Origin of the sequence: Phocaeicola plebeius (assembly GCF_003437535.1) — a bacterium.
GTDB lineage: Bacteria > Bacteroidota > Bacteroidia > Bacteroidales > Bacteroidaceae > Phocaeicola > Phocaeicola plebeius_A.
Genome location: NZ_QSQT01000007.1, coordinates 1 through 115,343 on the forward strand (window position 1 = coordinate 1; position 115,343 = coordinate 115,343).

General features: G+C 42.9%; 80 protein-coding genes and 6 tRNA genes (1 of these 86 running past the window's edge). 51 read left to right on the forward strand and 35 right to left on the reverse strand.

The annotated features are described in order from the left end of the window. The first annotated feature begins 231 nt into the window (after positions 1 to 231). Both DXD04_RS04685 and DXD04_RS04690 read left to right on the forward strand, forming a co-directional pair. Positions 232 to 4,272 (forward strand): two-component regulator propeller domain-containing protein, encoded by a 4,041-nt coding sequence (locus DXD04_RS04685; RefSeq protein ID WP_117671321.1) that lies wholly within the window; start codon positions 232 to 234, stop codon positions 4,270 to 4,272. 30 nt (positions 4,273 to 4,302) lie between these two features. Beyond that, positions 4,303 to 5,844: a sulfatase family protein gene (locus tag DXD04_RS04690; RefSeq protein ID WP_117671323.1), complete on the forward strand. Its 1,542-nt coding sequence runs from the start codon at positions 4,303 to 4,305 to the stop codon at positions 5,842 to 5,844. A 133-nt stretch (positions 5,845 to 5,977) separates the two neighbouring features. Here the strand turns inward: DXD04_RS04690 and DXD04_RS04695 are convergent, their stop codons facing one another. Then, positions 5,978 to 6,316 carry a translation initiation factor gene (locus DXD04_RS04695; RefSeq protein WP_117671325.1) on the reverse strand — a complete coding sequence of 113 codons (339 nt, stop codon included), beginning with the start codon at positions 6,314 to 6,316 and terminating at the stop codon, positions 5,978 to 5,980. A gap of 110 nt (positions 6,317 to 6,426) precedes the next feature. Between DXD04_RS04695 and DXD04_RS04700 the strand changes: the two genes are divergently transcribed. The 7 genes from DXD04_RS04700 (at position 6,427) to DXD04_RS04730 (ending at position 11,127) form a co-directional block, all read left to right on the forward strand. Then, the gene (locus tag DXD04_RS04700; RefSeq protein ID WP_117671327.1) at positions 6,427 to 7,080 is read left to right on the forward strand and encodes a redox-sensing transcriptional repressor Rex; all 654 of its coding nucleotides are present in this window, start codon (positions 6,427 to 6,429) and stop codon (positions 7,078 to 7,080) included. A 4-nt stretch (positions 7,081 to 7,084) separates the two neighbouring features. Further along, positions 7,085 to 7,702, forward strand: a complete 618-nt coding sequence (locus DXD04_RS04705) for a fumarylacetoacetate hydrolase family protein (RefSeq protein ID WP_117671329.1) — start codon at positions 7,085 to 7,087, stop codon at positions 7,700 to 7,702. Then, a complete protein-coding gene (ispF, locus tag DXD04_RS04710) occupies positions 7,699 to 8,178 on the forward strand; it encodes a 2-C-methyl-D-erythritol 2,4-cyclodiphosphate synthase (protein ID WP_117671331.1) in 480 nt (159 codons plus the stop codon). Before DXD04_RS04705 ends, ispF begins: the two co-directional genes overlap by 4 nt. A gap of 13 nt (positions 8,179 to 8,191) precedes the next feature. Further along, positions 8,192 to 9,187: a glycosyltransferase family 2 protein gene (locus DXD04_RS04715; protein ID WP_117671333.1), complete on the forward strand. Its 996-nt coding sequence runs from the start codon at positions 8,192 to 8,194 to the stop codon at positions 9,185 to 9,187. A gap of 60 nt (positions 9,188 to 9,247) precedes the next feature. Further along, complete coding sequence (gene radC / locus DXD04_RS04720) at positions 9,248 to 9,937, forward strand: RadC family protein (RefSeq protein WP_117671335.1); 690 nt, start codon at positions 9,248 to 9,250, stop codon at positions 9,935 to 9,937. 85 nt (positions 9,938 to 10,022) lie between these two features. Further along, positions 10,023 to 10,343: a metal-sulfur cluster assembly factor gene (locus DXD04_RS04725; RefSeq protein WP_022053104.1), complete on the forward strand. Its 321-nt coding sequence runs from the start codon at positions 10,023 to 10,025 to the stop codon at positions 10,341 to 10,343. A gap of 19 nt (positions 10,344 to 10,362) precedes the next feature. Continuing rightward, a complete protein-coding gene (locus DXD04_RS04730) occupies positions 10,363 to 11,127 on the forward strand; it encodes a UDP-2,3-diacylglucosamine diphosphatase (protein WP_117671484.1) in 765 nt (254 codons plus the stop codon). Between the two features lie 93 nt (positions 11,128 to 11,220). On the opposite strand, the gene DXD04_RS04735 is transcribed toward DXD04_RS04730, so the two are convergent. From DXD04_RS04735 to pta, 3 genes are all read right to left on the reverse strand, one after another. After that, entirely contained in the window at positions 11,221 to 12,261 is a 1,041-nt protein-coding gene (locus tag DXD04_RS04735) for a sugar kinase (protein WP_117671337.1), read from the reverse strand. Positions 12,262 to 12,413: 152 nt separating this feature from the next. Further along, a complete protein-coding gene (locus DXD04_RS04740; RefSeq protein ID WP_117671339.1) occupies positions 12,414 to 13,613 on the reverse strand; it encodes an acetate kinase in 1,200 nt (399 codons plus the stop codon). Between the two features lie 96 nt (positions 13,614 to 13,709). Further along, positions 13,710 to 14,720 (reverse strand): phosphate acetyltransferase, encoded by a 1,011-nt coding sequence (pta, locus tag DXD04_RS04745; protein ID WP_117671341.1) that lies wholly within the window; start codon positions 14,718 to 14,720, stop codon positions 13,710 to 13,712. 236 nt (positions 14,721 to 14,956) lie between these two features. Here pta and DXD04_RS04750 point away from each other — a divergent pair, with 236 nt between their 5' ends. The 4 genes from DXD04_RS04750 (at position 14,957) to DXD04_RS04765 (ending at position 17,994) form a co-directional block, all read left to right on the forward strand. Beyond that, on the forward strand, positions 14,957 to 15,307 hold the full coding sequence (locus DXD04_RS04750; protein WP_022053109.1) for a CidA/LrgA family protein: 351 nt from the start codon (positions 14,957 to 14,959) through the stop codon (positions 15,305 to 15,307). Continuing rightward, complete coding sequence (locus DXD04_RS04755; protein WP_117671343.1) at positions 15,288 to 15,983, forward strand: LrgB family protein; 696 nt, start codon at positions 15,288 to 15,290, stop codon at positions 15,981 to 15,983. Before DXD04_RS04750 ends, DXD04_RS04755 begins: the two co-directional genes overlap by 20 nt. Before the next feature lie 95 nt (positions 15,984 to 16,078). After that, the gene (locus DXD04_RS04760; RefSeq protein WP_117671345.1) at positions 16,079 to 16,972 is read left to right on the forward strand and encodes a DUF2156 domain-containing protein; all 894 of its coding nucleotides are present in this window, start codon (positions 16,079 to 16,081) and stop codon (positions 16,970 to 16,972) included. Next, the gene (locus DXD04_RS04765) at positions 16,969 to 17,994 is read left to right on the forward strand and encodes a GNAT family N-acetyltransferase (protein WP_117671347.1); all 1,026 of its coding nucleotides are present in this window, start codon (positions 16,969 to 16,971) and stop codon (positions 17,992 to 17,994) included. The genes DXD04_RS04760 and DXD04_RS04765 overlap by 4 nt, the downstream gene beginning before the upstream one ends. A 2-nt stretch (positions 17,995 to 17,996) precedes the next feature. Here DXD04_RS04765 and cdaA read toward each other — a convergent pair whose 3' ends face one another. Together cdaA and folP are read right to left on the reverse strand one after the other, a co-directional pair. After that, entirely contained in the window at positions 17,997 to 18,776 is a 780-nt protein-coding gene (gene cdaA, locus DXD04_RS04770) for a diadenylate cyclase CdaA (protein WP_007558067.1), read from the reverse strand. A gap of 32 nt (positions 18,777 to 18,808) precedes the next feature. Continuing rightward, positions 18,809 to 19,657: a dihydropteroate synthase gene (gene folP / locus DXD04_RS04775; RefSeq protein ID WP_117671486.1), complete on the reverse strand. Its 849-nt coding sequence runs from the start codon at positions 19,655 to 19,657 to the stop codon at positions 18,809 to 18,811. A 205-nt stretch (positions 19,658 to 19,862) separates the two neighbouring features. Here folP and DXD04_RS04780 point away from each other — a divergent pair. The 5 genes from DXD04_RS04780 to DXD04_RS04800 all read left to right on the forward strand — a co-directional run bounded on the left by DXD04_RS04780 (position 19,863) and on the right by DXD04_RS04800 (position 20,961). After that, positions 19,863 to 19,937 (forward strand) — tRNA-Val (locus tag DXD04_RS04780). Between the two features lie 39 nt (positions 19,938 to 19,976). Continuing rightward, positions 19,977 to 20,051 (forward strand) — tRNA-Val (locus DXD04_RS04785). A 33-nt stretch (positions 20,052 to 20,084) separates the two neighbouring features. After that, a tRNA-Val gene (locus DXD04_RS04790) sits at positions 20,085 to 20,159 on the forward strand. A 33-nt stretch (positions 20,160 to 20,192) separates the two neighbouring features. Beyond that, positions 20,193 to 20,267, forward strand: a tRNA-Val gene (locus DXD04_RS04795). A gap of 52 nt (positions 20,268 to 20,319) precedes the next feature. Further along, positions 20,320 to 20,961, forward strand: a complete 642-nt coding sequence (locus DXD04_RS04800; protein WP_117671349.1) for a helix-turn-helix transcriptional regulator — start codon at positions 20,320 to 20,322, stop codon at positions 20,959 to 20,961. A gap of 5 nt (positions 20,962 to 20,966) precedes the next feature. Here the strand turns inward: DXD04_RS04800 and cysK are convergent, their stop codons facing one another. The 3 genes from cysK to DXD04_RS04815 form a co-directional block, all read right to left on the reverse strand. Continuing rightward, the gene (gene cysK / locus DXD04_RS04805) at positions 20,967 to 21,914 is read right to left on the reverse strand and encodes a cysteine synthase A (RefSeq protein ID WP_117671351.1); all 948 of its coding nucleotides are present in this window, start codon (positions 21,912 to 21,914) and stop codon (positions 20,967 to 20,969) included. 113 nt (positions 21,915 to 22,027) lie between these two features. Then, a tRNA-Met gene (locus DXD04_RS04810) sits at positions 22,028 to 22,100 on the reverse strand. 15 nt (positions 22,101 to 22,115) lie between these two features. Then, a tRNA-Met gene (locus tag DXD04_RS04815) sits at positions 22,116 to 22,188 on the reverse strand. 239 nt (positions 22,189 to 22,427) lie between these two features. Between DXD04_RS04815 and DXD04_RS04820 the strand changes: the two genes are divergently transcribed. From DXD04_RS04820 to DXD04_RS04830, 3 genes are all read left to right on the forward strand, one after another. After that, entirely contained in the window at positions 22,428 to 23,036 is a 609-nt protein-coding gene (locus DXD04_RS04820; protein ID WP_117671353.1) for a TetR/AcrR family transcriptional regulator, read from the forward strand. Positions 23,037 to 23,052: 16 nt separating this feature from the next. After that, positions 23,053 to 23,799: a 3-oxoacyl-[acyl-carrier-protein] reductase gene (fabG, locus tag DXD04_RS04825; RefSeq protein WP_022053454.1), complete on the forward strand. Its 747-nt coding sequence runs from the start codon at positions 23,053 to 23,055 to the stop codon at positions 23,797 to 23,799. 82 nt (positions 23,800 to 23,881) lie between these two features. After that, the gene (locus tag DXD04_RS04830; RefSeq protein ID WP_117671355.1) at positions 23,882 to 24,553 is read left to right on the forward strand and encodes an RluA family pseudouridine synthase; all 672 of its coding nucleotides are present in this window, start codon (positions 23,882 to 23,884) and stop codon (positions 24,551 to 24,553) included. A gap of 291 nt (positions 24,554 to 24,844) precedes the next feature. Here DXD04_RS04830 and DXD04_RS04835 read toward each other — a convergent pair whose 3' ends face one another. The 7 genes from DXD04_RS04835 to DXD04_RS04865 form a co-directional block, all read right to left on the reverse strand. Further along, positions 24,845 to 26,197 carry a sigma-54-dependent transcriptional regulator gene (locus DXD04_RS04835; RefSeq protein WP_117671357.1) on the reverse strand — a complete coding sequence of 451 codons (1,353 nt, stop codon included), beginning with the start codon at positions 26,195 to 26,197 and terminating at the stop codon, positions 24,845 to 24,847. A gap of 40 nt (positions 26,198 to 26,237) precedes the next feature. Next, on the reverse strand, positions 26,238 to 28,766 hold the full coding sequence (locus tag DXD04_RS04840; RefSeq protein ID WP_117671359.1) for a hybrid sensor histidine kinase/response regulator: 2,529 nt from the start codon (positions 28,764 to 28,766) through the stop codon (positions 26,238 to 26,240). 3 nt (positions 28,767 to 28,769) lie between these two features. Further along, positions 28,770 to 30,095 carry an MATE family efflux transporter gene (locus DXD04_RS04845; RefSeq protein WP_117671361.1) on the reverse strand — a complete coding sequence of 442 codons (1,326 nt, stop codon included), beginning with the start codon at positions 30,093 to 30,095 and terminating at the stop codon, positions 28,770 to 28,772. After that, entirely contained in the window at positions 30,092 to 31,330 is a 1,239-nt protein-coding gene (locus tag DXD04_RS04850; RefSeq protein ID WP_117671363.1) for a M16 family metallopeptidase, read from the reverse strand. The genes DXD04_RS04845 and DXD04_RS04850 overlap by 4 nt, the downstream gene beginning before the upstream one ends. Positions 31,331 to 31,342: 12 nt before the next feature. Further along, complete coding sequence (locus DXD04_RS04855) at positions 31,343 to 32,182, reverse strand: peptidylprolyl isomerase (protein WP_117671365.1); 840 nt, start codon at positions 32,180 to 32,182, stop codon at positions 31,343 to 31,345. Positions 32,183 to 32,247: 65 nt separating this feature from the next. Then, the gene (locus DXD04_RS04860; RefSeq protein ID WP_117671367.1) at positions 32,248 to 32,889 is read right to left on the reverse strand and encodes an HU family DNA-binding protein; all 642 of its coding nucleotides are present in this window, start codon (positions 32,887 to 32,889) and stop codon (positions 32,248 to 32,250) included. A gap of 220 nt (positions 32,890 to 33,109) precedes the next feature. Then, a complete protein-coding gene (locus DXD04_RS04865) occupies positions 33,110 to 34,702 on the reverse strand; it encodes a DUF6377 domain-containing protein (RefSeq protein ID WP_117671369.1) in 1,593 nt (530 codons plus the stop codon). A gap of 178 nt (positions 34,703 to 34,880) precedes the next feature. Between DXD04_RS04865 and DXD04_RS04870 the strand changes: the two genes are divergently transcribed. From DXD04_RS04870 to DXD04_RS04890, 5 genes are all read left to right on the forward strand, one after another. Further along, a complete protein-coding gene (locus DXD04_RS04870) occupies positions 34,881 to 36,734 on the forward strand; it encodes a glycoside hydrolase family 13 protein (protein WP_117671371.1) in 1,854 nt (617 codons plus the stop codon). Positions 36,735 to 36,912: 178 nt separating this feature from the next. Beyond that, a complete protein-coding gene (locus DXD04_RS04875) occupies positions 36,913 to 39,093 on the forward strand; it encodes a glycoside hydrolase family 97 protein (protein WP_117671373.1) in 2,181 nt (726 codons plus the stop codon). Positions 39,094 to 39,179: 86 nt separating this feature from the next. After that, complete coding sequence (locus tag DXD04_RS04880) at positions 39,180 to 42,197, forward strand: SusC/RagA family TonB-linked outer membrane protein (RefSeq protein WP_370859046.1); 3,018 nt, start codon at positions 39,180 to 39,182, stop codon at positions 42,195 to 42,197. Positions 42,198 to 42,219: 22 nt separating this feature from the next. Beyond that, on the forward strand, positions 42,220 to 43,887 hold the full coding sequence (gene susD, locus DXD04_RS04885) for a starch-binding outer membrane lipoprotein SusD (RefSeq protein WP_117671375.1): 1,668 nt from the start codon (positions 42,220 to 42,222) through the stop codon (positions 43,885 to 43,887). A 20-nt stretch (positions 43,888 to 43,907) separates the two neighbouring features. Then, entirely contained in the window at positions 43,908 to 45,071 is a 1,164-nt protein-coding gene (locus DXD04_RS04890) for a SusF/SusE family carbohydrate-binding protein (protein ID WP_117671377.1), read from the forward strand. Between the two features lie 64 nt (positions 45,072 to 45,135). Here DXD04_RS04890 and lptB read toward each other — a convergent pair whose 3' ends face one another. Continuing rightward, entirely contained in the window at positions 45,136 to 45,954 is an 819-nt protein-coding gene (gene lptB, locus DXD04_RS04895; protein WP_117671379.1) for an LPS export ABC transporter ATP-binding protein, read from the reverse strand. Between the two features lie 139 nt (positions 45,955 to 46,093). Between lptB and DXD04_RS04900 the strand changes: the two genes are divergently transcribed. The 12 genes from DXD04_RS04900 (at position 46,094) to mutL (ending at position 62,154) form a co-directional block, all read left to right on the forward strand. After that, entirely contained in the window at positions 46,094 to 46,837 is a 744-nt protein-coding gene (locus tag DXD04_RS04900; RefSeq protein WP_117671381.1) for an MlaE family ABC transporter permease, read from the forward strand. Further along, entirely contained in the window at positions 46,834 to 47,607 is a 774-nt protein-coding gene (locus tag DXD04_RS04905; protein ID WP_117671383.1) for an ABC transporter ATP-binding protein, read from the forward strand. Before DXD04_RS04900 ends, DXD04_RS04905 begins: the two co-directional genes overlap by 4 nt. 206 nt (positions 47,608 to 47,813) lie before the next feature. After that, positions 47,814 to 49,160, forward strand: a complete 1,347-nt coding sequence (gene tig / locus DXD04_RS04910; protein ID WP_007557892.1) for a trigger factor — start codon at positions 47,814 to 47,816, stop codon at positions 49,158 to 49,160. Positions 49,161 to 49,318: 158 nt separating this feature from the next. Next, positions 49,319 to 49,990: an ATP-dependent Clp endopeptidase proteolytic subunit ClpP gene (gene clpP / locus DXD04_RS04915; RefSeq protein WP_022053439.1), complete on the forward strand. Its 672-nt coding sequence runs from the start codon at positions 49,319 to 49,321 to the stop codon at positions 49,988 to 49,990. A gap of 31 nt (positions 49,991 to 50,021) precedes the next feature. After that, the gene (gene clpX / locus DXD04_RS04920; protein WP_117671385.1) at positions 50,022 to 51,272 is read left to right on the forward strand and encodes an ATP-dependent Clp protease ATP-binding subunit ClpX; all 1,251 of its coding nucleotides are present in this window, start codon (positions 50,022 to 50,024) and stop codon (positions 51,270 to 51,272) included. Between the two features lie 142 nt (positions 51,273 to 51,414). Next, positions 51,415 to 53,598: a DNA helicase RecQ gene (gene recQ / locus DXD04_RS04925; RefSeq protein WP_022053437.1), complete on the forward strand. Its 2,184-nt coding sequence runs from the start codon at positions 51,415 to 51,417 to the stop codon at positions 53,596 to 53,598. A gap of 164 nt (positions 53,599 to 53,762) precedes the next feature. Then, a complete protein-coding gene (gene guaB, locus DXD04_RS04930; protein ID WP_117671387.1) occupies positions 53,763 to 55,238 on the forward strand; it encodes an IMP dehydrogenase in 1,476 nt (491 codons plus the stop codon). 122 nt (positions 55,239 to 55,360) lie between these two features. Then, positions 55,361 to 56,668 carry a peptidylprolyl isomerase gene (locus tag DXD04_RS04935; RefSeq protein ID WP_117671389.1) on the forward strand — a complete coding sequence of 436 codons (1,308 nt, stop codon included), beginning with the start codon at positions 55,361 to 55,363 and terminating at the stop codon, positions 56,666 to 56,668. 61 nt (positions 56,669 to 56,729) lie between these two features. After that, on the forward strand, positions 56,730 to 58,100 hold the full coding sequence (locus DXD04_RS04940) for a peptidylprolyl isomerase (protein WP_181977132.1): 1,371 nt from the start codon (positions 56,730 to 56,732) through the stop codon (positions 58,098 to 58,100). Between the two features lie 2 nt (positions 58,101 to 58,102). After that, a complete protein-coding gene (locus DXD04_RS04945) occupies positions 58,103 to 59,800 on the forward strand; it encodes an OstA-like protein (protein WP_181977133.1) in 1,698 nt (565 codons plus the stop codon). A gap of 3 nt (positions 59,801 to 59,803) precedes the next feature. Further along, complete coding sequence (locus tag DXD04_RS04950; RefSeq protein ID WP_007557876.1) at positions 59,804 to 60,100, forward strand: hypothetical protein; 297 nt, start codon at positions 59,804 to 59,806, stop codon at positions 60,098 to 60,100. Continuing rightward, entirely contained in the window at positions 60,097 to 62,154 is a 2,058-nt protein-coding gene (mutL, locus tag DXD04_RS04955) for a DNA mismatch repair endonuclease MutL (protein ID WP_117671391.1), read from the forward strand. Before DXD04_RS04950 ends, mutL begins: the two co-directional genes overlap by 4 nt. Before the next feature lie 357 nt (positions 62,155 to 62,511). Here mutL and DXD04_RS04960 read toward each other — a convergent pair whose 3' ends face one another. The 15 genes from DXD04_RS04960 to DXD04_RS05030 all read right to left on the reverse strand — a co-directional run bounded on the left by DXD04_RS04960 (position 62,512) and on the right by DXD04_RS05030 (position 85,053). Next, the gene (locus tag DXD04_RS04960; RefSeq protein ID WP_117671393.1) at positions 62,512 to 64,299 is read right to left on the reverse strand and encodes a RagB/SusD family nutrient uptake outer membrane protein; all 1,788 of its coding nucleotides are present in this window, start codon (positions 64,297 to 64,299) and stop codon (positions 62,512 to 62,514) included. Positions 64,300 to 64,312: 13 nt separating this feature from the next. After that, the gene (locus DXD04_RS04965) at positions 64,313 to 67,357 is read right to left on the reverse strand and encodes a SusC/RagA family TonB-linked outer membrane protein (RefSeq protein WP_117671395.1); all 3,045 of its coding nucleotides are present in this window, start codon (positions 67,355 to 67,357) and stop codon (positions 64,313 to 64,315) included. A 247-nt stretch (positions 67,358 to 67,604) separates the two neighbouring features. Continuing rightward, complete coding sequence (locus DXD04_RS04970; protein ID WP_117671397.1) at positions 67,605 to 69,023, reverse strand: NADH-quinone oxidoreductase subunit N; 1,419 nt, start codon at positions 69,021 to 69,023, stop codon at positions 67,605 to 67,607. Between the two features lie 24 nt (positions 69,024 to 69,047). After that, entirely contained in the window at positions 69,048 to 70,529 is a 1,482-nt protein-coding gene (locus DXD04_RS04975; protein ID WP_117671399.1) for a complex I subunit 4 family protein, read from the reverse strand. 21 nt (positions 70,530 to 70,550) lie between these two features. Continuing rightward, the gene (gene nuoL / locus DXD04_RS04980; protein ID WP_117671401.1) at positions 70,551 to 72,440 is read right to left on the reverse strand and encodes an NADH-quinone oxidoreductase subunit L; all 1,890 of its coding nucleotides are present in this window, start codon (positions 72,438 to 72,440) and stop codon (positions 70,551 to 70,553) included. Positions 72,441 to 72,466: 26 nt separating this feature from the next. Beyond that, positions 72,467 to 72,784 (reverse strand): NADH-quinone oxidoreductase subunit NuoK, encoded by a 318-nt coding sequence (nuoK, locus tag DXD04_RS04985; protein ID WP_007557857.1) that lies wholly within the window; start codon positions 72,782 to 72,784, stop codon positions 72,467 to 72,469. Positions 72,785 to 72,796: 12 nt separating this feature from the next. Next, positions 72,797 to 73,312: an NADH-quinone oxidoreductase subunit J family protein gene (locus DXD04_RS04990; protein ID WP_007557855.1), complete on the reverse strand. Its 516-nt coding sequence runs from the start codon at positions 73,310 to 73,312 to the stop codon at positions 72,797 to 72,799. A gap of 16 nt (positions 73,313 to 73,328) precedes the next feature. Then, positions 73,329 to 73,778, reverse strand: coding sequence for a 4Fe-4S binding protein (locus DXD04_RS04995; RefSeq protein WP_007557854.1), 450 nt, complete (start codon positions 73,776 to 73,778; stop codon positions 73,329 to 73,331). A gap of 16 nt (positions 73,779 to 73,794) precedes the next feature. Further along, positions 73,795 to 74,886 (reverse strand): NADH-quinone oxidoreductase subunit NuoH, encoded by a 1,092-nt coding sequence (gene nuoH, locus DXD04_RS05000; RefSeq protein ID WP_117671403.1) that lies wholly within the window; start codon positions 74,884 to 74,886, stop codon positions 73,795 to 73,797. A gap of 56 nt (positions 74,887 to 74,942) precedes the next feature. After that, positions 74,943 to 76,562, reverse strand: a complete 1,620-nt coding sequence (locus DXD04_RS05005; protein WP_040312285.1) for an NADH-quinone oxidoreductase subunit D-related protein — start codon at positions 76,560 to 76,562, stop codon at positions 74,943 to 74,945. Between the two features lie 26 nt (positions 76,563 to 76,588). Beyond that, positions 76,589 to 77,170 (reverse strand): NADH-quinone oxidoreductase subunit B, encoded by a 582-nt coding sequence (locus DXD04_RS05010; RefSeq protein WP_007557848.1) that lies wholly within the window; start codon positions 77,168 to 77,170, stop codon positions 76,589 to 76,591. Further along, complete coding sequence (locus DXD04_RS05015) at positions 77,161 to 77,511, reverse strand: NADH-quinone oxidoreductase subunit A (protein WP_117671405.1); 351 nt, start codon at positions 77,509 to 77,511, stop codon at positions 77,161 to 77,163. The genes DXD04_RS05010 and DXD04_RS05015 overlap by 10 nt, the downstream gene beginning before the upstream one ends. A gap of 112 nt (positions 77,512 to 77,623) precedes the next feature. Next, on the reverse strand, positions 77,624 to 77,986 hold the full coding sequence (locus DXD04_RS05020) for a hypothetical protein (protein ID WP_022052799.1): 363 nt from the start codon (positions 77,984 to 77,986) through the stop codon (positions 77,624 to 77,626). Positions 77,987 to 78,128: 142 nt separating this feature from the next. After that, on the reverse strand, positions 78,129 to 80,462 hold the full coding sequence (gene tamL / locus DXD04_RS05025; RefSeq protein WP_117671407.1) for a translocation and assembly module lipoprotein TamL: 2,334 nt from the start codon (positions 80,460 to 80,462) through the stop codon (positions 78,129 to 78,131). After that, positions 80,434 to 85,053, reverse strand: coding sequence for a translocation/assembly module TamB domain-containing protein (locus DXD04_RS05030; protein WP_259299518.1), 4,620 nt, complete (start codon positions 85,051 to 85,053; stop codon positions 80,434 to 80,436). The genes tamL and DXD04_RS05030 overlap by 29 nt, the downstream gene beginning before the upstream one ends. Before the next feature lie 130 nt (positions 85,054 to 85,183). Between DXD04_RS05030 and DXD04_RS05035 the strand changes: the two genes are divergently transcribed. Beyond that, positions 85,184 to 86,089: a glycosyltransferase family protein gene (locus tag DXD04_RS05035; protein WP_117671411.1), complete on the forward strand. Its 906-nt coding sequence runs from the start codon at positions 85,184 to 85,186 to the stop codon at positions 86,087 to 86,089. A 219-nt stretch (positions 86,090 to 86,308) separates the two neighbouring features. Here DXD04_RS05035 and DXD04_RS05040 read toward each other — a convergent pair whose 3' ends face one another. From DXD04_RS05040 to DXD04_RS05050, 3 genes are all read right to left on the reverse strand, one after another. Further along, positions 86,309 to 87,775: a SusD/RagB family nutrient-binding outer membrane lipoprotein gene (locus DXD04_RS05040; RefSeq protein WP_117671413.1), complete on the reverse strand. Its 1,467-nt coding sequence runs from the start codon at positions 87,773 to 87,775 to the stop codon at positions 86,309 to 86,311. Positions 87,776 to 87,793: 18 nt separating this feature from the next. Further along, positions 87,794 to 90,754 carry a SusC/RagA family TonB-linked outer membrane protein gene (locus tag DXD04_RS05045; protein ID WP_259299519.1) on the reverse strand — a complete coding sequence of 987 codons (2,961 nt, stop codon included), beginning with the start codon at positions 90,752 to 90,754 and terminating at the stop codon, positions 87,794 to 87,796. A 326-nt stretch (positions 90,755 to 91,080) separates the two neighbouring features. Then, complete coding sequence (locus tag DXD04_RS05050; RefSeq protein ID WP_117671417.1) at positions 91,081 to 92,244, reverse strand: site-specific integrase; 1,164 nt, start codon at positions 92,242 to 92,244, stop codon at positions 91,081 to 91,083. A 341-nt stretch (positions 92,245 to 92,585) separates the two neighbouring features. Here DXD04_RS05050 and DXD04_RS05055 point away from each other — a divergent pair, with 341 nt between their 5' ends. From DXD04_RS05055 to DXD04_RS05110, 12 genes are all read left to right on the forward strand, one after another. Next, positions 92,586 to 95,663: a SusC/RagA family TonB-linked outer membrane protein gene (locus DXD04_RS05055; protein ID WP_117671419.1), complete on the forward strand. Its 3,078-nt coding sequence runs from the start codon at positions 92,586 to 92,588 to the stop codon at positions 95,661 to 95,663. A 15-nt stretch (positions 95,664 to 95,678) separates the two neighbouring features. Next, complete coding sequence (locus DXD04_RS05060) at positions 95,679 to 97,097, forward strand: RagB/SusD family nutrient uptake outer membrane protein (RefSeq protein WP_117671421.1); 1,419 nt, start codon at positions 95,679 to 95,681, stop codon at positions 97,095 to 97,097. 500 nt (positions 97,098 to 97,597) lie between these two features. Then, positions 97,598 to 100,615, forward strand: a complete 3,018-nt coding sequence (locus tag DXD04_RS05065) for a SusC/RagA family TonB-linked outer membrane protein (RefSeq protein ID WP_304322080.1) — start codon at positions 97,598 to 97,600, stop codon at positions 100,613 to 100,615. 24 nt (positions 100,616 to 100,639) lie between these two features. Further along, on the forward strand, positions 100,640 to 102,262 hold the full coding sequence (locus DXD04_RS05070; RefSeq protein ID WP_117671423.1) for a RagB/SusD family nutrient uptake outer membrane protein: 1,623 nt from the start codon (positions 100,640 to 100,642) through the stop codon (positions 102,260 to 102,262). 33 nt (positions 102,263 to 102,295) lie between these two features. Beyond that, a complete protein-coding gene (locus DXD04_RS05075) occupies positions 102,296 to 103,321 on the forward strand; it encodes a hypothetical protein (protein WP_147330741.1) in 1,026 nt (341 codons plus the stop codon). A gap of 346 nt (positions 103,322 to 103,667) precedes the next feature. Next, positions 103,668 to 106,823, forward strand: a complete 3,156-nt coding sequence (locus tag DXD04_RS05080; RefSeq protein WP_117671427.1) for a SusC/RagA family TonB-linked outer membrane protein — start codon at positions 103,668 to 103,670, stop codon at positions 106,821 to 106,823. Between the two features lie 27 nt (positions 106,824 to 106,850). Then, positions 106,851 to 108,239, forward strand: a complete 1,389-nt coding sequence (locus tag DXD04_RS05085; RefSeq protein ID WP_117671429.1) for a RagB/SusD family nutrient uptake outer membrane protein — start codon at positions 106,851 to 106,853, stop codon at positions 108,237 to 108,239. Positions 108,240 to 108,323: 84 nt separating this feature from the next. Further along, positions 108,324 to 109,580, forward strand: coding sequence for a GTPase HflX (gene hflX, locus DXD04_RS05090; RefSeq protein ID WP_022054264.1), 1,257 nt, complete (start codon positions 108,324 to 108,326; stop codon positions 109,578 to 109,580). Between the two features lie 12 nt (positions 109,581 to 109,592). After that, complete coding sequence (locus DXD04_RS05095) at positions 109,593 to 111,584, forward strand: DUF4954 family protein (protein WP_117671431.1); 1,992 nt, start codon at positions 109,593 to 109,595, stop codon at positions 111,582 to 111,584. Between the two features lie 17 nt (positions 111,585 to 111,601). Beyond that, a complete protein-coding gene (locus DXD04_RS05100) occupies positions 111,602 to 113,149 on the forward strand; it encodes a TlpA family protein disulfide reductase (protein WP_229035457.1) in 1,548 nt (515 codons plus the stop codon). Between the two features lie 99 nt (positions 113,150 to 113,248). Further along, positions 113,249 to 114,892, forward strand: coding sequence for a fumarate hydratase (locus DXD04_RS05105; protein ID WP_007557817.1), 1,644 nt, complete (start codon positions 113,249 to 113,251; stop codon positions 114,890 to 114,892). A gap of 152 nt (positions 114,893 to 115,044) precedes the next feature. Beyond that, positions 115,045 to 115,343: the 5' end (the start) of a transporter gene (locus DXD04_RS05110; protein ID WP_117671435.1), read on the forward strand. Its footprint extends 673 nt past the window's final position; only the first 299 of its 972 coding nucleotides appear in the window; it begins with the start codon at positions 115,045 to 115,047; the stop codon falls past the right edge of the window.

Sequence of the window (115,343 nt, forward strand, 5' to 3'; positions counted from 1 at the left end):
GTTATGCTATTGAGAAAATGTGCAAGGAAAAGAAAAGTTTAAATCACTTCATTTAAAATGGTTTCTGAATTGAAATTTACTAAGAAACAAATAAAAGAATTTTTAGGGGGATTGATGTCCCTAAATTGTACAAATGGTGTATGTATATTGTATATTTTGTTTTTATGGACTTGTATATTTCAGGATTTTTATCGAATATTGCAAGTAATAGCTTCTACGAATCTAAGGGAAATGAAGAAAATACTTTTAAATTGTCTTTTATTGGTGGCGTTAGTCGGACTATTTCCTCGTCTGGCGGCTCAAAATATAACTTTCAAGCATCTTTCTACTGATAACGGCTTGTCGCAAATATCAGTAAATGATATTTATGTAGATGAAAATAACCTGATATGGATTGGTACGCGTGAAGGATTGAATTGTTATGATGGAAATGACATTGCAATCTACCGGCTGGAAAAGGACAATCCGTATAGTTTGTTCTCAAATCATTTGCTACGCATTACGGGCGATGGGGAAGGACATCTTTATTTATTGTGTATGGAAGGGGTGGCCAGTTTTGATATGGATACCCGCAGATTTGCTACACTACTCAGTGGAAAAGTGGATGCCATTACCTATCATGAAGGGCTTTACATAGCGTGTGGAAATGAGGTCTTTCGTTACAACAAAGAGAGTGGTAATTTTGACAGCTTTTTTCGGCTTCCTTCTGATAACGGAAACATTTCTTCCTTATTCTTCGATTCGTCAAAACGTCTGTGGATTGGGACAGAGCACGATGGCCTTTATCGTTGGGCGGAAGGCGTGCAGCCTGTACATCTTGTAAACGGACAGCATGTGTCGTCTATATTTGAAGATTCTTCTCATAATATCTGGATTGGTACCTGGAGCGGAGGTATTTTCCTTTTTGACAATAAAGGGACAGTGCGTAACATACGTGCGTTGCTATCAGGTAAATCGTCCCTTTCTTCTGATTTTGTACGCTGTTTCGAAGAAGATAACAAGGGTTGTCTTTGGATAGGGACTGAAACCGGACTGGATTGCCTGGATACCCGTACAGGCCGTGTGGAACACTACAGCGAAGGGGTTGATTCGTATGGACTGACCCATTCTTCTGTATGGTGTCTCCAGAAGGATGGTCAGGGGACAATTTGGGCTGGAACTTATTTTGGTGGGGTGAACTATTTTAATCCGGAATATGCCATATATCGTTTCTTCCAGAAGGAAGACAATCCTTCTGAAGGACTGAGCAGTCCGATTGTAGGAAATATGCTTGAAGATAAGAGAGGGCATATTTGGATTTGTACAGAGGGAGGAGGATTGAATCGGTTTGATCCGGAAAAAGGTACTTTCCAGTGGTTTGTTCATCGTCCGGCTGCCAATAGCATTTCGCATAATAATGTGAAATCCATCTGGTATGATGAGGCGGAAGACTGTATATGGTTGGGACTGCACTTGGGAGGTATCAATAAATTGGATATAAAGACCGGACGATTTACAGTGTATCGAAAGAGAGAAGGAGATAAGGAAACCATTCCATCGGATATTGTACGCGATATTGTACCTTATAAAGATAGTCTGGTGGTAGCTACACAGGCTGGTGTCTGCTTGTTTTCCCGGACTACCGGAAAATGTCGCCAGCTGTTCCTGAACCATAAGGAGGGAAAACTGATTCGCATGGTAGCTGATCTGGAGTTTGATCGGAATGGAGTTCTGTGGATGGCTGTAACCGGTGAAGGTGTTTTCTCGTATAATTTGAAGACGGATGAATTGCTTCACTATGTATATCGTAACGGAGAGTCAGGTATCAGCAATAACAATGTGAACAGTATTTTCTGTGACAACGAGAATAAAATCTGGTTTGCCACTTCAGGTAGTGGATTGGATTGTCTGGACCAGAAGACGAATACCTTCCGTAACTATGATATGGCAAGTAACGGCCTTCCTGGCGACTGTGTATATAAAGTTTGTGAAGGAGAGCGTGGGGAGCTGCTGATGATAACCAATCAGGGATTCTCTTGCTTTGATTACCATAAAGGAGTTATACGCAACTATTTGTCGGAGAATGGTTTCCCGATGTATTCTTTAAATGAGAATGCCTTATTCATGTCAAAGAAGAAAGAGGTGTTCTTAGGTGGTACTTCCGGAATGGTGATGTTTGCTCTTGATAGTTTAAATTATCGTTCGAAGCCTTATTCTATTATGTGGAGCCGTCTGGTAGTAAATGGCAAGGAAATAAAAGTCAATGATGCTTCTGGTATTTTAAAGCGTGCTTTGAACCATACGTCACAAATTACTTTGCGTGCCGACCAGAATATGTTCAGCATTTATTTTGCTACCAATAACTATATCCCGGAGAATAAGGAACCAATGGAATATCTGTTGGAAGGTTTCTCCAAGGAATGGACCATGGTGAGAGATCGTCCTGTTATTACCTATACGAACTTAAATCCGGGAACGTATACATTGTGGGTACGTTCGTCCAATCCGAAGAGTTTAAGCAGTCCCATCAGCATGGAAATTGTGGTGAAATCTCCATTTTATGCTTCAAACTGGGCTTTTCTGCTTTATGCCCTGATAGTAGGAGGAATCGTGTATTATTTGATGCGGATGTATCAGAGCCGTGTAAAACTGCAGGCGTCACTGACCTATGAACAGCGCCATTTGCAAGATATAGAGCGCCTGAATCAGAATAAGTTGCGTTTCTTTACCAGTATTTCGCATGAGTTTCGTACTCCGCTTACCCTTATCATCGGGCAGTTGGAAAAACTGATGCAGACCTCTCAGCTTTCTCCTTCTGTTTATTCAAATGTATTGTTGGCTTATAAGAGCGGAGTGCAGTTAAAGGAACTGATAGGTGAGTTGCTGGACTTCCGGAAACAGGAACAGGGAAAGATGAAATTGAAGGTGTGTCGAATGAACCTGGTCAATTTCCTGAATGAGACTTATTTGCTTTTCCAGCCTTATGCCGAAAGCAAGCAGATACATTTGGAGTTTCACAAGTCGCAGGATGAAATAGAATTGTGGTTTGACTGGAAACAGATGCGTAAGGTGATAAATAACCTGTTGTCGAATGCCGTGAAGCATGTACCTTCCCAAGGTAAAATTGTCATGGAGGTTGGCAAGACCGATGAAGAAGCATGGTTCTCAGTGGAAGATAATGGCAGTGGCATTCAGCCGGCGGACATTGATAAGATTTTCGACCGTTTTTATCAAAGTTCAGTGGATACAGAGATTAATGCAGGAACGGGGATTGGACTGGCTTTGACAAAAGGTATCGTGGAACTTCACCATGGAAAGATTTCTGTGGAAAGCGCCCAAGGCAAGGGGGCTAAGTTTATTGTTCGTATACCATTGGGCAAGGAGCTTTATACAGCGGATGAAATTATTGAAGAAGGTGAAAATGCTGTGGTTAGCCAGTTGACGCTTGATGCCCAGAAAAAAGAATTAGATACGGAGTTATCTGAGAAAATCCTTGAGACAGAAGAAACTTTTGTAGGAGAAAAAGAAGGCTTCCGTCCTCATATCTTGATTGTAGAAGATAACGATTCTATTCGTCGTATGCTGGCTGAGTTGTTCGAGGGTATGTATGAGGTGACGACTGCAGTCGACGGGCAGGATGCGCTGGAAAAGGTAGAGGAGGCTTCTCCGCATATTATATTGAGTGACGTGCTGATGCCGCGCATGTCGGGTATTGAATTGGTGAAGCAATTGAAAGGGAACCTGGACACTTGTCACATTCCGGTGGTGTTGCTGACGGCCCGTACTGAAATAGAACAGAATCTGGAAGGATTGAAAATCGGAGCAGATGATTACATCACGAAACCTTTTGATTCTCGTTTGCTGGTATTCCGTTGTAACAATCTGGTGAATAACCGCCGTAAGTTGCAGGAGTATTTCACCAAGCAGCCTACTGTGGAGACTCCGGTGTTGGCTACGAATCCGCTGGATAAGGAATTCCTTGATGAGGTGATTGCTGTATTTGAACAACATTTGGATGATTCTGACTTTACCATTGATATGCTGGCCCAGCAAATGCTGGTTTCGCGTACGAGAATGTATGCAAAGATTAAGGCGATTACTGGCCAGACGCCTAATGACTTCTTTATTACCTTACGATTGAAAAAAGCGGCCTTCCTTTTGCGGAACAATCCGGAGCTGAATGTAACCCAGATTTCCGATCAGACAGGATTCAGTTCACCCCGCTATTTCAGTAAGCTTTTCAAGAAGGCATATCAACTGACACCGATGGCTTACCGGCAGGGAGAAGAATGACGTGTATTTTACTAACCTAAATATAGAAAGATGAAACAAGACCTTTTAGTTTGTATTTCTGCCCTTTCCGGATTGGCAGGATTGACCGGATGTGGTCAGGCGCAGAAGCAGGAAGCTCCTAACCTGAAGCGTCCGAATGTGATTTTTATTTATTCGGACGACTTAGGCATCGGTGATTTGAGTTGTTACGGGGCTACGAAGATTTCTACGCCGAACATTGATAAACTGGCGGCTCAGGGAGTACAGTTTACCAATGCCTATGCCACTTCGGCTACGAGTACTCCGTCGCGTTACGGTATGCTGACCGGATGTTATCCGTGGAGAAAGGAAAATACAGGTATCGCTCCGGGTAATTCTGAGCTGATTATTGATACCACATGTGTTACACTGGCTGATGTGTTCCATGAAGCGGGCTATCATACCGGTGCGGTCGGAAAATGGCATTTGGGACTGGGACCTGTTGGAGGAACTAATTTTAACGGGCTCATCAAGCCGAATACCCAGAGTATCGGATTTGATTATGAATTTATCATTCCGGCTACGGTAGACCGTGTGCCTTGTGTGTTTGTGGAAAACGGAAGAGTAGCTGGACTGGATCCTTCCGATCCGATTACTGTCAGCTATGACCATAAGGTAGGCGACTGGCCTACGGGTGAAGAGAATCCGGAACTGGTGAAACTGAAACCGAGTCAGGGACATAACAATACCATTATCAACGGCATTCCTCGTATCGGATGGATGACGGGAGGTAAGTCTGCTTTGTGGAATGACGAGGAAATTGCCGATGTCATCACTGAAAAAGCGAAGAACTTTATCTGTTCGTCTACTGATAAACCGTTCTTCTTGTACATGGGTACACAGGATGTACACGTGCCGCGTATTCCTCATCCGCGTTTTGCCGGAAAGAGTGGTCTCGGTACCCGTGGTGACGTAATCCTTCAGTTGGATTGGACCATTGGTGAGATTATGAATACACTGGATAGTCTGGGCATTGCCGATAACACCTTGTTTATTTTCACCAGCGACAACGGTCCGGTGATTGATGACGGTTATCAGGACCAGGCTCGCGAAATGTTGAACGGACATACGCCGATGGGTATTTACCGTGGAGGAAAATACAGTTTGTATGAGGCAGGAACTCGTGTACCGTTTATTGTACGCTGGCCGGCAGCTATTCAGCAGCCTTGCAAGCAACAGGGATTGTTCTCTCAGATTGACGTATTTGCGTCGCTGGCAGAAATCATGGAAATGCCGTTGGCTAAAGGAGTGGCCCCCGACAGTCATGCACGTTCGCAGGCTTTGATTGGAAAGGATCAGTCTGACCGTGAATATGTGGTAGAACAGAATCTGAACAATACGCTGGCCATTATTCAGGGTGAATGGAAATATCTTCAGCCCAGTGATAAGCCTGCATTGGAATTCTGGACCAAGACTGAACTGGGTAACGCGCCTGAACCTCAGTTGTATAATCTTCGTAAAGATCCTACGGAAAAAGAAAATGTAGCATCGCAGAATCCGGAAAAAGTGAAAGAACTTGCTACTTTGCTGGATAAAGTAATTGCTTCAAAATAAGAAGTTTAAGATGCCCTGAAAAAACGTCCTTGCGTTTGAAGAAAAACGCAAGGACGTTTTCTTTCAAACGCAAGTGCGTTTTGACTAAAACGCTTTGACGTTTTGTCTTAAACGTAAAGGCGTTTTTATGTGCCTATTTTGTCTGGCTGAATCCCTCTGCTTTCAGCAGGTCGATTATGCGTTGTTTGAACTCTCCCTGAATGAGAATTTCACCGTCTTTCACGGCACCTCCCACACCACATTTGGTTTTAAGCAGTCTTCCCAGTTCTTTTAAATCATCTTCCGGACCAATAAATCCGGAAATGACGGTAACGGTTTTTCCGCCTCGTCCTTTTTTCTCGATACTGACCCTCAGTTTTTGTTGCTTCGGGTCGACAGTTGCCGGCTCTTCCTCTTCGTCAAGCTGATAGTTGAAGTCTGGGTTAGTGGAATATACAATGTTCAGACGGTCTTTCCAGTCGTTCTTTTTCATGTGAATTTAATTTAATCTGCTTCAAAGGTATGACATTTTTCAGGAATCGTGTTCAGGGTTTACAAGAAATAGTTTAATTTTGCATTATTGATTAATTGAACACACTCCGAATGGCGGTACGAAGTCGTAAAATGACGGACAAGATTCCTGAGCCTACTTTACGCAGACTCCCGTGGTATCTTTCGAATGCTAAGCTGATGAAAGAGAAAGGGGAGAAGTATGTATCTTCTACACAGATTTCCAGACAGATAAATATTGATGCTTCGCAGATAGCCAAAGACTTGTCGTATGTGGATATTTCCGGACGTACAAGGGTGGGCTATGAAGTGGATTTGCTGATTCAGGTGCTGGAGGATTTTTTAGGTTTCACGAATCTGCATAAGGCGTATCTGTTTGGTGTGGGAAGTCTGGGAGGCGCATTGCTCAGAGACTCCGGTCTGTCACATTTCGGGCTGCAGATTGTAGGAGCATTCGATATTAACCCGAATCTGGTGGGTACAACCGTAGAGGGAATTCCTATTTACCATACCGACGAGTTTGAAGAACGGCGGGCAAAGGACGGAGTGAAAATAGGTGTGCTGACCGTGCCCATTAACATTGCTCAGGATATTACGGACAAGATGGTGGCTGGTGGTATTCAGGCTGTGTGGAACTTTACTCCCTTCCGTATCCGTGTACCGGAAACGATTGTCGTACAAAACACGTCACTGTATGCACATCTGGCAGTGATGTTCAACCGTTTGAATGAAATTATAAAGAAATAACTCCATGAAAATTATTGCTATAGGCATGAACTATAGCCTGCATTGCCATGAGTTGCATGCAGGAGAAGCCTTGCCCCAGGAACCGGTTATTTTTATGAAGCCGGATTCTGCCTTGCTGAAAGACAGCAAGCCTTTTTTTATTCCCGATTTTTGTGAACAGGTGGACTACGAGACGGAAATGGTGGTGCGCATTTGCCGTTTGGGAAAAAATATTTCCGAACGTTTTGCTCATCGCTATTACGATGCCGTGACGGTAGGTATCGACTTTACCGCCCGTGACTTACAGCGTAAGTTCCGTGCTGAAGGAAAGCCTTGGGAACTGTGCAAGGGTTTTGACAGTTCGGCTGCCATTGGCGACTGGGTGCCAGTGGAAAAGCTGAATGACATACAGAAAGTGAATTTCCATCTGAATATTGACGGAAAGACGGTGCAGCAGGGCAATACAGCTGATATGCTGTTTTCTGTAGACCAGATTATTGCTTATGTGAGCCGTTTCTGTACGTTGAAAATCGGTGACCTGTTGTTTACCGGTACACCGGTGGGAGTAGGCCCCGTGCAAATCGGGAACCACCTGGAGGGATTTTTGGAAAATGAAAAACTTCTTGATTTTTACATACGATGAAGATAAGAGTAGGATTTGGATTCGACGTGCACAAGTTAGTGACAGGGCGTGAACTTTGGCTGGGTGGTATTCGCCTGGAACACGAAATGGGTTTGCTGGGACACTCGGATGCTGATGTGTTGATTCATGCCATTTGCGATGCTTTGTTGGGAGCTGCCAACATGCGTGACATTGGTTATCATTTCCCGGATAATTCGGCCGACTTCAAGAACATTGACAGCAAGATTCTGCTGGCAAAGACCGTAAAATTGATTGCCGGAAAAGGGTATCGGGTAGGTAATGTGGATGCCACGGTGTGCGCCGAACGTCCGAAGTTGAAAAAATTTATTCCGGAGATGCAGGAAGTGCTGGCACGGGTGATGGAGGTGGATGTGGACGACGTGTCCATCAAGGCCACCACTACAGAAAAATTAGGATTTACCGGACGTGAGGAAGGTATTTCAGCCTATGCTACGGTATTAATTGAAAAAGATTAAAGGAGGATAAAAGATGAATCCGAAGTATTCTGTGGTGATTCCGGTGTACAACCGTCCGGATGAAGTGGATGAGTTGTTGCAGAGTCTGTGCGGTCAGACATATCAAAACTTTGAAGTGGTGGTCGTAGAAGACGGTTCTGCCATTCCTTGCAAGCAGGTGGTCAAGAAGTATACGGAAATGCTGGATGTGCACTATTTTGAGAAACCGAATTCAGGACCCGGACAGACGCGCAACTATGCGGCAGAGCGCAGTCGCGGAGAGTATCTGCTGATTCTGGATTCAGACTGTATCCTGCCTGAAACGTACCTGGCTGCGGTGGAAGCGGAACTCCAGCGGGAACCGGCAGATGCGTTTGGAGGTCCCGACCGGGCACACGATTCTTTTTCGGATGTACAGAAAGCTATTAATTATGCCATGACTTCTTTCTTTACCACGGGAGGCATCCGGGGCGGCAAGAAAAAAATGGACAAATTCTATCCTCGCAGTTTTAACATGGGAGTCCGTGCCGAGGTGTACAAGGCATTGGGTGGATTCTCTGCGATGCGTTTTGGCGAAGACATAGATTTCAGTATCCGTATTTTTAAAGGAGGTTACCGTTGCCGTCTGTTTCCGGAAGCCTGGGTATGGCATAAGCGTCGTACGGACTTGAAAAAGTTTTTCAAGCAGGTACACAATTCCGGTATCGCTCGCATTGATTTGTATAAGAAATATCCTGAATCATTGAAGCTCGTGCATCTGCTTCCGGCTGTATTTACGGTTGGAGTCGTGATGGTATTGCTGGTTGCGTTTATCTGTCCGTGGAGCTTGCTCTTGTTGGCTTTGTTTGCCGTGGTTATTTTTATCGATGCTTCTATTCGCAATAAAAGTATAAAAATTGGTGCACTATCTGTCATTGCTGCGTTTATACAATTGACGGGCTACGGTTCCGGCTTTTTGCGGGCGTGGTGGAAACGTTGTATATGTGGCGGAAAGTCCTTCTCGGCTTTCGAAAAAACATTCTATAAATAAGACATTGTCCCCAATAAAATGTTCGGTAGCTCGTCGGTGTTTTTATTAAGAAATTGATGCATGAACGAGAAACTGAACATTACCCAGTGGGCGGAAGAAGACCGTCCGCGGGAAAAAATGCTGCTGCATGGTCCGGCTGCTTTAAGCAATGCCGAGCTGCTGGCCATCCTGATAGGTTCCGGCAATACAGAAGAAACAGCGGTAGAACTGATGCGGAAGGTGTTGGATGACTGCCATAACCGTTTGAGTGAGTTGGGAAAATATACGGTGGACGATCTTTGCCGTTATAAAGGAATTGGTCCGGCAAAGGCCGTGAGCATTCTGGCAGCCTCTGAATTGGGGAGGCGCAGAAGAGAGGAAGAACCTTCTGAGCGGAAGAAAATTACCAGCTCACAAGATGTGTATGCCTTTTTTTATCCCCTGATGTGCGACTTGCCGGTGGAAGAATGCTGGGTGATGTTGCTGAATCAGGCAGCCAAGGTGATTGATACGGTTAAAATTAGTCGGGGAGGACTGGCCTCCACGCAGGTCGATGTGCGTTGTATTTTGCGTGAGGCACTCTTGAAACGGGCCACTTCCATGATTCTTTGTCACAACCATCCTTCGGGAAATATTCGTCCGAGTCAGGATGACGACCGCCTGACCCATGCGCTGCTGGAAGCTGCACGTACCATGAACATCCGCTTGCTCGACCATGTGGTGGTTTCGGACGGCGATTATTACAGTTATGGAGATGAAGGCCGCCTTTAGTGTCTTTTTTTGTCGGTCGAAGATGAAAAAATGGAGATTTTTCCCTAAGTTTGCGGAAAGAATAAAGATTGAAAGATTAAAGATTATGGACAACGAAACGAAGTTGAAGATTGAGGAAAAAATCATAGATATGTTGAAGACCGTATACGACCCGGAAATACCGGTAAATGTGTACGATCTGGGCTTGATTTATAAGATAGACCTTCAGGAAAACGGAGAATTGACTATCGACATGACTTTGACCGCCCCGAACTGCCCGGCAGCAGATTTTATTATGGAAGATGTGCGTCAGAAAGTAGAATCGGTGGAAGGAGTGACTGCCGCTACGGTCAATCTGGTCTTTGAACCGGAATGGGACAAGGATATGATGACCGAGGAGGCAAAACTGGAATTAGGATTTTTGTAAGAAAAGGCTTATGGATGCGATGAAGAATGTATATTTTCTTTCGGATGCGCACTTGGGTTCGAGGGCCATTGCACACGGGCGTACGCAGGAGCGCAGGCTGGTGAACTTTTTGGACAGTATCAAGCATCGGGCAGCGGCCGTCTACTTGCTGGGCGACATGTTCGATTTCTGGTATGAGTTCAAGCTGGTGGTTCCCAAAGGCTATACCCGCTTTCTGGGAAAAATCTCGGAGCTGACTGATTTGGGAGTGGAAGTACATTTTTTTATCGGTAACCATGATATCTGGTGTGGAGACTATCTGGAAAAGGAGTGCGGCGTCATCCTGCACCGTGAGCCGCTGACCTGTGAGATTTACGGGAAAGAGTTTTTCTTAGGACACGGTGACGGACTGGGCGACAATGACCGTAAGTTCAAGTTGCTGCGCACGATGTTTCACAGCAAGACCTTGCAGCGATTGTTCTCGATGCTTCATCCGCGATGGAGCGTGGAATTTGGACTGGAATGGGCCAAACACAGTCGCCTGAAGAGGGAAGGTGGGCGTGAGCCTGATTATATGGGAGAGGATAAGGAACCGCTGGTACTATTCTCTAAAGACTATTTAAAGAGTCATCCGGACATTAATTACTTTATTTACGGGCATCGTCACATTATGCTGGATTTGATGCTGAGCCGTACGTCGCGTATGATGATTCTGGGCGACTGGATTACCGAATTTTCGTATGCGGTTTTCGATGGAGAAAATATGTTCCTGGAGCAGTATATTGAAGGGGAGACTTCGGTGTGATACTGTGTGAAAAGGATAAGAAATAATTCAGGCGCTGAGGAAGAACGTACATTCTCTTCAGCGCCTGAATTTTTATAGAGTTTGTATTGTAAGTTATCGAGCAACTTCTCCGCTTTCATGGCGGGCAAGCAGACCTTCTACTTCGGATACTTTCACCATGTTATAGTCGCCGGCAATCGTATTCTTCAGTACGGAAGCAGCCGTAGAGAAGTCCACACGTTTCTGGTTGTCTTCGTATGCATTCTGTGCATAAAGCATGGCACCACAGAATGCATCGCCTACTCCCACACAGTCAATTACGTTGTCAATATCGAACACGCGGGTGTATTTCATTTCTCCCTGTGCGTAAAGTACTCCGGCAAAAGTGTGGTGTTCTGAACTCATCACATTGCGCAGGGCAATATAGATATATTTGCAGTTTGGAATCTGCTGGCTAATTTCCTTGCAGAACTTCTCATACGCTGCGGTATCGTATTTTTCACCGCTTCGGGTGGCCTTGAAGCCGGGAGCCGGAATTCCGGTGACGAGAGCATATTCACCTTCACTTCCGAACATGATGTCACTGCTGGTCATGAGCGGGCGTAATACTTCCTGGGCTGTTTTTCCGTAGTTCCATAAGTTCTTCCGGTAGTTGATGTCGTATGAGATGGTCAGTCCCATTTCCTTGGCTATGTCGATGGCTTCCTTGCACACCTCTGCCAATCCGGGAGTCAGTGCGGCATCAATTCCCGACCAGTGGAAGATGGCTGCGTCTTTGAAAATCTCGCGCCAGTTAATCATTCCAGGCTTCAGTTCAGAGAATGAGGAGTTCTCACGGTCGTAGATAACGTTGGAGTTACGCATGGCAGCGGCTTTCTCCATGTAATAGGTACCTAAGCGATGTCCGCCGAAAAGAATGTGTTTAGTTCCGATATTGTGAGAACGGAGCTCTGCGATACAAGTCTCTCCCAGTGCATTGTCCGGCAATCGGGTAATATATTCTACCTCTCCGCCAAAGTTGGCAATGGAGATGGCTACGTTAGCTTCGCTTCCTCCATAGTTAACCAGAAAGTCACGGCTTTGCTGGATGCGCAAGTTATCGGGAGTGGTAAGACGGAGCATGATTTCTCCAAATGTTACAATCTTTTTGCTCATAATAGAAGGTTTTTCGTTTATTAGTTAGAACGTGGGCAAAAAGAAAGAGGATACTTCCTGAGGGAATCTCTCTTTGCCTTTGTTTCTGGCGCAAAGATAGTGAATTCCTTTGCAGGAGGTATCCTCTTTTAACTCTTTTAGGATTCCTGTGATTATTTGTTGTTCAGGATGTTCATGGTATCTGTAGCAATCATCAGCTCTTCGTCAGTAGGAATAACCACTACTTTTACTTTAGAGCTGTCTGTAGAAATGATAGCTTCTTTGCTACGTACTTTGTTTCTTTCCGGATCAATTTCTACGCCCAGGAAGCCCAATGTCTTGCAGACACCTGCACGGGCTGTAGCCTGATTTTCGCCTACACCACCGGTGAACAAGATTACGTCAACACCTCCCATGGCAGCTGCGTAGGCACCGATGTATTTAGTAATGCGGTAGAAATACATATTTTCTGTCAGGATAGCGCGTTCTTCACCTCTAGCTACTGCATCTTCCAGTTCGCGCATGTCGCTTGATTTTTCGAACATACCTAGTACACCGCTCTTCTTGTTCAGCAAGGTAGACATTTCGTCTGGAGTCAGACCTTCTTTCTTCATGATGTAAGTGATGGCGCCACCGTCGATGTCACCGCAGCGAGTTCCCATCATCAAGCCTTCCAGCGGAGTAAGTCCCATGGTTGTATCGATACATTTTCCGTCTTTTACGGCTGCGATTGAACCACCGTTACCGATATGGCAAGTAATGATACGGCTGCCTTCCTGCGGGATGTTCAAGAATTCACATACACGCTTTGAAACGTAGCGGTGAGAAGTTCCGTGGAAACCATAACGACGGATACCGTATTTTTCGAAATACTTGTAAGGTATCGGGTACAGGTAAGCGTAGTCCGGCATAGTCTGGTGGAATGCAGTATCGAATACAGCTACCTGCGGTACTTCCGGCAGAAGTTTCTGTACGGCGTAGATACCTTTCAGGTTGGCCGGATTGTGGAGCGGGCCCAGGTCGCAGCATTCTTCTACAGCTGCAATTACGGCGTCGTCAATCAGTACAGAACCGCTGAACTTGGTTCCTCCGTGCAGTACACGGTGGCCTACTGCTTTGATTTCGTGCAGGTTGCTTACTGCTCCATATTCTGCATTAGTCAAAGTGTCGAAAATGAACTGTACACCAGTGGTATGTTCTGGCACGTCTTTTTCAATCACTTTCTTTTCACCGTTAGGCAAAGTCAGTTTCAGGAAAGAACCCGGAAGACCGATTTTTTCAATACCTCCTTGAGCGAGGACTTCTTTTGTAGTCATTTCAAACAATTTGTATTTGATTGAAGAACTACCGCAGTTGAGTACTAATACTTTCATATCTTAATTAAATATTTTTGTAATGATGAAAACTATAATGCCACTCTGCAAGAAAAGTGAGTGGCATTATGGAAATAAATTATCGGAATCGGATGATTACTGTGCCTTGGCAGCAATAGCCTGGTTGGCAGTGATGGCAATCATCTTGTATACGTCGTCGATGCTACATCCGCGTGACAAGTCGTTTACCGGACGAGCGATACCCTGCAGGATAGGTCCTACAGCAGTAGCGTGGCCCAGACGTTCAACCAGTTTGTAAGAGATGTTTCCTACTTCCAGACAAGGAACAACCAATACATTAGCTTTTCCGGCAATTTCAGAACCCGGAGCTTTGCTTGCACCTACTCTTGGAACCAAGGCAGCATCAGCCTGCAGTTCACCGTCAATTTTCAATGCCGGGTCTAATTCTTTTGCAATTTTCAATGCTTCTACCACTTTATCTACTACTTCGTGTTTTGCAGAACCTTTGGTAGAGAAGCTCAGCATAGCTACACGCGGGTCGATGCCTGCCACTGCTTTTGCAGTCTGAGCAGTACAGATAGCGATTTGTGCCAGCTGGTTGGCATCAGGTACAGGAGTTACAGCTACGTCGCCCATTACCAATACACCGTTGTCTCCGCATTCAGGAGCGTGTGTCAGCATCAGCATAGCACCTGAAACGCAAGTGATGCCCGGAGCAGTCTTGATAATCTGCAATGCAGGACGAAGTACATCACCAGTTGTATTGCGTGCACCTGCCAATTGTCCGTCTGCGTCGCCAGCCTTGATAATCAGACAGCCCAAGTACAAAGGATTCAGCACAAGTTTGCGAGCTTCTTCGATGGTCATTCCTTTTTTCTTACGAAGTTCGCACAGCAGCTGTGCATATTCTTCTTGTTGAGGATTGTTTTCTGGGTCAATGATGGTAGCTTTGTGGATATTACCCAATCCCCATTCTTTGGCCAGGTTCATGATTTCATCGGGGTTACCCAACAAAATAAGGTCTGCTACACCGTCTGTCAATATCTGATTGGCAGCTTTCAAAGTACGTTCTTCTGTTCCTTCCGGAAGCACGATGCGCTGTTTGTTTGCTTTAGCGCGTTTAACGATTTCACTGATTAAATCCATGATTTATATGTTAAATTGTAAATGCTTGTTGTGTGCGGTAACGAGCTTTTTGTTTTCCACTTGCAAAAATAGGTATTTTTGTAATATCTAGTTTGCAAAAAGCGTTTTTTTTTGCTTTAAAGTATGCAAAAACCTTTCCATCCCTTGTAGATTTGAATAAAAAGCGGCTTAGAAGGAGATTGTTTTTTCTGATTATGTATTTTTGCACCGGTTTTCAAGATAAAATAAAAGGTATTATGATTCGACAGTGTTCTATTCTTTTTGGATGTCTGGCGTTAGGTGAACTGATTGTTTATTTGACGGGTATTAAGCTTCCTTCGAGCATCATTGGTATGCTGTTGCTGACTTTGTTTCTTCAGCTGGGCTGGATAAAACTGGAGTGGGTGCAGGGGCTTACAAATTTTCTGGTAGCAAATTTAGGATTTTTCTTTGTGCCGTCAGGAGTGGCGTTGATGCTCTATTTCGATGTGATTACGGCGCAGTTCTGGCCGATTGTAATTGCGACGCTGGTCAGCACGATTTTGGTTTTAGTAGTAACAGGTTGGGTACATCAATTAGTTCGTAAGTATGGATTTTTTCGAAAATAAATTTTTTCTGCTGGCCATTACGTTTGGCTTTTTCTTTTTGTCAAAATTGTTGCAGAAAAAAACTGGATGGGTGCTGTTGAATCCTATCCTTGTGGCAATAGCCATGTTGATTTGTTTTCTTCAGTTCACGGGAGTTTCTTATGAGACTTACTCTGAGGCTGGTTCGTTGGTAGAATTTTGGTTGAAGCCGGCCGTCGTGGCATTGGGGGTACCTTTGTACCTGCAGTTGCGCATGATAAAGAAACAGCTGATGCCGATTCTGATTTCGCAGTTGGCCGGTTGTGTGGTCGGGCTGGTTTCGGTGACGATTATTGCCAAATTGATGGGGGCCTCTCCGGAAGTGATTATGTCATTGGCTCCAAAGTCTGTGACTACTCCGATTGCCATGGAGGTATCGAATGCGGTAGGAGGGATTCCTTCACTGACGGCTGCTGTGGTTATTGTGGTCGGATTGTTTGGAGCTATCTGCGGATTTAAACTGCTTCAGGTAGGGCGTGTAGCTAGCCCGATTGCACAGGGATTGTCCATGGGGACAGCCGGCCATGCAGTCGGTACTTCACGTGCCATGGAAGTGAGTGGCAAGTATGGTGCGTACGCAAGTCTGGGATTGACCTTGAACGGAATTCTTACCGCTTTGCTTTCGCCTACAATTTTGCATATCTTAGGATTGTATTAAGATTTTGTCCTTGTACGGAATGAACTGAATGACCGGCTGATTTGTTATTTTCTTCAGATGTAAGTATTTGTTCGAAACAAAAAAGAAACACCTATATGATAGCATTTAAACCGATAGACCTGAGTGATAAGGAAACTGTGCAGAAATATACGTTGTGCAGTCCACGGCGTAATTGTGATTTGTCGTTTGTGAACCTGTACAGCTGGCGTTTCCTGTATCAGACGGAGATTGCGGAAATGGATGGCTTTTTACTGTTTCGTTTCTATGCAGACGGACAGCTGGCCTATATGATGCCTGTAGGTGAAGGAAGTGATATTCGTCCGGTGATTGAGGCGTTGATGGAAGATGCAAAAAGTCAAGGGGCTCTTTTCCGTTTGTTGGGTGTGTGTGCCAATATGCGTGCAGAGCTGGAAAATGCTTTCCCGGATCGGTTTAATTTTGTATCCGACCGGGATTATGCTGATTACATTTATCTGCGTTCCGACTTGTCTACATTGAAAGGGAAAAAGTTTCAGCCCAAACGAAATCATCTGAATAAGTTCAGGAGTAATTATCCGAATTATACATATAAACCTTTGACTTCCGATTTGATTCCCGCATGTCTGGAGCTGGAGACTCAGTGGTGCCGGGCGAACAATTGCGCGGAGAATCAGGCCTTGGAGAACGAACGTTGCTCCATGACAGCTGCCTTGCAGCATTTGGAGCAATTGGACGTGATTGGAGGAGTGCTTTATGTGGAGGATGAGATTGTGGCCTTTACTTTTGGGGCACCCATTAACCAAACGACTTTCGATACCTGTGTGGAAAAAGCAAATACGGCTGTGGAAGGAGCGTACGCCATGATTAATTATGAGTTTGCCAATCATATTCCTTCGCAGTACATCTATATCAACCGGGAGGAAGACTTGGGATTGGAAGGGCTCCGGAAAGCCAAGCTTTCTTATCAGCCGGAAGTGATTCTTGAAAAATACATGGCGGAGTTGAAATGAGTGTGAAAGAGCAGGTCAGAATGTTATGGGCAACTTGCTTTCATGACTCGGAAGCGTTCATGGATCTTTATTTCGGTTGCCGCTATGCTGATTCCCTGAATGAGTATATGGAATCGGACGGGCAGGTAATAGCTGCTTTGCAACGTATTCCGTATCGGTTGACGTATGAAGGCATGAATGTGCCGGTTGCCTATATTTCAGGAGCTTGTACACATCCGGCATATCGGGAGCGGGGAGTGATGCGAAAATTGCTGGCCCAGGCTCATCAGAGCATGTTTCGGGAAGGGGTGCTGTTTTCTACTTTGATACCTGCAGAGGATTGGCTGAAAGGTTACTATGCCCGTTCGGGATATACCCTTTGTTTTCAACGTAGAAAAAAGTTATTAACAGCTTCTTGTTTACCTGTTGAAAACTTTTCAAATCGGTGGAAACTGGTTGAAATCCCTCCAGGAAGTGCCTTATGCGGGGATGCTTTCCGTTTTTATGACCTTTTTCAGTCTGATTGTGAAAACTGCATACAGCATAATTGGGAAGATTTCCACATCATATTGGCGGATTTACTTTTGTCGGGAGGTCAGTTGTGGGGTGCTGTAGAGGAAGATGAACTGCAGGGACTTTGCTTCTGTTTGCCGGAAGAGGAAAAACTGATAATCAAGGAAGTGGTATGCAGGGATAAGACCGTTGAACAAGCTATGCTGCGTGGATTGTCTTCTCATTACGGCTTGATGGAATTGGAATGCTATTCTTTTTCTGATGGTCAGCCTTATGAGCTAGGGATGGCAAGAATCATTCATGTAGAGGCTTTGTTCAGATTATTGGCAGGAATATGGACTGGAAACCATTATTTTAAAGTAGAAGGGGATGAGGCTCTTCCGCAAAATAATGGTTGGCATAACTTGGAAGGAGGCATGTATTCCAGAGGTGAATTGAAAGGGCAGACTTATCAAGTGGTTTCTATCAATGAACTTACCCGACAACTGTTTGATGGGAAATTCCCCTACATGAATCTGATGTTGGATTGAAGTTACATCCGGTTGTCGGCTGTCAGCATACGTTCCAGTTCTTCTGCCGTTAGCTTCAAATGGAACTGTCCGTGGTAGGCAATGGAAATGCCGCCAGTTTCTTCGGATACAATAATGGCCATGGCATCGGTTTCTTGTGATACACCCAAGGCTGCACGATGGCGAAGTCCTAATTCTTTAGGGATTTCCAGGTTGTGTGAAACTGGAAGAATGCATCCGGCTGCTTTTATTCGTTTGTGGCTGATGATCATAGCTCCATCGTGCAATGGGCTGTTCTTGAAGAAGATATTCTCAATGAGACGCTGGTTGATATTGGCATCAATCAGGTCGCCTGTACGGACAATGTCATCCAACGGGAAATCCTTTTCTATCACAATCAGTGCTCCTACCTTACCCTTACTCATATTCAGGCAGGCCATCACGATAGGCATGATGTCTTCTTTTTCTGTGTCCGTCTTTTTGTTGCCTTTCAGGAAACGGAACAGGCTGTTGCTGCGGTGTCTGGAACCTAATGACAATAGGAAATGGCGTATCTCGTCCTGGAACAAGACAATAAGTGCGATAACTCCTACACTCACCAGTTTGTCGAAAATAGAACCTAATAGTCTCATTTGGAGTACCTGTGACACGATTACCCAAATGATAATGAATACCAGGATACCGATGAAGATATTAATGGAGCCCGACGACTTCATCAGCTTGTAGGACTTGTATAACAGAAAGGCTACCAGCAGAATGTCGAGTATATCTTTGAAACTGAGTATGTAGATGTCGAAAGGCATAATTAAAAGTATGTTGAAGTTCGTGTCTTAAATCATTGGTTTTGCATGGCATTGAAAATCCGGACGGTTTCTACGGCTGCTTTTACGTCATGTACCCTGAGCAGGTTGGCACCTTTCATCAAGGCAATAGCGTGTACGGCAGTTGTCCCGTTCAGGGCATTTTCAGCTCCTCCTCCCAATAATTTATAAATCATTGATTTGCGGGATACTCCTACAAGTATCGGAAGTTGGAATATGGAGAACTCTTCCAGTTTGTTCAGTATTTCATAATTATGTTCCAGTGTTTTTCCGAAACCAAATCCTGGATCTATAATAAGGTCTTTTACACCTGCAGCCCGGAGCTTCTCGATTTTTTCAGCAAAATAAAGGATGATTTCTTTAACCGGATGCTGGTAGTGCGGATTCTTTTGCATGTTTTGTGGATTTCCCTGCATGTGCATCATGATGTAGGGCACTTTCAATTTTGCCACAGTAGAAAACATGTTTGCATCCAAGTCGCCGGCAGAAATGTCATTGATAATTGCCGTACCGTATTCTTCTACGCACATCCGGGCTACATCGGCACGGAAAGTGTCGACAGAAACAATGGCATCAGGGAATTCTCTTTGGATAACCTGTAAACCGTGTTTCAGCCGTTTCATCTCTTCTTCCGGAGATACATCTTCGGCATCCGGACGTGAAGAATAGGCACCAATGTCAATGATGCGTCCTCCCTCTTCTATAATCTGGTGTACCCTGCTGACAATATCCTCTTCCGCTTGTTTACGGCTGTCGGCATAAAAAGAGTCGGGGGTTACATTCAGAATACCCATCACCTGAGGGCGGGATAAATCCATCAGTTCTCCGTTGACGTTGATGTATTTTGCAAACGTTTCTTCCATTTGTTTTTCCTTCATTTTAGCCTTGCAAAGTTACGTACAATAATTTGATTTGTGTGGGTTCTTTCTTGCGAATTTTCCTTGTTGGATAGATTTTTACCCCCTTCAATGTGCTCTTTTTTCACTTTTTGGCAAAAAAACAACTCAAAAGTTTGCAGATTACAAATTTAGTTGTACCTTTGCAACCGCAATTGAGAACGAGACTATCGGGCGTTTAGCTCAGCTGGTTCAGAGCATCTGCCTTACAAGCAGAGGGTCGGCGGTTCGAATCCGTCAACGCCCACTCAACGAATTTCTCGTAAATCATTGCTTTTTCTTTTTGGGGCGTTTAGCTCAGCTGGTTCAGAGCATCTGCCTTACAAGCAGAGGGTCGGCGGTTCGAATCCGTCAACGCCCACACCGAAATATAATTGTCAACTTTTCCCCTATTGGGCGTTTAGCTCAGCTGGTTCAGAGCATCTGCCTTACAAGCAGAGGGTCGGCGGTTCGAATCCGTCAACGCCCACACCGAAATATAATTGTCAACTTTCCCCCTATTGGGCGTTTAGCTCAGCTGGTTCAGAGCATCTGCCTTACAAGCAGAGGGTCGGCGGTTCGAATCCGTCAACGCCCACTTCAAGCTTCGCAATTTTGCGGAGCTTTCTTTTTTTTAATACTTTTCTTATATGCAAATATTAATTCTGGCAGATAATCAAGATGTGACTCGCTATGGCATGAAGGCTATTGCTGCCGGATTGTATCCGGTATGTGTTTATGTGGAGGCTTTGGATTGGAAGTCCTTGGCGGAATCGTTGGCTGAGTATCCTGAAGCATGTGTGGTGCTGGATTATACTTTGCTTGATTGTTCGGTGGAACAGCTGCTGGTATTGCATGAGCGTTTTCCGAAGGCTGACTTTGTATTGTTTAGTGATCAGCTGGGACGTGATTTTGTGCGTAGAATGCTGCTTGCGGGCTCGTCATTTCATGTGTTGATGAAGGATGCGCCGTTGGCGGAAGTAAATCAATGTCTGCGTGATGTGAATGGAGGGTGTCAGTTTGTTTGTGGTAAGGCGAAGGATTTGCTTCGTGAGGAAGGAAAGAAGCAAAATAGAATGGCTCCACTGACGCAAACGGAGAAAGAAATTCTACGAGCTATGGCGCTGGGGAAGAGTACAAAAGAGATTGCAGCAGAGCGTTTTTTGAGTGTATATACGGTGGCGACCCATCGTAAGAATATTTTCCGGAAACTGGAAGTAAACAATGCGCACGAAGCGATTCGTTATGCGCTCCGTGCGGGAATTGTCAATACGGTAGAATATTGTATTTGATTTTGTTAAAGAGGGTATTCTTCAAAAGCGAATAGTGCTGTAGATAAATACCGTTCACCGGTGTCAGGAAGCAGTACTACGATATTCTTTCCGGCATATTCTGGTTGTGAAGCTACTTGCAGGGCAGCATAGGTGGCTGCTCCTGCGGAAATACCCGTTAACAGCCCTTCTTTGAGAGAAAGTTCTCTTCCTGTGCGGATGGCGTCATCGTCGGTTACGCGGATGATTCTGTCTACTACATTGCGGTTGAATGTTTTGGGGATAAATCCGGCTCCGATACCTTGTATCTTGTGCATACCGGGTTTCTCGCCTGAGAGAACGGCGGATGAATCCGGTTCTACACCGATAATCTCAATTTGTGGATTATGCTGTTTCAAACCTTCGCCTACTCCGCTTAATGTTCCCCCTGTGCCTACTCCGGCGATGAATACATCTACTTTTCCGTCCATGTCTTCCCATATTTCCTGTGCGGTGGTATGTACATGTGCGCGAGGATTTGCGGGATTCTCAAACTGTTGCAGGATGACCGCTCCAGGTGTATTGTCTCTCAGCTCGTTGGCTTTTTCAATGGCTCCGCTCATTCCTTTGCTTCCTGGGGTGAGGACAAGTTGAGCTCCCAACGCCTTCAGTAGGTTTTGACGTTCTATACTCATGGTTTCCGGCATGGTGAGTATGGTTTTGTAGCCTTTTACGCTGGCTACCCATGCCAGGCCTACGCCGGTATTTCCGCTGGTGGGCTCAATGATAGTGGCTCCTTCTTTCAAGACACCTCTTTTTTCCGCATCTTCAATCATGGCCAATGCGATGCGGTCTTTTACGCTGCCGCCGGGATTGAAGTACTCTAACTTGGCGATAATACGTGCTTGGGTATTATGAGCCTTTTCTAAACGTTCAAGTTCCAGTAGGGGAGTATGTCCGATAAGTTCTGTAAGTTGTTTTTTTACCTGTGCCATAATTATTTTCTTTTTCTTTTGGGCAAAGGTAAAGGGAAAAGAGGGGGGAGGCAATACCCTTTTTAGGGTATATTACGGCATAAAAAAAGAGAAACCTGAAGTTTCTCTCGTAGTTGCGGAGGCCTGACTCGAACAGACGACCTTTGGGTTATGAGCCCAACGAGCTACCAACTGCTCCACTCCGCGATGTTTTATTTGTAGTTGCGGAGGCCTGACTCGAACAGACGACCTTTGGGTTATGAGCCCAACGAGCTACCAACTGCTCCACTCCGCGATATTTATTTCTTAAATGCGGTGCAAAGGTACGGAGATAAATCCATATAAACAAATGTTTATGCGAAAAATATAGAAAGGTTTGCTTTTATTTAGAATAATAAAGGCTTTAAGTCATATAATTGAAGAATCTAAAGAGAGGTAAGGGCTTTTCAGATGAATTTGACACCTTATATTTGTGTAGTATGAAGAAAAACAGTACTTTTGCTCAGATTTTTATCAGTTGTGCAATAAGGAAAGATGACAGTATTAAAGACGAGAGCCAAGTTGGTAGACGTTGCCCGACAACTTTTTGCGAAGAAGGGGGTGGAAGATACCACGATGAATGACATTGCCCAAGCTTCAAAGAAAGGAAGACGGACGTTGTACACTTACTTTAAGAGTAAGGAACAGATTTACATGGCTGTGGTAGAGTCGGAACTGGAGATGCTTTCCACTCAGATGGAGAAGGCGGCAAGCAAGCCGGTATCTCCGGATAAAAAGATTCTGGAACTGATTATGACTCATCTGGATGCGATAAAAATGGTGGTATACCGTAATGGAACGTTGAGAGCCGATTTCTTTCGGGATATTTGGAGGGTAGAAGCCATGCGAAAGGAGTTCGACCGGAAGGAGACAGCGTTGTTTCGCCGCGTACTGCATGAAGGAAAGGAACAGAATCTTTTCGATATTGACAATGTAGAGATTACAGCTGATATTTTGCATTATTGCATAAAAGGAATTGAAGTGCCTTATATTCGCGGTCAGATAGGCGAAGAGCTGGACGATGAAACGGGCTGGCGCTATGTAGCCAAGATTGTGTATGGCGCATTAGGGTGCAAGAAAAAAGAAAATAATCATATCGTTTAATTAAAAAATAAAGAAAATGGGATTATTAACTGGAAAGACGGCTATTGTTACCGGTGCTGCACGTGGTATTGGTAAAGCCATTGCATTGAAGTTTGCTGCAGAAGGAGCAAACATTGCCTTTACGGATTTGGTTATTGATGAAAACGGCCAGAATACAGAAAAGGAAATTGCGGCTTATGGCGTAAAAGTAAAAGGATACGCTTCAAATGCAGCAAGCTTTGAAGATACTGCAAAGGTGGTAGAACAGATTCACAAAGACTTTGGTTCTGTTGATATTCTGGTGAACAATGCAGGTATTACAAAAGACGGTCTGATGATGCGTATGAGCGAAGGACAGTGGGATGCTGTGATTGCAGTCAACCTGAAATCTGCCTTCAACTTCATCCATGCATGTACACCGATTATGATGCGTCAGAAACAGGGAAGCATCATCAACATGGCTTCAGTAGTAGGTGTACACGGTAATGCAGGACAGTGCAACTATTCAGCTTCTAAGGCTGGTATGATTGGTCTGGCTAAGTCTATCGCACAGGAATTGGGTTCTCGCGGTATCCGTGCCAATGCCATTGCTCCGGGCTTCATCATTACAGAAATGACAGCTAAGTTGTCTGACGAAGTGAAGGCTGAATGGAACAAACGTATTCCTTTGCGTCGTGGCGGTACACCGGAAGATGTAGCCAACATCGCTCTGTTCCTGGCTTCTGACATGTCTTCATACGTATCAGGACAGGTCATCCAGGTTGACGGTGGTATGAACATGTAATATAATAATGTTAGTATAGAGTGAAGAATGGGGAATAGGGGAGAGTTTTCTTCAGTATTCTCTGTTCTTCATTTTTTTGTGTATGACAGTAGTTTACGAAGATAATCACATCATAGTAGTCAACAAGACTGCTTCAGAAATAGTACAGGGCGATAAGACCGGCGATATTCCCTTGTCGGAGACCGTGAAGCAATATCTGAAAGAGAAATATGCCAAACCGGGAAACGTGTTTTTGGGAGTCACTCACCGACTGGACCGTCCGGTAAGCGGACTGGTGGTATTTGCCAAGACCAGTAAGGCATTGAGCCGTCTGAACGAGATGTTCCGTAATGGTGAAGTAAAGAAAACGTATTGGGCCATTGTGAAACAACAGCCTAAGGAGGCAGAAGGAGAACTGGTGCACTATCTGGTCAGAAACGAAAAGCAGAATAAGTCGTACGCCTACGATAAGGAAGTGAAAAACTCCAAGAAGGCTGTACTGAATTATCGTTTGATAGGTCATTCAGAAAACTATTTTCTGTTGGAAGTAGATTTGAAGACCGGACGCCATCATCAGATACGCTGTCAGCTGGCAAAGATGGGATGCCCTATTAAAGGCGATTTGAAATACGGTTTTCCACGCTCCAATCCGGATGGAAGTATCTGCTTGCATGCCCGCAGGGTACGCTTTATTCATCCGGTATCCAAAGAGCCGATAGATTTGGTAGCCCCTCTTCCTGCAGGCAATCTGTGGAATGGTTTCGGTATGGAATAAAAAAGATAAGAAGGAAACGCTTCACAGCGTCCCCTTCTTTTAACACATAGGCATCTTCATTTTATCTGAGATTGTATATAATTGAGAATTCAATTAAATGAGGTAAACAATCTCTGAACTTTATTCTATGGGGTTGGGTTTAGCCTAGTTTGTTTTGGTTGTTCATTGTCTTTGTTTATCTGTAAATAAACAGACAAAACCCGTGCCAAACTCGTAGAATGCCTTATAGAAGGGATTTTTATACAGAACGCTGTGGAATAATTGTGGAACGTGTGGAAAAATTCCACACGTTTATTGTGGAATGTGGTAGAGTTTTAATTTATTGTATAATGTTTTCCGGTCAATACCCAATAATGTAGCCGCTTTGGTCTTGTTATTTCCGGTTTGCTGCAGGGCTTTTAAAATCCGGTGCTTTTCGGTTTCCTCGTCGTGCAGGGCGAAAGTTTCCTCCATTTCCGGATTTTCGCACACCGTTTTCCGCTCGTTTATTTCTTCTCCTAAATCTTTAGCCGTGATAAATTCACCTTGAGCCAGCAAGGTAGCCCGTTTGACCACATTCTTCAGCTGGCGCAGGTTGCCCGGCCATGGATATTTCTGCATGGCTTCGCTGGCTTCTGCATCGAATCCTATCAATGTACGTTCCAGCTCATGGTTGGCCTGGTCCAGAAAGAAGTTGGCAAACAGCAGAATGTCTTCCGGACGCTCTTTCAAGGAAGGCATCTGTAGCGTAAATTCATTGATACGGTGATATAAATCTTCCCGGAAATTCCCTTTTGCAATGGCCTCTTTCAGATTTTCGTTTGTGGCGCTGATAAGACGAACATCCACCTCAATTTCTTTTGTAGAGCCAATTCGGCGGATACGACGTTCTTGCAAAGCACGCAACAATTGTACCTGCACTTCGTAGCTGAGGTTTCCGATTTCATCCAAAAATAATGTACCTCCATTGGCCTCTTCAAATGCACCGGCCTTGTCATTCAAGGCACCGGTAAATGAGCCTTTCACATGACCAAAGAATTCAGAAGCCGCCAGGTCCTTAGGTATGGAACCGCAGTCAATGGCGATGAAGGGCTTTTCCGAACGTTTGCTCAACTGATGAATGCGATGAGCCACATATTCTTTTCCGGTTCCACTGGCTCCGTTAATCAGTACTGACATTTGTGTAGGAGCTACCAGTCCTACGTAGTTGTATAATTTCCGGGCCTCTTCACTTTCTCCTTCCAGAAAACCATGAGCTGTTTGTGCAGCGTTTTTTTCTTTTCCGCTTTCTGCAGGAGTTTTCTCCTGATGAATAGCCTCTTTGATTTTTTTCAGTAATTCGTCAGGTTGTACCGGTTTCGAAATATAATCAGTGGCTCCTTCCTTCATGGCACGTACGGCACTTTGAATTTCCGCATAGCTGGTCATGATGATGAAAGGCACCTGATTCCCCTGTTCACGAAGCCATGACAACAAGCTTAGTCCGTCCTGGTCGGGAAGACGCAAATCAGACAAGATAAGGTCGAAGTCGCGCGTGCCAATTTGCTTGCGTGCTTTAGCCTGCGTACTTGCAGTCTCCACTTCGAACCCCTTTTTCCCCAGCCATGTCTTTAGCATGGTAGAAAAAGTCAAATCATCCTCAACGATTAAAATAGACGGAACCATGTGATTTTTTGTTTAATTGATTTTACAAAGATACTATTTTTTACGATACCCCTTCTATGTCCTTTAATATTTTGCATGCAAGCACCTGCTTTGTTTCTGCAATCACGGTTTCTGCCGCTTGTTCTGCTTCCGGGGTATAGGTCTGTGTGCCGCGTTGCTGCTCCAGCCATTTCAACAGAGGAATGGCCTTTTGTGCTTCAATCATCAGGAAGGTAGGCAGCATTTTGTGGGCGGTGGCACACAAGGCTTCCATATCTTTGTTACTGATGGCAGTCTGTAACTTCTCCATATTTTTCTGTGTTTCCTGTGCAAAGGTGCGCAGAATCTCTTTGGCAGCTTCCGGGTCATCCTCCGAGAAAGCCGTCAGCGGAGAAAAGTTATAAGGCTGGTCTGTGTGTGGCGAAGTTTCGTGGGTTTCCTTCTGAACTGGCAAGGTGTCAGGAATATTGTCCGATACGGTGAGGTGGGTCAGTGCATTTTTTACCACCTTCTTCAGTTCCGACTGGTTGAAAGGTTTCTGCAACATGCCGGCAAACCCTTTCTGCAGGAAGTCATTCTCATTCATATCCCCTCGGGCTGTGATGGCAATGACCGGAATAGACTGGGCCTGGGCAAAATCCTGGCTGCGAAGGTGATGAAGCAGTTCAAATCCGTTCATGGCAGGCATTTGAATATCCGTGAATACCAGATCGAACGTACGGCTCTTGAGCTGTTCGATAAGCTCTTCCGGCTGTTCACAGCATACCGTTTCTACTTTGAGGTCTTTCACTTCTTCTTCCGCATTATGCAGCATGGCTTCCGTCAAATGCATTTGTATCCGGTCGTCATCGATGATGGCAATTCGCAGATGGATTTTAGGAAGAGTAATGGCCGGTTCCTTTGTGTCGGGAGCTGGTTTGGGTGAAATGGAAGGTAAAGGCATGGATACCTTGAACGTACTACCTTTTCCGGGAGCACTTTCGATGTCTATTCTTCCTAACAGAAGTTCTACCAGTTTGCGAGTGATGGACAATCCCAGTCCGAATCCTTCCTGTCCTTGTGCACTGCTCAGGCGGGTGAACTCTTTGAATATGCGTTCCTGCTCACTGGCTGTCATGCCGCATCCGGTATCGGATATGCTGAACACGAACTGATTGCCGTGGTATTCTGCCTGTAGGGTAATACCTCCTGCAGCTGTAAATTTCAGGGCATTCGATAGCAGGTTCTCCACAATCTGGCGTATGCGGAACGGGTCTCCTTCCAGGGTGAGAGTTTCCGGAAGTTTTTCCTTGAAATCCAGTTGCAGTTGCTTCTTTTCTGCTAAGGGCAGGAAACTGTTATAAATATCTGTCAGCAATTCGTGCGGATTGAAAGCTACCGGATGTAAGTCCATCTTACCTGCTTCCAGGCGGTGGTAATCCAGCAGGGAAGTGACGAGTGCCAGCAGATGTTGTGCCGAACTTTTCATGTTCGATAAATAAAACTGCTGTCGCCGGTCGTTCACCAGGCGGATGAGCAGGTCGATGTAGCCGATGATGGAGCCGGCGGGGGCCTTGATGTCATGGGTGATGGTCAGCATCAACTTTTCACGGGCTATCAGCAAGTTCTCGGCATACGACTTCGCTTTTTCCAGTTCCCGTCGGTAATGGTTGTTGCGAGTGATGTCGCGTGCAATGACAATGGAGAATACCAGTACCAGCACAAAGGCGGCAATGGCAATCTTGGCCATGGTTTCAGCAGCTTCTTTCCGTATCTCTTCCTCCTGCATCAGTTTGGTGCGGGCGGCTTCCTGTTCATCGTGTTCAATGTTTTCCAGCAACTGGTTGACACGCTGGCTCAGTCCGCTTCCAATGACGCGCAGGCTGCTGATGCGAGTGTTCAGCATCTCGGTTTCCTTTTGGCGGGTCTGAAATACCTTGTGCTGAATACCTGTAATCATGCTGCTGATGGTATCTATCGGACTGTACACTTCATCCAGTGTATCCGTGTATTCCTCCTGAATCACGTTGCTCACCTGGGTGGAATCTTCTTTCCCGGGTGCGAATACGTCAGCCAGCCTTTTGAAGAATCCTTTCTTTTTGTGATGGATGGTGTAGGAGTTATGGTGCGTAATGACTTTTCTGCGTATATGCGGCGTACTGAGCAAAGAATCCTGCTGAGCTATCAGGCTGTCAAGCTGCTCCTGATAAATCTGGTCGGTCGGTGTATTCCGCATGGCTTCCAGCACCGCATACATGTTCCATTGCTTGTTCTGCAACAAGGTCCTTACGGTGTCCAGACGGGCTTGCTGCAGGGTGTCCGTCAGAATCGTTTCCAGTGTATCAATCGAAGCGTTCACTTCTTTCATCGCCTTCAGGTAGTGATAATACTCGTTCAGATTTCCGGTGCGGAGTGTCTGCCCGATACTTTCCGCGTCATACAGCTGGCTGATGATACGGTGAGTGATGTGGCGCCGGTGGTCGAGCTGGTCTCTCAGGCTGGTAGGAGTAGTCAGCAGGTTCATCTGCTGCATGGTATAAGTAAAAGCTCCTATCAGAAGCCCCACCAGCAATATGTAGCCGATAACGATTTTGAAAGAAGTGGAGAACATGGTTTAGCGGATAGATTTCGTTTTATATCTGAATCGCAGGTAATACATGATTCCGGCACTGGTAAGTCCGAAAGGAAAGGCTGCCCAAATACCGATGGCTCCCCAGCCACAGACAAATCCGAAGAGATAGCCTGCAGGTAAGGAAATCAGGAAATAGGCGATGAACGAGAACAGCATCATGGGACGTACGTCGGCGATTCCCCGCAGGGCGTTGGCGAAATTGATTTGCAGTCCGTCGCCAAACTGATACAGCAGGAAAGGGATGATGAGCTGTGCCACCATCAGGCTTACGGCCTCGTCATTGGTAAACCAGCCGCCGATGTAGTGGCGAAGCAGGAAGATAGGAATGCCCGTGAGCACAATCATGGCCAAGATGATGTGGAAGCCGCTTCTGGCCGTATGGCGCACATGCTCCAGGTCCTTTTGGCCGAAGAAATAGCTGATGCGTACCGATACGGCCGACCCCATGCCGTAGTACATCATGAAGCAGACTTGCGACACGGCTATCATGATTTGGTAGGAGGCAAGCGCCGTACTTCCCAGCCATCCCACCATGATGGCGCTGAGGCTGAACGAAGCCGTCTCCATTCCCATCTGGCCGGCAATGGGCCATCCCAGCTTGTTCAATAACCCGAAATCGGACCTGTTGAGGCGTCCTTTGGCGAACCCTTTTCTGAACACGTCGTAGCGCGAGGTACAGAAAAAGAGTATCACGTAGGCAATGACCATCAGGATGCGTGAGGCCAGGGTGGCGATGCCTGCACCCAGCAGTCCCAGCTCCGGAAATCCGGCCTTTCCGTAAATCAGAAGATAGTTTCCTATGATGTTCAGCACGTTACCCCCTAACAGAATCCACATGGAGATACGTGTGTCGGTAATTCCGTCAGTAAATTGCTTGAAACCGTTGAACCACAGCACGAAAGGAAGTGAAGCCAGCAATACGAGGTAATACGGTCGCATGGCGGGAAGCAGTTCTTCCGGCTGCCCTAATTTATCGATGTTCCAATAAAGCACCGCCATGACCAGACACACGATTGCGGCCAGCAGCGTATTGGCTGCCAGACTGTTTTTCAGGGTACGTCCAACTTCTTCACAACGGTTTTGTCCGAACAGACTGCCCACGATAGGGGTCAGACCATAGCTGAAACCCGTACTGAAAATAATCGCTAAATTGAACATGTTGTTCACAAAGCTGGCTGCCGCCAGTTCATGCGTACTGTGATGCCCAATCATCAATGTGTCGGCAAAGCCTAAGATGATGACTCCAATCTGTCCGATGACGATGGGAATGCCCAGCCAGAGGAGTGCACGGTAATTTGAATGTCTCATGAAATAGCCTTATAGTAGAGTATGCTGCAATTTTCGGGAACGAAGCAACGGGTCGAAGTCGCCTGAATCTGTTCGGCAGTTACGGCACGGTATTTTCCTACCTCCTCGTTGATGTCTTCTGCTTTTCCCGTCAGTTCAAAGAAAGCTAGATTGGTTGCTACGTTCAGGTAGTTGATGTTGTTGAAAATCTGTTCGCTCTCGTAGCGGTTCTTTACCTTCTCCAGTTCCTGTTCGCTTACCGGTACGGTCTTCATTTTCTCTAATTCCTTCCAGATGGCCTCTTCTGCCTGTTCCAGAGAAACACCTTCTACCGGTTTACCGGTGATATGAAGCAGTCCTTCATCCAGGCTGCCTGAAATATAGGCATCGATGGAAGTAAACAACTTCTGTTCCTGCACCAGCGACTGGATGAACCGTGAAGAACGACCGTTCGACAGAATGTCAGTAATCATGTCGTATACGTAATAATCCGGATGCATGCGGTTGGACATGTGGAAAGCCATGTAGATGGCATCTACCGGTACTTTCCGTTCCACCGTCTTGCGGCGTACAGCCGTCTGGGGCTTTTCAGTCGGAAGCTGTCGGGGGGAAATGTTCCGTGCTGGAATGGGGCCGAACCATTTCTCTGCCAGCCGGATTGTTTCTTCGAATGAGATATGTCCCGTTACGGCCAGAATGGCATTGTTCGGTGCATAAAAACGGTAGAAAAAGTCTTTCACTTCCTCCAGTGTAGCCTGAGCGATGTGTGCGATTTCCTTCCCGATGGTCGGCCAGCGGTACGGATGCGATTCGTATGCCAGTTCACGCAGCAGATGCGACGCATCCCCGTAGGGCTGGTTCAGGTTGCGCTGCTTGAATTCCTCAATCACCACCTGGCGCTGCACCTCCAGACTCTTCGGGCTGAAATCCAGACTGAACATGCGGTCGCTTTCCAGCCAGAATCCCGTTTCCACGTTCTGGTGCGGCAGGGTGATGTAATAATTTGTAATGTCGTTGTTGGTCCAGGCATTGTTCTCTCCTCCGGCATTCTGCACGGGAGTGTCGTAGTCGGGGATGTGGAGGGAACCTCCGAACATCAGGTGCTCGAACAGATGGGCAAATCCCGTGTGCGACGGGTCTTCATCGCGGGCTCCCACGTCGTACAACAAGTTGAGGGCGACCATTTGTGTAGAGTCGTCCTCATTGTGTACAATCCGCAGCCCGTTAGCCAGTGTATAACGGTTTACTTGAATCATGCGGAAATCAGATTATTCAATCACGGTTGCTTTCAGAATGCGTACGTCTGTTTCCGGACGGTCGGCGCGGTTGGTCTTTACAGCCTGAATCTTGTCGATAACTTCCATACCTTCTGTCACCTCTCCGAATACGGTATACGCTCCGTCCAGGTGAGGCGCACCTCCTACGGTAGTATAGGCTGCAATCTGTTCACGGCTGAACTTCAGGGCCGGTTCCTTGGCTACGATGCCACGTGCCTGGGCTTCCAGACTGTCCTGCAATTCCAACAGGCCGTCGTTGTCGCCGGCTTTGCGCATCTTGTAGATTTCTTTCATGTGCTTGCGGGCCAGTTCGTTGAACACCGTTTCCAAACGTGCCTCATTCAACTGGTTCTCCATGCTGATCATCTGTGCTTCAGAGAATTTACGTCCGGTCACAATGTAGAACTGACAGCCGGAAGATTCCTTGTTCGGGTTTACTTCGTCACCCAAGCGGGCAGCAGCCAGTGCACCTTTCTTGTGGAAGAATTTCGGGTTGAACTCAGCCGGCAGTGTGTAACCTACATCTCCGTTCCCCAATGTAGTGGTATCGGTAGCAGTCTTGCTCTGCGGGTCGCCTGCCTGAATCATGAAATTCTTGATTACGCGGTGGAAGAGCGTACTGTCATAAGTACCCTCTTTCGCCAGTTTGATAAAATTGTCCCGATGCTTGGGAGTTTCATTATACAGTTTGACCGTGATGTTTCCCATGGTCGTTTCCAGACGTACAAGTGTTTCGTTTCCAGTTTCCATATTGGTTGTCTTTTTCTGACCGCCCGTGCATGCCATCAGGCAGCAGGCCATCAATGTGAATAAAATAGATAATTTTTTCATGTGAAGAAAGTTGGTTTTGCAAAGGTACAAAAAAACTCTTTATCTGCTGCTTTATCATGTAGCCATCAGCCTTTTTCTTTAGCGGTGACGGCCACATAGACTCTGTGTGTGCGCTGCCCCTTGGGGAGTATGCCTGTTTCTGGTGTTGTTCCCCACTTCTGAAGTTCCCTGGCTGCGGTAGTATGGCTCAAGCCGGTGAGGGCCATGTAATCCGCCACCGTCATGTACGGGTGTGTGGTCAGAAAATCCAGGGCCATTTTCAATCTCTTTTCGCTGGAGTGGTGTGAAGTTTTCAGCTTGCTGGTACCGCTTTCTCTTTCCAGCGTGCAGTGCCCTTCCGTCTTGCGAATCAGTTCTTTGTCGGCACGGAAGTTGATGTTGCGTATTTTGATGCTTCTGGCATTGCGACGGGTTTCTCCTGCGGGTTGTTCGGCCTCTTTTCCTTCCGTTATTCCTAACGAAGGAGTAAATGTGCCGATTTCATCGAGCTTGACCGAATATCCCCGGCTCATTTCGCGGGCCATGGCATCTTTCAGGGCCATAATCATGCCCCGGAGCTCTCCGGTGTTGTAGGTGGTGTGATGTGCGATGTCTTCAATCAGCTCCTCTGTAGAACATTGTCCCTTGATAATCATTCTTGGATAGAGGATGGTCTCGTTTTCGTTGTGCAGGTCTTTCATTTCCTGCATGGTGTAAGTAGCTGCCATTTGAATCAATAAATTTAAAGGGTTAGAACAATTCTTTTAAATGCGCTGAAGCATTCTCTGTTTCACAGTGCGGGATTTGTATTTCACAGTGTGAAATATGTATCCCACACTGTGGTTTTTGTATCCCACAGTGTGAAACAGAGAATTCTCTTAGGTGAAGGTAATTATATTCAAGGGGAAAAGCAAGAATTTGGTAGGGAAATCGGAAGAAATAATGTTGTTATAATCTCATCACCTCCTGTTCAAAGTTATCCTTGTCACCTTTAGCCCTGTTACGTATTTTACTTCTATAGTTATATACCGTAGCTAATGAGTATCCCAAGAAATGGGCAATTCGGTTGGCGTCGGTCACTCCCAGGCGAATCAAGGCGAAAATACGTAACTCAGTGTTTAAGATTTCTCCAGGTTTGGGCTCAATTTTTCCATCTTCATTCAACAGGTTGTTGAAATCATGGATGAAGTTGGGGAATAGTTCCAAAAACGATTTATCAAACTCGTTATAAAAGTTTTTACGTTCTTCACGCAGAAAGTCTGCCGAACGGATAGCTTTAAACAAATCTTCTATGCGGGAAGCCATCGCTAATTTCTCAAGTGAGCGTCTGTATTGTTCCAGTTTGTCCAGGTAGCTGACACAACGGTCCAGATAACGGGCGATGTACACTTCTTTGATTTTTCCAGTCTGCTGCAATTGCTGGTTGAGAGCTACCAGTTCTTTGTTGCTTTTTGAGAGATTCTTTCGCATGAGAGAAAGTTTTCTCAGTCCATGGTATAGGTAAAAGGCCAGTAGGATGAGATATACAGCCAATCCGGTAATGCTAAGAGTCAGGATTCTTCCTAACCGTTTTTCTTGCGCCTTTTTGTCGGAATAAGCCTTATCGATGATGGGATAGAATTCTGTGACTTCTAAAAAACGCAGGCGTGCATTGCAGGCTACAGCGTCTTTCATGGAACAGCTTACATAATTATAAGCTCTTTCCGGGTCGCCTTGCTGGTACACCAGGCGAGCAAGCTTTTGAAGGGCCGCGTATTCGCGAACCGATGCATTGAGGTCAATGAGGGCTGTCTGAGCAAGGTAATAGATTTCCATGTCTGTGTCTTTCTTGGCTTCGTATGCCAATGAAAGGGTATAGTATGCGTATGCTTTTTCCTGTATGTCTAAAGGAGAAGTAAGCACTTTGTTCAAAATGGGAATAGCCTGGTCTGCCTGCCCGCTTAATATCATTTTTTCTGCCAATACAATGTTACGGTTGCTTCCTTGAGGAAGTATTTTCAACAGGGAGTCACGATACAGTTCCGTCTTTTTCAGATACGTTTGTTTTACGTGTAGGTCTACTGTATTATCTGCCATCCATCCATAACAGGCTCTTATGGTGAAATAATAATATTCTAAGTTGGGGGAAGACAGCTCATGAGGGTGAATTGTTTGTAATTCTGTCAAGGCCTCATTGTACATGCCCATGACACCTCTTACTTCTGCCCGATTGATAGAGATTTCGATGTCTCTCTCCGGTTGAGGCTGGAGAGAGTTGTAGTATTCTTTACGACGAATATAGTGGCAGGCAGAGTCAGCCTGATAATGTAGATACAAATTAAATAGTTCTCCACAGAGTTTATAACGCTCGGTATTGTCTGTGGCATAGTTCAGTCGTTGTTTGATTTGAGATATGACAGCTTCTCTGTCGTTTTTAAATTTCTCTTTTTGGGAAATTGCTTTATCTAATTGCTCTAAGATTCGTTGCTCGGAGTCTTGTGCGGAAATGGAGATGAACCAGCCTTCTGCAATAAACAATATAAGGAAAAGTATAGATCTCATAGTTTTAAGGTTGAATATCTGATGTTATATCATTTATATTTTAGTTGCTTCAAATTTTGTTAACTTCTTGTAAACCTTCTGTTTACTTCTTTTATGTATTTATATTTTATTTCCAAAGATAAGAAATCTTTTATCATGAATCTACTTTTGCGTTGAAAAACATTTCAACCTCAATATCATGAAACATGCATTAATTTTATTGATTGTGTTCCTTTTCTCGTGGGGAGGAGGACAGGCTGCTCAGGCAATGGAGATAAAGAAAGTGGCTCCTTCTTTCTGGTGGGCAGGAATGAAAAATCCAGAACTCCAGATTTTGTTGTATGGAGAGAATTTGGCTTTGTCGGATGTGAGTGTATCCGGCGAAGGAATTTTTCTGAAAGAAACAGTTAGGCAGGACAATCCGAATTATTTGTTGCTCTACCTTGATTTATCGGAAGCAAAGGCACAGACTTTTCAAATCCTGTTGAAAAACGGAAAAAAGAAATTGCAGATTCCATACGAACTGAAATCGCGTGTGCGGAGAGGAGAAGATGTAAAAGGTTTTACTTCAGAAGATGTGCTTTACCTGATTATGCCCGATCGTTTCGCCAACGGTAATCCTGAAAATGACGTGGTAGACGGGATGCGTGAAAAGAAGGTAGACCGTGCTGATGCGTTTGCACGTCATGGTGGTGATATTCAAGGTATATCGAGTCATTTGGATTATATTGCTGATTTAGGAGTGACAGCAATCTGGCTGAATCCTACTCAGGAAAATGATATGGAAAGCGGTTCCTATCATGGATATGCCATTACAGACTATTATCAGATTGACAGACGGTTTGGAAGTAATGAAGATTTCTGTGCACTGGTAGAGAAAGCGCATGAAAAGAATCTGGAAGTAGTGATGGATATGATTTTTAATCATTGCGGAAGCGAAAATTACCTGTTTAAAGACAAACCTTCCAAAGAATGGTTTAATTACCATTCCAATTACGTGCAAACTTCATTTAAAACGGCCAGTGTAATGGATATTCACGCCAGTGCATTCGAAAAGAAGATTGCCACTGACGGGTGGTTTACTTCTGTAATGCCTGATTTTAACCAACGTAACCGCCATGTGGTTCGTTATCTGATACAAAGCAGTATCTGGTGGATTGAGTATGCTGGCATTAACGGTATCCGACAGGATACACATCCCTATGCGGATTTTGATTTTATGAGTCAGTGGTGTAAAGAGGTGTTGGATGAATATCCTTATTTCAATATTGTAGGAGAAACCTGGTTGAATAGTAATGTGCTGGTTTCCTATTGGCAGAAGGACAGTAAACTGGCTGCGCCGCTGAATTCTAACTTGCCTACAGTGATGGATTTTCCTTTACAGGCTTTGATAAATCAGGCATTTGATGAAGAAACCGGTGAGTGGGGAGGAGGATTATATAAGCTTTATGATTATCAGACACAGGATTTGGTATATGCCAATCCGATGAATCTGCTGACTTTTTTAGATAATCATGATACTTCCCGCTTTGCACAGACCGATGAAATGGCGAAGAACCTGAAACGTTATAAGCAGGCTATGGTCTTTCTGCTCACTACCAGAGGCATTCCGCAGATTTATTATGGTACGGAAATACTGATGACCGGTGATAAAGGCAAGGGTGATGGAGATTTGCGTAAGGATTTTCCAGGAGGCTGGCAAGGAGATACGCGCAACTGCTTTGCAAAGAATGGGCGGACGGCATTGGAAAACGAAGCATTTGAGTTTACCCGTCAATTGCTGAATTGGAGAAAAGGGAATCAGGTGATAGGTAAAGGAAGCCTGAAACATTATTCTATTCAAAACGGAGTGTATGTGTATCAGCGTGAGTTTAACGGTAAATCGGTGGTAATTATCATGAACGGAACGGATGACTCAAAAGAACTGGACCTGGCTCCTTACCAGGAAATCCTTCCACGAGAAAATGCACTCGACGTATTGACCGGAAAAAATGTGAATTTAAGCGGGAAACTTTGTTTGGATGGAAGAGAAAATCTCATTCTAAACTTCTAAAACGTTTCTATTTTTAGGCTATGTAAAACTGATTAATCGGCTTATTATAAGATGATTACCATTTATGCTGATTTATATTTTCCTTTTTGTGAAAATAAGATGAAAAAGTGACGCATAATTTTGCTCTCGATAATTGAAAAACATAAAATCTAATCAATATTAATACCACGAAGAACTTATGAAAACAAGAAAAACTTTTGCCTTTGTAGCTTTGTGTTGTTGTGCATTGTGGGCGAATGCACAGAAATTGACTTCACCGGATGGGAATCTGGTAATGGACTTTAGCTTGAATCAAAAAGGTGCTCCTGTTTATGAGTTAACTTTTAAGAACAAGCCTGTGATAAAACCCAGTACATTGGGACTGGAATTAAAACGGGAAGATCCGGAAAAGCGGATTGGCTTTGAATGGACAGAACGCAAAGATAAAGAACGGGTAGATGAGAAAATGAATCTGATGACTGGTTTTAAAGTCAGAGAAACGCATACTTCTACTTTTGATGAAACTTGGCGTCCGGTATGGGGTGAAGAAAGTGAAATACGCAATCATTACAATGAACTGGAAGTGACACTTGATCAGCCGGAAAATGACCGTTACATCGTGATTCGTTTCCGCTTGTTCAACGACGGACTGGGTTTCCGCTATGAGTTCCCTCAGCAACCTAATTTGAATTATTTCGTCATTAAGGAAGAACATACTCAGTTTGCTATGACCGGTGACCATACGGCATTCTGGATTCCGGGAGATTATGACACGCAGGAATATGACTATACAACTTCCCGTCTTTCTGAGATTCGTGAGAAAATGAAAACGGCGGTGACGGAAAATTCTTCACAGTTTGTGTTCTCACCTACGGGAGTACAGACAGCTTTGATGATGAAGACGGATGATGGCCTTTATATCAATCTGCATGAAGCAGCTTTGGTAGACTATGCTTGTATGAGCCTGAATCTGGATGATAAGAATATGGTATTTGAATCATGGCTGACGCCGGATGCAAAGGGAGATAAAGGTTATATGCAAACTCCTTGCAACTCGCCTTGGCGTACCGTAATCGTGAGTGACGATGCACGTAATATCTTGGCTTCACGTATTACGCTGAACCTGAATGAACCATGTAAAATTGAGGATACTTCCTGGATTCATCCGGTAAAATATGTGGGTGTATGGTGGGATATGATTACCAACAAAGGAACTTGGGCTTATACTGATGAGTTGCCCAGTGTGAAGCTTGGGGTGACTGATTATTCACAGACAAAGCCGAATGGTAAGCACTCAGCCAATACAGCCAATGTGAAACGTTACATCGATTTTGCGGCAAAACATGGTTTTAATGCGGTACTCGTAGAAGGATGGAACCAGGGTTGGGAAGACTGGTTTGGCAAGAGCAAAGACTATGTGTTTGATTTTGTGACTCCTTATCCGGACTTTGATGTGCAGGAAATTCATCGTTATGCGGCAAGTAAAGGTATTGAAATGATGATGCATCATGAAACTTCAGCTTCTGTCCGTAATTACGAACGTCATTTGGATAAAGCATACCAGTTTATGGTGGACAATGGGTATAACTCAGTGAAGAGCGGCTATGTGGGTGACATTATTCCTCGTGGTGAACATCACTACGGACAGTGGATGGTAAACCACTATCTGTATGCCGTGAAGAAAGCTGCTGATTATAGAATCATGGTAAATGCTCATGAAGCTGTTCGCCCGACCGGATTGTGTCGTACTTATCCGAACCTGATTGGTAATGAGTCAGCACGTGGTACAGAATACGAGTCATTTGGCGGAAATAATGTGAACCATACGACTATTCTTCCGTTTACACGTTTGATTGGTGGTCCGATGGATTATACGCCGGGTATCTTTGAGCCGGATTGCAGCAAGATGAATCCTAATAACAAATCGCATGCACGTACTACCCTGGCACGTCAGCTGGCACTTTATGTTACAATGTATAGCCCATTGCAGATGGCTGCCGATGTGCCGGAAAACTACGAACGCTTTATGGATGCTTTCCAGTTCATTAAAGATGTGGCTGTCGACTGGGATGAAACGAAGTATTTGGAAGCAGAACCGGGTGAGTTTGTGACGATTGCCCGTCGTGCAAAAGGTACCACTGACTGGTATGTAGGATGTACAGCAGGATATAACGGCCATGAATCGAAGCTGACACTTGATTTCCTGGAACCGGGAAAGAAATATGAAGCCGTGATTTATGCAGATGCCAAAGATGCAAGCTGGGATAAGAATCCGCAGGCTTATACTATCACTAAGAAGAAAGTAACGAACAAGACAAAGTTGAATTTGAAAGCAGCTGTGGGAGGTGGATATGCTATCTCAATTAAAGAAATTAAGTAACTAAGCGGGATAATAATAGGGTAACGATTGTAGTGGTTTTCAATAGGTATTAGTATAAAATTTACGGAATACTTTAATTTAATAATATGGAAATGAAGAGGAATGTAGTAAGTAGATTCCTGCTATTATGGGTAGTTGGAATGTTACTTTCCGTGCAAGTTTTTGCACAAGGACTTACCGTGAAAGGTGTAGTGAAAGATAATACTGGGATGGGCGTGATTGGAGCCAATATTCTGGTGAAAGGAACAACGAACGGAACCATTACGGATTTTGATGGTAATTTTACATTGGAAGCAAAAAAGGGAGATGTGATTGTCATTTCCTTTATCGGTTATAAAACTCAGGAACTTCCAGCTGCAGCTACAATGAATGTGACACTTCAGGATGATACGGAAGTATTGGATGATGTGGTGGTGATTGGTTATGGTTCGGTGAAGAAAAATGACGCTACCGGTTCTGTGACTGCCGTCAAGCCGGATGAACTGAGTAAGGGTATTACTACCAATGCACAGGATATGTTGACTGGAAAGGTAGCTGGTGTGAGTGTGATTTCTAATGACGGTACTCCGGGTGGAGGTGCACAGATCCGTATTCGTGGAGGCTCATCTTTGAATGCCAGCAATGATCCGCTGATTGTAATTGATGGATTGGCTATTGATAATAACGGTATCAAGGGTATGTCAAACGGACTTTCTATGGTTAATCCGGAGGATATTGAAACATTTACAGTACTGAAAGATGCTTCGGCTACCGCAATTTATGGTTCCCGTGCTTCTAATGGTGTGATTATCATTACTACAAAGAAAGGAAAAAATGGGCAGGCCCCAAAGGTTAGTTATAATGGTTCGGTGTCGGTTTCTACCATACAGAAGCGATATGATGTATTGGATGGAGATGAATATCGTACCTACGCTCAACAGATTTTTGGAGATGAACTGCCGGCTTCTTTAGGCACAGCCAATACGGACTGGCAGGATGAAATTTTCCGTCCGGCTATAAGTACAGATCATCATGTGTCTATCAATGGTGGATTGAAGAATTTACCGTATCGTATTTCTTTGGGATACAATTATAATGATGGAATTGTAAAGACTTCTAATTTCCAGAGATTTACAGCTTCTGTTAATTTAGCTCCTTCTTTCTTTGATGATCATTTGAAAGTGAATATTACGGCCAAATATATGAATGGAAAAAACCGATATGCAGATACCGGGGCTGCTATTGGAGGGGCTTTATCTATGGATCCAACCCGCCCTGTATATGGGGATGATAGTATGTATGATGTATTTGGAGGTTATTACCAGAATGCACAAGCTACATCCGACTTTTCAGATCCAAATTGGAAATACACAGCCAACAAGAATACGGCACAGAATCCGGTGGCAGCATTGGAACAGAAGGATGACAGAGCTAATAGCAATGATTTTGTAGGGAACGTGGAAGTGGATTATAAATTTCATTTTTTACCAGACTTACGTTTGCATGCCAGTTTAGGTGGTGAATATGCAGATGGTACACAGACTACCGTTTATTCGCCTTATTCATTTGCCTATAACTATTATGGAAATAATACATCTACTTCAGAGTATAAGTATAATCTGTCTTATAACGTATATGCACAATATATTAAAACATTGGGTGCACACACAATTGATGTAATGGCAGGTGGTGAAGAACAGCATTTTCATCGCAATGGCTTTACTGTAGGTAACGGATGGGACAGTTATACAGATGAGATTCATGATGCTGTACTTAAAGAGCAGACAGCTTATGCTACTCGTAATACTTTGGTTTCTTATTTTGGGCGTTTGAATTATTCTTTACTGGATCGTTATTTAGTCACTTTTACCATGCGTTGGGATGGCTCATCTCGTTTTGCTGACGGAAACCGCTGGGGTACTTTCCCTTCTTTAGCATTGGCTTGGAAAATGAAAGAGGAGAATTTTCTGAAAGATGTAAATTTTTTATCAGATTTGAAACTTAGATTAGGATGGGGTATTACCGGACAACAGGATGTGACCTCTGATTTTGCTTATATGCCTTTGTATGTGGTAAGTGATGACTATGCGCAATATCCTTTTGGAGATACTTATTATCATACTTCACGTGCTAATGCCTTTAATACAGACCTGAAATGGGAACAGACCACAACTTATAATGCGGGATTGGATTTTGGATTCCTTAATGGACGTATTACGGGTAATGTAGATGGGTACTATCGTGAAACAAATGATTTGCTGAACAGTGTGAAGATTCCTGTTGGTACAAATTTCAATGCACAGATGTTACAGAATATTGGTTCTCTGAAAAATTATGGTGTAGAATTTGCCTTTAATGTGAAACCGGTTGTCACAAAAGACTTCATGTGGGATGTGACTTATAATTTTACGTGGAATCATAATGAAATTACCAAGCTGACAGGCGGTGATGATGCAGACTATTATGTAGAAACAGGAGATAAAATTTCCAGAGGTAATAATACGAAGGTGCAGGTTAATAAGGTAGGTTATCCAGCTAATTCATTCTATGTATATCAGCAGGTATATGATGAAAATGGAAACCCGATTGAAAATATGTATGTGGATCGTAACGGAGATGGCATTATAAATAGTTCAGATAAATATATTTATAAGAAACCGGCTGCGGATTTTATGATGGGATTAACTTCCAAGATGATTTATAAGAATTGGGATTTTAGTTTTTCTTTACGTAGTAGCTTGAATAATTATGTGTATTATGATTTCCTGGCAAATAAGGCAAATGTAAGCAGCTCAGGATTATTCTCTAATACGGCTTATTCAAATACAACAGCGGAGGCTATTGCTCTTGGTTTTACAGGAAAGGGAGAATATTATATGAGTGATTACTTTGTACGTAATGCTTCATTCTTGCGTTGTGATAATATTACGTTGGGTTATTCTTTTAAAGATTTGTTTAAAACTTCTGCTTATAAAGGTATCGGAGGACGTATATATGCAACAGCGCAGAATCCGTTTATTATTACTAAGTATGAAGGCTTGGATCCGGAAGTGAAAAGTGGAATTGATTCCAATCCTTATCCGCGTGCATTTACATTCCTGTTAGGAGTTAATTTACAATTCTAATTTTATGAAAACATTAAGATGTATGAAAGCTAATTATTTGAAACATATATTTTCAGCTGCATTGGTTGTGGCCGTTTCATTGGGAAATGTATCGTGTATCAATGATTTGGACATTAGTTCTATCGACCCGCAAAGTTCATCTAGTTTTGATCAGGATGCAGCTTTTGTCAAGCAATATGCATTGTTGGGATTGACAGGGCAGAAAGGTCTTGCTGGAACTCCGGATTTGGATGGGCAGGATGAAGGCGAATCGGGCTTTTACCGTACTATTTTTAATTGTCAGGAATTGCCTACAGACGAATGTGTATGGGTGTGGCAAGATAATGTCGATATTCCTCAGTTTACTAATATAGCATGGAATTCTTCAAGTCAGCGTACGGAATGGGTTTATGTGCGATTAGGTTATGATATTACGCAGATGAATTTCTTCTTGGATCAGATTGCGGATAATACAGATGAAGAATCGGTACGTCAGCGTGCAGAGGTACGTTTCTTACGCGCTTTGCATTATGCTTATTTTCTGGATTTATTTGGTAAGGCTCCATTCAAAGAACATTTTGATAATGAGCTTCCGGTAGAAAAGGGTGGAAAAGATTTGTATGATTTTATTCAGAAAGAATTGGATGAATGTGTAGCCGATATGTACGAACCGGGGCAAGCTCCTTTTGGACGTGCTGATAAAGCTGCCAATTGGTTGTTGAGAGCACGAGTATATTTGAATGCAGAGGTTTATACAGGTACGGCTGATTTTGAAAATGCAAAGCTTTATGCTGATAAAGTCATTAACAGTGGATATTATGAATTGTGTGATGATTATAAATTGATGTTTATGGCTGATAATGATGAAAATCAGAAGGCCATGAAGGAAATTATTCTTCCGATTCGTCAGGATGGTATGAAAACTCGAAATTATGGAGGATCTACTTATTTGATTTGTGGCACACGTACGGGTGGAATGCCACATATGGGTACTACTAATGGATGGTCTTGCTTGATTGCAAGAAATGCGCTGGTATATAAATTCTTTGATGAAGATGAAGTGCCTATGATTCCTGAAAATGCAGAGGTACCAGGACAGAGTGATTTTGCAAATGATGAGGCTATTGATTCATGGGATGCTCAATATGGTGTACGGACGCAGGATATGATTGAGGCAGCTGGAGATGACCGGGCTATGTTTTATTCTGGAGCAGGTGGAGGAAAGAGAACGATGGATCCGAAATCCATTACTGGTTTTCAGAGTGGTTTGTCAATTGTGAAATGGCAAAATATCCGCTCAGATGGGGCTTCTACCAGTCATACAGAATATCCAGATACGGATATACCTTTGTTCCGTTTAGCAGAAGCTTATTTGACCCGTGCTGAAGCCAACTTCCGTCTGAATCAAAAAAGTTTAGCATGGGAGGATATTAAAACATTACGTGCGAAACGTGGTTGTACCAAACAACCTACATTGAATGAACTAACAGAGATGTATTTATTGGATGAATGGTCGCGTGAATTTTATTTGGAAGGCAGACGTCGTAGCGATTTGATACGTTTTGATTGTTTTACAACTGATAAGTATTTGTGGGACTGGAAAGGTGGCGTGAAAGAAGGAAAATCAGTAAGTGATATTTATAATGTATATCCTATTCCTGCTACAGATTTGAATAATAACAATAATATGCATCAAAATGAAGGGTATTAATTTATAAGAATTTTGGTAATATGAAAAAGATAATATTTCCCATTTTATCATTAATCGGATGTATACTTCCGTTATTAACAGCTTGTAATACGGATATAGAAGATAATCCGGTTTTGCATGAAGCTGAAACTTTTGTCCTTGAGACTCCAGAAGACAAACTTTATGATTTAGGAGAAGCTCAAGATACAGTCGTCCTGACATGCACACAGCCTGCTTATGGGTTTACTGCTGCTACTACCTATAGTGTGCAGGTTTCATTGGAGGAGACATTTGTTGATGAAGCTGAAGGGGTAGAGTCTAACTATAAGGTTCTGTCTACTACTTATACATCTTCTACGGTTTTATTGAAACCTGCGGAACTGAATGCTGCGATTGTAGAATTGTGGAAACAAGCTAATCCGGATGTGGAGAATTATATAGGCACCGTGAATCCAGTGTATATTCGTCTTACAGCAGTAATTACTGGTAGTGAATTGGGAAATTCAGTTTCCAATGTAATCAAAATTAATCAGATAAAACTTGGAGAAGTCGTTTCTACCTTAGCACCTCCAGAAGAAATGTATCTTGTAGGTTCAAGTATCGGTACGTCTTGGGGTACATGGAAACCAATGGTTAGTGTGAATGGCTTGGCTGGGGAATTCTGGAGTATGGTTTATTTTGACTCAGGTGCTGAATTTAAGTTTGGTAAGTTTGAACAAGACTGGAATGGTTATTCAAAGATTCATCAGTTTAATGATAATGCTGGAGCAGGCCTTTCTGACAGTGGTGATAATATCAAGGTGGATAAAGGAGGATGGTATATAGTATACTTGATTGCTGAAGTGAATGGAGATGATTATCAGTATACCATGAATTTTTATAGCCCCAATGTGTATGTGCTAGGAAATACGGTAGGTGATTGGAATTATAATGATGCTTATTTGTTCTCTGTCCCTGAAGATAAAAACGGTAGTTTTGTGTCTCCTGCTTTAACTGCTACGGGTGAAGTCCGCATGTGTATCAAAGCAGACACTGATTGGTGGCGACTTGAGTTTACATTGAAAGATGGTGAAACAATTTTCTATCGTGAAAATAATGCTGTAAATAATGGATGGACAGACTTAGGAGAAGAGTATTCTTTAGCAGCTAATCCTGGACAGACTATTTCATTGAATTTTACAGATGGAACCGGATCTCTTAATTAAATGTGATTGATATAAAATAAGGAGTTTCTCAATTGTATGAATGAGAAACTCCTTATTTTTTATGTTACTCTTTAACTTCTTTCAGCTGGAAATCTTTTCTTCGCAGAACGAAACTGTTACTCAGGTATTTCTCGCGGACAATCTTGTTCTCGGCCAGTTCTTCCGGAGTTCCCTGAAAGAGGATTTTTCCTTCAAACAGCAGATAAGCACGGTCAGTGATGCTAAGTGTTTCCTGCACGTTATGGTCTGTAATCAGAATACCGATATTCTTGTCCTTCAGCTTCCAGACAATGTGCTGGATATCTTCCACGGCAATCGGGTCTACTCCGGCAAATGGCTCATCAAGCATGATAAATTTAGGGTCGATAGCCAGACAGCGGGCAATTTCTGTACGGCGACGTTCGCCTCCGGAAAGTTGGTCCCCTAAGTTCTTGCGTACTTTCTGCAGACGGAACTCGGCAATCAGGCTTTCCAGTTTCTCTTTCTGGTATTCCGGTGATTTATTAGTCAATTCCAATACAGAAGCAATGTTATCTTCCACGCTCATTTTGCGGAATACGGAAGCCTCCTGTGCCAGGTAACCGATACCATTTTGGGCTCGTTTGTAAACAGGGTAGGAAGTTATGTCTTTATCATTTAGATAAATATGTCCTTCATTAGGGACAATCAATCCGGTAGTCATGTAGAAAGAGGTGGTCTTACCCGCACCGTTAGGGCCGAGCAGTCCTACAATTTCCCCCTGTTTCACATTGATGGAAACATGGCTCACCACTGTTCGTTTTCCGTATTTTTTGACCAGGTTCTCGGTTCGTAGCACCATTCTGCCGTCTGAAGGTAATTCAAACTTTTCGGTCGTAGATTCTTGATTTTCTTGTGCTGCCATTGTCCTTTTGTTAGCTGTTCAGTCGTGCAAAAGTAGTAAAAATCTTGGCTTCTGTGGTTCTTAATTCGAAAATCCTCCTGTCTTTTATTATAATATAGCTAAAAAGCACTACTTTTGCGTCAAACATGATTGTAATAATATGATAAAGCCTGTTACAAACCTTGGAAAATACCTTATGTTGATGGGGCGTGTATTTTCCCGTCCGGAGCGTTTCCGGATGTATTTTAAGCAATGCCTGAATGAAATGGTACAATTGGGTATCAATTCGATTGGTATTGTGTTGCTGATTTCTTTTTTTATTGGTGCTGTAATTTGTATTCAGATTAAATTGAATATTGAAAGTCCTTGGATGCCGCGTTTTGTGGTGGGATATACCACTCGTGAAATCTTGCTGCTGGAGTTTTCATCTTCTATCATGTGTTTGATTTTAGCGGGAAAAGTCGGGTCGAACATAGCTTCGGAGATTGGTACGATGAGGGTGACACAGCAGATTGATGCACTGGAAATTATGGGAGTAAACTCTGCCTCTTATCTGATTCTTCCAAAGATTCTGGGATTGATGACCATGATTCCTTTTCTGGTGATTTTCAGTATTTTTGCAGGAGTGATAGGTGCTTTCTGTACAGCCTGGTTTGCTGGTATCATGAATGCGACGGATTTGGAATATGGTTTACAGTATTGCTTTGTGGAATGGTATATCTGGTGTAGCTTTATTAAATCCTTATTTTTTGCCTTTATCATAGCCAGTGTGTCTGCTTATTTTGGATATACGGTAGAAGGAGGTTCTATTGCGGTCGGTAAAGCCAGTACGGACTCTGTGGTTTCAAGCAGTGTCTTGATTTTGTTTTCAGATTTGATACTTACACAATTGTTGATGGGATGATACAGCTAAATTCTATATGCAAGTCATTTGAAGGACGTACAGTTCTTGAAGATATTAATTTTTCGTTTGAAAACGGGAAAACCAACTTGATTATCGGGCAGAGTGGTTCTGGAAAGACGGTGTTGATGAAATGTATTGTAGGACTGCTTACCCCGGAAAGCGGAGAAATTCTGTATGACGGACGTAACCTGCTGGATATGGGGAAGCGGGAAAAGAAGGCGCTGAGACGGGAGATGGGGATGATATTTCAGAGCGCCGCCTTGTTTGACTCGCTTTCTGTGCTGGAGAATGTGATGTTTCCGCTGGATATGTTTTCCAATGACACTTACCGGGACAGGGTGAAGCGTGCGCAGTTTTGTCTGGACCGTGTGAATCTGATTGATGCCCAGTCAAAATATCCCGGTGAAATCAGCGGAGGCATGCAGAAGCGTGTGGCTATAGCGCGTGCCATTGCCCTGCAGCCGAAATACTTGTTTTGTGATGAGCCGAATTCCGGACTTGACCCTAAAACGTCGCTGGTGATTGATGATTTGATTCATGATATTACCAAAGAATATAATATGACGACAATCATTAATACGCACGATATGAACTCTGTGATGGGTATTGGTGAAAGCATATTGTACATATACCAGGGGCACAAGGAATGGGAAGGAACAAAAGACGAGGTATTCAATGCCACGAACGAGCGGTTGAACAACTTCATATTCGCATCCGACTTGCTGCAGAAGGTGAAGAAAGAGGAAAATAGCAAGGCTCGTAAAGTTTGATATTGATAAGACTCAGGTTGAGATAATAAGGAACGGCAGAAGGTGGATATGCTTTCTGCCGTTTTTATTTGGTTGGTTGACAAGGATTCAGAAGCCGTAAAGATTTTTTAGCTTGTCAGTTTGGTTATTGAAAGATTAAACATTATTTTTGCAACCTCTTTTGGTAAATACGAGAAATAATTAATAATTAAATAAATAAGTCGAAAATGAATATTTCATTGCAAAATGTAGACAACGTAAGCGCTGTGCTTACTGTTCAGATTGAAAAAGCTGATTATCAGGAAAAAGTTGAAAAAGCACTGAAAACTCTTCGTCAGAGAGTAAATATGCCTGGATTCCGTAAGGGAATGGTTCCTATGGGATTGATTAAAAAACAGTATGGAACTTCTGTATTGCTGGAAGAAGTTGACAAGCTGTTGCAGGAAAAAGTAGGTGAGTATATCCGTGAAAACAAAGTTAACATGCTGGGTACTCCTCTGCCGAAGGAAAATAACGCAAACTTTGAAACTGATGAGAATTTTGAATTCTCTTTCGATATCGCATTGGCTCCTGAGTTCAATGTAGAATTGTCTAATAATGATACTGTTGACTACTATGATATTAACGTAACAGATGAAATGGTAGATCAGCAGGTAAATATGTACAGACAGCGTACTGCTAAGTATGACAAGGTTGAAGACTATCAGGATAAGGATATGCTGAAAGGTTTGTTGGCTGAGCTGGATGAAAACGGCAATACAAAAGAAGGTGGTGTGCAGGTAGAAGGTGCAGTAATGATGCCTTCATACATGAAGAACGATGACCAGAAAGCAATCTTCAACGGTGCAAAGGTAAATACAGTATTGGTATTTAACCCGTCAGTTGCTTTCGATAACAATGAAGCTGAGTTGGCTTCTCTGTTGAAAGTGAAGAAAGAAGAAGTAGCTAATTACAAAGGTAACTTCAGCTTCCAGATTGAAGAAATCACTCGTATGATTCCGGGTGACTTAACTCAGGAACTGTTTGACCAGGTATTGGGTGAAGGAAAGGCTCACAGCGAAGAAGAATTCCGTGCTCAGATTAAGGAAACAATTGCAAAACAGTTTGAAGCTGACAGCGACTATAAGTTCTTGCTGGATGTACGTACTTACTTATCAGAAAAGGTTGGCAAACTGCAGTTTGCTGATGAACTGATGAAACGTATCATGTTGGAAAACAACAAGGAAAAAGGTGAAGAATTCGTTTCTGAAAACTACGAAAAGAGCTTGGAAGAACTGACTTGGCACCTGATCAAAGAAAAACTGGTAGCTGCTAACGATATTAAGGTAGAACAGGCTGACATCACTAACATGGCTAAGGAAGCTACTCGTGCACAGTTTGCTCAGTATGGTATGATTAACGTTCCTGATGAATTGTTGGAAAACTATTCAAAAGAAATGTTGAAGAAACGTGAAAGTGTAGAAGCTCTGGTAAACCGCGTTGTTGAATCTAAGTTGTCTGAAATCTTGAAAGGTCAGGTAACATTGAATCACAAAGCTGTTTCTGCAGAAGAATTCAACAAAATGTTTCAATAAGCAATTTGGCTCTCAAAATTGATTGCTAAAATATTCTAAAAAAGGAGGCTTTTAACTTGACTTCTTCTGTAAGATAGAAGTGTTTTGTACTTTTGTTTTTTCAGAAGAAAGGGGGTTAAAAGCCTCTTTTATATTGTAGAATTAATATAAGGATTATGATGGACGATTTTAGAAAATATGCTACCAAGCATCTCGGAATGAACAGTATGGTACTTGATGATGTCATCAAGTCGCAAGCAGGATACTTGAATCCGTATATTTTGGAAGAACGTCAATTGAATGTGACGCAGTTGGATGTCTTTTCTCGTTTGATGATGGATCGTATCATTTTCCTCGGAACCCAGATTGACGATTATACAGCCAATACTTTGCAGGCTCAGCTTTTGTATCTGGATTCAGTGGATTCTGGTAAGGATATTTCTATTTATATCAACTCCCCAGGCGGTTCAGTGTATGCAGGTTTAGGTATTTATGATACTATGCAGTTTATCAGTAGCGATGTGGCTACAATTTGTACAGGTATGGCAGCTTCTATGGCAGCCGTATTGTTGGTAGCTGGAAAAGAAGGAAAACGTTCAGCTCTGACCCATTCACGCGTGATGATTCATCAGCCGATGGGAGGAGCGCAAGGTCAGGCTTCGGATATTGAAATTACAGCTCGTGAAATTCAGAAACTGAAGAAAGAATTGTATACAATCATTGCCGATCACTCTCATACGGATTTTGATAAGGTTTGGGCAGATTCTGACCGTGATTATTGGATGACAGCATCCGAGGCTAAAGAGTATGGTATGATTGATGAAGTGCTATCTCGTAAACCTTCATTGTAACACTGTGATTTACTTAAAAACTAGATAGGCTTTGGAAGAAAAAAGGACTTCAAGAAACTCGAAAAGAAGATGTAGCTTTTGCGGTCGCACAGAAGACGAAGTGGGCTTCCTGATTACAGGAGTGAATGGATGTATCTGTGACAGTTGTGCAGAACAGGCACATGAAATCGTAAAAGAAGCGATGCATCATCAAGGGCAGGGACCTACAGACCTGAATTTGTCTGAGCTCCCTAAGCCGAAGGATATCAAAGAATTCCTGGACCAGTATGTGATTGGTCAGGATGATGCAAAACGCTATTTGGCTGTAGCGGTGTATAATCATTACAAACGTTTGCTTCAGCCTAAGGATAAGAATGATGTGGAGATTGAAAAGTCAAACATCATTATGGTGGGAAGCACCGGAACCGGAAAGACTTTGCTGGCTCGTACCATTGCTAAGTTGCTTCATGTACCTTTTACCATTGTAGATGCGACTGTACTGACCGAAGCAGGATATGTGGGAGAAGATATTGAAAGTATTCTGACCCGCTTGCTTCAGGTGGCTGACTATAACGTGGAGGAGGCGGAACGGGGTATCGTTTTTATTGACGAAATTGATAAAATTGCCCGGAAAGGAGATAACCCTTCCATTACGCGTGATGTAAGTGGAGAAGGTGTGCAGCAAGGCTTGTTGAAGCTGCTGGAAGGTTCTGTGGTGAATGTTCCTCCTCAGGGAGGACGTAAGCATCCGGACCAGAAGATGATTCCGGTCAATACTAAGAATATCCTGTTTATTTGCGGAGGAGCTTTTGACGGTATTGAACGAAAAATCGCTCAACGGCTGAATACCAATGTGGTGGGATATAGTGCGGCGAAGGAAGCGGTGAAAATAGACCGGGGAAATTTGATGCAGTACATTGCTCCTCAGGACTTGAAATCATTCGGATTGATACCGGAAATTATTGGTCGTTTGCCGGTACTTACCTACTTGAACCCATTGGACCGTACGGCATTGCGCAATATTCTTACAGAACCCAAAAATTCAATTATCAAGCAGTATGTAAAATTGTTTGAGATGGATGGGGTGAAACTGGAATTTGAATCGGAGGTGTTTGAATATATTGTCGACAAGGCGATAGAGTACAAATTAGGTGCTCGTGGTTTGCGTTCTATTGTGGAAACCATAATGAATGATGTCATGTTTGAAATTCCGTCACAACAGACCGAACGTTTTGTGGTGACGTTGGATTACGCCAAACAGCAAATGGGGAAGGCAAATGTTTCCCGTCTGCAAATGGCATAATGTAAAGGTTTTTTAGTGAGAAAATAAAAGCTTCCGATGAAATATTCCCTGAAATATTTGTGTAATATGAAAAGTTGTTTATAACTTTGTTACATGCGGAAACAAAATTTCTACAATCAATGAAAATCTAAATCCAAGAACAATGGCGGAAAATATCAATTTAGTAGCAGCTCTTAAAAAGTATTTTGGATTCGATACTTTTAAAGGAAACCAGGAGGCGATTATCCGAAACTTATTATCAGGAAAGGATACGTTTGTGTTAATGCCTACAGGAGGTGGAAAGTCATTATGCTATCAGCTTCCTTCTCTGTTGATGGATGGAACTGCTATTGTGATTTCACCGCTCATTGCCCTGATGAAGAATCAGGTGGATGCTATGCGTAATTTTAGTGAGGAAGATGGCATTGCTCATTTTATTAATTCCTCATTGACAAAATCGGCTACAGATCAGGTGAAAGCCGACATCATGGCCGGAAAGACAAAGTTACTTTATGTAGCTCCTGAATCTTTGACGAAAGAGGAGAATGTAGATTTTCTGAGACACGTGAAGATTTCATTTTATGCGGTGGATGAGGCACATTGTATTTCGGAATGGGGGCATGACTTCCGACCGGAGTATCGCCGGATTCGTCCGATAATCAATGAAATTGGGAAAGCTCCGGTAATTGCTTTGACGGCAACGGCTACTCCAAAGGTAAAGATGGACATCCAAAAGAATTTGGGAATGATGGATGCAACAGAATTCCGTTCGTCTTTTAATCGTCCGAATCTTTATTATGAAGTACGTGCCAAGACTGCTAATGTGGATAAGGATATTATCAAGTTCATCAAGCAGAACGAAGGCAAGTCAGGTATTATCTATTGCTTGAGCCGTAAGAAGGTGGAAGAGCTCACTGAAATATTGCTGGCAAATGGTATCAAGGCCCGCGCTTATCATGCAGGAATGGATTCTGCTACCCGTAATGGGAATCAGGATGCTTTCCTGAAGGAAGACATTGATGTGATTGTAGCTACGATTGCGTTTGGAATGGGTATTGATAAACCGGATGTACGCTTTGTGATTCATTATGATGTACCTAAGAGTTTGGAAGGGTATTATCAGGAAACCGGACGTGCAGGACGTGACGGTGGAGAAGGACAGTGCATTACATTCTATTCCAATAAGGACCTGCAGAAACTGGAGAAATTTATGCAGGGAAAGCCTATTTCAGAGCAAGAAATCGGACGTCAGCTATTGCAGGAAACAGCAGCTTACGCAGAATCTTCAGTGTGTAGAAGAAAAATTTTGTTGCATTATTTTGGAGAGGAATATACGGAAGATAATTGTGGTAATTGTGATAACTGTTTAAATCCAAAGAAACAAGTGGAGGCTCAGGATTCGTTGTGTGCAGTGATTGAAGCAATCATTGCCGTAAAAGAAAACTTTAAGCAAGATTATATTATCGATATATTGTTGGGTAAAGAAACATCTGAAGTGCTTGCGCATAAGCATGAAGACTTAGAGGTGTTTGGTTCAGGTATGGGAGAAGAAGAAAGATTGTGGAATGCAGTCATTCGTCAGGCTCTTATCGCTGGTTACCTGGCAAAGGATGTGGAAAACTATGGCTTATTAAAAGTTACGCCAGAAGGGCATAAGTTCTTGAAAAAACCGAAGTCGTTCAAGATCGTTGAGGATGCAGACTTTGAAGAAGAAGAGGTAGATGAAACTCCGATGAGAAGTGGGGCTTCGTGTGCAGTAGACCCCGTGCTGTATTCCATGTTGAAAGACTTGCGGAAGAAAATGGCAAAGAGACTGGATGTGCCACCTTATGTGATTTTCCAGGATCCTTCTCTTGAGGCAATGGCTACCATTTATCCGGTTACTTTGGAAGAATTGCAGAATATTCCGGGCGTAGGAGCTGGAAAGGCTAAACGCTATGGTCAGGAATTTTGCGAATTGATTAAGAAGCACTGCGAAGAAAATGAAATAGACCGTCCGGAAGATTTGAGAGTGCGCACTGTGGCTAACAAATCTAAGCTGAAGGTCTCTATTATTCAGAGTATCGATAGAAAGGTAGCTTTGGATGATATTGCAGTGGCAAAAGGTATTGAATTTGGTGAGTTGCTGGATGAAATCGAAGCCATTGTATATTCAGGAACCAAACTGAATATTGACTATTTCTTGGAAGAAATTATGGATGAAGACCACATGCAGGATATTTATGATTATTTCAAGGAATCAGTAACTGATAAGATTGATGATGCAATGGATGAACTGGGTGACGACTATACAGAAGATGAAATTCGTCTGGTACGTATCAAGTTCATTTCTGAAATGGCTAATTAATCATTTATTTAATGATATTGTGCAGCTGCTTGTGAGGGGTGTTCCTTGCAAGCAGCTGTTTTTATTTGATAGGTATGTGGTATGAAAAAGATGTTAACTGCTTTTTTACTTTTTGAGAAAATTCTGTATATTTGCACGCAATAAAATCTAAAGCATAAAGCCCTATGTCATTTATTGCAGATAAAGTTGTTATGGACGGATTAACTTACGATGATGTATTGTTGATTCCGGCCTATTCTGAGGTTTTACCTAAAACAGTCGAACTCTCGACTAAGTTTTCACGTAACATTGAGTTGAAAATTCCGTTTGTAACTGCAGCTATGGATACAGTTACCGAAGCACAGATGGCCATTGCCATTGCTCGTGAAGGAGGTATCGGAGTAATTCACAAGAACATGTCTATCGGGGAACAAGCTCGTCAGGTGGCAATTGTGAAGCGTGCGGAAAACGGAATGATTTATGATCCGGTGACCATTAAGAGAGGCTCTGTAGTGAAAGATGCACTCGATTTGATGGCTGAATACAAAATCGGAGGTATTCCTGTAGTAGATGATGAGAATTACTTGGTTGGTATTGTTACAAACCGTGACCTGCGCTTTGAAAAGGATATGAATAAGCGTATCGATGAGGTGATGACAAAGGAAAATATTGTGACAACAGAGCCGGGTACAGACATGGAGACTGCTTCCAAGATTCTGCAGGAAAACAAGATTGAAAAACTTCCGGTAGTAGACAAGGATGGAAAGCTGATTGGTCTGATTACTTATAAAGACATTACAAAAGCAAAAGATAAACCAATGGCTTGCAAAGATTCTAAAGGTCGTTTGCGTGTAGCTGCCGGTGTGGGAGTAACTGCTGATACATTCGACCGTATGGAAGCTTTGGTGAATGCTGGTGCAGATGCCATTGTAATTGATACAGCTCACGGACATTCTATGTACGTGATTGAAAAGCTGAAAGAAGCTAAGAAACGTTTCCCTGGAATTGATATTGTTGTAGGAAATGTAGCTACAGGTGAAGCAGCTAAGATGTTGGCTGAAGCTGGTGCAGATGCAGTAAAAGTAGGTATCGGCCCGGGTTCTATCTGTACAACTCGTGTGGTTGCCGGTGTAGGTGTTCCTCAGTTGACAGCCGTATATGATGTTGCAAAGGCTTTGGAAGGAACAGGTATTCCTTTGATTGCAGATGGTGGCTTGCGTTATTCAGGTGATGTGGTGAAAGCTTTGGCAGCCGGTGGTTACAGCGTAATGATTGGTTCGTTGGTTGCCGGTACTGAGGAATCTCCGGGCGATACCATCATCTTTAATGGTCGTAAGTTTAAGTCATATCGTGGAATGGGTTCATTGGAAGCTATGGAAAATGGTTCAAAAGACCGTTATTTCCAAAGTGGAACTACCGATGTGAAAAAGCTTGTTCCAGAAGGTATTGCTGCTCGTGTGCCTTATAAAGGTTCTTTGTATGAAGTAATTTATCAGCTGGTAGGTGGTTTGCGTGCCGGTATGGGTTATTGCGGAGCTCATAATATTGAAGAATTGCATAATGCGAAGTTTACTCGTATCACTAATGCCGGAGTTCTGGAAAGTCACCCGCACGATGTATCTATTACAAGTGAGGCACCTAACTATAGTCGTCCTCAGTAAGATAATCTTTGACTTATAATACGGATATAATCATTCTGACGTCAGGCAGACTTGCTTTCAGTAAGTCTGTTCTGGCGAACAGGATGATTTTTTGTTTAATGAAATGATGAATAGAATCTGTTATGTGTAGAATTGCGTGGTTATTCCTATGTTTGTTGATGGGGCTGAAATTCTCTGTTTCTTATGCAGAAGATCGCAGGGTACTTTTTCGGATTGATGGAGAGGAAACTTCGGTAGAGGAGTTTGAGCATTATTATACCCAGGTGTATGCAGTTAGTCGTGTATCTGTAGAACGGTTCTTGCCTCATTTCTTGTATTATAAGTTGAAGGTGGCAGATGCTAAAAGACAAAGCTGGGATACTATCACCGATTTCCGGTTGCAATGCAGTGCCTTGCAAAATGAAATTCTGAAATCGGAAGAGAGGGGAATGTCCCAAAAACAAGATACTCTTTTAAATTGGGTAAGATTTCGTCAGATTTCATTTCTTTTGCCCCAACATGCTTCTTCCGAACAGGAACGTGTAGCCAGACAGCGTATAGATTCTGTTTATACGGCTTTAAAAAATGGTATACCTTTTGAAAAACTGGCACAATCTTATGTGAAGGCTCCCTTGCCTTCTCCTTATTTGGATGGGGAGTGGATTCCGGAAAGATGTCTGATAAAAGAGTTTACCGGGCAATTGAACACATTGAAAAAAGGTAATTATTCTGCTCCATTTTTTTCTCCTTTAGGTATTCACATCGTGTATCTATTGGATCGCAGGCAAGGAGTATATCCATCAGAAACGACTGGAAATGCGGCCCTGCAAAAGGTTGCTGATTCAGGCTTTACCGAGCGGAAAGATAGTCTTTTGAACAAGACTCGAATGGAGTTGTGTCAAGTTTCCGATGGCTTATTGGCTGCGTATTGGGATAAGCGCCATGGAGGTACAAAATCAGGTAATATTTCTGATAAGGAATTGCAGAGCTATTTTGAAAGTCATAAAAACGATTACGCATGGGATTTGCCTCATTTTAAAGGAGGAGTGATTCATTGTTTGAATAAGAAAGTGGCTTCAAAGCTGAAAAAGAGGCTGAAGAAATGTCCCTTAAATAAATGGAATGAAGAAATTTCCGCTTTTTCTCAAGAGAATCCGGAATGGAAGGTCGTTGTAGAAACAGGCTTGTTTCAGATTGGTACAAATCCTTATGTAGATAAGCTGGCTTTTAAATGCGGACATTTCACTCCTCGTACGGATTTACCTTATGCTTTTGTATTGGGAAAGCGCCTGAAGAAAGGGCCGGAAGACTTTCAGGATGTGCGCAATGAAGTGCAGCGTGATTATCGTTTGTGGACGGAGAGAACACAAATGGAAGAGTTAAAGCGAGGCTTCAGGATTGAAATTAACCAAGACATTTTAAAAACCGTTAATTGTAGCGGAAAAAAGTAATTAATGCCGTATCTTCGTCCTTTGTAATGTAATGGACCAAAACAAATCAAATAGACAGAAAATGAATAAATTGATTATGACTGGTGTCTTGGCTGTTTTGCTTGCCTTGACAGGAACAGTACCCGCCGTGGCACAAGATAATGTGATTGATGAAGTGGTGTGGGTTGTCGGCGATGAAGCTATTCTGAAATCAGACGTAGAGAATGAGCGTTTGAATGCACAGTATGAAGGTCGCCGTTTTGATGGTGATCCCTATTGTGTGATACCTGAAGAATTGGCTGTGCAGAAACTTTTTCTTCACCAGGCTGAGATAGATAGTATTGAGGTGAGCGACCAGGAGGTTCTGCAGCAGGTAGAAACACGAATTTCATGGTTGACTGAACAGATTGGTTCAAAAGAAAAACTCGAAGAATATTACAATAAAACTTCTACCCAGATACGTGAAATGTTGCGTGAGAATATTCGTGACGGATTGACGGTACAGGAAATGCAGAAGAAGATTGTAGGAGACATCAAGCTGACTCCTGCGGAAGTGCGTAACTATTTCAGTAAGCTTCCTCAGGACAGTATTCCTTTTGTGCCTACTCAGGTAGAGGTGCAGATTATTACCAGAGAGCCTAAGATTAAGGAAGAAGAAATCGAACGTGTAAAGAAAGAATTGCGTGATTTTACTGACCGTATCAATAAGGGAGAAACTACTTTCTCTACGTTGGCGCGTATGTATTCTGAAGACCCGGGCTCTGCTCGTCGTGGAGGAGAATATGGCTTTACAGGTCGTGGAGAATTGACTCCGGAGTTTGCCAATGTGGTATTTAACCTGACTGACCCGAAGAAGATTTCAAAAGTGTTTGAAACAGAATATGGTTATCATATTGCTCAGCTGATTGAAAAGCGTGGTGACCGTGTAAGCTATCGCCATATTTTGATTAAGCCTCGTGTGGATGAGAAAGAAATTGAGGCAGAACTGAATAAACTGGATACACTGGCTAACGATATCCGAAAAGGAAAAGTAACTTTTGATGAAGCGGCTACATGGGTATCTCAGGATAAAGATACACGCAACAACCACGGTTTGCTGGCTAACCCGCAGACTTCTACCTCTCGTTTTGAAATGCAGCAGCTGGCTGGCCTGATTTCTCAGGAAGTTGCAAAGACCGTAGAGGGAATGCAGATTGGTGAAGTTTCCAAACCTTTTACAATGATTAATGCAAAAGGAAAAGAAGTGTGTGCTATCGTAAAATTGAAGAATCGTATTGACGGACATAAAGCTACAATCTCAGAAGACTATCAGCGTCTGAAAGACATTGTTACGGCCAACCGTAGTGAAGAAAAACTGCAGAAATGGATTGTAGAAAAGCAAAAAAATACTTACGTGCGTATCAACCCGTCTTGGCGTAAGTGTGATTTTAAATATCCGGGATGGATTAAATAGTGATGAGAAAGTCTGCAATTTTTTTGCTTTTTGTAGCATTTTGCCTGACCATTCTTGGCTTGTCGGCACAAGGGGGGATAGCTGTCCCTCCACAGACTGCGCGCCCGAAAACGGAGGCTGAGGGGAAACAAAAGCCAGAGGATTCCAAGCAGCGTCCGGTAGCTAAAAGTAAAGTCTATTTGTTACATTCTGATTTGTTGCGTAAGGATGCAACTCATCCGGACGCACAGATTGTAACCGGAAATGTGAGGTTTCGTCATGATAGTGTGTATATGTATTGCGACAGTGCATGTTACTACGATAAGGTTAGCAGCTTTGAGGCTTTTGGTAATGTGAAAATGGTGCAGGGAGATACGCTGTTTCTTTATGGCGACCGGTTGTACTATGATGGATTGACACAGATTGCAGAGATGCGCTGTAATGTCCGGATGGAGAACCGTACGACTACCTTGCTGACTGATAGCCTGAATTATGACCGGGTCTACAACTTGGGATATTTCTTTGATGGGGGAACCCTGATGGATGAGCAGAATGTGCTGACCTCCGAGTGGGGAGAATATAGTCCTCAGACCAAGCAATCCGTATTTAATTACAATGTGAAGCTGGTGAACCCCCAGTTTACACTGACGTCGGATACCTTACGTTACAACACGGCTTCGAAGGTAGCTGATATTGTCGGCCCTTCGGATATCTGGAGCGATGCCAACCACATTTATTCTGAAAAGGGAACTTACAATACCGTAACGGGTAAGGCCGATTTGTATGACCGTTCTGTGCTGACCAATCAGGGAAAACAGCTGACTGGTGATACGCTTTTCTACGACCGTAATACCGGCGTGGGAGAGGTTTTCAGTCGGATGGTGATGACGGATACAATCAACCGGAACATGCTTACCGGAGAATATGGCTATTATAACGAGCAGACAGACTATGCCTTTGCTACGGATAGTGCCGTAGCTATAGACTATTCTCAGGGCGACAGTTTGTTTCTTCATGCAGATACTCTGCTGATGGAAACTTTCCATCAGAATACCGATTCCATGTTCCGTGAAATGAGAGCTTTCCATAAAGTACGTTTTTATCGTACCGATGTGCAGGGTACGGCCGATTCGCTAGTTTTCTCTACAGTGGACAGTTGTCTTACGATGTATCGTGACCCGATTATCTGGAACAAGAACCAGCAGCTTTTAGGCGAAGTGATAAAGGTCTATATGAACGACAGCACAATTGACTGGTCGCACATCATAGGGCAGGCACTTTCGGTAGAACGTGTGGATTCAACGATTTATAACCAGGTGACGGGAAAAGAGATGAAGTCCTATTTCACGAATGGAGAAATGCGAAAGACGGAAGTGATAGGTTCCGTACGAGTTGTTTATTATCCGATGGACTCCGACAGTACGCTGATAGGAATGAATGTATCTGAAACCAGTAAACTGGAAATCTATCTGCAAGACCGTAAGATAGAACGCATGGTGATGAGCCCCAAGTCCAATGGTGTGTTGTATCCGATGTCGCAGATTCCTGCCGGAAAAGACCGTCTGGAGAATTTTGTGTGGTTTGATTACATTCGTCCGCTCAACAAAGCCGACATCTTTAATTGGAGGGAAAAACGAGTGGAAGACCAGCTGAAGAAAAATGTACGTGGTCCGGTCGTTTTGCCGAATGCCCGATTGTTTGAAAATAAGAAGGAGGAATAATATATGGGAATGTTTACAATGAGAAAGCCTCGCGGATTCCGTCATGAATACATTTATGTGGATGAACGCAAGGAAAAACTGCAGAAAATAGAAGAGACAGCCAAACGTGAACTGGGAATGCTTCCTCCTAAAGAGTTTAATCCGGAAGACATTCGTGGTAAGTTTGTAGAAGGTACTACCTATCTGAAGCGTCGCAAGGAAAGCGGACGTAAACCTCTGAGTTACGGAGCCATGTTTGTGGCTATTGTGGTATTGCTATATATTTTACATTATCTGATTACAGGAGAATTTACACTATGACATCGGGAGATGTAATCCGTTTGTTGCCGGATTCTGTAGCCAATCAGATTGCGGCAGGAGAAGTCATACAGCGTCCGGCTTCTGTGATAAAGGAGCTGGTGGAGAATGCTGTAGATGCCGGAGCAAAAAATATAGAAGTGCTGGTGACGGATGCCGGAAAAACATGTATACGTGTCATTGATGACGGACGAGGTATGTCGGAAACGGATGCCCGTATGGCTTTTGAACGTCATGCCACTTCCAAGATTCGGGAGGCGGCCGATTTGTTTGCCCTTCATACCATGGGCTTTCGTGGAGAGGCTTTGGCTTCCATCGCTGCCGTAGCACAGGTGGAACTGAAAACTTGTTCCAGTGACGACGGATTAGGTACTTTCATTCAGATTTCCGGTTCCCAGGTAGAAAAGCAGGAGGCAGTAGCCTGCCAGCGAGGCAGTGACTTCTCTGTGAAAAATCTGTTCTTCAATGTACCTGCCCGTCGGAAGTTCCTGAAATCCAATCAAACGGAATTAAGTAACATTGTAGCTGAATTCGAACGCATTGCGCTGGTCAATCCGGATATATCTTTTGTGCTGAGTCATAATGGCACCGAGATGCTGAATCTGCCGGCCATTCCTTTGCGGCAGCGTATTATGGGGGTATTTGGCAAGAAACTGAACCAGGAGCTGCTTTCATTGGACATTGATACCACCATGGTGAAAATACATGGATATATCGGTCGTCCTGAATCGGCCCGTAAGAAAGGGGCACGCCAGTTTTTCTTTGTGAATGGTCGTTATATGCGCCATCCTTATTTTCATAAAGCTGTATCCAGTGCGTACGACAACCTGATTCCGGTGGGTGAACAAGTCTCTTATTTCATTTATTTCGAAGTGGAACCTTCGGATATAGATGTCAATATACACCCTACCAAGACAGAAATCAAGTTTGAGAATGAACAAGCCGTGTGGCAGATTCTTTCGGCTGCAGTCAAAGAGACGTTAGGACGTTTCAACGCGGTACCTTCGATTGATTTTGATACAGAAGGTATGCCGGACATTCCTGCCTTTGAGAATTCTCCTTATACGGTGGCACCTCCTCAAACCAGTTTTGACCCTTCTTATAATCCGTTTAATACAGCGGCAGTGCCTCCTTCTGCTTACTCTTCTGCATCGGCAACCAATAAAGAAACGGAAAGAGAAAGCTTCGGACAGGATGTGCGAGAATGGAGTGCGCCTGCGGGTACCTCTGTACGCTCTTCCATGAATAAAGGTGGAATGCCGGATTTTGGCAGAAGCGGAAATTATACTCCTTCGTTTGGCAGTCACAAAAATCGGGTAGAATGGGAACCTTTGTTTGAAGGGCTGGAACGTACTTCATCGGATTCGGATATTCAACCGGAAGAAGAAGTACGACCGTTTTTCCCAGAATCAACAGAATGGGGACAGGCTTCTCAGGAAGATGCCGTTACTCCATCTTTCTCTAGTGAAGAAGGTGAAAAGCAGTCTCAGGAAAATTCCATGCACCATTATCAGTATAAAGGCAGCTATATCTTGACTTCTGTAAAGTCTGGGTTGATGATTATTAATCAGCAGCGTGCCCACATCCGTATTCTCTTCGACCGCTATATGGCGCAGATAGAAAATAGAAAGAATGCTTCCCAGCGAATGCTGTTTCCGGATATGGTACATTTCTCTCCTTCTGAGATACCTGTACTGGAGGAGTTTATGGACGATTTGAATGCCTTGGGATTTGATCTTAGTAGTCTGGGAGGGGGTACTTATTCTATTAACGGTATTCCAGCTGGAATTGAGGGATTGAATCCAGAGAAACTGGTTACAGATATGGTACAGACGGCGATTGAAAAAGGTTGTAAAGTGAAGGAAGAAGTACAAAGTATGCTTGCACTTTCATTGGCAAAAGCAGCAGCCATTGTACCGGGACAGGTACTGACCGATGAGGAAATGAATCGCCTGGTCGATGATTTGTTTGCCGTATCTACTCCGAACTATACGCCAGATGGAAAGACTGTACTGGCCGTATTGAAAGAAGATGATTTGGAGAAGATGTTTAAATGATAGAAATTCTACGAATAATACAACGTGTAATCCGGGTTCTCTAAAACGAGTAATCCGGATTTTTTATTAGGCTAACTCCATTTTTATTTAACTAACCATTCTTATTCTGTAAGAAAGAATAGTTGGTAAGCGTTTTTCGATATGTCCTCAAACGCTTTTGCGTTTAGACAAAAACGCCCTTGCGTTTAAGGTAAAACGTCCTTGCGTTTTACTTCAAATGCACTTGCGTTTTAGATCAAACGCACTTGCGTTTTTTTATAAGAGAAAAACTTTGTTTACTGAGGAATTTGGCTGTAAAAAAACTGCCCCATCCAGTAGAATGAGGCAGCTTGTATAAAGTCTTGTCAGATTTTTTCATTAATGAAGAATAACCCCTTCATCACTTGTCGGATTCTGAGTTAATGTGCTTCCGTTCGGGTAAGAGTTAATAGCTGTCTGTGGTATATAGTAAGTCACACGATAGTCAGTGGCCAGTACATCACTTGTAGGATGAGGTCCCGGATATTGTCTGGTCAGTGTGCCACCGTTACGGAATACATCGTAGCTGCGTTCTGCCTGATAAGCCAGTTCCAATTGACGTTCTTTGTCTACCAATTCAGCAGCGTTGGCTGAGAAAGTATTTGAGTCATAAGTCGCTTGTTCATTGATGGCACGCTTACGTATTTCATTGACATCAATTCTTGCATTTTCAAGCTGTCCTAGTTTTACGTAAGCTTCTGCACGGTTCAGGTACATTTCATCCAGACGCGAAATGATGGGTGAATGCAGTTGTGATTCCAGATTATCCTCGCGTGAACATTTAGTGATGTAGAACATCGGGTAACCATTGTTGAGAGCCATTTTATAATCAATTACACCTGTGTATGTAGCACCATTATAGTTGATGGTGTAATATTCTTCTTCAGGAGTGCGGCCTGAATAAAGGCTGATAGGATATCTGTCTTTGGGCTTATTGTTTTCGTCTACAGTCCAGCACTCTGTTCTTCCCTCATTTACAGGAAGCTGAACATAAGTATATCCTGTTCCTGCAGTATTGGGAGTAATGAAACGCAGAACTTCTGTGTATTTTCCGTTGTCATCTGTAATATATTGAGGTTCAATGAACTTAGCTCGAGCATCTACAATTCCTTCATCACCTTTTCTCCAGTCGTTACGTTTGGTCTCATCCAGCAGTTCGATGTACTTGGCACTGGCATACATTTCTCCCCATCCCATACCACCGATGTTGGAGTACATACCTCCGATGCCATAGTAGTAATCAAATCCGGGAAAGTCGGTGGCCAGACGTTTGATGACAAAGATTGCTTCCGGATAGTTTTCAGGAGCTGTTCTGGCCGATTTCATGTAATCCTCGCGTGATACCAAACGGAATTGAGGTGAGTTAATGATGAGGTCGGCATAATAGCGTGCAGAGTCGGCATATTCTGTATTGGGATTTTCATAAGTTCCACTCATGTACAGATATACTCGTGACAGCATGGCTTGAGCTGCTTCTTTTGACGCATAGTCCGCACTCTTGAATGAGGTTGTAATCAGACTTTCAGCTGTACGCAAGTCATTAATCGCTTGTTGATAAGTATCTTTTACCGTAGAACGGTCTGGCAGAGAAAGGTTTGAGATTTCCTCTTCGCTAGGAGTTCCATTTACGATAGGAACTCCAAGATTCTTATCAGGAGCCTGATAATAAGGGCGCCCGAAAGCACGGCACAGGTAGAAATACATCATACCACGTACATAGTAGCATTCTCCTAATTTGCTTTTAATTTCCGGATCATCTGTTTCTTTGGCCATGTTGATAATATTTGAGGCCTGTGCAATGGCTTTGTATCCATAGTCCCAGAAGTTCTGCAGACGGTAGTTATCTGGGGTGCGTGAGTAAGTGATGAATTCGTAGAAGGCATCAGTAGAGGCACCGCGAATCATCATGTTGTCACCAGCGTATTCGCCTAAACGGTGCATAGGGTCAGACCATGTTTTCAGCTGTGCATACATACCGTTCAGCATGTTGTCAAAAAGTACTTCCTGGTTGTCTGCTACTTGGTCGGTTGCCATGTAATTATTGGGGAATCGGTCTATGTCACAAGACGTAAATACTCCTCCTGTGATACTCAGGGATAAAAGTATAGTTGAAGTTATCTTTTTCATAAGTGTGTGCTAATTAGAAGGTTAAATTGATACCGAACATGAATTTACGTGTAGATGGATAAAGGTTTGCTCCTGCAGTACCGATTGACTTGTAGGTACCGGTAGTTTCATCGTAATATGCCGGGACTTCAGGGTCGATTCCTGAGAATCCTGTAAGTGTAAATACATTTTCAGCTGTGAAATAAATACGCATGTTCTGGATATAATATTTAGACAGGTTCAAGTTATAACCGATAGACAGAGAACGCAGTTTCAGGTAATCTCCATCTTCCAGATAACGGGTAGATGCCTTGTTTGAGTTGCTCTTGTTTCCGTAAGAGGCAGCAGGATGAGTGGCAATATCGCCTTCTTTTTCCCAGCGTGACCAACCGTCAATCAGCTTCATCTGGTTACGGTCTGTATAGGCACCATCTGAGTCGTATTCCTGGCGGGAATAGTTATAGATTTTACCTCCGAGTGAGAATCCGAATGAAGCGTTCAAGTCAATGTTCTTCCATGTCAGAGAGGTATTGAATCCACCAAACAGTTTTGGTGAAGTAGCTTCTGTCATTACTTGTTTAGCTTCAGAATAATTACTGGTTGTTTCTCCGCTACCATCGTTTTTATACCACAGAGGAGCACCGTTTTTCGGATCAACTCCTGCCCATTCGCGCAGATAGTAACGGTCGGTGCTATAACCTACTTTCAACACTTTTTCTGCTGCTCCGGCGATGCTTGTATCGTTACCACCACCACCGATAATCATCATGTTCGGGTCGTCACCATACAGCTTTTCAAGCTTGTTCTTGTTATAACCCATGTTCAGGTCAAGGCTCCATAACCAGTCTTTTGTACGGATAATGTCTCCACCAATGGTGATTTCAATACCAGAGTTGCGCATTTCTCCTACGTTCTGCCAACGACTGGTGATACCTGTCAATCCGGAAACCGGAACCTGATATAAGATGTTGGAAGTGTATTTATTGTAGTAGTCGAATACGAAACGCAGACGGTTGTTGAAGAAGTTAGCATCAATACCTACTCCAGCGGTATAAGTCTGTTCCCAAGTCAGGTCCTTGTTGCCAACCTGGCTGATAAGAATAGCAGGAATACCATTGTAGTTAGAAGAAACAGAGTACAAGCCGTATTGCGGATATTTAGAGTATGGAATATTACCTACTGAACCATAAGATGCACGTAACTTTAATACGTCTACCCAGTCGGCTTTGAACCACTTTTCGCGGTTGATGTTCCATCCTGCACTGATTGAGAAGAAGTTACCGTATTTCTTATCATCTCCAAAGTTTGAAGCCCCGTCTCGGCGAAGAGATACTTCTGCAAGATAACGGTTGTCGTAAGTATAGTTTGCCTTGGCAAAAACTGACTGTTTAGCCCATTCAGTAAGGTTTCCTCCAACTTCTTCAGGGGTAGCGGTTGCATCCAGTACCTCAAAGCCAGAAACGATACCAGTACCTTTGGCGTTGATTACTTTGGCAGATGTATCCATAAATTCATATGCCAGCAATGCCTGTACGGAGTGTTTTCCGAATATCTTGTTGAATGTCAGGTATTGGTTGGTATATCGTTGTATGTTGTTGGTCTGTTCTTCTTCTACACGTCCTTGTACTCCAGATGCACTTTCTGTACGTGGGTCTGTATAGGCTGATTGGAAATATCCTGTCCAGCGATAGTTATTGACAGATGTAAAGGTCAGCCAATCCGTAATTTTTATATCAAAGTCAAAGTTTCCGGAGAATTCATACGTTTTTCTTGTAGTATGATTTCCGTAAGAAAGGGAGTTCAGGTAATTTGAGTCTGAGCTATCTACCCATCCGCTGTAACGGTCGGGAACCAGGTTGCCATCCTCATCGTATGGACTATCCCAAGGGAACATTGTATATTTGGCTGTATAGTCATATTGAGAATCATCCGTGTTTTTCATTGAACCAGATATGTTCGGTTTGATAGTCAGCCAGGAGAACGGCTTGTAATTAGAGCGGTAACGGAAGCTGTAGCGGTCATATTTATAACCTTTTACGGTTCCTTCTTCACTATAATATCCCAATGAGAAATAAGAACTCATTTTCTCACTTCCTCCGGATAACGAAATATTATAGTCCTGAGTAAATCCTGCTTGTGAGGCCAGTTCTCCCCAGTCAAAATTAGCGTTTCTTAATTCAGGATTCCAGCGTGAGAATTTGATGCTTTCCTGATTAGGGAACGAAGCATAATAATCGTATAGTTCGGCTCCATTCATGACTTCCATCTTTCCATTTGTCATCGTGCTGACACCCATCTTGATGGAAGCATTGATTTTCATTTTCTCGCTTTTACCCATCTTGGTAGTTACAATGATAACACCATTGGCACCTTGTGAACCATAGATGGCAGTAGAGGCAGCATCTTTCAGGATAGTCATATTTTCAATATCCGATGGGTTTAATACACCAGGGTCTTCACCCACGATTACTCCATCTATTACCCACAGCGGAGAGGTACTTCCACTTAGAGTGGCACGTCCGCGGATTTGTACGGCTCCATTGGAACCCGGTTGTCCTGAACCTGGTGCTACATACACTCCGGATACTTTACCGTTTAACATATTCTCCACTGTTGGGGTAGTAACATCTTTCAGTCTGTTTTCCTTCAGTGTAGACATGGCACCGGTTAAACTCTCTTTTTTCTGTACACCATAACCTACTACAACTACTTCTTCCAAAGTTTCAGTATCTTCCTGTAACTTGATAGTTTGTTCACTGGCGGTAGCGGTTATTTCTACTGTTTTGTAGCCGATAAAAGAAATCTGGAGTACGGCACCAGCTGGGGCATTTAACTCATATTTTCCGTCAATGTCTGTAATGGTTCCGTTAGTAGTTCCCTTTACAAGTACATTTACTCCGATTACGGGGTCGCCTGTTTGGGCATCAATGACTTGTCCTTTTAGCTTCTGATCTTGTTGCTGAATGGCCAGATTTGTTCCGGCTGTAGAAGAAGCTGCAAGAGCTGGCAAAGAGGTGCAGAAAAAAGCACTCGCCAATACGATGCAACTACTTTTTGCAAAACATGTTTTTGAACTCATAGTGATTAGTGTTGATAATGGTTTTATATTATATTTTAGCTTTGCCGCAAATGTAATATTTTTTTATAAAACACAAATGTTTTGGAATAAATTTATTTTATTATTCGCTGTTTCTAAAAAAATAGTTGTTTAACTATTTTGACTAAAAATATTTTATCGTTTTAGTTTTCTTCCATCAAAAGAAACAGAAAAGGCCATCTCATTGTGAGACAGCCTTTTCTGTTCCTTTTGATAGGGGTATGTGAGGTTAAAATCCCAGTCCAGCTACATGATTAAGCAGTTCATACACTCCACTGCAGATACCCAATACAATGACTCCGATAAGGCAGATAAACAGACCTGTACGGGCCAGAGCCGGTGTGCGGAAGGTGGCTACCGGTGCATCGTTTGGAGTGATGTACATGGCTTTCACAATCAGCAGGTAATAGTAGAGTGAAATAATCGTATTTACCAATGCCAGGAACACTACCAGCCAGTGGCCGCTGTGGAAAGCAGAGGCAAAGACGAAGAATTTAGAGAAGAATCCGGCAAACGGAGGGATACCGGCCAGTGAGAACAGCGCCAGTGTCATGACGAAGCTCAGGCGTGGGTTGGTCTTGTATAATCCGTTGTAGGTACTTCTGTCCACCTTTCCTCCGGTGTGCTGCTCTATGGTGCTGATGACACCGAACACAGCCAGGTTGGCTACGATATAGACCACGATGTAGTACACCAGTGAAGCCATTCCCTGTTCATTTCCTCCCAATACAGCCAGCATGATATAACCGGCCTGTGAGATACTACTGTAAGCCATGAAGCGTTTCAAGTCTTCCTGAAGGATGGCAAAGATGTTGGCAATGGTGATGGTGACCACAATGACGATGCTCAGCAAGAGACTCCAGTCGGCTACCATCTGTCCGAATACTTTTATCAGGATGCTCATCAGAGCGAAAGCGGCTGCACCTTTGGAGATGACTGACAGGTAAGCCGATACATTGGTCGGAGCTCCCTGATAGGTATCGGGTGTCCACATGTGGAAAGGCACGAGACTCAGCTTGAAGCCCAGTCCGGCAAAGAAGAATACCATCGCCATTACCTGGAGCGGGGTTCCGGTCAGGGCTGTGGTGATGTCGGCAAAGTAGGTGGTACCGGTTGTACCGTATACCATGGAGATGCCATAAAGCATCAGGGCAGAAGAGAACATGGAGTTCAGGATGAACTTGGCTCCTGCTTCCGCGCTGTGATGGCGGTATTTGTCGAAAGCCACCAGACAGGCCATCGGGATGCTGGCCAGTTCCAGGCCTACGTAGAACAGAATGAAACTGCCTGCGCTGACCATGAAATACATACCCAGCAGCGTGCTGAGTGTCAGCATATAGAATTCTCCGGCTTTGTGACGGGTATCTTCGCGTGAGAGCCATTCACCCGACTGCAGGAATACGAGCAGCGTGCCGGCAGTCAGTATGGTTTTTACAACAGATGCCATCTGGCTGGCATGATACATTCCTCCAAAGGCTTCTCCGCTGGCGGGTACAATGTTTAAGACCAGTTGTACGACCATCAGTGTGCAGGCCAGCGTCTGAAGCGGCTTGTGATTAGGCGTTTTCAGTATCAAGTCTGCCAACAGCATGAAGAGGATAATGGCGACCAGGCTTATTTCAGCCTGCATGGTTAATAATTCGCTCATATAATTTCTTTTAGTTTATTCAGGTTATCGGATAAGTTGGCTGATAATAGGTTCTACGCTTCCGCTGATGACATTGCTGACCCAGTAAGGAGCGAGTCCCAGTCCGGCTACAGCTATAATCAGGCAGATTACGGCAAAACGTTCGTCCCAGGTAGCGTCGGTCAGTTTCAGGTGTTCCGGGTTCTGACAGGTGCCATACAGGATTTTTCCTACTACACGCAGGATGTACACAGCCGTGATGACAATACTCATCGTAGCGATGATGGTACAAGTGCGGTGGAACAGGTCCGGATTCTGGAATGAACCTACGAATACGGTCATTTCAGCCACGAAACCGCTCAGCCCAGGCAGACCTAAGTTGGCCAGACCGGCAATGACATAACCCACGGCCAGGAAAGGCATGATTTTCATCAGTCCGCCCAGACAGCGGATGTCACGGGTGTGTGTACGGCCGTAAATCATACCGATAAGGGCAAAGAACAAGGCGGTCATCAAGCCGTGGCTCAACATCTGCAGGATGGCACCGGTAGCACTCACGCGCGTCATCATCAGCAGAGCGAACAATACCAGTCCGCAGTGGCTTACAGAAGAGTAGGCGTTGATGTATTTCAAGTCGGTCTGTACCACGGCACTGAACGCTCCGTACACCACGGAAATGGTGGTCAGTACCAGGAAGAAATCGCCCCAGATAGCGGCACCGGTCGGCATCAGGTACATGGCGATGCGGAAACATCCGTAACCTCCTAATTTCATCAATACACCGGCGTGCAGCATACTTACGGCCGTGGGGGCAGAAGCATGACCGTCGGGGCTCCATGTGTGGAAGGGGAACAAGGCACCCAGCACACCGAATCCCAGGAAGACCATCGGGAAGAAGATACGTTGCATTTCGGTCGGTATCTTGTGCTGCACGATTTCCAGGATATTCATCGTCTCGGCTCCGGCTCCGTAGTAGATGCCCAGGATACCAATCAGCAGGAAGGCAGAACCACCCATCAGCATCAAGGTCAGCTTCATGGCAGCGTATTCCTTGCGGCCGCTTCCCCATACACCAATCAGCAGGAACATCGGAATCAAAGCCACTTCATAGAACATGAACATGGTGAACAGGTCGGTTGAGATGAAGAATCCGAATACTCCGGTGCTCAGCAGGGTGAACCACAGGAAATATTCTTTGGTGAGCGGTTTCAGCTTCCAGGAAGCGAATGTACCGGTAAATACGATGATGGCACTCAGCAGCAGCATCACTACGGAGATACCGTCTACTCCTACAGAGTAACAGATGTGAAGCGGGGCATACCATACGATGCTGTCTGTGAAAAGCATTTCAGCTGTAGCTCCCGCATGGCGCTGTCCGATGTAAGACACCGTGAGGTAAGCCGCAAGCGCCAGCAATAAAGTGGAACCGGCCACCATCACTCCTCTGACTTGATTGACGTTGCGGGCAATCCATAGTCCCAACAACATCAGCAGGGGTATCAATACGAAAAGACTTAATATATTCATAAGCGTATAAGTTCTTCTTTTTTAGTTCAACAGCAAGATAATTGTCAGGACAATGATTCCTGCCAGGAAATAATGCGTGTAGGTTTGTACCTTTCCACTTTGTATGGGCTGTACGGTCTCTCCGGCTGCGTTGGTACCCCAGGCCATGAAATTCATGAACTGGTCGATGACGTGGCGGTCAAACCATGCCAATGGAGTAGAGATGCAGCGGAAGATGATTTTCTTGGTCACGAACAACCAGATTTCGTCCATGTAGAAACGCTTGTAGGCCGCACGGTGCAGAGTGCTGAAGCGTGTGGCGAGCATGTCGGCTACAGGCTGCTGTTCGCGGGCGTACATCCAGGTAGCCAAGGCAATGGCGATGACGGCAATAGCGATACTCGTACCGGCTACTGTCCAGTCGAGGTGGATGTCGTAGGATTCACCGTTGGCTGAAACGAAATGTCCGAAAGGAATAAAACCGGCTACGATGGTGACCAGCGCCAGGAACATCAGCGGGAAAGTCATGGTCAGCGGACTTTCATGCGGCATGTGGTGTGCATGCAGTTCCTTGTTTTCCTTTCCCCAGAAGATGCAGTAGTACAAGCGGAACATATAGAAAGCGGTCATTCCGGCAATGATGGCCATAATCCATCCCATCACGGGGCTGTACTGGAAGCAGGCGGTCAGGATTTCATCTTTTGAGAAGAATCCGGAGAACGGAGGGATACCTGCGATGGCCAGACAGGCAATCAGGAAGGTGATGTGGGTAATCGGCATGTATTTGCGCAGACCGCCCATGGTTTCCATTTCGTTGCTGTGTACGGCGTGGATGATGCATCCGGCTCCCAAGAAGAGCAGGGCTTTGAACATGGCGTGTGTGAACAGGTGGAACATACCGGCCATGTAACCTAAACCGCCTTCGTGCGGGTTGGCAGCCGTGCATACACCCAGTGCCACCATCATGAAACCAATCTGTGAGATGGTAGAGAAGGCCAGCACACGTTTGATGTCACTCTGTGCACAAGCTACGCTTGCGGCATAGAATGCGGTGAAAGCACCTACCCAGGCTACCAAGTGGAGTGTGTGCGGCGCGAAGCCGATGAACAAGGGGAACATACGGGCTACCAGATACACTCCGGCTACTACCATGGTAGCGGCATGAATCAGGGCAGATACCGGTGTCGGACCTTCCATGGCATCCGGCAACCAGATGTGCAGCGGGAACATGGCACTCTTTCCGGCACCACCGATGAACATCAGTCCCAATGCCCAGGGCAGCACAATTCCGGCCTGCATCAGGCGTTCGGTTCCAGGGTTGAAGGTGAAAGTCTGCATGTAGTATCCGTAGATAAGGATACCAATCAGGAAGCCCAAGTCAGCAAAACGGGTGACGATAAAGGCCTTCTTGCTGGCAGCGATTGCTTCCGGTTTGGTGTAGTAGAAACCAATAAGCAGATAGGAAGACACACCTACCAGTTCCCAGAACACATACATCTGGAAAATGTTGGTAGCTACCACCAGGCCTAACATAGAGAAGGTAAACAGCGACAGAAAAGCGTAGTACCGCTGGAAGCCGACTTCACCTTTCATGTAGCCGAAAGAATAGATATGTACCATTAGTGACACTGTGGAAATAACCACCAGCATCATGACGGAAATCGGATCGAGCAAAATACCCATGTCGATGTGAAGGGAGGAAGTGAACGGCAGCCATTCAATGTTCCACGGAGTCAGCGTAGGGTAGAGGCCTTCGGCAGTACGTGGAGCAGAGAAATAATTGAATGCCGTCAGATAGCTCAGCACGGCTACCGCTCCTAACGATAGGGTACCGATTGTGCCTGCTACGCGATGAGGCATTTTCATGCCGGCCAATGCCAGAACCAGGAAGCTCAGCACCGGGAGGGCAAGTATCAGAATTGTATAATCCATAAGCAATTGAATAAAATGTGAGAAAGTTATCCTTTCAAGTCAGTAATATCATCGGTAAGCACCTGTTTCAGGTTGCGATACACATTAATAATGATGGCAATGGCTACAGCCGTTTCAGCTGCGGCAATGGCTATGCCGAACAGGCTGAAGAAATGGCCTTCCAGTTGTCCGGGGAAAAGATAACGGTTGAATACCGCGAAATTGATGTTGGTTGCATTAAGCATCAATTCTACCGAAATCAGCAAAGCCAGCAAGTTTTTGCGGGTAAAGAATCCGTAGATGCCGCAAAACAACATGACGGTACTGATGACGAGGTAGTGAACTACATGAATTTCTATTTCCATAATCTTACTGTGTTATTTTTGTTTACGTGCAATCAGTATCGCACCAATCATACAAGCTAAGAGCAATACACTGACTACCTCAAATGGTAATACAAACTGGTATTTCCCTGTACCAATCAAGGCATGTCCGATGTTTTCTACCGGAAGTTCTACTCCTTGCGGAATCAGGTTCAGGGCAAATCCGTTGGTCATGACTAAGAAAAGCACGAGGGCTGCGCCGATAACAATGGTTAGCAATACACTGATGAGCTTGGCGCGGTTTATCTTGTACTTCATATTCTTGTCCGACTGGGTCAGCAGGATGGAGAATACATACAGCACCACGATACCTCCGGCGTAAACCATCAGCTGTACAGCGCTCAGGAAGGTATAGCCCAGGATTCCGTAGATGGCTCCCGTACCTAAAAGAACGAACAGCAGATAAGTAGCGGCACGCAGGATTTTTCCTGTAGTGACAGCTAAAATGGAACAAGCAATGATACAGGCTCCTACGATATAAAATACGATTTCTTGAAGTGATATATTCATATCCGTTTCGTTTTATTTATTTCTTGTTCAGTGTCATGACGAGTTTTTCTTTCTGGAATACTGCATTCTCAAAGTCATTCGTAAACTGAATGGCATTGTGAGGGCAGGCATTGACGCACAGCATGCAGAACATGCAAGAGCCTAAGTTGTACTCGTATTTCACCAGGAATTTTTTCTTTTTACCGTCTTCCGTCTCACGCATTTCCGTGGTCAGCCGGATGGTGCCGTTCGGGCAGCTCATCTGACAAAGTCCGCAGGCAATGCAATGGTGATTTCCTTCTTCATCCACCGGCATCACCAACATGGCCCGGTGACGTTCCGGAATGTGAAGTGTAGTATGGCGGTTTTCAGGATACTGTTCGGTAATCTTCTTCTGGCAGAATACTTTCATGGAAGTGCGCATACCTACCAGCAGGCTTTTGACTCCACCGACATATCCTTTTAAATATTCTTTAAATCCATTCATAGTCAAAAATTTTTAATCAAAATGTCAGACCAAATACTTTGCATACGGTCATTAATAACAATACGACCAGTGAGAGCGGCATCAGGTATTTCCATTCCAGTGTCAGTACCTGGTCGATACGCAAACGGGGGAAGGTCCAGCGAATCCACATGAGCAGGAAGACGATGAAGAAGGTCTTTCCAATGAACCATACAAATCCGGGGATGTAGTCCATCACCATGTTAAGTCCGTCGAGTCCGGCAATGTGCAAGGGCATCCAGCCTCCCAAGAACAACGTGGTGGCGATACCGGCAGTAATGAACAGGTTCAAATATTCGGCCAGATAGAAGAATCCGAAATGCATACCCGAATATTCCGTGTGGTATCCGGCAGTCAACTCTTGTTCTGCTTCTGCCAAGTCGAACGGACCGCGGTTGGCTTCCGCGTTTCCGGCAATCAGGTAGATGATGAAAGCCATGATGGCAGGAATGTGTCCCTTGAAAATGTTCCATCCGTTAGCCTGACCTTCTACGATGGTCTGAATGTCCATGGCACCACTCATTACGACCATGGTCAGTACGCTGAGGCCGATAGAAAGCTCGTAGCTGATGATCATGGCTCCACTTCGTACGGCACCAATCAATGTATATTTACTGTTACTACTCCATCCGGCCAGCAAAATACCCAATACACCGATGGAAGAAGCTGCCAGCACAAAGAAGATACCGATGTTCATGTGAAGGATTTCTCCACCTTTATTCCATGGAAGACAAGAGAATGTCAGAATGGAAGCAAGAATTACCAGGAACGGAGCCAAAGCATAAAGAAAATGGTCGGAATGCTTCAGGCTGATGATTTCCTTGGTAAGGATTTTCAATACGTCGGCAGGTACTTGCAACAAACCTCCTTTTCCTCCTACACGGTTCGGGCCGATACGGCACTGGAAAGCCGCACAGACTTTACGTTCCATGTAGATAAGAATGATGGCCAGTACCGCGTACATGACGAGGATAAATACTCCCACAACGAGTCCTTCCAATGTCAGTGCCAGCCATTCAGGCATTACACTGCAAAGGAATGCATGAATCTGCATGAGCAGCGGGCTGAGATTATAATAATCTAAAAACATAATTCTTTTATTTTTTCAGTTTTCTGTAATGATTGTTCCTGAAGTTTGTGTGGAGATTAACGGTCAATGTCAGGGATGACAAAGTCGAGTGTACCTCCAATGGCAATTAAGTCGGCAATTTTAGCTCCACGGCAAACGGTATCCATGGCGTGAACCAACGGAAGTCCGGTGGAACGATAGTGCAGACGGTAAGGAACTTTATCACCATGGCTCTCCAATATCACATCAAACTCACCACGACTGGTTTCTACCGATGAAGTGAATACACCCTCCGGCAACTTGATGATGGGTTTGGTCTTGGCACGGAATTCTCCTTCCGGAATATTGTCAATCAGTTGCTCGATGATATGGCAAGACTCCATGATTTCGTCCATACGTACCATGTAACGGGCAAAGGAATCACCTTCCGTGTACACAATCTCCTTAAAGTCCACCTTGTCGTAGAGTGCGTACGGATGATGCTTACGCACGTCGTTGGCCCATCCGGAAGCACGTCCGGTACCTCCTGTACATCCCAGTGAGATGGCATCTTCCTTTGACAAAACTCCTACACCTTTCAGACGGGTATCGGCAATGACGTTTGAAGTAAAGATGTCATGATAGTCCTGAATTACACTGCGCAGGTGTTTGATAAAGTCTTTCACCTTCTGCTGGAAGGTAGGATGGATGTCAGCCTGTACACCTCCAATCATGTTGTAGTTCTGAATCAGACGGCCTCCGGTAGTTTCTTCAAAAATATCCAGAATCATCTCACGTTCACGGAAACCATAGAAGAAAGGAGTCAGTCCACCCATATCCATGACCAGACAGGAGTAGAACAGCAAGTGTGAGTCGATACGCTGCAACTCGTCCATGATGGTACGGATGTACTGGGCACGTTCCGGTACCTCTATTCCGGCAGCTTTTTCAATACACATACACAACGCATGGCGATTCTGGTGAGCACTCAGGTAGTCCAGACGGTCGGTCAAGGCTAATGTCTGCGGGTAGGTGAGACTTTCGTTCATTTTTTCGATGCCTCGGTGGATATATCCCAGTATCGGGTCAATCTTACGGATGTTTTCTCCTTCAAGAGAGGTACGCATACGCAATACACCGTGTGTAGAAGGGTGCTGCGGCCCGATATTTACTACAAAATCATCTTCTCCAAACACCACGTTCTTACGGCCCTCAAGTGTGCCGTCGGGGCGGAGAAAGTATTCATCTGTCATATCGGCATTTTCCTCGTTGTCCATCCGAAGTGGGTTGGAGTTCATGTCATAATCCTTTCGCATAGGATAGCCAATCCAGTCCTCACGCAAGAAGATACGGCGCATATCCGGATGATTCAGGAAGCAGATACCGAAGAAGTCGTACACTTCACGTTCTTTAATCAGAGCGGTTTTCCACAAGTCGCTTACTGTGGGGAGCAATGCCTTTTCACGGTCTGTTGTTACCGCTTTGAGTGTGATTCTTGCACCTGTGCGGGTAGATTCCAGTAAATAAAGCGCACCTAAGCCTTCTTCACCCCAGTCCATTCCTACGATGTCACGCAAGAAATCCATCGGGTTTTCTTTGTCATTCAGTAGTGTCTCAGCTATCTGATGTAACTTTTCTGCCGGAACTTTTACGACAGTCTCTCCTGTCTGGCTGATTTCGGCTTCAGGAATAATGCTTGTTATTTTTTCAATTTCCATTTGCATTTTTTCTTTTTACGTAGGGTTTATTCCTCTTTTTCTTTACGGTTTACTTCTCCTAAGAAGCGCTCCACTTTGATTTTACGTTGAAGCTGCATCATGCCATAGAAGAAAGCTTCCGGTCGGGGAGGACATCCCGGAATGTACACGTCTACCGGAATAATCTTGTCGATACCGTTTACTACGTGGTAAGATTTGATGAAAGGACCTCCGGAGATGGTACATCCACCTACTGCTACTACGTATTTAGGTTCGGCCATCTGGTCATACAGACGTTTTAATACCGGAGCCATTTTGTGTGTGATGGTTCCCAACACCATGATCATATCGGCCTGACGAGGAGAGTTTCGGGTTACCTCAAACCCGAAGCGGGCCATGTCATAACGGGCTGCGCCTAATGCCATAAATTCGATGGCACAACAGCTGGTTCCGAACGTCAGACTCCAGAGCGAATTGCTTCGTCCCCAGTTAATCAGTTCGTCCACTGTTCCCAGTACGATTCCGGCACCGTCCATGTTCAGACGACGTACCATGTCTTCCAGATAATCATTGTTCTTGAAGTCCTCATACTCCATAGAACGAATAGAGGTAGCTTTTTTTACTTCCATTCAAGAGCTCCTTTCCGCCAGGCGTATGCCAGGCCCAAAATTAAAACTACCAGGAAGAAACCTACACTGACCAGTGCATATACTCCTACCTGGCCGGCCACTACAGCCCAAGGAAAGAGAAATACCGTTTCAATGTCGAACATCAGGAACAAGATAGCAAACAGGTAGTAACCTGCCTTGAATTGCACCCATGATTGTCCACGCGTAGGAATACCACATTCGTACGGTTCTCCCTTCTGCGGATTGAATGACCGTGGAGCAAGTAATTTTGCGATGGTCATTGCTGCCACAACAAGGACGATAGCAGTCAGAATAACGACAATAATAAATGTAAAAAACATATATCTAAGAATTTTTGATGATACATATAGATGATAAACTACTTCCGTTACACTGCAAGCCTCTGTCTGCAATGTATCAGAACAATCTATTTTAAACTGTTCTTAGATAGTATTAAATAAGGATTTTTTTGAGGGTATATAGATAATAGAATTTATCTAATTGTGTATAAGGATGTGTGGAATATACAGAACAGACCAGCCCTAAATGTGTGGGTGGTCTGGAAATAAAGTCTTGTCCAAACGAGAATACCGGCAGGAAAAACTTACCGTCCAGGTTTTTCTGGGTTTGTATGAATAAAATTTTCTGCGGAATATCTGCTTGTATGTTGGCAATCAGAAAGTCAAGCGTTTTCGAAGGAATATTGTCCGGATGCTGGTAGATGGAATCAGCCGATTGGGTTTCCTCTGCTGTATTGTTCTCATTGAGCACGGTGGAATAAAGCGCAAAGAAGTTTGCTCCTATGAGTACACTCATAAGAGTAATTAGGGATATACAAGCAAAAATCTTCCACTTATTCATGCTAATACCTTCAAAAACGCTGCAAATGTAGCCATTTATTTTGATTCATGAATCTGTATTTTCATTAATTTTTCTTGTCAGGCAGTTTGCTCTGTTTTTAGAAAGGATAACCAATGGCAAAATGAATACCCATTCCGTCCTTGAATTTAGGTATATTATAGTATCCACTCTTTTCGGTATCGTATGGCACATGAAGGGCAAAACCGAAGTCCAGTCTCAGAATCAGGAAGGAAAGGTCATAACGAATTCCTACTCCAGTTCCCAATGCAATGCTGTCAAAGAAATGCCGGAGATTGAATTCTGCACCGGGGCGAGCTTCATCTTTGCGCATAAGCCATACATTTCCTGCATCTAAAAAAGCTGCTCCGTTTAAGTTTCCTCCCATAAAATTTGAAAAGATACGGAAACGGTATTCCAGGTTGGCTTCCAGTTTGATGTCTCCTGTTTCATCCACGTAGGAATAACCTGAATTATTAGCCGGGTGGAATCTTCCCGGACCGATGGAGCGTACGGTAAAGGCACGAATACTGTTGGCACCTCCCACATAGAACTGTTCGCTATAAGGTGCGATTGTCTTGTTGCCGTATGCCCATATCACTCCTCCCATCAGTCGGGTAGCTAACTGTTGCTTTTCACTGATGTGGTAGGTATATCTTACTTCTGAAGAATATTTCAGGAACTGCGCAAACGGATTTCCCAATAGTTCCTTCTCCTTTTTGCTGAATTTCTGTCCAAAAGCCGCATAAATGACGGATGTCACATTTCCGGCAGAGGTGAGTGAGTTTTCCCACCACACACGGTTCTTTTTCTTCCGGTAGCTGTTGTCGTAAGTAACCGTGTAGGTCAGTGACGGAATGAACTGGTCGTCCAAACTATGGAACAGCATCGGGTTGGCATTGGCAATGGAGTCAAAGCGTGCGGTACGGTGCTGCAAAGTGTTGAATGCCAGGTGAATTGGAGTTACGGTATGCTTAATACTGCGTTTCGGTTGAAAACTATAGGATACAGTACCTCCAAATGACAACATCTTGAAGTAGCGGGCACGATTCACCTGTTCTGCGTAAATCTTAAAGTTGGTTTCAGACGGGAAACGGAAGGGGTCTACCCGATTTCTAATCCATGGTAAAACCAGTCGTGGAAAATTCAGAGAGAGGGCAGCTCCCAGCTCGTAAGAATTCATCACAGAACTTTCCCCGTCTACAGTAGAACTGGTCTGCCATTCGTATGAACCTTTCAACTCTAAGTTCAAGGAAGCACCCATTCTTTTGAAATTCTTCTTTGAAAGATTGAATTTGGCTCCCGGCCCTGTTTGCTTGGTACTCTTGGTGGTGACATTAAGTTCCAGTTCGCTGTCATAAGGCAGGTCGAACATGGCATTGACCGTAATGTCCAGGGTATCTCTTCCCGGACGAGGAGTGTAATTGAAATCATTGTATTTGAACACGCCTAATCTGGACAATGCCTGCTGGGTATAGTTCTGGCGTTGCTGAGAATACATTTCTCCGCTTTTATAAAGAAAACGTCGGCGGAGTACCCCATATCGTATGCCCGGCTTTTTTCCTGCATAATTAATGGTGAAGTTATGAAAATTCAATGAATCATTGGGTTGTTCTCCATTATGTCCTACTAGATTGATGCTTGTCTTTCCAATATAGTAAGTACGCAATCCCTCTTCCGGAATATTATGTTTCTGTACAACTCTTAAGTTGACATAACCGGGACGAATCAATGTGTCGGCCATGAACGTAATAAAATCTGGGCGATAGAAATAATATCCGTTGTTACGGAATAGTTCTACCAGGCGATTCCTTTCTTCGTCCAATTTATTGACAGTGAACGCATCTTCTTTTATTAACAGGCGTTTACTATATGTAGCATGAATCAGACTGTCTTCCTTGGGTGAAAATCCTACATAGGTAACGGAGTCTAATTTGTAACGTTGTCCGGTGTATATGGTATAATTTAATTTGGCTTTCTTCGGGTTCTTGGCTGTATCTACTTGCACTGTCACGTTGCCTTGGAAAAAGCCATTTTCACGTAAAACGTTACTTGCTACCTTTGTACGGGTATCAGGGTTAACGGTAGATACATAAATCGGGTCGGCAGCCAGTTTCTTGAAAATCCATTTACCAATACCTTTTTCGTATCGTTCAAACCGGTTATACACCCATAGTCCTAATGGGAAAGGGATACGGAGGTTGGGGCTGCCGAAAAATGAATTGTTCGGTGCCACGTTCAATGCGCCTTGTACTTCTTCCAAAGTAGCTTCTCCATTATCGGCTTCATTGTATCCCACAATTTTAGGAGTCGGTGTACCGATATAGAGCAACTCGTCTTCCGGAAGATGCTTGGTTGTGGAACATCCGGTTATGATAAATAACAGAAGTCCTGTCAGTAACAGTTTATTTATTCTTCTCTTCCTCATTTTCATCTTCTTCTTTTTTTTCGACTTCAGGCTGTGGTTTTTTCTTCTTTCTGAAAATAAACAGTTCGCCCACTTTACTAACTTTCTTGCGCAGTACAATACCGGCTCCGGTTTCTATTACTTCTCCATCGAGCACACTTTCGTAGTTCTTATCATGGAAAAGCTTGACGTAGCGAGTACCACTGTTGTCCAGACGATATTCTAATGAGATATTATCAATGAATGACTCGTCCTGCTGCACATTATTGCCGGTGGATACTTTTCCACCAATTACCACTCGGATACGGTTGTTCCAGAATCTCTTGGCAAACTGGAAGTTATAATCCGTAGATGTCTGTCCGGTTTCTTCTCCATTATTGGTTTCTATACCGAAATTCACATCAATGGTCTTGAGGGCACTTCCAGCCACTTTGGAAATCTGGTCTTGCAAGAAAGAGTTCATGACACTGCTTCCACCACCTCCCAGTGTACTACCTTCCGTCAGGTACATACCTGTTACCAGCATGGTTACAGCCACCTTGTTCTTTTCTTCAGCCGACATGGAAGCCAATTCATTTTGCATGGTACCGTCATCCGGAGCATCAATGATAAAGGTAAATCCTAAATTCTCCAGTGTATTGGTGATGTTGACACCTACATCGAAGTTGACCATGCGCGATGCCTGCCCTTCTTGTGCTACTGAAGAACGTATTCTTTCCGTCGCTTTTATACTCATGAGAGGGTTCATCGCATTTCCATTCCACTGTATGTAACTTCCGCTTTGAATATGGAAGGTCTTTAACTGGATAATTGGGAGCTGGTATTTCATTTCACCGCTTAGAAGAGAATACCTTCCGTTCAGAATGATGTTTCCTTCCGGAGTATATTGGAAAGACAAGTCGCCACCTCCTTCAAAGTACATGTAGTTGCTTCCTTTTTCATCCATATTGACACGGCACTGTACCCCTTCGTCTATGTGTAAGGTCATCAGCATGTCGATACCTCCTAGTGAGAGGGCTGGAAGAACCCTTCTTTGTGCAGAAGTCGTATCGCTGAAGTTGGTGAAGGTTACTGTTTCTTCCAGACGGTCTTCTACGGTCAGCGGAGAATCCTGTAGGATATAGGTAAAGTTACTGTTACCCAAAATATTCATGTTACCGCGTATATTCATGTTATCGGGTGTACCTTTAAGAGTAGAGTGGAAATCCACGTACAACTTCCCATATACGAGCGACTGTTTGGTCTGCTTGGCATTCAGCAATTCAAAATTGTTGGCATCCATCTTCAGGTTCATTTTCATCTGACTGAAATCTGCCATGTCCACATCCCCGTCAATGGTGAACGGAGTTTTCCCTTTGGTGAAGATCTTGAAACGGTTGAATGTAAGCTTGCTGTCCTTGATTTCCACCGGTTTGTTATCAAATCGGAGGTTCAGAGATGCTTGCGGTACGTATACATTTACGCTATCCAGGTTAATTTTTCCGTTCATGAGCGGTTGGGAAGCATTGCCGGACATTTGCATGGTACCGTCAATATCTCCACTCAGCATAGCCATCTTACCCGGAATAAAAGAGTTTGCTATTTCCAGCGGGAAGTGATGCAATGCCATACGTGCATCTATCCGATCCTCTTTTTGTTCTTTCTCTTCAGCCGGGAAGTATGAGCCTTCTATACTGATTACTTCCTTGTCATTCTGCATGATGAGGCCGTTGATATGCTGTTCACCGGTTTGTTTGGGAAGGTAGACCGCACTCAAAGCCCAGTCGCCCAAAGCTATCCCGTTATATCTGAGCTGGTTGATGTTGTTCTCAAGAGAAATCTGATCCATGCCGTCTTCTGTCTGCACATAATGTGCTTCAGAGTTAATCACGCCCTCGATGTCTGGCATATACGGAATCACTCGTTTGAACTCTCCAATGTTAATCTGAGTCAGGGATAGAGTCAAATCTTGCTGTGCCGTAGAATCTGGAGTAGAATAGAAACTCAGTCCGGTACGCAATTCATCGTAAATGGACAAATTGGCCATGATTCGTCCGTCATCTCTCAGATAGATATAATTATCCGGATTAACCGTAAACTTACGGTACACTAAGATAGGGTCAAATGGGGTGATGTGGAGACTGATTCCGCCTTTTTGCAGGCCAGCCACCATACCTATATTTACTCCACATTCTTTTTTACCGTTCAGATATTCAATAGTAGCATTAGCTTTGTCAGCTCCTATATCTCCATTCAGTGTAATATCGAAAGCTTCTTGGAACGGTTTGTCATTGGCTATGACTCCACTGTTAAACAAAATCTTATCAGGCTGTTGGGTGGCATTGAAATAGATGGTGTCAAGCGCTAGACTATCTGTCTTTAATCCATAAAGATTCATCGACGCATTCAATCCTTCTGCAGGGGAGGTGCGTATATTCACATTCATGCGGTTAAAGTTTATCTTTTTGATGGCCAGTGTATTGGAAATGGGGTTGTCCTTTCCTGCAAAGATTCTGAACTGGGTTTCTGGCCACAGCTCACGAAGGGCAACCTGATCAATTGATTTCTGCTTCCATTGTGCGCTCAGTGCATTCGTCAGTTTGGTTATCTGATTACCTAACTCATCAATACCTCCTCGGCTTCTGAATAGAAACGTCAGGTCACCCGCATTTGCGTAGCTCCTGATAGAATCGCGTGCAGTGCTGAAGCCGAAATGTATATCTTTCGTCTTAAATGTCTTTTTTTCAGTGATTAAATTTATGTCTTTTACAGATAAACGGATACCGTGACTTTTTTTCATGTCCGTTCTCATGTGAATGTCGATATTTTCGGTAGTCCTTAACGGAGAACTGAGCAATCCCATTCCGTATAAATCAAGATTCTTCACTTGAACCAACATATCCGCAGCAATTGCAGAAGGGTGTAGGGATGCATCTAACTGCGATGAGATATTCATCAGGTTGTCATTCACATCCAAGTTGAGGTTCGCTTTTGATTCTTTCAGGGCTGCATTAAGCTGTACGCCAGAGAAGACACGGGTTCCCCATTGAAGGTGGTTGAGTGCGGCATTGGCTGTTAATGTAGTTCGTTTGGAAAAAATATCTGTTCCTGCTCCTTCAAGTTGCATACCAGCAGAGAGATAAAACAACGAATCAGCTGGCAGGAAATCATGCAGGTTTAGCTCACTGATTTGCATATCTGCCTTATAAGCTTCTTTAAGGAGGTTGTATTCCGCATTTAGCTGTACTTTTCCTTCATTCTGGCTTAAGGTAGTTTCGGTAAACAAATCGTTACCTTTCATACCGGCCTTTCCATGAATATTCATTCCTGACGGAATAACTACTCCGTCGGTCAGGCTACTCAGAAAATCCATTTTATAGAAATCCGAGTTCAGGTTGATCACTCCCTCTCTGGAAAGACTGTCGAGCACATTTTTTACCGTTCCGTCCATTTCCATACGGAAACAATCGGGAATTTTAACCTGGCAAGTAGTCAGTTTCAGGTCACTCAGACTTCCATCTACCCCGATACGAACTTGTAATGGAGCTGCAGGGAAGAATTGAATAAATTCTTGTGGCATGTCTGGAATCAGTTTGAACAAATCAGCTTTACCGATTTCAGCCATGAACTGACCGTTCAATACGCCGTCCTGATTCTGTTCGGTGACCGACCAGTCTATCGTAGCCTTGAGAGCCAGAAAAGAATTTGCAGTTTTGATTTGTAAAGAAGGTACACGTATGGCTTTCTCATCTGCCTGTAATTGCCCCTCAGTCGATTTGATTTCCAGTCCCGAACGCTCTTTCAGCTCGAACTGATGCAGTAATGCCCGGATGTTATTCCCCTGATAATATAAAGAATCCATCTGTAAATTGATGTCGGTCACTGCAATATGTGACGGATCCAATCCCTTCTCTATAGGAGGTGTATTCCCTGAGTTATAGTATAATCCACTCTGTAAAAGCTTAAATTCTTTAGCGGAATAAGCCGCTTTATGCAAGTCAACCAGTCCGTCTCTTAAAGAAGCATTCCCGACTTTAAGCCCTAAGTTCATGGAGTCAAGTGGCATATCCATCTGAAAGTCCACATTTGCCAAATCAATCTTTTCTAATTTAAACTTCCAGAATGTAGGTGCACTTTGGGTGGTATCTTGTGCGGTTGTATCTGCCAGGCATAGTTTCAGATTGGCATCTTTTAGTGTGAGCTCGTTGAGCACAGCTGTTTCCGGCGTCAAGGCTACTCCATGCGATTTCAAGAAAAGTTCTCCCAGGTTTCCCTGCAAGGACATTCCTTCAATCAGGTCGACCGTATTGACTGAAGCGTTTTTCAGTTCCACTCCATCAATCTCTATCTGCTTCTTTACCAGAGGGAGTAATTGAATTTTTACGGTTAGTTTTTCCACATTCAGGAGCGTATCCTGAGGGTTGGTAACCGTGGTTTCATGGACTACTAAATTTAGCGGAAAAGAAAGCGAAATTCGTTGTATATGAATGTTCATCCCCGTAGCTTGCGAAGCGTATGATGTCGCCTTATCCACAATAAAATTCTGGATAGCAGGTATATAGATTAATATACACAAGACTATAAAAAGGATAAATGGACTTGCTAATACAATTCCTCCCCATTTTATATATTTTTTCATATACAGTTTAATCATTAGTTATGCGAATATATAAAAAAGAACCCAAAAGTGATACATTTTGTTTATGACAATGAGTTGAAATCACATTATTTGTTTACCTTTGCGTAGTTACTAATTTTAATACAATTCTATGAAACCAACTTTATTTGTACTGGCTGCCGGTATGGGGAGTCGTTACGGTGGCTTAAAACAGCTTGATGGACTGGGTCCTAACGGTGAAACAATCATGGATTATTCAATTTTTGATGCTATCCGTGGTGGTTTCGGGAAATTGGTTTTCGTAATCCGTCGTGATTTTGAAAAAGATTTCCGTGAAAAGATTGTAAGCAAATATGAAAATCATATTCCTGTAGAAGTTGTGTTCCAGGATTTGAACGACCTGCCTGCTGGCTTTACTTGTCCGGAAGGCCGTGTTAAACCTTGGGGAACAAACCATGCAGTGTTGATGGGTAAGAATGTAATTAAAGAACCATTTGCCGTAATCAATGCTGACGACTTCTATGGACGTGACAGTTTTGCCGTATTGGGTAAATACTTGTCAGAATTGCCGGAAGGTGCAAAGAACGACTACAGCATGGTAGGTTTTCGTGTAGGAAACACTTTGTCAGAAAGTGGAACGGTAGCTCGTGGTGTATGTGCAACTGATGAAAATGCTCATCTGACAACAGTCGTTGAACGTACTGAAATTATGCGTGTAGACGGTGTAGTTTCTTATAAGGATGAAAATGGCGAATGGGTTGGTATTGAAGATAATACTCCTGTTTCAATGAATATGTGGGGATTCACTCCTGATTATTTCCAATATTCAGAAGAATATTTCGCTGAATTCCTGAAAGAAAATATCAGCAACTTGAAATGTGAATATTTCATTCCGTTGATGGTGAACAAGCTGATTAATGAAGGAACTGCTACTGTAAAAGTACTGGATACTACTTCTAAGTGGTTTGGTGTGACATACGCTGCTGACCGTCAGAGTGTAGTTGACAAGATTCAGGCTTTGGTAGATGCTGGTGAATATCCTGCTAAATTGTTCTGATTAGAAACAGATTATAATACTTAGTATAATGAAGACCGGGATTACAGAAATGTGATTCCGGTTTTTTGCGTGTTATATGATGCATTAGAATTGTGAGTAAGTTATGGTATGGTTATGAATAAAAGTTTGTCGACGGGAAAATAAAAAACTACCCAAGAATGTGCAGAATACGCAAACTTGGGTAGTTCTATTTCTTCTTAAAAAGATGGAAGGGAAGGTTTATTTACCGCCGTTTATCCATGTCTTTTCAGAGTAGATATAATATCCATCTCCATAAACACTGCTGATATTAGGATTACTTAATACGCTACTATTTCCGTATGGTAAACGTTCTGGGAATCGGTTGACTCCTCCTTGAGTGTTATACGGATTTGTCAAGACAATATAATTTTCACCCATTGCTTTTACACGGCGTAAATCATTATAAGTTTCCACTTGCTCATCTACGCTTTGAGCGATATATTTCTGTTCGAATACCTTTTGAAGTGTTGGTGTTCCTAATGAGCTGGCGTAAGCGCTGGCATCTGTATCATCATCAAACCAACCCATAATTTCACTTACAGAAGCTGCAACAGCCTTTTGGAATTCGGTAGTGGCGTCTTCATTAAGACGTAATTTAACTTCTGAAAGAATAAAATATAATTCAGAAACGCTGAACATGTGAATAGGCTGTGAGCCTAAGTCGTACCATGCGGGATAGGCAAGACTTCCATCGGCAACCTGCGCGATTTCTTCATCTCCAGGTTGATATGACCCTCCTTCTGACTTATCTGTTTTATAAATGTAATAAGGTAAACGAGGATCATCTGTTCCCATCAGATTTGTTACAGTCTTGGAAGAAGCTGTATATTCTCTACTCCATATATATGCACTCCAAGGATTGTCACAAGTAACTCCATTGAATTCTTTAATCAAAAAACCTTTAAAGTTCAATTCTACTGCTTTTTCTGCGGCTTTCTTCACTTCTGTCAATAATGCTGTTTTATCTTCTGTAACAGCTAATTGATGCAATAAATAGCGAGCTTTCAAAGCGTAAGCTGTAGCCATCCACTGTTCATTATCATTTCCAAAAGCAATATCCTGATTTCCGGCAGACTCTAAATCTTTACCTTTTTCAAGATTCTTTATAGCATCTTCAAGGGTATTTAATATACCTGTATAAACATCTTTCTGTGCATCCAGTTTGGGTTGAAGGTTTTCTTGGCCCTGTAATGCTTCGCTATATGGAATATCTCCATGCATATCTGTCAATATTCCAAAATTCAAAGCTTCCAAAGTTTGTGCCATACCCAATAAGTCATATTTTTCGGCGTTACCTTGGGTTCCCGTCGTGATTTTTTCAATCATTTGGCGGATGTTCATAAGATTTCCATAGGTTGCATTCCATACGTTATTGAAAGTCGTAGATGCTGCCCATTCCGCAGAGTTACGTAACTCTGCTCTCATTAACTGGTTATTTCCAACTCCAATTTCTTGTTCGGTAAGAGAGGAAAGATAAAAAGCATAGTCTCCTGATACTGTACTGAAACCTGTAGCCATAATTGCATCTGTCAGCTGAAGTGCGGCTGATACATTTTCAGGAGAAGGATGTTGGTTATCCTTATTGATGTCATCCATTATATCCTCGGTACAAGATGTGAGTCCGAGAAATGCAATAGATAAAACGGATAATATATATTTCTTCATATTTGAATCGTATTTATTTTAGAATTTAATAGTAAGTCCACCACCAAAGCTTGAAGTATTAGGAACAGAGAAGCGTTCAAAATATCCACTCATGTTATTGTTACCCTGTGATGATTCCGGGTCAAAATTCGGCAGATTAGCCCAGATTAAGATATTACGAGCAAATCCATATACAGAAATGTCGAAAATTCCCATCTTTGGTAATTGGTATGTCAGTGTTACATCGCGCAATTTTACGAAGCTAGTATCATAAATACCAGATTCAGAAATGTTGTAATATTCCTGATAATAAGCTTGCTTGCTAACTTCAACCGTGTTCTTTTCTCCTGTAGCTTCATCAATACCTTCTGCTACCATTGTTCCTTCATGGTATGGAAGAGATTCTTTTGTTGCACCGAAATAGTTTAATGTCATGTTTGTACCATGATACATTTTTCCACCTTGCTGCCAGCTCCATGTAGTAGCTAAAGAAAGACGTTTGTAGCGTCCACCAAAAGTGATACCAGTTGTGAAATCCGGTGAACAGTTACCTAAGTTCTGGCTATCTCCTGTTGCTTGTGGTAAGCCATTAAGCAATAACATGTTTCCTTCGCTATCACGCTTGAATGCAGCACCATAGATATTAGGATAAGTACATCCAGCCTGTGCTCTAACCTGCGGCTCAACAAATCCACCCAACATAATAGATTCTACACCCGGTGCAAGTTCAATAACCTTGTTGAGGATTCTGGTAAAGTTGATACCCAAATTCAAATCATAATCTTTACTTTGCAGAATAGCTGCATTGATAGAGAATTCATGTGCATGGGTACGCATCTTTCCGGCATTTGTCATCATATATTGATAACCTATAGCACCATCTGTCGGTACAGAGAATATCTGATCTTTAACATTCTGTAAACTATAGGTATATTCCATTTTAATTCTGCTGTTGAATAAATGCAAATCAATACCGGCTTCATAGTTTACTGTATTTTGCGGCTTAAGATTCTCATCATATACTACATAATATGGTACGTATGATGAAACACCACTTGGAAGCGGATAAGATACCGGAGTGTAGGCCAAGAAACCTCCTCCGTAAGAAGGTGTATAGTAGAAGTTGTTGTAATAAGTACCAGCTTGACCTACCTGTGCAAATGAGCCTCTTAATTTACCATAGTTGATTACACTGTTGCCTTCCAAGAATGGTAATTTAGTGAATTCCCATCCCAAAGAAACTGAAGGATAGAAGAAACTACGGCTTCCTCTAGGCATGGTAGATACGTAGTCATTACGTCCTGTAACAGTTAAATACAACTGGTCTTTCCAGGATGCAGACACACTTCCAAAGAAACCTACAGTACGTTCTCTTCTTGTATATTCATTAGCACTGGCCAGGTTAGTCGCATTTCCAATGGTCGGGAATCCCGGGAAATTAAAATTGCTTGCATAATAGTCCCAAGTACGAATGTTTTCGTCATTAAATTCATTACCTAAGATGATGTTCAATCCCCATTCGTCTTCATTACCAAATCGACCGTCGAAATTAATGGTAAACAAGTTGTTGAAAACATTGTGTTGTGAACCATAATTTTCAATTTCGCCACCGAGTAGGGCACTTGTTGTACCCATTTCTTTTACATCGGCATAATTAGAAGTCCAAATATCCAAACCTGCTTGTTCACGGAACTTCAAAGTAAATCCATCTCCCCAATTTAATTTTGGCTGATATTCAAGATATGCATTGCCAAAAACACGGTTTGTGTGCTGCAAGTATTCATTATGATCAGCCCACCAATATGGGTTCACAAATGAAGTAGAACGGAAAAGTACTTGGTTCGTGATATCTCCAGGTGCGTGTGTCGGGATTCCTTTCAGATCATATTCAGCAGGAGCAGAATATACGACGTTCATTATACCATCATTAGCACCAGGAGCAGATGTAATTTTGGTTGATGAATAGTTTGCAGAAAAACCAGTATTCCATTCTTCATTGATTTTCCAGTCAACCAAACCTCTGGCTCCCCAACGATTCATACCTGTAGATGGGATGATACCATTTTGATAAGAGTTGTTTAATCCAAATGAATAGTTTACCCCGTTGAGACTTTGTGATATATTTACATTTGTGTTTTCTGTAAATCCAGTACCTAAGAAATCACCTACGTTGTCATAAATTTGCGGAGTTGTCCAACCATCAAGACCAGCTTTTGCACGTTGAGTGTTATAATATTGACCTTCATGTTTACCAAATTCTGCAGTATATTGGTTGTCTGTATTTCCACCATAAACAGGATCATTTGCCAAATCTGTGATTTTAGGTCCCCATGTGCTGGAAGATGAAGGATTGTATGCGCTGATTTTATCGCCTTGTGCATATACTGTTTGACGTTCAAATTTTCTAGAAACACGCTGAGCACTCATGTTAGTAGAAATAGTAACACTTGGCTTATTCAAGTTGTTTTTAGAACCGCGTTTTGTTGTAATTACAATGACACCATTAGATGCTCGAATACCATACAATGCAGAAGCAGCCTGTCCTTTGAGTACGTTAATGGTCTCAATATCTTCAGGGTTAATATCAATACTACGGTCTGCATAGTTTGCTCCTGTTACAGAACTACCGGTATCAAAGTCTGCTGATGTATTGATAGGCATACCATCAATTACATACAAAGGTTGGTTGTTTCCATCAAATGAACGGGCTCCACGAATGATGATTTGAGAAGAGGCACCCGGAGCACCAGACGATTGGCGTACTTCAACACCTGTCAGTTTACCTTGTATTGCATTAGCCAGTGATGTTGTACCACTTTTATTAAGTTGGTCAGATTTTAAATCTTGTGCAGCATATCCTAACGCCTTACGATCGCGTTTAATACCCATTGCTGTCACAACAACTTCATCAAGCTGCTCAGCATCAGATTTTAATACTACATTTACAATTGGTTTAACTTTCACTTCCTGCGACTGCATTCCGATGAAAGAAATGACCAAAGTTCCGGCGGAACTATATTAGCTTTAATTCGTTGATTATCAAATGGTAAATTTATTTCCAATTTATTAATGAGCCATTTTAAATCAGTTATAACTGCAAAATTTATATAGTTTTTCTACCTTATTATTACTAATAGGATTAGAAAATGTATTTATATAGATGATGTAATGCATAATATTATATTATGTTTCTCGTGCGAGAAACATACGTTTTACGATGCGGAGCCGTATGTTTCTCATGCGGAAAACGTACGGCTCTGCACCGTAAAATATAAACTATAACAGAGCGTCTTCTTAAATTAATAATTACATTCTTAGATTAATGATTAGAACTTACATTTTTTCAAGTCTTTTACAATCGTTCCTGAAAAAATATCGCTATATCTCTGAGTAGTTTTTACACTTTGATGCCCCAATAGCTTTTGGACTGTAGTTATTTGAGCCCCGTTGTAAATTAAAAGAGTAGCATTAGTATGCCGGGCTGTATGAAATGAAAAGTGTTTTTCTATCTTGGCTAACACACCGATTTTTTTTAAATCTTTATTTACGGAAGAATTCGATTTTATATGAAAAAAATCACTTAAATTCTGATGATATTCTTGCAATAATCGGAGGGCTTTCCCCTGAAAGAGAAGATATAATGCTATGCTGACTTTTGTATCTGTCTTGACAGTTTTAAATATAAGCCATTTCTCTCCTTTTATCGTAACAATATTACTTTCATTAAGAAGTACAAAGTCTGAATATCGAATCCCCGTATAACAACAAAATAAAAATGCTTTCAAGCTATGCATTAATGATTTTGGACACGATGAAAGCTCTAGCTTTTCTAGCTTCCTTATTTCTTCAGGTAGTAAAAAACTATGTTTACTTTGAGTTGTTTTTATTTGGTATTTTCTAAACGGATATTCATCAGGCTGAATATATCCTCTTTTGATAGCTTCATTAACAAAGGTTCTTAATTGTCTCATGTGTTTGGCGATTGTGTTTGTTTCATACATTCTTTGCCTCATGAAATCTTCAAAATCAAGAAGAAATGTATAGGTTATATCTTCAAATTCAATAGAGGGACGAAAGTGATTGAGTAAATCCAAAGTCGTTAAAAGATTCTTTTTGGTAGTATCTTTACGCAATGAGTGTTCTACCCAATTTCTACCAAAGAGTAGAAATGTCATTTTCTCTGTATCATTTTGATGGTTGAAAGTTTTAAAAGCGGACAAGTTGATATAGACACCGCGTTTCCATGATTTCAATTCTTCCCATTGCAATTGTAAAATAAATTCTTCTAACATTCGGTTTAATTCTTCAGAATGCGGATGTTGGATAATTCTACTATGATGGTTATCCCATTGCTTTGGATTGACATATATTCCTGTCGAAATGTAAACCTTTTTACGATTTCTGTAAGCTTCCACTTGAATAAGAGCCTTACCTGATTTGTTTAACTTCTTTTTACGATTGTAGACCAATCTGAAATAAATCTTGTTCATACTATGTTGTTTTTAAGAAAATATGCAGATAATATGCAATAAGAAGAAGTTTATTACTTATATAACGTCTATTTTAGCTAAATTAAAACTAACAAGTATCTAGCAAAAAGGATTCATTATTTTGATTCGATGATAAATCCCAGATACAAGAAATGCATATCATTTACTTTATAAAAACATACTTTTGCATGAAAGTGGCAGGTATAAGTGTTAAAAAGCAAGCTTTTGGGGGAATTTTATTGAAAATGGTATAAATATTTAAAAAGATATTACTACTTTTGCGTCCTGTTAGAGTGAATGAATTTTTATTAATGTAAAGTTAAACTTTAAGAGAGATTTTTATGAAAAGAAAATTGATGCTGTTAATGACCTGCCTGATGATAGGTATTGGTCTGGTAAACGCTCAAATCTCAAAGGTAACAGGTAATGTTACTTCTGAAGAGGATGGTTTACCTGTAGTGGGCGCATCAGTATTGGTAAAAGGTACTACAGTAGGTACTGTTACCGACATTGATGGTAATTTTACGTTGACTAATGTGCCAAGTTCCGCCGGAACTTTGGTCATTTCTTTCATCGGAATGCAGTCGCAGGAAGTGAAAGTTAAGCCAATTGTAAAAGTATTATTAAAATCTGACGCAGAACAACTTGATGAAGTTATGGTTGTTGCGTATGGCACTGCTAAAAAATCTTCATTTACAGGAGCGGCATCTTCTGTTGATGGAGCAAAAGCTTTAAAAGATATTCCTGTCACCTCTTTTGAGCAAGCTCTTGCTGGTACAACTCCTGGATTAACAATAAACAGTAACAGTGGACAACCGGGCGCGGCATTAGAAATTCGCGTAAGAGGTACAGGCTCAATGAATGCAACCAATGAGCCATTATATGTAATAGATGGTGTTCCCGTTGTATCAGGAGATGTTGCTATATCAGCTGTAACAGACGATAGTAAATCATTTAATATTATGTCATCTATTAATCCCAGTGATATTGAGAATATTACCGTATTAAAGGATGCGGCTGCAGCTTCTTTGTATGGTTCTAGAGCAGCCAATGGTGTAATTTTGATTACTACAAAGAAAGGAAAAGCCGGCAAAACACGTATCAATTTTAAAGCCAATTGGGGATTCTCTGATTGGGCTATGAAAAATCGTGAAAATGTAAATGGAACTCAACGTAGAGAACTGACATACGAAGGAGCCTATAATGAAGCTATTCTTTATGGTATTCCTGATGCAGACGGAAATTACACTCCTGCAACAGAAGAACAAGCAAAAGCGTATGCTCAAGCAGCAGCAGACACCTATGCGCCTGACTATAATGAAGACTGGGAGTCTGCTTTATTCCGTAAACACGGCTCTTCACAAAACTACGAATTTTCTGCACAAGGTGGTGATGATCGAAACTCCTTCTTCGCTTCTTTAGCATACAAAAAAGACCAAGGTAAAGCTAACAACTCTAAAATGGATGGATTTATTGGACGTATCAATGCAACTCACCGTTCGGCAGATAATAAATGGCAAATGGGAGCAAATATTTCATTGTCAAAACAAAAATCCTCTGTTGTTAGTGAAGGAACAGCTTTTGCCAATCCTTTTTTCTTGCTTAACTATGTGATTACCCCTAACATACGAATCTACGATGACGAAGGGAACTATGATATGTCAAATCCTATTATTCAGGCTTATTTCCCTAAATCTCATCCTATAGAAGATTTACAGAAAGACAAGAATGAGTCAAATGTTTTCAGAAGTTCGAATAATTTATGGGCCTCCTATGAGATTATTGATGGGTTAACGCTAAAAGAAAATGTCAGCTATGATTATATAGCTAATAAATCATTAACCTACTGGCCTATGGATTCAAACAATGGTAGCGATTTAGGAGGTCTTGGATCTAACTATATTTTGAATCAAAACAACATCTATTCTTCTACCACATTAAATTATGTGAAGAGCTTTAATCAAAAACATAATTTGGATGTACTTGTAGGATGGGATGTAGATGACCGCAGAATAGAGTATGTAATGGCATCACAAAATGGATATCCGCACAATAAATTGCCAGAATCTATTAATGCTGCTACTCCAATGGAAGGTATGGCGTATTACGAACAAGACCATTTGTTGTCACTTTTGTCACGTGTAAATTATGATTTTGACAATAAATATTATGTATCAGCCAATTTCCGTCGAGATGGAAGCTCACGTTTAGGTGCAAATAATCGATGGGCAAACTTCTGGTCTGTTTCTGCTGCTTGGAGAATGACACAAGAAGAATTTATGCATAATCTGACATGGTTAAATGATTTAAAGATAAGAGCATCTTATGGTATCAATGGTACTTTGCCTAGTTCATACTACAGCCATCTAAGCTTGTATGGATATGGTTACAATTACCAGGATAAACCAGGCTCTGCTCCAAATTCTGTTCCAAATCCAGACTTGTCATGGGAAAAAAACAAGAATCTCAATATCGGATTTGATGCTCGTTTTTTTGACCGTTTAAACATTACATTTGATTACTATACACGTCGTACAAGTGATTTATTGCAAGATGTTCCCACATCAATGGCTGTAGGTTTTCAAACTATGCTAAAAAATGTTGGTGAAATGAAAAATCAGGGTGTAGAAGTAGACATCAATGTGGACGTGTTCAAACACTCACAAGTAAGATGGAATACAGGTCTAGCATTGTCACACAATAGCAATAAAGTAACCAAGCTTTATGGAGGAAAAGATATCATTGATGGTACTAGTATTATTCGTGAAGGAGAATCATACTATTCATGGTGGAGCCGTGAATGGGCTGGTGTAGACCCACAAACTGGTGAAGAGCAATGGGTATTAAATACAGTAAATGAAGATGGCAGTATAAACAGAGAATTAACTAAAGATCCTACAAAAGCTCAACGTGTAATTATCGGCAAACCAGACCCAAAACTAACTGGTGGATGGAGAAACTCTGTTTCATGGAAAGGATTAGAATTGAGTATGCTTTTCAATTTCTCTTTAGGTGGAAAAGTATTCGACACTTGGAGAACAAGTCTTACAGATACAGATGGATATCAGGTATGGTATAATATGTCAACCGAACAGTTAGACAGATGGCAAAAACCTGGTGACGTTACAGATGTTCCTCGCCGAATCAATAATTACAAATGGGGAAATTATGGGAGCTCACGTTTTATGAAAGATTTGAACTATTTACGTTTGAAATCATTAAGTCTTTCTTACTCACTTCCACAAAAATGGGTTAACAAAGCACAGTTAAACAATGTTCGTGTATTTGTCTCAGGAACGAATCTACTCACTTGGACTTCATATAAATATGCAGATCCTGAAATGCCAGTAAATGGAATTCCAACACTTGGACTTCCTAACTTAAAGACTGTTACATTTGGTGTTGAATTAGGAATTTAATAAAAAGAAGAAACAATGAAAACAACTATACATACAATATTTGTGACCTTGCTGACTGGAGTTACGTTGTTATCTTCGTGTGATGATTATCTGACAACATTGCCTAGCAATTCGTTAGTTAGTGAAGGAGCAATCACCACGGAAGAAGATACGAGAACAGCAGTGAACGGACTTTATCAAGGGCTTATTTCTGTCGATGGTTCATACTATTACGGTACAGATTTCATTACTCGTCCAGAAGTGGGCGGTGAAGATATACAAACTAGAATGGTTGGAGACCGTACAGAAAACTTTTATCGTTTTACCGATAGGCAAAATAATGCTAGAGAATCACTTTGGTCTGTACCTTATGTAGTCATAAATCGTGCTAATGTCCTCTTAGATGCTATTGAATCTGGTTCTATACCAATGACAGATGTAACTAAGAATTCAAAGGGGGAAGCTTTAGCAATCAGAGCATTAGCTCATTTCAACCTTCTAATTACTTATGGTACACCGTATCAAAAAGATAATGGAGCATCTTTAGGAGTTCCTGTGATAACAACCGTACTTGATGCTGCAAGTTTACCTGAGCGTCTTACTGTAGCACAAGGCTATGAAGCAGTTTTAACTGATTTAGCAGATGCTTTAGATTTTATAAGTGAAGATAAAACATACGGTCACATAAACCGCTGGGGGGTAAAGGCCTTAATAGCTCGTGTCAATTTATATAAAGGTAATTATGAGGAAGCCTATAAATACGCAAAAGATGTCATTGATAATGGAGGATATAATCTAGTCCCTAACGCTGAATATATCAACATGTGGGGAAAACGTGAAAATAGTGAATCTATTTTTGATTTAGATTTATCTTCTACTATGTATGGCGGAAGTAGAGAGCTTATTGGATCTCTTGTTGCACCAAGTTCATACGGAACAATGATTGCAACAACTGATTTCCTGAATTTACTAAACGAAGATCCGGATGATGTACGATTGGGATTATTGATAAAAGATAAAGATGGACAGAAGCGTGTTGTAAACAAGTATCCAGGACTTGACGGAAATATTTTTGTGAATAATGTTAGAGTAATCCGATTGTCTGATATTTATCTAATTGGAGCAGAAGCTGCATTAAGAAAAGGCACTCCTGATCAAAATTCTGCTGATGAATACTTATATCAAATAAGACATCGTGCTAATCCAAACAACACAAAAATCACAGCAACTCTTGATTTAGTTAAGAAAGAACGTAGAAAAGAACTTGTGATGGAAGGTCATAGACTATATGACATTTTACGTGTAGGAGATACTGTTGAGAGAAAAGGAGGTACTCATTTCTTGAATGGAGAAGATTTAATAACCGTTAATTGGAATGATTATAGAACTATTATGCCTATCCCTCAGGCGGAAATTGATGCTAATCCTCAGATTAAACAGAATCCCTCATATTAATAGATTGAGAAGTTTTTCTTGAATTTATAATATATAGAAGCAAAAAGCATTGTCTTCTTATTTATAAATTCCGAGAATTATTATAGGAAACTTACCCAAGTTGCGTAGCGTATTCTTGGGTAAGTTTTTTTCTTAGTACGCTCTCTATTTTATTATAAGACATTTTCTTTAAACTACTTAATATATAAGCAGGTGGCTCAATATATATTGTTGTAAAATCTATGAAGAAATTTCATACTCTTAAAACAATATAAGGCAGGAAAACATATTTTATTGACAAATGAAAACGCGTTTACTGAATAAATGTATGGAATTTTATTTGTCTTGTATGACTCAATAAATTCGTTTTGAGCTAATATATTCATCTAATTATATAAAAATGACTTATTCAGAGTATAATCTTGGTAGAAAATCCGTATAGAATATCAGTTTACAAGCCATCTTGATTTACAAATCTTATTTAATTGAATAATTTCTATTTATTTATAGATCAATAATTTATAATACTTTATAGTTCCGCCGGAACTTTGGTCATTTCTTTCATCGGAATGCAGTCGCAGGAAGTGAAGATTAAGCCTATCGTAAAAGTGGTGTTGAAGTCTGATGCTGAGGTACTTGATGAAGTTGTGGTAACTGCGTATGGTACTTCTACCAAAGGGTCATTTACAGGTTCTGCAGCAGTGATGAAAGCTGATAAGATTGAGAAACGTCAGGTGTCAAACGTATCAAATGCATTGGCTGGAGCTGTAGCAGGTGTGCAGATTTTGAGTAATAACGGTCAGCCGGGTGAAGATGCAAAAGTGCGTATCCGTGGTGTCGGATCAATCAATGCCGGAACAGATCCGTTGTATGTAGTTGATGGTGTGCCTTATGATGGAGATTTGTCATCTATCAACTCTGCAGATATTGAATCGATGACAGTGTTGAAAGATGCGGCTTCTACAGCGTTGTATGGTGCGCGTGGTGCAAACGGTATCATCATGATTACTACTAAAAAAGGTACTTCTGGTAAGGCACGTGTAAACTTCGATGCAAAATGGGGTGCCAACTCTCGTGGAGTAAAGAACTACGATGTGCTGACAAGTTCAAAGAATTATCTGGAAAAAGCTTACGAAGCTATCTATAATGGTTATGTACAGACCAATGGCATGACTCCGCAGGCTGCCAATGTAGCTGCAAACAATACTTTGCTTTCTGCTGGAAATGGTGGTGTAGGTTATCAGATTTATACAGTACCTGAAGGTCAGTTGCTGATTGGTAGCAACGGTTTGCTGAACCCGAATGCTACATTGGGCTATACAGATGAATATGGATATTATTATACTCCGGATAACTGGGCTGATGAAACATTTAGAACATCTCTTCGTCAGGAATATAACTTGAATGTGTCTGGCGGTAACGATAAGTCTACTTTCTACATGGCTTTCGGCTATTTGGATGATCAGGGTGTAATTGAAGGTTCTGGTTTGACTCGTTTCAGCGGTCGTTTGAAGGGTGACTACAAGGTAACAGACTGGTTGAAAGTGGGTGCCAACATGAACTATGTAAACTCAAAGAGTAACTATCCGGGCGATCAGGATAATGCATCATCTTCCGGTAATGCTTTCTATATTGCCAATAACATTGCTCCGGTTTATCCGATGTATGTACGTGGAGCTGACAAACAGATTATGACACTGAACGGTCGTAAGGTGTATGATTACGGTGATGGTGTAAGCAGTCCTTCATCACGTGCATTTATGTCTATTGCCAACCCGGCAGGTGACCTTATTTATAATAAGACTGAATTTTTGGCTGACGTGCTGAATGCAAACTGGTTTGCTGAATTGACTCCGATTAAAGGTCTTACCATCAGCGCACGCTTTGGTATGAATATCGACAATACACGTTACAATGATTTGGGTAACGCATATATGGGTCAGAGTGCTTCTTATGGAGGTAATGCTTATCAGGCTGCAATGCGTACTTTCGGTTTTGACCAGCAGTATGTAGCTAACTATCAGTTTGCAGTGAAAGATGTACATCATTTTGATATTACTGCCGGTTATGATGGTTATTCATACCAATATACAGAATTGACAGGTTCTGGTCAGAATCTGTATGACCCTGAAAGCTTCTATATTAGCAATACAATTGATAAGAAGACTGCCAGCGGTATGAAATTGACTTATGCTACTGAAGGTTTCTTTGGTCGTGTCAACTACTCTTATGACGATAAATACTTTGGTAACGTTTCTTACCGTCGTGATGCTTCTTCTCGTTTTGCTCCTGAAAATCGTTGGGGTGACTTCTGGGCTGCAAGTGTGGCTTGGATGATTACACGTGAAGATTTCATGAAGGATATCACTTGGATTAACATGTTGAAACTGAAGGCTTCTTTCGGTCAGCAGGGTAACGATGATATCTTGTTCCCAGGTGGATATACTGTAGGAGTGATGGAGACAGCTAAAAACTATTATCCATGGATGGACCAGTATAACATGACTGGTGCAGACGGTGTGTTCTCTGACGGTACGATGATTGCAAAGGGTAATCGCGATTTGACTTGGGAAACTTCAACTTCTTATAACGTAGGTATTGATTTTGCCTTGTTCAATAACCGTTTGAACGGATCGGCTGAATACTTCGGTCGTAAGTCAAGTGATATGCTTTACAACAAACCGGTTGCCGGAAGTGTGGGTTATACTTCTATTCCGATGAACGTAGGTTCTATGACCAACTCTGGTTTTGAATTGGATTTGACTTATTTGATTTTCAACCAGAAGAACTTTACTTGGGATGTGAATTTGAATGCCACTTTCATCAAAAATAAAATCAACAAGTTGCATCCGGACTTGGATGGTCAGTTGATTGATGGAAACTACATTTACGAAGAAGGTGAATCAATGTACCGTATGTATTTGGTAGATTATGCTGGCGTAGATCCAGAAACAGGTTTGGCTCAGTATTGGGCAAAAGATGACAAGGGTGAGTTGTATAAAACAGACAATTATGCATTAGCTCAGACTACAAACAAGGTGGCCACAGACAACTTGATGCCGAAGGTATACGGTGGTTTGGGAACTTCTGTACAGCTTTACGGTTTTGATGCTTCTATTCAGTTGTCTTATCAGTTGGGTGGTCAGATTTATGACTCAGGTTATCGTTTCATGATGGCTGGAAAAGGTGACGGACAGAACTGGCACAAGGATATTTACAATGCATGGACTCCGGAAAATAAATATACGGATGTACCTCGTCTGAATGCACAGGATAAGTATACAAACTCTACTTCAACTCGCTGGCTTGCAAGTTCTAACTATCTGAGTGTAAATAATATCACTATTGGTTATACACTTCCGTCTAACTTGGTTCGCAAGATGATGCTGGAAAAACTGCGTGTATATTTCACTGCCGATAATGTAGGATTGCTTTCTGCACGTAAGGGTCTTGACCCACGTCAGAGCTATACAAGTGCTACTACATCACTTTATACTGCCATCCGTACAATTTCTGGAGGTATCAGCCTTACATTTTAATTAAAATATAAATAAGAAACAGATATGAAAACAAAATATATTTTTGCTTCATTGCTTGTATCTTCACTGGCTGTGACTGGTTGCCAGGATATGGATACATTGCCCGATGGAGGAATCGTGACAGACTCTCAGAAGGAGACCGTTTCTACACTGAATCCTGAACGTGGAGTGGCAAAGGTAAATGCGATTTTCTCTACTTTCAACCAGGCTTTCCCTAACTCAAGTGCATTGGGAGCTGAACGTCATAATGATATTGGTTATCCTACTGTCATGTTGTGTCTGGACTCTAATACAGAAGACGTAATAAGTGATAACAACGGTTATAACTGGACTGGATATGACTTGACATTTGAAGACCGTGAAAATACTTCCTTGGAAGGACAGATGGTATGGAATGACTTGTATTCTATCGTTTTTGCTGCCAACAATGTAGTAGGAAGCATTGATGAAAAAACAGAAGACGCCAATGAACAATTCTATCTGGGACAAGGACTGGCTGCACGCGCATTCTCTTATTGGGTAATGGCACAACTGTATCAGTTTAACTATAAAGGTAATGAGGACAAACCTTGTGTACCGCTGATTACAGAAAAGAATTCGGCAGATGCTTCTGTGAATGGTTGTAAACGTTCGTCTGTAAAAGACGTGTATACACAGATTGAATCAGACTTGAACAATGCTATTGATTTGCTGACTAATGCAGAAAAAGGAAAGGTAAAACGTGCTGACAAGCGTTATATCAGTCTGTCAGTAGCATACGGACTTCGTGCACGTATGTATCTGTCAATGCATGAATACGCTAAAGCAGCTGATGATGCGGCAAATGCTATCAAGGCGGCAACAAGTGAAGGTATTGCTATCGCTTCTCGTACTGCGGTAGGTAAACCGACATTTTGGAGTGTAGATGAGGTGAACTGGATGTGGGGTATCATTGTCAGCGAAACAGATGACGTGGTAGATACAGGTATCTGTAACTGGCCTTCTCACATGGGATCACTGAGCTATGGATATGCAAACTATTCAGGTGGTCGTCAGATTAGTTTGAAATTATATAAGGAGATTGATGATGCTGACATCCGTAAACAATGGTGGTTGGATGCCGCTGCAGAATCTGATGGTTTCTTAAGTGACGAACAAGCTGCTTTTGTGGCAAAACAGGGTTACAAGCCTTATACTCAGGTAAAATTCGGTCCCTATAATGATGTGGTAGGTACTACTATCAATGCCAATGATATTGTATTGATGCGTATTGAAGAAATGTATCTGATTGCTGCAGAAGCATACGCTGAAGCTGGAAATCGGGCTGAAGGTGAAAAATATTTCAAGGAATTGCTTAACAACCGTTTGTCAAGCGGATCACAAGCTTATTTAACTGACTATGCTTCTAATCCTCAGGAAGCTGTTTATTTCCAGCGTCGTATTGAACTTTGGGGTGAAGGAGTAATTTGGTTCGATGTAATGCGTCTTAACAAGGGAGTAGACCGTCGTGGAGCTGGTTTCCCGAATGCAGAATGTGTATTTAATATTGCAAAAACAGACGATATCTTGTTGTGGCGTATACCGGAAGCTGAACTTCAGGCTAATAAGGCATTAACTGCAGAAGATAGTCCGGCATGGACTTTACCGAAACCAGTTGCAGATGAATAATAAGTTAGATTAAAGTTAAAAACTAAGAGTATTATGAAATTAAATAAATTCTTTTTCGGATTATTGATGACTCCGGCCGTAATGATGGTAGGATGCAGCGATTATGAAGATACGGAAGTGGCAAGCCCGGAAGCAGATGCGGATGCAATTGGTGCTTATTTTGAAAGCAGTGCAGTTTCTGAACAGTTGTCACCGGGGCAAACATCTTTTAAGATTGTGTTGAATAGAGCTTCTTTTTCTGAAGCTGTAAATGTACCGGTTAAGGCAACAGATCCAGATAACTTTTTCTCTTTGTCAGATAATCAGTTTGTGTTTGATGCTGAGAAACAGGTTAGTAGTCCGATAACTGTTACTTTCAATCAAAGCGTAGTAGAGCTTCAGAAGACATATTCTTTGAAGTTGCAGGTTGCAGACGGAGTGAAAGATCATTTGTATGGTGCAGGTTATACAGATGCAACCTATTCTATGGTGATTGATTATGCCTGGAAGAGTGACTCATTGGCATCTACAATGGTGAAGGATGAATATGCTGGTACATTTGATAAAGAAGGAGCTTTAGCTGCAGTAGAAATTGCAAAAGATTTTGAGGTAGACGAAGAAAAACCATCACCTGATTATACTAAGAATTCTTTGGTGCGTATCTCTAGTTTCTTTGCTACTATTGGTAAGTCGAAGGCAGCTGGAGAAGACCACATTCAGTTTGTGGTAGATAAGGATCATAAAAATCCTCAATTCTTAACAACTGATTACCTGGCTAATAATGAAATTTCTCTGAAAGTCAATACAACAAAATTGGCTACAGGAATGACTCAGAAATTTGCTGAAGAGAAGGAGTATCCTATCTGTATGGACTTGGTAGGTATTAACGTGGAAGCAGCAACTGCTGAGGCTAAAACGGACAACGTGACTTATCAGGTAACATATGAACTTTATGCATTTGATGAGAAAGCTGATAAAAAATATCTGCTTTCAACAGAAGATGATACTGTACCAGTAGAAGGTAATACTCAATATAAAGCTAAATTTGAAGTGAAATTCGTAAAAGCTTCTGCTGAATAATCGTTATTATAGCTGAAATAATAAAAGAGGTATGTCCTGTGTGGATGTACCTCTTTTTTCGTCTTATTCACTTAAAAACTGGTCTTTTTGTTAGAATGAACTTCTTAATAATACAAAATAATTGCAATTTTATTCTATTTGTATTCACTTTTTATGCGGTTGAAGAAGTGAAAGCAAGTTCTTAAAAACCATCTGTTTATCTATTTTGATATCGTTTTACTCCTTATAAATAAATTTTAGTGTAAAATTGCCCGCTGTTTTATAATTTCTCTTTATTTTCTTACATTCGCGCCCCGTTTGTGATAAATGTATTAGACTAACTTAACTAAATTAAAAGAGAGATTTTATGAAACAAAGAATGACGTTGTTCATGGCCATTCTTCTGATAGGGATTGGTCTGTCAAACGCCCAAGTTTCTCAAGTGACCGGTAATGTGATGTCGGAAGAAGACGGATTGCCGGTAGTGGGCGCATCGGTGTTGGTAAAAGGTACTACTGTAGGGACAGTGACCGACATTGATGGAAACTTTACAATTTCTGGTGTGCCGGCTTCGGCAAAAACTTTAGTGGTTTCTTTTATCGGTTTGCAGAGCCAGGAAGTGGCTGTAAAACCGGTGGTGAATGTAGTGTTGAAATCGGATGCACAGGCTTTGGAAGAAGTGGTGGTTGTGGCGTATGGTACGCAGAGCGCACGTACGGTGACAGCTTCAGTAGCTTCAATCCGCAACGATGTGTTAAAGGACGTGCCTAATACAAGCTTGGACCAGATGATGCAGGGACGTGCCTCTGGTTTGAATGTAACGACTCCTTCAGGAGGAGTAGGTCAGGCTCCTGTGGTACATATTCGTGGTGTAAACTCGATTACTTCGGGTACTTCTCCTTTGTACGTAGTGGATGGAATGCCGATTCAGTCGGGTGATTTGGGCGGAGGATTGGGTAATGCCAATGCGTTGGCTGACATTAATCCGGCTGATATTCTTTCTATTGACGTGTTGAAGGATGCGGCGGCAGCAGCTTTGTATGGTTCACGTGCGGCAAACGGGGTCGTGCTGATTACTACCAAGCAGGGAAGCAGCGGAAAAGCAAAAGTAACGTATGATGCTTCTGTCGGTTTCTCCAACCGGACGAAGTTCATTGATATGATGAATGCACAGGAGTATGTAGACTTCAAGAATATGGCGGTTCGTAATGCATACGGAACAGATGTAGCAGCTGAACTGGCTGCTATGGATAAGACATTCATCGCTAATCCTGCTTATGGTGATAAGGCATTTAACTTGATGCCGGGAGTAGACTCTAACTGGGCAGATGCTATTTTTCAGAATGGGTTTACACAAGACCAGACTGTAGCCGTAAGTGGTGGAACGGAAAAAGTGAAATATTATATGTCGGCTAATTACAATACGCAGAAAGGTATTGTAGTGGGCGATAACTATAAACGTCTGGGCGGTAAGGCTAACATTGTGGCTAACGTAACAGACTGGCTGAAGATTGGTATGAACTCGAGCGTGAACGTAAGTTCTACATCGCAGGTGGATGCGGCACGTAACGGTTCAAACTTTGCAGTAGGTGGTTTCCCGCGTATGGCGCTGGCTAACTCTCCGAATATACCTATCTATGATGAAAATGGCAAAGGTTATTATGAACATTCGTTAGGTGTGTTGGGTTATGGACCTAATGCGGTAATGAATACATTTTCGAATCCGGTGGCATTGGTGGAATTGGGTAATAAGACCAACGTGGATGTAAACCGTATTTTGAGCAGTTTCTTTGCAGAAGTTACTCCTGTGAAAGGTCTTACATTGAAAACCCAGTATAATATTGACGATGCACGTATCGAAAACTCTCGTTTCTGGTCACCTAATCATGGAGATGGAGTAAATAAAGGCGGGTATGCGTTCAATGCGGCAGTGCATAGCAGTATCTGGACCTGGACGAATACGGCAACGTATGATTTTACGGCTAATCGTCATCATTTCAATTTCCTGGTGGGTATGGAAGCTACTGAAAGCAGCTACAATGAATGGGATGCTTCTCGTACAGAATTGCAGGATGATAAGTTTACGAACTTCCAGGGAACTTTTGCCAATGCCACAGCTTCGGGTAGTATTTCCAAGAGCTCTATGGTTTCGTATTTTGGACGTATCAACTATGACTTTGCATCGAAATACATGTTCTCTATCAATTTCCGTCGTGATGGCCTTTCTGCATTGAGCAAGGATAATCGCTGGGGTAACTTTGGAGGTGTTTCAGCGGCATGGCGTGTGTCGGAAGAAGCTTTCTTTGAACCGCTCAAGCATGTGATTGAAGACTTTAAGATCAAGGGTAGCTATGGTGTGGTAGGTAATACGAATATCGATGACTATGCCTCACGTTCGTATTATTCTCCTTACTATTACGGTTCTCAGGGAAGTTATCGTTTAAGTAAGATTGCCGACCCGAATTTGAAATGGGAATCTTCAGAAAAGTATGACGTAGGTTTCAGTGCACGTGTACTTGATCGTATCGATATTGATTTTGATTATTTCTATACGAAATCTTCAGACTTGATTCTGGATGTGCCACAGGCTCCTTCGAAAGGTCTTCCAGGAAATATCCTGACAACCAATGCTGGAAAGATGACAAACTCAGGTATTGAGTTGACGATTTCTGCGGATATTTTACGTGACGGTGCATTCAAATGGAATACAAGTTTTAATATTACGACTACTCGTAATAAGGTTGTATCTCTGGCTAATGGTTTGGATAATATTATCAAAGGTGATGCCACTGGATTGGAAATTACAAATATCACAGTACCTGGCAAGTCTATCGGTCAGTTGTATCTGACACCGACAGGTGGTGTAGATCCGGAAACCGGGTTCCGTGTGTTCTATGGAGAGAATGGAGAACGTGTGCTGTATAATCATGCCTCGAAAGCAAAATGGATGCTTGAAGATGGTACGCCTTATGAGGGCAGCTTGAAACCGGTGATTTGCGGAAATACACTGCCGACATGGTATGGTGGATGGAGTAATAACTTCTCTTACAAGAATTTTGACTTGTCTTTGTTCTTCCAGTTCTCAGGTGGAAACTATATTTATAATGGTACGAAGGCGACGGTAAGTGACATGCGTTACTGGAATAACTCGAAGGAGGTACTTCAGAATTACTGGACTCCGGAAAGAAAGAATGCCATTTTCCCGAAACCAGTGTATGGCGATAACTATTCTAATGGTTCGGCCATGCCTATCAGCGAGTGGGTGGAAAAAGGTGACTATTTGCGTTTGAAGAATATCTCATTGGGTTATACCTTCAATACGAAGAATTGGGCGAGTGCCATCGGTATCAGCAAGTTGCGCGTATATGCACAGGTGCAGAACTTGTTCGTAATTACGGGCTATTCGGGTATGGATCCGGAGGTGATGTCGAATACGACCAATGCTACTCTGGCTCCGGGTACGGATAAAAATACTTTGCCACAGGCACGTACATACACATTTGGTGTAAACTTGGCGTTTTAATTGTTGAATTTTTAAAAGCAGATTCGAATGAAAAAATATATTGTATATGCTATATTGATGGCTGGAACCACGTTGAGTAGTTGCAGTAGCAGTTTCTTGGATCAGGAACCACCTTTGTACATTGAGCCGGGAGATATTTATAATGATGCAAATCGTTTGGAAGCAGCTGTATTAGGCTTGTATGGTTCGATAAAAAATGATGCGTCGGATTCCTTCATGGGAGGAAAAACCTATCTGGTGTTTGATAACCGTGGAGAAGATATTGTAAATTCTGACCCGAACTTGATTACTTTGGCCAATACTTATAAGTTTAATGTGGGCAAAACAGATGCAGAAAATACGGTGACCTGGAGCATGGCATACGCTGCCATTAACCGTGTCAATATTTTCTTGGATGAGTTGGAAGGTGCTAAAGCTACTGCTGGAGAAAAGTATGAGCAGTATAAAGCGGAGGCAAAGTTTGTGCGTGCATTTGCTTATTACTATTTGAATAATCTGTATGCTACGCCCTACGTAATTAATCCGGATGCGAAATCTGTGCCTTTACGTTTGACTCCGGAAAAGAACGGTGAACACAATGCGTTGAAACGTGCTACAGTGAAGGAGGTTTACGAACAGATTCTTTCGGATTTGGAAAATATCAGTGCGTTGCCGGTAAAAGCAAAAGCAGATGAACCGACTGTAACTCGTGCTACACAGGCGGCTGCCAATATGTTGAAGATGCGCGCGTATATGTCCATGAATAACTGGACAGAGGCGGTAAAAGCAGGTAAGCTGGTGACAGGCTACGAACTGACTCCGAAGTTTGGAGATATGTTCAAGGCTCCTTATTATACGGATGAAACCATATTCTCTTTGCCAATGAAGGAAACAAACCGCCCGAATACCCAGCAAGGATTGGCAGAATATTATTACGCTAAGAATACGATTTTGTGGGTAGACGTGGAGAACGGTATCATGGGCAAGCCGAATTACAATTCAGCTGATGATGCCCGTGTGCAGATGAAGAACGAAAAAAATCAGTTGCTGAAGTTTACGGATGCTGCACAGAAACTGGATTGGGCACCGATTTTCCGTTATGCGGAAACGTTGTTGAACTTGGCTGAGTGTTATGTAAATCTGGGTGGAACTGAAAATGAGAAACTTGCCAGAGAATGTCTGAAACAGGTGAGATTCCGTTCATTACCGGAGACAAGCAATCAGTTGGATATTGATCATTTGTCTGGTGAAGATTTGAAGATGGCGGTTTATAACGAACGTCGTCTGGAGTTTATCGGTGAGGCGATGCGAGGCATTGATGTGTTGCGTCGCGGAGCTAACTTTGAACGGAAAACACAGATTACTCCGCAAAGTAGCGGATATGTTTGGCCGATTCCACAAAGCGAAGAATTGATGAATCCGGATTTGAATAAATAAGGAAGAAGTAAAAAGAGCGTATCTGTAATGAGATGCGCTTTTTTTATTTATATTTGCGCTCTATAGAATTTAGATTTATACTGAATGAAAGAATTTGTAATATCAGAAGCACAGACAGAAAAAGCTGTGCTGGTAGGTTTGATAACTCAGACTCAGAATGAACGTAAGACCAATGAATATTTGGATGAGCTGGCTTTCCTCGCTGAGACGGCTGGGGCAGAGGTAGTAAAACGTTTTACACAGAAACTGGATACGCCGAACTCGGTGACTTACGTGGGTAAAGGTAAGTTGCAGGAGGTGAAAGAATACCTGGAGTTGCAGAACGAGAGTGAAGAGACGGAAATCGGGATGGTGATTTTCGATGATGAACTTTCGGCCAAGCAAATCCGTAACATTGAGAATGAACTGAAAGTGAAGATTCTGGACCGTACTTCACTGATTCTTGATATTTTTGCGATGCGTGCACAGACAGCCAATGCCAAGACGCAGGTGGAACTGGCGCAGTATAAGTATATGCTTCCGCGTTTGCAGCGTTTATGGACGCACTTGGAACGTCAGGGTGGTGGTTCCGGTGCCGGAGGTGGTAAAGGCTCTGTAGGTTTGCGTGGTCCGGGTGAAACTCAGTTGGAAATGGACCGTCGTATCATCTTGAATCGTATGGCTCTGCTGAAACAGCGTCTGGCAGAAATTGATACGCAGAAGTCTACTCAGCGCAAGAACCGTGGACGCATGATTCGTGTGGCATTGGTGGGATATACCAACGTGGGTAAATCGACGTTGATGAACCTGCTGGCCAAGAGTGAGGTCTTTGCGGAAAACAAATTGTTTGCTACGCTCGATACCACCGTGCGTAAAGTCATTATCGAAAACTTGCCTTTCTTGCTTTCGGATACGGTAGGATTTATCCGGAAATTGCCGACTGACTTGGTCGATTCGTTTAAATCTACGCTGGATGAGGTACGTGAAGCGGATTTGCTGGTACACGTGGTAGATATTTCACATCCGGATTTTGAGGAACAGATTCAGGTGGTAGAGAAAACAATTGCCGATTTGGGTGCAGGTGGAAAGCCGAGTATGATTGTATTTAATAAGGTAGATGCCTATACGTATGTAGAAAAGGCCGAGGATGACCTTACTCCGAAGACGAAAGAAAATATCACGCTGGAGGAACTGATGCATACCTGGATGGCGAAACTAAATGATAATTGTATCTTTATTTCCGCACGTGAGAAGACCAACATTGATCAGTTCCGTGATTTATTATATAAAAAGGTAAAGGAACTGCATGTGCAGAAGTATCCTTACAATGATTTTCTATATCAGACATACGACGAAGAATAACTACAAGAAAATATGACACAACACTATCGTTTACTGACAAAAGAAGAAATCGCACGACTGGAGGCGCAGCACTGTATAGCTTCCGATTGGAGTGGTGTAGAAGTGGCCGATGATTTTCATACGGATTATATTCATCACACCCGTTTTTCGGGAAAAGTGCGACTGGGCGTTTTTGAAAAAGAGTTTACTTTGGCTGGTGGAATGGCCAAACATTCTGGTGTATATTATGCAACCTTGCACAATGTAACGGTGGGTGACAACTGCTACATTGAGAATGTAAAGAATTACATTGCCAACTATGAAATAGGGCATGATACCTTTATCGAGAATGTAGATATCATCCTGGTGGATTGCCATAGCCGTTTTGGGAATGGAGTAGAAGTCTCAGTTTTGAATGAGACTGGCGGACGTGAGGTGATTATTCATGACCGTCTTTCTGCTCATCAGGCTTATATCATGGCTCTTTATCGTCATCGCCCGGTACTGATTGAGAAAATGCGGAAGATTATTGAGTCTTATGCAGAGTCACATGCGTCAGATACGGGTACTATCGGGAGTCATGTAATGATAGTGAATGCCGGTTACATCAAGAATGTACGGATTGGAGATTATTGTCAGATTGAGGGTGCCGGCCGTTTGAAGAATGGAAGCATCAATAGTAATGAGCATGCACCGGTGCATATCGGTTACGGAGTGATTTGTGATGATTTTATCATCTCAAGTGGCTCACACGTAGAAGATGGCACGATGCTTACACGTTGTTTCGTGGGGCAGGCTTGTCATTTGGGACATACCTATTCGGCTTCTGATTCATTGTTCTTCAGTAATTGTCAGGAGGAAAATGGAGAGGCTTGTGCCATTTTTGCCGGACCTTTTACCGTAACGCACCATAAGTCTACATTGCTTATTGCCGGCATGTTCTCGTTCATGAATGCAGGTTCAGGCTCTAACCAGAGTAACCACATGTATAAGTTAGGGCCGATTCATCAGGGGGCATTGGAACGAGGTGCTAAGACCACTTCTGATTCTTATATCCTGTGGCCCGCCCGTATTGGTGCCTTCTCACTGGTGATGGGACGTCATGTCACTCATCCGGATACTTCGAATCTGCCTTTTTCTTATTTGATAGAGGAAAAGAATACAACTTATCTGGTGCCGGGTGTCAATTTGCGGAGTGTAGGTACAATTCGTGATGCGCAGAAGTGGCCTAAACGTGACCAGCGGAAAGACCCGAACCGTTTGGACCAGATTAATTATAACTTGTTGAGTCCGTACACTATTCAGAAGATGATGACTGGCCGACAGATTTTGAAGGAACTGGCTCGTGTGTCGGGGGAAACTTCCGAGATTTACTCTTATCAAAGTGCGAAAATCAAAAATTCGGCACTGAATAAGGGAATCAAGTTTTATGAGACTGCTATCCATAAATTTCTGGGAAACTCTGTCATCAAGCGTCTGGAAGCCATTCATTTTGCTTCAGATGAAGAAATTCGTGCTCGTCTGCTTCCGGATACGCCGATTGGAACAGGAGAATGGGTGGATATTTCCGGACTGATTGCCCCGAAGAGTGAGATAGAACGCCTGATGGAGGATATTGAGTGCGACCGTTTGAACAGTGTGGATGAGATACACGACCGTTTTGCAGAGATGCACGCCAATTATTATACGTATGAATGGACGTGGGCGTATGAAAAAATGCTTGAATTCTATGGCTTGCAGGCTGATATGATTACAGCGGCAGACATCGCAGCTATCGTACGCCAGTGGCAGGAAGCTGTAGTGGGACTGGATAAAATGGTGTACGAAGATGCCAAGAAGGAATTTTCGTTGACTTCCATGACCGGATTCGGGGCAGATGGAAGCAGTGAGGAAAAGATGCGTGACTTTGAAGAAGTGCGTGGTGTGTTCGAAAGCAATCCGTTTGTGACAGCGGTACTGGAACATATAAAGGTAAAAACGGAGCTTGGAAACGAACTGATAGAACGTGTAAAGAATTTATTGTAAAATGGGAGGTACTGCGTATGGAAAGAATATGCAGATATATATGTTTGCTTTGCGTTTGCTTCATGGCTTTGCAGATGCAGGCCAATAGAAGAAAGGTGATGGAATCTCCGGGTTTCGTCTTGTCGAATACGGCGGAGATAGAATTCAAACGGATTATCCAAACCAGTGAACAGACTCAGGTCGATGCAGTGATGTATGGTAAGCCGGGAACTCCGGTTGTCATTTCCTCGAAAGCGGCATTGAAATGGGCCGATGGAGGAATGGCACAGCTTCGTGAGGCGGAACGTATTTCCATTGATGGAGTGACTGAGCCGGAAGTAATCGACGAGAATGGGACTTTGGAAGTAACTCTTTCTTTTTCGCCGGTTCCTTCGGATGTGCATGAAGTAGATTTTATCGAGCCGGAGATGGGATGGAACATCTTTGGCATCCAGTTGAGTAGGGAAGAACCTTATGTGTATGTGCCTAATTACCTTACTACAGATAAGCCGGAACGGAGCAATGAAATTCCAGAGCCGGGATTGGCAGTAGGAAAGGCTGTAGTAAACGGTTATATTTTAGGATATGATCCTAGAATGTCATTGTTCACGGAATTGGAATATGAAGACGGTCTTTTCCCTAAGGAGTGGAAGCAAAGCATTAAAGTCCGTCAGGATGGCTCGTTTCATCTGGAAGCAGAGTTGTTGCAACCAACTTTGACGGCATTGCGGTTGAACGAAGCGGTTTTGAAACTGTTTCTTGTGCCCGACGAAGAGGTGACGGTGTATATCAATCTTCCTCGCCTGAGCATGTCTGCTTCCCGTTTGCTGGGTAAACGTTACGAGAAAAAACAGAAGGCCTGGTTTGACGGAGCAGCTGAGACTATTAACCGGGAGCTGGCCAGTTCCCCTTCTTCTGCTGCACTGAATGCCTATCGTGCTGTAGAAAAAGGTTTGATGGAGAGTCCGGAGGTCGCTTCCAGGTTACAATCTGACTATGAGCAGGTGATGCCCATCTGTACCCGGATTACTGCTTCCTCTTCTTTGTCTTCTGATGACCGGAAAGTGCTGAAAACGGTGAATTTTCCGGAAATTCGTATGTATGTGGAAGCTGTGGCAGAAGCACTTCAGCAGAATGCCGAACGGATGGAGTCGGTGAAAGAAGCGGTGATTGCTTCGCTGGATGCGCAGGTAGAAGGAGCGGATATTCTTCCTAAGATTATTGCTCCTCATAAAGGGCGTGCCATCTTGATAGACTTCTGGGCTACGTGGTGCGGTCCTTGTAAAAAAAGTATGCAGTCTATGGTACCGTTGAAGAAAAATCTGTCATCAAAAGACATCGTATATATTTATCTGACGGGACCTTCTTCCCCCGAAAATATCTGGAAATCAAATCTGTCCAAGATGACGGGAGTACACTATCGGCTTACTGACTCACAATGGAAGTACTTGTGCACCTCTTATGGAGTAACTGGAATTCCGGCTTATCTGATTATCAGTCATGACGGAAAATTGCAGGGACGTTATGTGGGATTCCCCGGGGTAGATGTACTGCAAAAGGACCTGATTCGTGCAATAGAAGAGTAAGAAGAATTACAGATAACTTTTTGTAGGAATTAAGGAAAAATTTCAATAATACTTTGTAACTTTGTGTCCACTAATAACTCACAATTAATTTAATGTATTATGGCAACACCCGAATTCAAGTATCAGCCAATGTTTGAACATGGCAAGGATACAACTGAATACTATTTGCTTACAAAAGACTATGTGTCTGTAAGCGAGTTTGAAGGAAAACCCATCCTGAAAATCGAAAAAGAAGGTTTGACTGCGATGGCCAATGCGGCTTTCCGCGATGTTTCTTTCATGTTGCGCCGCTCTCACAACGAACAGGTGGCAAAGATTCTGACTGACCCGGAGGCAAGCGACAACGACAAGTATGTAGCTTTGACTTTCCTGCGTAATGCAGAAGTAGCTGCCAAAGGCGTACTTCCTTTCTGTCAGGATACCGGTACAGCAATTATCCACGGTGAAAAAGGACAGCAGGTTTGGACTGGCTACTGTGATGAAGAAGCGCTTTCTCTGGGTGTGTACAAGACTTATACAGAAGAAAATCTTCGTTACTCTCAGAACGCTCCGCTTACTATGTACGAAGAAGTGAATACTCGCTGCAACTTGCCGGCTCAGATTGACATCGAAGCTACTCAGGGTATGGAGTATGAATTCCTTTGCGTAACAAAGGGTGGTGGTTCTGCTAACAAGACTTACTTGTATCAGGAAACAAAAGCCATCTTGAATCCGGCTACACTGGTTCCGTTCCTGGTTGAAAAGATGAAGACTTTGGGAACTGCAGCTTGTCCTCCTTATCATATTGCATTTGTAATTGGTGGTACATCAGCTGAAAAGAACCTGTTGACTGTGAAATTGGCTTCTACTCGTTTCTACGATAACCTGCCGACTACTGGTAATGAATACGGACGCGCATTCCGCGATGTAGAACTGGAGAAACAGGTATTGGAAGAAGCACACCGCATCGGTCTGGGTGCTCAGTTCGGTGGTAAATATTATGCACACGACGTACGTATCATCCGTTTGCCGCGTCACGGTGCTTCTTGTCCGGTAGGTTTGGGCGTATCTTGCTCTGCTGACCGTAACATCCGTTGTAAAATCAATAAAGACGGTATCTGGATTGAAAAACTGGATTCAAATCCGGGCGAACTGATTCCGGAAGAATTGCGTCAGGCTGGTGAAGGCAATGCAGTGAAGATTGACTTGAACCGTCCGATGCCGGAAATCCTGGCTGAACTGGATAAATATCCGGTAGCTACTCGTCTGTCTTTGAACGGTACTATCATCGTAGGTCGTGACATCGCACATGCCAAACTGAAAGAACGTCTGGATCGTGGTGAAGACCTGCCTCAGTATATCAAGGATCATCCTATTTATTATGCTGGTCCGGCTAAGACTCCGCAGGGTATGGCTTGTGGTTCTATGGGCCCGACTACTGCTGGTCGTATGGACCCGTACGTAGACTTGTTCCAGAGTCACGGTGGTTCTATGATTATGTTGGCTAAAGGTAACCGTAGCCAGGCTGTAACAGATGCCTGCAAGAAACACGGTGGTTTCTATTTGGGCTCTATCGGTGGTCCGGCTGCCATCTTGGCTCAGAACAATATCAAGAGCATTGAATGTGTAGAATATCCGGAACTGGGTATGGAAGCTATCTGGAAGATTGAAGTAGAAGACTTCCCGGCATTCATCTTGGTAGACAACAAGGGTAATGATTTCTTCAAACAAATCAAACCTCGTTGCACTGGCAACTGTAAGTAATTGACACCTCTGATATGCTTCTTTCTGTAAAATGGGAGAGGCATAAGACCATACAAAGGATTTGCAAACCGTAGCCTGTCGATGGCCGGATTTGCAAATCCTTTTTCTTTCACTCTGCGCTGGCAGGTTTGTTTCACTATAGTGGATTAACAATGAATATTCTACGTTTTTGTAAAAATTGGACGTTGCCCATAGCCATGGCAATGGGAGTCATTCTGTACTTTGTGTATGTCAATATCCCTTTTCTTGCACCTACCAAGCCCTTTGTGGCTCATGCCATCGATATTGTACAGCCGGTATTGATTTTCCTGATGCTTTTTCTTACATTCTGTAAAATCAATGTGCACGATTTGAAGTTGTGTGCCTGGCATTGGCGTTTGCTGCTGATTCAGGGAGCAAGTTTCTTGCTTTTGGGATTGCTCCTGGTGATTTTCCCGGATTTCTCGGATCG

Bases quoted from the DNA above. Each gene is read 5' to 3' on its own strand.
- tig (WP_007557892.1), top strand. From the start codon at position 47,814: ATGAATATTTCATTGCAAAATGTAGACAACGTAAGCGCTGTGCTTACT.
- DXD04_RS04890 (WP_117671377.1), top strand. From the start codon at position 43,908: ATGAAAAAGATAATATTTCCCATTTTATCATTAATCGGATGTATACTT.
- DXD04_RS04880 (WP_370859046.1), top strand. From the start codon at position 39,180: ATGGAAATGAAGAGGAATGTAGTAAGTAGATTCCTGCTATTATGGGTA.
- DXD04_RS05050 (WP_117671417.1), bottom strand. From the start codon at position 92,244: ATGAACAAGATTTATTTCAGATTGGTCTACAATCGTAAAAAGAAGTTA.
- DXD04_RS05070 (WP_117671423.1), top strand. From the start codon at position 100,640: ATGAAAACAAAATATATTTTTGCTTCATTGCTTGTATCTTCACTGGCT.
- DXD04_RS04735 (WP_117671337.1), bottom strand. From the start codon at position 12,261: ATGAGCAAAAAGATTGTAACATTTGGAGAAATCATGCTCCGTCTTACC.
- cysK (WP_117671351.1), bottom strand. From the start codon at position 21,914: ATGGCACAGGTAAAAAAACAACTTACAGAACTTATCGGACATACTCCC.
- DXD04_RS04715 (WP_117671333.1), top strand. From the start codon at position 8,192: ATGAATCCGAAGTATTCTGTGGTGATTCCGGTGTACAACCGTCCGGAT.
- DXD04_RS05060 (WP_117671421.1), top strand. From the start codon at position 95,679: ATGAAAACAACTATACATACAATATTTGTGACCTTGCTGACTGGAGTT.
- guaB (WP_117671387.1), top strand. From the start codon at position 53,763: ATGTCATTTATTGCAGATAAAGTTGTTATGGACGGATTAACTTACGAT.
- DXD04_RS04830 (WP_117671355.1), top strand. From the start codon at position 23,882: ATGACAGTAGTTTACGAAGATAATCACATCATAGTAGTCAACAAGACT.
- nuoK (WP_007557857.1), bottom strand. From the start codon at position 72,784: ATGGAAATAGAAATTCATGTAGTTCACTACCTCGTCATCAGTACCGTC.
- mutL (WP_117671391.1), top strand. From the start codon at position 60,097: ATGACATCGGGAGATGTAATCCGTTTGTTGCCGGATTCTGTAGCCAAT.
- DXD04_RS04850 (WP_117671363.1), bottom strand. From the start codon at position 31,330: ATGATTCAAGTAAACCGTTATACACTGGCTAACGGGCTGCGGATTGTA.
- DXD04_RS05005 (WP_040312285.1), bottom strand. From the start codon at position 76,562: ATGGAAATTGAAAAAATAACAAGCATTATTCCTGAAGCCGAAATCAGC.
- hflX (WP_022054264.1), top strand. From the start codon at position 108,324: ATGAAAGAATTTGTAATATCAGAAGCACAGACAGAAAAAGCTGTGCTG.
- DXD04_RS04690 (WP_117671323.1), top strand. From the start codon at position 4,303: ATGAAACAAGACCTTTTAGTTTGTATTTCTGCCCTTTCCGGATTGGCA.
- DXD04_RS04900 (WP_117671381.1), top strand. From the start codon at position 46,094: ATGATAAAGCCTGTTACAAACCTTGGAAAATACCTTATGTTGATGGGG.
- DXD04_RS04870 (WP_117671371.1), top strand. From the start codon at position 34,881: ATGAAACATGCATTAATTTTATTGATTGTGTTCCTTTTCTCGTGGGGA.
- DXD04_RS04875 (WP_117671373.1), top strand. From the start codon at position 36,913: ATGAAAACAAGAAAAACTTTTGCCTTTGTAGCTTTGTGTTGTTGTGCA.
- DXD04_RS04725 (WP_022053104.1), top strand. From the start codon at position 10,023: ATGGACAACGAAACGAAGTTGAAGATTGAGGAAAAAATCATAGATATG.
- DXD04_RS04845 (WP_117671361.1), bottom strand. From the start codon at position 30,095: ATGAGACATTCAAATTACCGTGCACTCCTCTGGCTGGGCATTCCCATC.
- DXD04_RS04935 (WP_117671389.1), top strand. From the start codon at position 55,361: ATGTGTAGAATTGCGTGGTTATTCCTATGTTTGTTGATGGGGCTGAAA.
- DXD04_RS05100 (WP_229035457.1), top strand. From the start codon at position 111,602: ATGGAAAGAATATGCAGATATATATGTTTGCTTTGCGTTTGCTTCATG.
- DXD04_RS04700 (WP_117671327.1), top strand. From the start codon at position 6,427: ATGGCGGTACGAAGTCGTAAAATGACGGACAAGATTCCTGAGCCTACT.
- DXD04_RS04840 (WP_117671359.1), bottom strand. From the start codon at position 28,766: ATGTTCTCCACTTCTTTCAAAATCGTTATCGGCTACATATTGCTGGTG.
- tamL (WP_117671407.1), bottom strand. From the start codon at position 80,462: ATGAAAATGAGGAAGAGAAGAATAAATAAACTGTTACTGACAGGACTT.
- DXD04_RS05075 (WP_147330741.1), top strand. From the start codon at position 102,296: ATGAAATTAAATAAATTCTTTTTCGGATTATTGATGACTCCGGCCGTA.
- DXD04_RS05080 (WP_117671427.1), top strand. From the start codon at position 103,668: ATGAAACAAAGAATGACGTTGTTCATGGCCATTCTTCTGATAGGGATT.
- radC (WP_117671335.1), top strand. From the start codon at position 9,248: ATGAACGAGAAACTGAACATTACCCAGTGGGCGGAAGAAGACCGTCCG.
- DXD04_RS04685 (WP_117671321.1), top strand. From the start codon at position 232: ATGAAGAAAATACTTTTAAATTGTCTTTTATTGGTGGCGTTAGTCGGA.
- susD (WP_117671375.1), top strand. From the start codon at position 42,220: ATGAAAGCTAATTATTTGAAACATATATTTTCAGCTGCATTGGTTGTG.
- DXD04_RS04695 (WP_117671325.1), bottom strand. From the start codon at position 6,316: ATGAAAAAGAACGACTGGAAAGACCGTCTGAACATTGTATATTCCACT.
- DXD04_RS04960 (WP_117671393.1), bottom strand. From the start codon at position 64,299: ATGAAAAAGATAACTTCAACTATACTTTTATCCCTGAGTATCACAGGA.
- DXD04_RS04975 (WP_117671399.1), bottom strand. From the start codon at position 70,529: ATGAATATATTAAGTCTTTTCGTATTGATACCCCTGCTGATGTTGTTG.
- DXD04_RS04765 (WP_117671347.1), top strand. From the start codon at position 16,969: ATGAGTGTGAAAGAGCAGGTCAGAATGTTATGGGCAACTTGCTTTCAT.
- clpP (WP_022053439.1), top strand. From the start codon at position 49,319: ATGGACGATTTTAGAAAATATGCTACCAAGCATCTCGGAATGAACAGT.
- DXD04_RS04865 (WP_117671369.1), bottom strand. From the start codon at position 34,702: ATGAGATCTATACTTTTCCTTATATTGTTTATTGCAGAAGGCTGGTTC.
- DXD04_RS04750 (WP_022053109.1), top strand. From the start codon at position 14,957: ATGATTCGACAGTGTTCTATTCTTTTTGGATGTCTGGCGTTAGGTGAA.
- DXD04_RS04835 (WP_117671357.1), bottom strand. From the start codon at position 26,197: ATGGTTCCGTCTATTTTAATCGTTGAGGATGATTTGACTTTTTCTACC.
- DXD04_RS04945 (WP_181977133.1), top strand. From the start codon at position 58,103: ATGAGAAAGTCTGCAATTTTTTTGCTTTTTGTAGCATTTTGCCTGACC.
- DXD04_RS04860 (WP_117671367.1), bottom strand. From the start codon at position 32,889: ATGGCAGCTACTTACACCATGCAGGAAATGAAAGACCTGCACAACGAA.
- folP (WP_117671486.1), bottom strand. From the start codon at position 19,657: ATGGAAGAAACGTTTGCAAAATACATCAACGTCAACGGAGAACTGATG.
- DXD04_RS05035 (WP_117671411.1), top strand. From the start codon at position 85,184: ATGAAACCAACTTTATTTGTACTGGCTGCCGGTATGGGGAGTCGTTAC.
- nuoH (WP_117671403.1), bottom strand. From the start codon at position 74,886: ATGTTTTTAGATTATTATAATCTCAGCCCGCTGCTCATGCAGATTCAT.
- DXD04_RS04940 (WP_181977132.1), top strand. From the start codon at position 56,730: ATGAATAAATTGATTATGACTGGTGTCTTGGCTGTTTTGCTTGCCTTG.
- DXD04_RS04970 (WP_117671397.1), bottom strand. From the start codon at position 69,023: ATGAGCGAATTATTAACCATGCAGGCTGAAATAAGCCTGGTCGCCATT.
- lptB (WP_117671379.1), bottom strand. From the start codon at position 45,954: ATGGCAGCACAAGAAAATCAAGAATCTACGACCGAAAAGTTTGAATTA.
- DXD04_RS04705 (WP_117671329.1), top strand. From the start codon at position 7,085: ATGAAAATTATTGCTATAGGCATGAACTATAGCCTGCATTGCCATGAG.
- DXD04_RS04990 (WP_007557855.1), bottom strand. From the start codon at position 73,312: ATGAATATATCACTTCAAGAAATCGTATTTTATATCGTAGGAGCCTGT.
- DXD04_RS05040 (WP_117671413.1), bottom strand. From the start codon at position 87,775: ATGAAGAAATATATATTATCCGTTTTATCTATTGCATTTCTCGGACTC.
- DXD04_RS04905 (WP_117671383.1), top strand. From the start codon at position 46,834: ATGATACAGCTAAATTCTATATGCAAGTCATTTGAAGGACGTACAGTT.
- DXD04_RS04800 (WP_117671349.1), top strand. From the start codon at position 20,320: ATGCAAATATTAATTCTGGCAGATAATCAAGATGTGACTCGCTATGGC.
- DXD04_RS05095 (WP_117671431.1), top strand. From the start codon at position 109,593: ATGACACAACACTATCGTTTACTGACAAAAGAAGAAATCGCACGACTG.
- DXD04_RS04820 (WP_117671353.1), top strand. From the start codon at position 22,428: ATGACAGTATTAAAGACGAGAGCCAAGTTGGTAGACGTTGCCCGACAA.
- pta (WP_117671341.1), bottom strand. From the start codon at position 14,720: ATGGATTTAATCAGTGAAATCGTTAAACGCGCTAAAGCAAACAAACAG.
- DXD04_RS04755 (WP_117671343.1), top strand. From the start codon at position 15,288: ATGGATTTTTTCGAAAATAAATTTTTTCTGCTGGCCATTACGTTTGGC.
- DXD04_RS04740 (WP_117671339.1), bottom strand. From the start codon at position 13,613: ATGAAAGTATTAGTACTCAACTGCGGTAGTTCTTCAATCAAATACAAA.
- DXD04_RS04965 (WP_117671395.1), bottom strand. From the start codon at position 67,357: ATGAGTTCAAAAACATGTTTTGCAAAAAGTAGTTGCATCGTATTGGCG.
- DXD04_RS05105 (WP_007557817.1), top strand. From the start codon at position 113,249: ATGGCAACACCCGAATTCAAGTATCAGCCAATGTTTGAACATGGCAAG.
- cdaA (WP_007558067.1), bottom strand. From the start codon at position 18,776: ATGCCTTTCGACATCTACATACTCAGTTTCAAAGATATACTCGACATT.
- DXD04_RS05010 (WP_007557848.1), bottom strand. From the start codon at position 77,170: ATGGAAGTAAAAAAAGCTACCTCTATTCGTTCTATGGAGTATGAGGAC.
- DXD04_RS04855 (WP_117671365.1), bottom strand. From the start codon at position 32,182: ATGAAAAAATTATCTATTTTATTCACATTGATGGCCTGCTGCCTGATG.
- DXD04_RS05030 (WP_259299518.1), bottom strand. From the start codon at position 85,053: ATGAAAAAATATATAAAATGGGGAGGAATTGTATTAGCAAGTCCATTT.
- DXD04_RS04950 (WP_007557876.1), top strand. From the start codon at position 59,804: ATGGGAATGTTTACAATGAGAAAGCCTCGCGGATTCCGTCATGAATAC.
- DXD04_RS05020 (WP_022052799.1), bottom strand. From the start codon at position 77,986: ATGAGTGTACTCATAGGAGCAAACTTCTTTGCGCTTTATTCCACCGTG.
- ispF (WP_117671331.1), top strand. From the start codon at position 7,699: ATGAAGATAAGAGTAGGATTTGGATTCGACGTGCACAAGTTAGTGACA.
- DXD04_RS05055 (WP_117671419.1), top strand. From the start codon at position 92,586: ATGAAAAGAAAATTGATGCTGTTAATGACCTGCCTGATGATAGGTATT.
- nuoL (WP_117671401.1), bottom strand. From the start codon at position 72,440: ATGGATTATACAATTCTGATACTTGCCCTCCCGGTGCTGAGCTTCCTG.
- DXD04_RS04995 (WP_007557854.1), bottom strand. From the start codon at position 73,778: ATGAATGGATTTAAAGAATATTTAAAAGGATATGTCGGTGGAGTCAAA.
- DXD04_RS05085 (WP_117671429.1), top strand. From the start codon at position 106,851: ATGAAAAAATATATTGTATATGCTATATTGATGGCTGGAACCACGTTG.
- recQ (WP_022053437.1), top strand. From the start codon at position 51,415: ATGGCGGAAAATATCAATTTAGTAGCAGCTCTTAAAAAGTATTTTGGA.
- DXD04_RS05015 (WP_117671405.1), bottom strand. From the start codon at position 77,511: ATGTTTTTTACATTTATTATTGTCGTTATTCTGACTGCTATCGTCCTT.
- fabG (WP_022053454.1), top strand. From the start codon at position 23,053: ATGGGATTATTAACTGGAAAGACGGCTATTGTTACCGGTGCTGCACGT.
- DXD04_RS04760 (WP_117671345.1), top strand. From the start codon at position 16,079: ATGATAGCATTTAAACCGATAGACCTGAGTGATAAGGAAACTGTGCAG.
- DXD04_RS04730 (WP_117671484.1), top strand. From the start codon at position 10,363: ATGAAGAATGTATATTTTCTTTCGGATGCGCACTTGGGTTCGAGGGCC.